At 70.2% G+C, this 90,351-nt stretch carries 83 protein-coding genes and 5 pseudogenes; 33 read left to right on the forward strand and 55 right to left on the reverse strand.

The window, feature by feature from the left end; all coding sequences use genetic code 11:
• The 6 genes from ABZ449_RS20820 to ABZ449_RS20845 all read right to left on the reverse strand — a co-directional run.
• A partial coding sequence (locus ABZ449_RS20820; RefSeq protein ID WP_360347679.1) for a phosphoadenosine phosphosulfate reductase family protein occupies positions 1–386 on the reverse strand: 386 nt, incomplete at its 3' end.
• Positions 383–964, reverse strand: coding sequence for an adenylyl-sulfate kinase (gene cysC / locus ABZ449_RS20825; RefSeq protein ID WP_360347885.1), 582 nt, complete (start codon positions 962–964; stop codon positions 383–385). The genes cysC and ABZ449_RS20820, both read right to left, overlap by 4 nt.
• A 52-nt stretch (positions 965–1,016) precedes the next feature.
• Entirely contained in the window at positions 1,017–1,718 is a 702-nt protein-coding gene (locus ABZ449_RS20830) for a phosphoadenylyl-sulfate reductase (protein ID WP_360347681.1), read from the reverse strand.
• A complete protein-coding gene (locus ABZ449_RS20835; RefSeq protein ID WP_360347684.1) occupies positions 1,699–1,881 on the reverse strand; it encodes a hypothetical protein in 183 nt (60 codons plus the stop codon). The genes ABZ449_RS20830 and ABZ449_RS20835 overlap by 20 nt, the downstream gene beginning before the upstream one ends.
• A gap of 61 nt (positions 1,882–1,942) precedes the next feature.
• Positions 1,943–3,667, reverse strand: coding sequence for a nitrite/sulfite reductase (locus ABZ449_RS20840; protein WP_360347686.1), 1,725 nt, complete (start codon positions 3,665–3,667; stop codon positions 1,943–1,945).
• 197 nt (positions 3,668–3,864) lie between these two features.
• Positions 3,865–3,948 carry a putative leader peptide gene (locus ABZ449_RS20845; protein WP_318264789.1) on the reverse strand — a complete coding sequence of 28 codons (84 nt, stop codon included), beginning with the start codon at positions 3,946–3,948 and terminating at the stop codon, positions 3,865–3,867.
• A 178-nt stretch (positions 3,949–4,126) separates the two neighbouring features.
• On the opposite strand from ABZ449_RS20845, the gene ABZ449_RS20850 reads away from it, so the two are divergent.
• A complete protein-coding gene (locus ABZ449_RS20850; protein ID WP_360347689.1) occupies positions 4,127–5,569 on the forward strand; it encodes a YihY/virulence factor BrkB family protein in 1,443 nt (480 codons plus the stop codon).
• Between the two features lie 187 nt (positions 5,570–5,756).
• Here ABZ449_RS20850 and ABZ449_RS20855 read toward each other — a convergent pair whose 3' ends face one another.
• Complete coding sequence (locus ABZ449_RS20855; RefSeq protein WP_360347692.1) at positions 5,757–7,319, reverse strand: FtsW/RodA/SpoVE family cell cycle protein; 1,563 nt, start codon at positions 7,317–7,319, stop codon at positions 5,757–5,759.
• Positions 7,320–7,603: 284 nt separating this feature from the next.
• Between ABZ449_RS20855 and ABZ449_RS20860 the strand changes: the two genes are divergently transcribed.
• A complete protein-coding gene (locus tag ABZ449_RS20860; protein ID WP_360347695.1) occupies positions 7,604–8,734 on the forward strand; it encodes a cytochrome c oxidase assembly protein in 1,131 nt (376 codons plus the stop codon).
• Between the two features lie 276 nt (positions 8,735–9,010).
• Here ABZ449_RS20860 and ABZ449_RS20865 read toward each other — a convergent pair whose 3' ends face one another.
• From ABZ449_RS20865 to ABZ449_RS20875, 3 genes are all read right to left on the reverse strand, one after another.
• On the reverse strand, positions 9,011–10,213 hold the full coding sequence (locus ABZ449_RS20865; RefSeq protein ID WP_360347698.1) for a tyrosine-type recombinase/integrase: 1,203 nt from the start codon (positions 10,211–10,213) through the stop codon (positions 9,011–9,013).
• Positions 10,214–10,262: 49 nt separating this feature from the next.
• A complete protein-coding gene (locus ABZ449_RS20870) occupies positions 10,263–10,460 on the reverse strand; it encodes a helix-turn-helix domain-containing protein (RefSeq protein WP_360347888.1) in 198 nt (65 codons plus the stop codon).
• A gap of 1,697 nt (positions 10,461–12,157) precedes the next feature.
• Positions 12,158–12,985 (reverse strand): AAA family ATPase, encoded by an 828-nt coding sequence (locus ABZ449_RS20875; RefSeq protein ID WP_360347701.1) that lies wholly within the window; start codon positions 12,983–12,985, stop codon positions 12,158–12,160.
• Between the two features lie 199 nt (positions 12,986–13,184).
• Between ABZ449_RS20875 and ABZ449_RS20880 the strand changes: the two genes are divergently transcribed.
• The 6 genes and pseudogenes from ABZ449_RS20880 (at position 13,185) to ABZ449_RS20905 (ending at position 16,457) form a co-directional block, all read left to right on the forward strand.
• The gene (locus ABZ449_RS20880; protein ID WP_360347703.1) at positions 13,185–13,412 is read left to right on the forward strand and encodes a hypothetical protein; all 228 of its coding nucleotides are present in this window, start codon (positions 13,185–13,187) and stop codon (positions 13,410–13,412) included.
• Complete coding sequence (locus ABZ449_RS20885; RefSeq protein WP_360347706.1) at positions 13,390–13,908, forward strand: DUF6879 family protein; 519 nt, start codon at positions 13,390–13,392, stop codon at positions 13,906–13,908. Before ABZ449_RS20880 ends, ABZ449_RS20885 begins: the two co-directional genes overlap by 23 nt.
• Positions 13,909–13,927: 19 nt before the next feature.
• Positions 13,928–14,137, forward strand: a pseudogene (locus tag ABZ449_RS20890) (helix-turn-helix transcriptional regulator); the annotation flags it as partial.
• 48 nt (positions 14,138–14,185) lie between these two features.
• On the forward strand, positions 14,186–14,788 hold the full coding sequence (locus tag ABZ449_RS20895) for a DUF5753 domain-containing protein (RefSeq protein WP_360347891.1): 603 nt from the start codon (positions 14,186–14,188) through the stop codon (positions 14,786–14,788).
• Positions 14,789–15,237: 449 nt separating this feature from the next.
• Positions 15,238–15,486: a hypothetical protein gene (locus tag ABZ449_RS20900; protein WP_360347708.1), complete on the forward strand. Its 249-nt coding sequence runs from the start codon at positions 15,238–15,240 to the stop codon at positions 15,484–15,486.
• A gap of 527 nt (positions 15,487–16,013) precedes the next feature.
• A complete protein-coding gene (locus ABZ449_RS20905; protein ID WP_360347711.1) occupies positions 16,014–16,457 on the forward strand; it encodes a hypothetical protein in 444 nt (147 codons plus the stop codon).
• 150 nt (positions 16,458–16,607) lie between these two features.
• On the opposite strand, the gene ABZ449_RS20910 is transcribed toward ABZ449_RS20905, so the two are convergent.
• From ABZ449_RS20910 to ABZ449_RS20980, 15 genes are all read right to left on the reverse strand, one after another.
• A complete protein-coding gene (locus ABZ449_RS20910; protein ID WP_360347714.1) occupies positions 16,608–16,814 on the reverse strand; it encodes a hypothetical protein in 207 nt (68 codons plus the stop codon).
• A 48-nt stretch (positions 16,815–16,862) separates the two neighbouring features.
• Positions 16,863–17,306 (reverse strand): pentapeptide repeat-containing protein, encoded by a 444-nt coding sequence (locus tag ABZ449_RS20915; protein WP_360347716.1) that lies wholly within the window; start codon positions 17,304–17,306, stop codon positions 16,863–16,865.
• Positions 17,307–17,770: 464 nt separating this feature from the next.
• Positions 17,771–18,007 carry a hypothetical protein gene (locus ABZ449_RS20920; RefSeq protein WP_360347719.1) on the reverse strand — a complete coding sequence of 79 codons (237 nt, stop codon included), beginning with the start codon at positions 18,005–18,007 and terminating at the stop codon, positions 17,771–17,773.
• 113 nt (positions 18,008–18,120) lie between these two features.
• On the reverse strand, positions 18,121–18,537 hold the full coding sequence (locus tag ABZ449_RS20925; protein WP_360347722.1) for a hypothetical protein: 417 nt from the start codon (positions 18,535–18,537) through the stop codon (positions 18,121–18,123).
• Between the two features lie 124 nt (positions 18,538–18,661).
• On the reverse strand, positions 18,662–19,024 hold the full coding sequence (locus tag ABZ449_RS20930; protein WP_360347724.1) for a DUF5615 family PIN-like protein: 363 nt from the start codon (positions 19,022–19,024) through the stop codon (positions 18,662–18,664).
• The gene (locus ABZ449_RS20935) at positions 19,017–19,253 is read right to left on the reverse strand and encodes a DUF433 domain-containing protein (RefSeq protein ID WP_360347726.1); all 237 of its coding nucleotides are present in this window, start codon (positions 19,251–19,253) and stop codon (positions 19,017–19,019) included. The genes ABZ449_RS20930 and ABZ449_RS20935 overlap by 8 nt, the downstream gene beginning before the upstream one ends.
• 48 nt (positions 19,254–19,301) lie before the next feature.
• On the reverse strand, positions 19,302–19,652 hold the full coding sequence (locus ABZ449_RS20940; RefSeq protein ID WP_360347729.1) for a hypothetical protein: 351 nt from the start codon (positions 19,650–19,652) through the stop codon (positions 19,302–19,304).
• A 56-nt stretch (positions 19,653–19,708) separates the two neighbouring features.
• Positions 19,709–21,202: a DUF87 domain-containing protein gene (locus tag ABZ449_RS20945; RefSeq protein ID WP_360347732.1), complete on the reverse strand. Its 1,494-nt coding sequence runs from the start codon at positions 21,200–21,202 to the stop codon at positions 19,709–19,711.
• Between the two features lie 13 nt (positions 21,203–21,215).
• Positions 21,216–22,097: a replication-relaxation family protein gene (locus ABZ449_RS20950; protein WP_360347735.1), complete on the reverse strand. Its 882-nt coding sequence runs from the start codon at positions 22,095–22,097 to the stop codon at positions 21,216–21,218.
• 109 nt (positions 22,098–22,206) lie between these two features.
• Entirely contained in the window at positions 22,207–24,423 is a 2,217-nt protein-coding gene (locus ABZ449_RS20955; RefSeq protein ID WP_360347737.1) for a helicase HerA-like domain-containing protein, read from the reverse strand.
• 38 nt (positions 24,424–24,461) lie between these two features.
• Entirely contained in the window at positions 24,462–25,565 is a 1,104-nt protein-coding gene (locus ABZ449_RS20960) for a hypothetical protein (protein WP_360347740.1), read from the reverse strand.
• A gap of 32 nt (positions 25,566–25,597) precedes the next feature.
• Complete coding sequence (locus ABZ449_RS20965; RefSeq protein ID WP_360347742.1) at positions 25,598–25,969, reverse strand: hypothetical protein; 372 nt, start codon at positions 25,967–25,969, stop codon at positions 25,598–25,600.
• 29 nt (positions 25,970–25,998) lie between these two features.
• Entirely contained in the window at positions 25,999–26,919 is a 921-nt protein-coding gene (locus ABZ449_RS20970) for a single-stranded DNA-binding protein (RefSeq protein ID WP_360347744.1), read from the reverse strand.
• Between the two features lie 995 nt (positions 26,920–27,914).
• On the reverse strand, positions 27,915–28,151 hold the full coding sequence (locus ABZ449_RS20975) for a hypothetical protein (protein WP_360347746.1): 237 nt from the start codon (positions 28,149–28,151) through the stop codon (positions 27,915–27,917).
• 36 nt (positions 28,152–28,187) lie between these two features.
• Positions 28,188–28,556, reverse strand: a complete 369-nt coding sequence (locus tag ABZ449_RS20980; RefSeq protein ID WP_360347749.1) for a pentapeptide repeat-containing protein — start codon at positions 28,554–28,556, stop codon at positions 28,188–28,190.
• Between ABZ449_RS20980 and ABZ449_RS20985 the strand changes: the two genes are divergently transcribed.
• Both ABZ449_RS20985 and rsgA read left to right on the forward strand, forming a co-directional pair.
• On the forward strand, positions 28,550–29,215 hold the full coding sequence (locus ABZ449_RS20985; RefSeq protein ID WP_360347752.1) for a hypothetical protein: 666 nt from the start codon (positions 28,550–28,552) through the stop codon (positions 29,213–29,215). The two genes, ABZ449_RS20980 and ABZ449_RS20985, sit on opposite strands and share 7 nt — an antisense overlap.
• 968 nt (positions 29,216–30,183) lie before the next feature.
• A complete protein-coding gene (gene rsgA, locus ABZ449_RS20990) occupies positions 30,184–31,317 on the forward strand; it encodes a ribosome small subunit-dependent GTPase A (protein ID WP_360347754.1) in 1,134 nt (377 codons plus the stop codon).
• A gap of 73 nt (positions 31,318–31,390) precedes the next feature.
• Here the strand turns inward: rsgA and ABZ449_RS20995 are convergent, their stop codons facing one another.
• Positions 31,391–31,849: an ASCH domain-containing protein gene (locus ABZ449_RS20995; protein ID WP_360347757.1), complete on the reverse strand. Its 459-nt coding sequence runs from the start codon at positions 31,847–31,849 to the stop codon at positions 31,391–31,393.
• A gap of 278 nt (positions 31,850–32,127) precedes the next feature.
• Between ABZ449_RS20995 and ABZ449_RS21000 the strand changes: the two genes are divergently transcribed.
• Both ABZ449_RS21000 and ABZ449_RS21005 read left to right on the forward strand, forming a co-directional pair.
• Positions 32,128–33,783: an AlkA N-terminal domain-containing protein gene (locus ABZ449_RS21000; protein ID WP_360347894.1), complete on the forward strand. Its 1,656-nt coding sequence runs from the start codon at positions 32,128–32,130 to the stop codon at positions 33,781–33,783.
• Positions 33,780–34,289, forward strand: a complete 510-nt coding sequence (locus tag ABZ449_RS21005) for a methylated-DNA--[protein]-cysteine S-methyltransferase (protein WP_360347759.1) — start codon at positions 33,780–33,782, stop codon at positions 34,287–34,289. The genes ABZ449_RS21000 and ABZ449_RS21005 overlap by 4 nt, the downstream gene beginning before the upstream one ends.
• A 102-nt stretch (positions 34,290–34,391) precedes the next feature.
• On the opposite strand, the gene ABZ449_RS21010 is transcribed toward ABZ449_RS21005, so the two are convergent.
• Entirely contained in the window at positions 34,392–34,901 is a 510-nt protein-coding gene (locus tag ABZ449_RS21010; RefSeq protein WP_360347762.1) for a GNAT family N-acetyltransferase, read from the reverse strand.
• A 43-nt stretch (positions 34,902–34,944) separates the two neighbouring features.
• Positions 34,945–35,463 carry a MarR family winged helix-turn-helix transcriptional regulator gene (locus ABZ449_RS21015; protein ID WP_360347765.1) on the reverse strand — a complete coding sequence of 173 codons (519 nt, stop codon included), beginning with the start codon at positions 35,461–35,463 and terminating at the stop codon, positions 34,945–34,947.
• Between the two features lie 282 nt (positions 35,464–35,745).
• Between ABZ449_RS21015 and ABZ449_RS21020 the strand changes: the two genes are divergently transcribed.
• Positions 35,746–37,260 (forward strand): MFS transporter, encoded by a 1,515-nt coding sequence (locus tag ABZ449_RS21020; RefSeq protein WP_360347767.1) that lies wholly within the window; start codon positions 35,746–35,748, stop codon positions 37,258–37,260.
• An 18-nt stretch (positions 37,261–37,278) separates the two neighbouring features.
• Here the strand turns inward: ABZ449_RS21020 and pth are convergent, their stop codons facing one another.
• From pth to ABZ449_RS21040, 4 genes are all read right to left on the reverse strand, one after another.
• On the reverse strand, positions 37,279–37,887 hold the full coding sequence (gene pth / locus ABZ449_RS21025; RefSeq protein ID WP_360347769.1) for an aminoacyl-tRNA hydrolase: 609 nt from the start codon (positions 37,885–37,887) through the stop codon (positions 37,279–37,281).
• 225 nt (positions 37,888–38,112) lie between these two features.
• Positions 38,113–38,847: a DUF305 domain-containing protein gene (locus ABZ449_RS21030; RefSeq protein ID WP_360347772.1), complete on the reverse strand. Its 735-nt coding sequence runs from the start codon at positions 38,845–38,847 to the stop codon at positions 38,113–38,115.
• The gene (locus tag ABZ449_RS21035; RefSeq protein WP_360347775.1) at positions 38,844–39,509 is read right to left on the reverse strand and encodes a DUF3105 domain-containing protein; all 666 of its coding nucleotides are present in this window, start codon (positions 39,507–39,509) and stop codon (positions 38,844–38,846) included. The genes ABZ449_RS21030 and ABZ449_RS21035 overlap by 4 nt, the downstream gene beginning before the upstream one ends.
• Before the next feature lie 101 nt (positions 39,510–39,610).
• The gene (locus tag ABZ449_RS21040) at positions 39,611–40,078 is read right to left on the reverse strand and encodes a hypothetical protein (protein ID WP_360347778.1); all 468 of its coding nucleotides are present in this window, start codon (positions 40,076–40,078) and stop codon (positions 39,611–39,613) included.
• A 397-nt stretch (positions 40,079–40,475) separates the two neighbouring features.
• Here ABZ449_RS21040 and ABZ449_RS21045 point away from each other — a divergent pair, with 397 nt between their 5' ends.
• Positions 40,476–42,140 carry a hypothetical protein gene (locus ABZ449_RS21045; RefSeq protein ID WP_360347781.1) on the forward strand — a complete coding sequence of 555 codons (1,665 nt, stop codon included), beginning with the start codon at positions 40,476–40,478 and terminating at the stop codon, positions 42,138–42,140.
• Between the two features lie 967 nt (positions 42,141–43,107).
• Here ABZ449_RS21045 and ABZ449_RS21050 read toward each other — a convergent pair.
• The 4 genes from ABZ449_RS21050 to ABZ449_RS21065 form a co-directional block, all read right to left on the reverse strand.
• Positions 43,108–43,707: a TetR family transcriptional regulator C-terminal domain-containing protein gene (locus tag ABZ449_RS21050; RefSeq protein ID WP_360347784.1), complete on the reverse strand. Its 600-nt coding sequence runs from the start codon at positions 43,705–43,707 to the stop codon at positions 43,108–43,110.
• 118 nt (positions 43,708–43,825) lie between these two features.
• A complete protein-coding gene (locus ABZ449_RS21055) occupies positions 43,826–44,875 on the reverse strand; it encodes an agmatine deiminase family protein (protein ID WP_360347787.1) in 1,050 nt (349 codons plus the stop codon).
• Positions 44,876–44,955: 80 nt separating this feature from the next.
• Complete coding sequence (locus ABZ449_RS21060) at positions 44,956–46,677, reverse strand: urease subunit alpha (RefSeq protein WP_360347790.1); 1,722 nt, start codon at positions 46,675–46,677, stop codon at positions 44,956–44,958.
• A 70-nt stretch (positions 46,678–46,747) separates the two neighbouring features.
• Entirely contained in the window at positions 46,748–47,458 is a 711-nt protein-coding gene (locus ABZ449_RS21065; protein WP_360347793.1) for an urease subunit gamma, read from the reverse strand.
• A 666-nt stretch (positions 47,459–48,124) separates the two neighbouring features.
• Here ABZ449_RS21065 and ABZ449_RS21070 point away from each other — a divergent pair.
• A complete protein-coding gene (locus ABZ449_RS21070; protein ID WP_360347796.1) occupies positions 48,125–48,640 on the forward strand; it encodes an ATP-binding protein in 516 nt (171 codons plus the stop codon).
• Positions 48,641–49,213: 573 nt separating this feature from the next.
• Positions 49,214–51,556, forward strand: coding sequence for a SpoIIE family protein phosphatase (locus tag ABZ449_RS21075; RefSeq protein WP_360347799.1), 2,343 nt, complete (start codon positions 49,214–49,216; stop codon positions 51,554–51,556).
• 162 nt (positions 51,557–51,718) lie between these two features.
• Here ABZ449_RS21075 and ABZ449_RS21080 read toward each other — a convergent pair whose 3' ends face one another.
• From ABZ449_RS21080 to ABZ449_RS21095, 4 genes are all read right to left on the reverse strand, one after another.
• Positions 51,719–52,642, reverse strand: coding sequence for a (2Fe-2S)-binding protein (locus ABZ449_RS21080; protein ID WP_360347802.1), 924 nt, complete (start codon positions 52,640–52,642; stop codon positions 51,719–51,721).
• 160 nt (positions 52,643–52,802) lie between these two features.
• Complete coding sequence (locus ABZ449_RS21085; protein ID WP_360347897.1) at positions 52,803–53,570, reverse strand: hypothetical protein; 768 nt, start codon at positions 53,568–53,570, stop codon at positions 52,803–52,805.
• Positions 53,571–53,946: 376 nt separating this feature from the next.
• Positions 53,947–54,795, reverse strand: a complete 849-nt coding sequence (locus ABZ449_RS21090) for a hypothetical protein (protein WP_360347805.1) — start codon at positions 54,793–54,795, stop codon at positions 53,947–53,949.
• A 174-nt stretch (positions 54,796–54,969) separates the two neighbouring features.
• Complete coding sequence (locus ABZ449_RS21095) at positions 54,970–55,587, reverse strand: NTP transferase domain-containing protein (protein WP_360347808.1); 618 nt, start codon at positions 55,585–55,587, stop codon at positions 54,970–54,972.
• Positions 55,588–55,947: 360 nt separating this feature from the next.
• Here ABZ449_RS21095 and ABZ449_RS21100 point away from each other — a divergent pair, with 360 nt between their 5' ends.
• Together ABZ449_RS21100 and ABZ449_RS21105 are read left to right on the forward strand one after the other, a co-directional pair.
• Positions 55,948–56,661 carry an HNH endonuclease family protein gene (locus tag ABZ449_RS21100; RefSeq protein ID WP_360347900.1) on the forward strand — a complete coding sequence of 238 codons (714 nt, stop codon included), beginning with the start codon at positions 55,948–55,950 and terminating at the stop codon, positions 56,659–56,661.
• Positions 56,662–56,735: 74 nt separating this feature from the next.
• Positions 56,736–58,313, forward strand: a complete 1,578-nt coding sequence (locus ABZ449_RS21105) for an alpha/beta hydrolase (protein ID WP_360347811.1) — start codon at positions 56,736–56,738, stop codon at positions 58,311–58,313.
• A 56-nt stretch (positions 58,314–58,369) separates the two neighbouring features.
• Here the strand turns inward: ABZ449_RS21105 and ABZ449_RS21110 are convergent, their stop codons facing one another.
• Together ABZ449_RS21110 and ABZ449_RS21115 are read right to left on the reverse strand one after the other, a co-directional pair.
• Positions 58,370–60,784: a glycosyltransferase family 39 protein gene (locus ABZ449_RS21110; RefSeq protein ID WP_360347814.1), complete on the reverse strand. Its 2,415-nt coding sequence runs from the start codon at positions 60,782–60,784 to the stop codon at positions 58,370–58,372.
• A gap of 71 nt (positions 60,785–60,855) precedes the next feature.
• The gene (locus ABZ449_RS21115; RefSeq protein WP_360347817.1) at positions 60,856–61,977 is read right to left on the reverse strand and encodes an alpha/beta hydrolase-fold protein; all 1,122 of its coding nucleotides are present in this window, start codon (positions 61,975–61,977) and stop codon (positions 60,856–60,858) included.
• A 156-nt stretch (positions 61,978–62,133) separates the two neighbouring features.
• Between ABZ449_RS21115 and ABZ449_RS21120 the strand changes: the two genes are divergently transcribed.
• The 6 genes and pseudogenes from ABZ449_RS21120 (at position 62,134) to ABZ449_RS21145 (ending at position 66,822) form a co-directional block, all read left to right on the forward strand.
• Positions 62,134–63,057 (forward strand): hypothetical protein, encoded by a 924-nt coding sequence (locus ABZ449_RS21120; protein ID WP_360347820.1) that lies wholly within the window; start codon positions 62,134–62,136, stop codon positions 63,055–63,057.
• Between the two features lie 170 nt (positions 63,058–63,227).
• A pseudogene (locus tag ABZ449_RS21125) lies at positions 63,228–63,845 on the forward strand (trypsin-like peptidase domain-containing protein); the annotation flags it as partial.
• A gap of 213 nt (positions 63,846–64,058) precedes the next feature.
• Positions 64,059–64,775 (forward strand): annotated as a pseudogene (locus ABZ449_RS21130) (putative Ig domain-containing protein); the annotation flags it as partial.
• Between the two features lie 117 nt (positions 64,776–64,892).
• Positions 64,893–65,558 carry an HAD family hydrolase gene (locus ABZ449_RS21135; RefSeq protein WP_360347823.1) on the forward strand — a complete coding sequence of 222 codons (666 nt, stop codon included), beginning with the start codon at positions 64,893–64,895 and terminating at the stop codon, positions 65,556–65,558.
• A complete protein-coding gene (locus tag ABZ449_RS21140; protein WP_360347826.1) occupies positions 65,559–65,855 on the forward strand; it encodes a hypothetical protein in 297 nt (98 codons plus the stop codon). It begins immediately after the preceding gene.
• A gap of 70 nt (positions 65,856–65,925) precedes the next feature.
• A complete protein-coding gene (locus tag ABZ449_RS21145; RefSeq protein ID WP_360347829.1) occupies positions 65,926–66,822 on the forward strand; it encodes an aminoglycoside phosphotransferase family protein in 897 nt (298 codons plus the stop codon).
• Between the two features lie 30 nt (positions 66,823–66,852).
• On the opposite strand, the gene ABZ449_RS21150 is transcribed toward ABZ449_RS21145, so the two are convergent.
• The 4 genes and pseudogenes from ABZ449_RS21150 to ABZ449_RS21165 all read right to left on the reverse strand — a co-directional run.
• Entirely contained in the window at positions 66,853–67,395 is a 543-nt protein-coding gene (locus ABZ449_RS21150; RefSeq protein ID WP_360347832.1) for an RICIN domain-containing protein, read from the reverse strand.
• A 126-nt stretch (positions 67,396–67,521) separates the two neighbouring features.
• Positions 67,522–68,514: a helix-turn-helix domain-containing protein gene (locus ABZ449_RS21155; RefSeq protein WP_360347835.1), complete on the reverse strand. Its 993-nt coding sequence runs from the start codon at positions 68,512–68,514 to the stop codon at positions 67,522–67,524.
• A gap of 61 nt (positions 68,515–68,575) precedes the next feature.
• Positions 68,576–70,429, reverse strand: a complete 1,854-nt coding sequence (locus ABZ449_RS21160) for a CocE/NonD family hydrolase (RefSeq protein ID WP_360347837.1) — start codon at positions 70,427–70,429, stop codon at positions 68,576–68,578.
• Between the two features lie 163 nt (positions 70,430–70,592).
• Positions 70,593–71,546, reverse strand: a pseudogene (locus ABZ449_RS21165) (hydrolase); the annotation flags it as partial.
• A gap of 248 nt (positions 71,547–71,794) precedes the next feature.
• Here ABZ449_RS21165 and ABZ449_RS21170 point away from each other — a divergent pair.
• On the forward strand, positions 71,795–72,919 hold the full coding sequence (locus tag ABZ449_RS21170) for a HoxN/HupN/NixA family nickel/cobalt transporter (protein ID WP_360347840.1): 1,125 nt from the start codon (positions 71,795–71,797) through the stop codon (positions 72,917–72,919).
• A 69-nt stretch (positions 72,920–72,988) separates the two neighbouring features.
• On the opposite strand, the gene ABZ449_RS21175 is transcribed toward ABZ449_RS21170, so the two are convergent.
• On the reverse strand, positions 72,989–73,927 hold the full coding sequence (locus ABZ449_RS21175; RefSeq protein WP_360347843.1) for an SGNH/GDSL hydrolase family protein: 939 nt from the start codon (positions 73,925–73,927) through the stop codon (positions 72,989–72,991).
• A 335-nt stretch (positions 73,928–74,262) separates the two neighbouring features.
• Here ABZ449_RS21175 and ABZ449_RS21180 point away from each other — a divergent pair, with 335 nt between their 5' ends.
• The 4 genes from ABZ449_RS21180 (at position 74,263) to ABZ449_RS21195 (ending at position 78,932) form a co-directional block, all read left to right on the forward strand.
• Positions 74,263–75,918, forward strand: a complete 1,656-nt coding sequence (locus ABZ449_RS21180; protein ID WP_360347846.1) for an FAD-binding dehydrogenase — start codon at positions 74,263–74,265, stop codon at positions 75,916–75,918.
• A gap of 206 nt (positions 75,919–76,124) precedes the next feature.
• The gene (locus tag ABZ449_RS21185) at positions 76,125–76,541 is read left to right on the forward strand and encodes a (2Fe-2S) ferredoxin domain-containing protein (RefSeq protein ID WP_360347848.1); all 417 of its coding nucleotides are present in this window, start codon (positions 76,125–76,127) and stop codon (positions 76,539–76,541) included.
• Positions 76,542–76,774: 233 nt separating this feature from the next.
• On the forward strand, positions 76,775–77,029 hold the full coding sequence (locus tag ABZ449_RS21190) for a hypothetical protein (RefSeq protein ID WP_359825802.1): 255 nt from the start codon (positions 76,775–76,777) through the stop codon (positions 77,027–77,029).
• A 235-nt stretch (positions 77,030–77,264) separates the two neighbouring features.
• Positions 77,265–78,932, forward strand: coding sequence for a metallophosphoesterase family protein (locus ABZ449_RS21195; protein WP_360347851.1), 1,668 nt, complete (start codon positions 77,265–77,267; stop codon positions 78,930–78,932).
• A gap of 103 nt (positions 78,933–79,035) precedes the next feature.
• Here the strand turns inward: ABZ449_RS21195 and ABZ449_RS21200 are convergent, their stop codons facing one another.
• A complete protein-coding gene (locus tag ABZ449_RS21200; RefSeq protein ID WP_360347853.1) occupies positions 79,036–79,368 on the reverse strand; it encodes a YnfA family protein in 333 nt (110 codons plus the stop codon).
• 30 nt (positions 79,369–79,398) lie between these two features.
• Positions 79,399–80,613, reverse strand: coding sequence for a pyridoxal phosphate-dependent aminotransferase (locus ABZ449_RS21205; RefSeq protein WP_360347856.1), 1,215 nt, complete (start codon positions 80,611–80,613; stop codon positions 79,399–79,401).
• A 97-nt stretch (positions 80,614–80,710) separates the two neighbouring features.
• Between ABZ449_RS21205 and ABZ449_RS21210 the strand changes: the two are divergent.
• Positions 80,711–81,064: pseudogene (locus tag ABZ449_RS21210) on the forward strand (helix-turn-helix domain-containing protein); the annotation flags it as partial.
• Positions 81,065–81,320: 256 nt separating this feature from the next.
• Complete coding sequence (locus ABZ449_RS21215; protein WP_360347858.1) at positions 81,321–82,124, forward strand: SGNH/GDSL hydrolase family protein; 804 nt, start codon at positions 81,321–81,323, stop codon at positions 82,122–82,124.
• 76 nt (positions 82,125–82,200) lie between these two features.
• On the opposite strand, the gene ABZ449_RS21220 is transcribed toward ABZ449_RS21215, so the two are convergent.
• Positions 82,201–82,863, reverse strand: coding sequence for a GNAT family N-acetyltransferase (locus ABZ449_RS21220; RefSeq protein ID WP_360347861.1), 663 nt, complete (start codon positions 82,861–82,863; stop codon positions 82,201–82,203).
• Between the two features lie 129 nt (positions 82,864–82,992).
• Between ABZ449_RS21220 and ABZ449_RS21225 the strand changes: the two genes are divergently transcribed.
• On the forward strand, positions 82,993–83,946 hold the full coding sequence (locus ABZ449_RS21225; protein ID WP_360347864.1) for a pentapeptide repeat-containing protein: 954 nt from the start codon (positions 82,993–82,995) through the stop codon (positions 83,944–83,946).
• A 4-nt stretch (positions 83,947–83,950) separates the two neighbouring features.
• On the opposite strand, the gene ABZ449_RS21230 is transcribed toward ABZ449_RS21225, so the two are convergent.
• The 5 genes from ABZ449_RS21230 to ABZ449_RS21250 form a co-directional block, all read right to left on the reverse strand.
• Positions 83,951–84,520 (reverse strand): DinB family protein, encoded by a 570-nt coding sequence (locus tag ABZ449_RS21230; RefSeq protein WP_360347867.1) that lies wholly within the window; start codon positions 84,518–84,520, stop codon positions 83,951–83,953.
• A gap of 67 nt (positions 84,521–84,587) precedes the next feature.
• Entirely contained in the window at positions 84,588–85,322 is a 735-nt protein-coding gene (locus ABZ449_RS21235; protein ID WP_360347870.1) for a tyrosine-protein phosphatase, read from the reverse strand.
• A 9-nt stretch (positions 85,323–85,331) separates the two neighbouring features.
• On the reverse strand, positions 85,332–86,039 hold the full coding sequence (locus ABZ449_RS21240; protein ID WP_360347873.1) for a TetR family transcriptional regulator: 708 nt from the start codon (positions 86,037–86,039) through the stop codon (positions 85,332–85,334).
• A gap of 73 nt (positions 86,040–86,112) precedes the next feature.
• Positions 86,113–86,478 carry a hypothetical protein gene (locus ABZ449_RS21245; RefSeq protein WP_360347876.1) on the reverse strand — a complete coding sequence of 122 codons (366 nt, stop codon included), beginning with the start codon at positions 86,476–86,478 and terminating at the stop codon, positions 86,113–86,115.
• Between the two features lie 72 nt (positions 86,479–86,550).
• Complete coding sequence (locus ABZ449_RS21250; RefSeq protein WP_360347879.1) at positions 86,551–87,450, reverse strand: aminoglycoside phosphotransferase family protein; 900 nt, start codon at positions 87,448–87,450, stop codon at positions 86,551–86,553.
• 269 nt (positions 87,451–87,719) lie between these two features.
• Between ABZ449_RS21250 and ABZ449_RS21255 the strand changes: the two genes are divergently transcribed.
• Positions 87,720–90,200 (forward strand): Tex family protein, encoded by a 2,481-nt coding sequence (locus ABZ449_RS21255; protein ID WP_360347882.1) that lies wholly within the window; start codon positions 87,720–87,722, stop codon positions 90,198–90,200.
• The last annotated feature ends 151 nt before the right edge of the window (positions 90,201–90,351 follow it).

Genomic DNA, 90,351 nt, shown 5'->3' on the forward strand with positions numbered 1-90,351 from the left:
AGGGGGACGGTCTGCAGGGGGTTGCGGGTGCCGTCGGGGCGTTCGCGCAGCCGGCCGTCGTCGATGAAGTCCTGGACGTGGGCGACGTGCAGGCGAAGGTTGTGCCGGGCGGCGACGCGGTCGCGGTAGGCGATCACCTCGGGGAAGTTGTGCCCGGTGTCCACGTGCAGGAGGGAGAAGGGGACCGGCGCGGGGTGGAAGGCCTTGAGCGCCAGGTGCAGCATGACGATGGAGTCCTTGCCGCCGGAGAACAGGATCACCGGGCGTTCGAACTCCCCCGCGACCTCGCGGAAGACGTGCACCGACTCGGCCTCCAGCGCGTCCAGGTGCGACAGCGCGAAGGGGTTGTCGTCGGTGCGGACCGGGCTGTCGGTCACGGTGGTCATGCCAGGCCCCTCTCGGTCAGGAAGGCGTGCAGTTCGGCGGCGGAGTCGGCCACCTCGCGGCCCTGCGTCTGGATCCGCAGCTCCGGGGTCTGCGGGGCTTCGTACGGGTCGTCCACGCCGGTGAGACCGGAGATCTCGCCGGCCGCCTGCTTGGCGTACAGGCCCTTCACGTCGCGTTCGGCGCACAGTTCGACCGGGGTGGCGACGTGGATCTCCAGGAACGCGGTGCCGGCCGCCTCGTGCCGCTCGCGCACGGCGGCGCGGGAGTCGGCGAACGGGGCGATCACCGGGGCGAGCACCTTGACGCCGTTGGCCGCCAGCTTCTCGGCGACGAAGCCGATCCGGGTGACGTTGGTGTGCCGGTCCTCGCGGGAGAAGCCGAGGCCCTTGGAGAGGAACTCGCGGATCTCGTCGCCGTCCAGGACCTCGACCTTGTGGCCCTCGGCGCGCAGCCGGTCGGCCAGCGCGAAGGCCAGGGTGGTCTTGCCGGCGCTGGGCAGCCCGGTCAGCCACACGGTGGCGCCGCGCTCGCAGGGGGCGGCCGTGGGGGCCGCCTCTGCGGCTCCGTCGGCGGCCAGGGCATGTGCTGTCACGGGGTCTTCCTTACCTGGGGGTGGGGGTGATGACTGGTCAGAGGTGGATGCCGCACTCGGTCTTGCCGGAGCCGGACCAGCGGCCGGCCCGGGCGTCCTCGCCCTCGGCGGGCTTGCGGGTGCAGGACAGCGGGGAACAGCCGATCGAGGGGTAGCCCTCCCACAGCAGCGGGTTGAGCAGCACGCCGTGCTCGGCGACGTAGGCGTCCACGTCCTGCTGGGTCCAGCGGGCGATCGGCGCGATCTTGACCTTGCGGCGCTTCGGGTCCCAGGAGACCACCGGGGTGTTCGCCCGGGTCGGGGACTCGTCGCGGCGCAGCCCGGTCGCCCAGGCGTCGTAGCCGGCCAGGCCCCGGTTGAGCGGCTCGACCTTGCGCAGCGCGCAGCACAGGTCCGGGTCGCGGTCGTGCAGGTGCGGCCCGTACTCGGCGTCCTGCTCGGCCACGGTCTTCAGCGGGGTGAGCGTGATGACGTTGACCGGCATGGTCGCGGCCACCGCGTCCCGCGTCCCGATGGTCTCCGGGAAGTGGTAGCCGGTGTCCAGGAACACCACGTCCACCCCCGGGAACACCGAGGACGCCAGGTGGGCGACGACCGCGTCCTCCATCGAGGAGGTGACGCAGAACCGCTCGCCGAAGGTGTCCGCGGCCCACCGGAGGACCTCCTGCGCGGAGGCCTCCTCCAGCTCGCGGCCGGCCTTCTCCGCCAGCGACGCGTGGTCAGTCGCGGTGCTGCTCATGGGACGCACCCCCGTGGTTGGTCGGTGACAGCAGGCCGAGGAACTTCAGCTGGAAGGCGCGGCGGCAGCCGTGGCACTCCCAGGCGCCGTGTCCGGCCTCGGAGGGACGCAGGTCCTCGTCCCCGCAGTAGGGGCAGAAGAAGGGGGCGGCCCGCTCGCTCATGCGCCCACCTCGCTTCGCTCGGCGGTCGCTTCGTGGGGCACGGTCCGCCGGCTGCGCTCGCTCACGACAGCTGCTCCTCGCTCGCCCGGGCCGCCCACTGGGCGAAGCGCTCGCCCTCGGTGCGGTCGGCCCGGTAGCGGGTCAGCACGCGCTCGACGTAGTCGGGCAGGCCCGCGCTGGTGACCTTGAGGCCGCGGACCTTGCGGCCGAAGCCGGCCTCCAGGCCGAGCGCGCCGCCGAGGTGCACCTGGTAGCCCTCGACCTGCTCGCCGTTCTCGTCGGTGACCAGCTGGCCCTTGAGGCCGATGTCGGCGACCTGGATGCGGGCGCAGGCGTTCGGGCAGCCGTTGATGTTGATGGTCAGCGGCTCGGCGAAGTCCGGCAGGCGCTGCTCGAGCTCGTCGATGAGGGTGCGGCCGCGCTCCTTGGTCTCGACGATGGCGAGCTTGCAGTACTCGATGCCGGTGCAGGCCATGGTGCCGCGGCGGAACGGCGAGGGCGTGACCCGCAGGTCGAGCGCCTCCAGGCCGGCCACGACCGACTCGACGTGCTCCTCGGCGATGTCGAGGATGAGCATCTTCTGCTCGGCGGTGGTGCGCACCCGGTCGCTGCCGTGGGCGGCGGCGAGGTCGGCGATCTCGCCGAGCAGCTTGCCGTGGACCCGGCCGACGCGCGGCGCGAAGCCGATGTAGTACCTGCCGTCGTTCTGCTTGTGCACGCCGACGTGGTCGCGCCAGCGGGCGGCGGGCTCGGCCGGGGCGGGGCCGTCGACCAGCCGGTACTTGAGGTACTCGTCCTCCAGCACCTGGCGGAACTTCTCCACGCCCCAGTCGGCGACCAGGAACTTCAGCCGGGCGCGGTTGCGCAGGCGCCGGTAGCCGTAGTCGCGGAAGATGCCGATGACGCCGCCGTAGACGTCGGCCACCTCGTCGAGCGGGACCCACGCGCCCAGCCGCACGCCCAGCTTGGGGTTGGTGGACAGTCCGCCGCCGACCCAGAGGTCGAAGCCGGGGCCGTGCTCGGGGTGGACCACGCCGACGAAGGAGACGTCGTTGATCTCGTGGGCGACGTCGAGCAGCGGGGAGCCGGAGACGGCGCTCTTGAACTTGCGCGGGAGGTTGGAGAAGTCCGGGTTGCCGATGAAGCGGCGCTGGATCTCCTCGATGGCGGGCGTGCCGTCGACGATCTCGTCCTCGGCGATGCCGGCCACCGGGGAGCCGAGGATGACGCGCGGGGTGTCGCCGCAGGCCTCGGTGGTGGACAGGCCGACGGCCTCCAGCTTCTGCCAGATCGCCGGGACGTCCTCGATCCGGATCCAGTGGTACTGGATGTTCTGCCGGTCGGTCAGGTCGGCGGTGCCGCGGGCGTACTGCTCGGAGACCTCGGCGACCGCCCGCAGCTGGGGGACGGTCAGCCGGCCGCCGTCGATGCGCACGCGGAGCATGAAGAACTCGGCGTCCAGCTCGTGCGGGTCCAGGATCGCGGTCTTGCCGCCGTCGATGCCCTCCTTGCGCTGGGTGTAGAGCCCCCACCAGCGCATCCGGCCGCGCAGGTCGGCCGGGTCGATCGAGTCGAAGCCCCGGTGCGCGTAGACCGTCTCAATACGTGTCCGCACATTGAGACCGTCGTCGTCCTTCTTGAACTGCTCGTTGGCGTTCAGAGGGGTGTAGTGGCCCATGCCCCACTGGCCCTCGCCGCGGTGGCGGGTCACCTTGCGGGCCGCCGCGGGGCGGCGCTCGGCGGCGCGGTCGGCCGGGGGCTCGACGGTCTCGGGGGAGGTGGCCATGGTGAAGTCCTTCGGGGCAGGTGGCGCTGGCGCCGAATGGGTCGCGGGGCGTGCTCGGCCGTGCGGTGCCACTCTGACCTGCGGATTTCTCAAGGCCTTGAGGGCAGTGACCGGGACCGGGCGGGCGCCTGCGCATCCGCTGCGGCGGGGATGGCGGGGGGTTCGGCGCCGGGTGCGGTGGTGCGGCGGAGTGGGGCTCAGGTCACCGGACAGATGGCGCTGGACACGCGAAGGAGATCGACGTGGAGTCGACCTACCAGGGTGGTTCCGGCGCTAGACATGGCAAGAGATTCGCATGGCCCGGGACTCGCGGTCCACTAACATCCGAATACTGGACGCTGAGGTTTCGTCATGTGGGACATTCGGACGTTCCCGCCGTTCCCCGCCCGGGCGTCCGGCCACGCGCCCGTACCCCCGGGGAGATCAACCGCGCGGCCCCGGCCCGATACGGTGGGCCCTGTGCAAGCAGCAGGCGATACGAGCAGAGCGAACGCCGAACGGCCCTCCCGGCGCCGGGGCAAGGGCTCCCGACGCGCGGCCAAACAGGCCACCTGGCGCCGTACGGCGTGGGAACTGGTGAAGGACACCACCAACACCTGCGTCGAGTACCGGGTCACCGGGCTCGCCGCGGAGGCGGCCTTCTTCACCCTGCTGTCCATCCCACCGCTGCTGCTCGGCCTGGCCGGCACCCTCGGCTACCTCGACGAGTTCCTCGGCGCGGGCACCATCGACCGGCTCAAGCACGACATCGTCTCGGCCGCCGGGACGGTGCTGTCGGACTCCTCCGTCAAGGAGGTCGTGGTCCCGCTGCTGAACGGGGTGTTCGACCACACCCGGCCCGACCTCGTCTCGATCGGCTTCCTGCTGTCGCTGTGGTCCGGCTCCAGGGCGCTCTACATCTTCATCGACACCATCACCGTCATGTACGGGCTCGACGGCAAGCGGGGCATCGTCAAGACCCGCCTGATGTCGCTGGGCCTCTACTTCGGCGCCCTGGTGATCGGCTCGCTGGTGCTGCCGCTGCTGATGGCCGGGCCGGGGCTGGTGGAGAACGCCGTGCCGGGGGTGGCCGGGCTGGTCGGCGCCCTCTACTGGCCGGTCGCGATCGTGCTGCTGATCGTCTCGCTGACCACCCTCTACCACTTGGCCGTCCCCGTCTCGACCCCGTGGCGCGAGGACGTCCCCGGCGCCCTGGTCGCCCTGGTGGTGCTGGTCTTCTGCAGCATCGGCCTGCGGGTCTACCTGGTCAGCTCGGTCGAGGGCCCCTCGGTGTACGGCTCGCTGGCGGCGCCGGTGGCCGTCCTGCTGTGGATCTTCGTGGTGGCGCTCGCGGTGCTCATCGGCGCCGCGATGAACGCCGCGATAGACCGCCGCTGGCCCACCCTGGAGACCGCCGACGCGCGCGCCGAGAACGAACGCGCCCACGAGGAGGCGGCCGCCGCGGTGGTCCGCGAGGTCGCCGCCCGGCGGGCCGTCGAACGGGCCCGGCGCGCCCGCGAGCTCGGGCTCGCCGAGGGCGTCGAGGAGGAGTGGGGCGAGGACGAGGGCGAGGACCTCGACGTGCCCTCCGAGTACCCGGAGCGGTGGGCCGACGTGCTGGCCGCCGACAACGTGCGCGGCCGGCTCACCGCCCGCGGCGGGCCGCACCACCGGCCCGCACCGCCGCCGCCGGACAGCGACCGGCCGGCCGGGCCGCCGCAGGGGGCGCAGGCGGGGCCCGATGCCGGGCCGGTGGGGCCCGGCTCCGGGCCGGTGGGGCCGGGGTCGGGGCCTGGGAGGCCTGGTTCCGGGCCGGTGGGGCCTGGGCCGGGGCCTGTTTCCGGGCCGCCGCAGGGGCCGCCCGGGCAGCAGGTGCCGGGGTATCCGCCGCGACCGCCCCGGCCGCCGTGGGACGAGCGGTAGGCGGAGCGGAACAGCGGCGAAGGACGGGGCCTCTCCCGCGGGTGCGGGGGAGGCCCCGTCGTGTCGGTGGGATGGCGTCGTGTCGGTGGGGTGGGGCGGGGTGGAGAGACCGGGCGGGGTGAGGTGAGGTGCGGACGGCGGGTCAGGGGGCGGCCCGGCGCGGTGGGAGGGCTTCGGCGGGGCGCGGCTAGGTCGGGGTGGAGGGGTCGTCCGCGCCGGAAGGGCCGTACGTGCCGGACGGGTCGAACGCGTCCGAGGGCGGCGGGGCGGACGGGTCGAACGCGTCGGAGGGCGGCGGGGCGGACGTGGGCTGATCGGCCCGCCAGGGCCGTTCGACCGGGCGGGCCTGGGCCGGGAACGGCTCCGGGGAGGGCGGGGGCGGGTCCAGGGCGGTGCGCCCGGAGGAGTCGCTCAGCTTGATCAGCAGCGCCACCATCAGCCAGTTCGCCAGCAGCGACGAACCGCCGGCGGCCAGGAACGGCAGTGCCTTGCCGGTCAGCGGGACCAGCCCGCTCACCCCGCCGACCACCACGAACACCTGGAGCGCCAGCGCCGCCGACAGGCCGGTGGCCAGCAGTTTGCCGAACGGGTCGGTCAGGCCGACCGCGGTGCGCAGACCGCGCTGGATCAGCAGCACGTAGACCAGCAGGATCGCGGTCACCCCGGCCAGGCCCAGCTCCTCGCCGATGGTGGTGAAGATGAAGTCGCTGCGGCCGGCGAAGCCGATCAGCCAGGGCCGTCCCGAGCCCAGGCCGGTTCCGGTGAGGTGCCCGGTGCCCAGGCTGAACAGCGCCTCGGCGGGCTGCTCGGAGATCGCCTTGTCGTGCACCGGCTTGTAGTAGTCGAGCGGGTGCAGCCAGGCCTCGACACGGCCGTGCACATGGGGTTCCACGGTGCCGACCACCGCCGCGCCGCCGACCGCCATCAGCAGGCCGAGCACCACCCAGCTGGTGCGCTCGGTCGCCACGTACAGCATCACGACGAAGACGCCGAAGAAGATCAGCGAGGTGCCCAGGTCCCGTTCGAAGATCAGCACCAGCAGGCTGACCACCCAGACCGCCAGCACCGGGCCGGCGTGCCGTCCGCGCGGCAGGGTCAGCCCCCGGACCTTCCGCCCGGCCAGCGCCAGCGCGTCCCGGGCGGCCATCAGGTACCCCGCGAAGAAGATCGTGATCGCGACCTTCACGAACTCGTCCGGCTCGAAGGAGAGCCCGAACAGCCGGATCCAGCGCTTGGCGCCGAAGCTGTCGCCGGGGGAGAACACCGGCGCCGCCAGGAGGACCAGCGCACCCGCCATCAGCAGGTAGACGTAGCGCTGGAAGAAGCGGTGGTGCTTGACGAGGACGATCAGCGCGAGGGCCACCGCCACCGAGACGAACACCCACATCAGCTGGGAGGGCGCGGCCGGGAGCTTCTGGTAGTCGCCCTTGGCGGCGTGCGCGGCCTTGTAGCTGAAGTCCAGCCGGTCCAGCAGCACCAGCCCGAAGCCGGTGAGGAAGACGCCCAGCGGCAGGATCAGCGGATCGGCGTACGGGGCGAACCGGCGCACCGCCAGGTGGGCCGCCCCGGCCAGCGCGCCCAGCGACAGGCCGTGCACCAGCAGCCCGGGCGGCATCCGGCCGGTGAGCGCCAGGTCCGCGTCGACGTGTCCCGCCAGACAGACGGCCACCGCGAGGGCCAGCAGGCCCAGTTCGATGGTGCGGTGGCGCGCAGCGAGGCGGCGGCCGTCGCCGCGTGCAGTGGTTCGCACCTGTTCGTCATCCCTCGGTCGAGCGCATGGCGGGTCCCGCCGTCGGCGCACCCTGCCAGACGTCCGGGTCCTCGCCGCGGTTGCCGGAAGGAGCGGGCCCGGGGCAGAACTTTGCCTGGGCAAAACCTTCTCGGGGCTCGGTAAAGCCCTGTTCAGGCCCGGGTATAGAGGGGGGCCCGGGTGCGGCGGGGCCCACCCGCGGGGACATCATGGCCGGGCGCCGGGGCTCCGGCGTGGGGTGCCCGACCGGCCGGGGCCGCCGGGACGGACGAGGTGAGCGGGCGATGAACGCAGTGGTGGACGGCGCGGCGGTCGGTCCGGTGGGTGGTCCGGTGGTCGGTCCGGTGGGCGGTCCCGGCTCGGTGCTCGCCTACGGCGGGCCGCCGCCGTGGCGGTGGTCCGACCTGGCGACCTCCTGGACGGCCGAACCGCTGGTGCTGGTGCTGTCGGTGCTGCTCGGTGTCTGGTACCTGGCGGCGGTGCGCAAGGTCAACCGGGCCGGGGGTGCGCGGGCGGTCGTGGGCGGCGGGCGGGCGGACCCGGGGGCCGGCGGTGGGCGGCCCGTGGCCCGCTCCGGCGGCGGGCGCTGGCAGCCCACCCGTACCGCCGCGTTCCTCGGCGGGCTGCTGCTGTGGGTCTGGTGCACCTGCTCCGGCCTCGGCGTGTACGAGCGGATCCTCTTCACCGACCGGGCCGTGCAGGTCGTGCTGCTGCTGATGGTCGTTCCGCTGCTGCTCGCGCTCGGCGCACCGGTCTCGCTGCTGGTCGAAGCGGCGCCGGCGGCCCGGCGCGGGCGCGTCCTGCGGGCACTGCGCAGCCGCCCGTCCAGGGTGCTGATGTTCCCGGCGGTCTCCACCGCGCTGCTGATGGCGCCGCCGTGGCTGCTCTACTTCACGCCCTGGTACGCGTGGTCGGTGTCCAGCGGGATCGGGAACGTGGTGCTGCACCTGGCACTGGTGCTGCTGGGCCTGGCGTACTTCTGGCCGCGCCTGCAGCTCGACCCGGTCGGGCACGAGTACCCGCACCTGGTCGGGCTGTTCATCACCTTCGCCGAGGTGATCTTCGATGCGGGCCTCGGGATCGTGCTGATCTACGGGGGCCACCTGGTCGCCGAGCACTACTACCTGGCGCTCGGGCGCCCGTGGGGGCCGAGCCTGGCGCAGGACCAGACCTGGGGCGGCAACGCGTTCTGGGTGCTGGGCGACCTGGTCGGGCTGCCGTTCCTGGCCGCGCTGGTGCGGCGGATGGTGGTGCAGGGGCGGGAGGAGACCGAGGCCGTGGACGCCGAGCTGGACGCCCGCTTCGCGGCGGCGGCCGCGCAGGCGCGGGCGGCGGGACGGCCCGAGGAGGAGGAGACCGGGATGCGGCCGTGGTGGCTGGACGACCCGAACCTCAAGCACCGGTACGGGGCGTAGCACGGGTTCCGGTCGGTGGTGGTCGAGCGGCGGTCGGCGGCGGTCGAGCGGTGGTCGGCCCCGGTCGAGCGGTGGTGCGCGGCCCTCCTTCGGCGGGCCAATGTTGCTCCTCAGGGGCGTCTTTGGCAGCCACCTCACCACATTTCCGCAGGTCACAAATAACAGCCCCCTCGCTACTGCCTCAGAACGGCGAGTTTCCAAGGAGTTTGGCCGAGGGAGCTGTTATCAAGAGGTTGCTTGTGTCACATTTGGTCACATTCGCTAACGATCTTTTCCTCATCCGAGCAGTTGTCCCAGCTTGTCTGCGCCTGCCTTGAGACTCTGCGGATCGGGATGCACGTAGACCCGTTTGGTGAAGGACAAGTCGGTATGACCAGCCCACGCGGAGACCACCGTGTCTGGCACGCCATTGTTCGCCATCCAGGAGAGGACGGCGTGGCGGGCATCATACAAGCGAACCTTGCGCACCCCTGCCTGCGCCATCAGTCGGTACGCTTCACGCCGGAGTTTGTTCGTCTTCAGCGGCCTACCCAACTCATCCACAATGACGTAGCCCGATTCCTCGTACGCCTCCCCTGCCGCGAGTTTTTCACGAAGCTGGCCGACACGGGTTGCCTTGAGCGCCCGAAACACTGGAGACGGCAGCGGTAGCACCCGCCCGCCGGCATCCGTCTTAGGCCCCTTTTCCACCACCTTGGTCCGTTCCATAAACGGTCGACTCCGGTCGTAGACGAGGGTCCGCGTATTGCCAACGGCGATCGTCCCCTCCGACTCCCCAAGCCAGACGTCCTCCTCCCATCGAGCACCGCACACCTCAGCCGGCCGTTCAGCGATAAGCGCCAAGAGCATCGCGCCGAAGAGGCGGTCGTCCTTGCTTCCTTCGATGAAGGCGTGAACCTCGCTCTCGTCCCACGGACGGCGCGCCTGCCTTGTCTGGGCCGCCTTGTTCTTCACCTCACGCGTCACCCGGACATACTGAGCAACATTTCGGACCAACCACCCGCGGCGAATTCCAAGTGTCAGCGCGGCGCGAAGCCGACTCACTGTAACTTGAATGGTGGATACGGCAAGCCCTGTTCCCGGTGTCCCTCCGCGTTGACGAGCGCTGGTCGCCATCCAGTCAATAAGCGCCTCGACATCCTCCTCAGTCAGTTGCTGAATCCGCATGTGTCCGAGAAACTCGCGCACGGGTCGCAAGGTGGCGTAATAGTTGGTGGCAGTCGCCTCTTCCACGTCACGAATGGCACTCTTAAGCCACAGCTCCAACAGCTCGTTCACCGTCATCTTGGACGGCGCGACATAGCTTCCAGTCGCGCGCTCATGGCGAATCCGAGCGTAATCGTCCCGAGCTTGTTTCTTCGTGTCAAAAGTCCGGCGAATCTGCTGACGCTTGCCGTCCGGCCCTGGCGGCGCATCGATGACAAATCGGTAGCGCACCGTGCCGTTCTTAAGGGTTATCTTTCTGATGGGATCAGCCATTACGCACCGTGCTTAGGTGAAGTCCCCCCTGGTGGTGTGATACCTGGGCCTAGCACGCCTCCAGGTAGGCGATGAGCGATGCGGTGATCACCCGGTATCGGTTGCCAAACTGAACGACCCGAAAGGGTACGGTTCCCCGTTTGATCAACTCGTACAGGTGGGATCGGGAAATACCCAGGGCCAATGCCACACGCGGGACGTCAACGGTGGCTGCCCAAGATCGAATCTCATCAAGCGTGGGTTGCATCAAGCACCAACCCCTCGAAGAGTCAGCTGGAAAATCACGAAGCGCTCGACTGCACGAAAAGAGCTAGCCTGCGGGTAATAGCAGTATTACCTAACAGATGGCCGATAAACCTACTGGAACCAACAAAAGCGAACAGTTTGGGTACCCGCAGAACCCTCAGCTGTCCGAAAACTGACCAGAAGCCCCCACCCAGCTCTAGCTGCCCCACTAATCAGCACCAGGGCTCTCGTGGCGAGCCTTGACCGGCACTTCGCTTGCCGGAACACCCCGCCCGGCAGGCCGAGAAGAACCAGCTGCACAGCTCGGCACGAGCCCAAGGATCGCGGGTGGCAACGCCACCACTCCGTTGATCGCAACGCGATCCCACTCATCCGCGTCAGCGGCTCATTGCTGGCCGGCGGAAGGAAGGTCTGGAAGGAATGCCGCCGAGCCAGCCACTGTGTCCCCCCTTGGGGGTGGACTCGAAGCCTGCAACTTGCCCGAAGGGCCATTGCGAAACCATGTGCAGGCGTAGAGGACGGGGGGAGTCAGCCGCGCCACCGACCGCAGGGAGCTTGGCATCACCCCTGGGGCGCGGCTGACTCCCCCCGTCTTGAAGCCACCCGAACCCGCTGGTCAGCGGGCCTTTCCTTCCAGCTACCAACCGCCCGAAGGGCGCTCCCCTTGCTACCGCCGGTCATACCGGCTCACGTACCGGCCAGAGGCGGTACACCACCCGACCCGAGTAACAGGCCTGCTCGATCAACTCCCTTACTCACTTCCCGGTCGGCTGATACAAAGCGCAAAGGAGTGATGCAGTGCTTTGCGGATCGAGCTAGTTAGGACCACTCGCGGCGACAGCCCAGGTACTCAAGGGCGCAACGACCCCTCCCCCTTAAATCCCCGGGGGTAACGATTACTGGTAGCCTGACCGCTTTTCTCCCCGTTGCGTAGCAACGAAAATTCGTGTTGGCGTGTTGTTTAAAACGGGATCAGTGTCTCATGCTCTCCCGGTGATGAACCGAGTGCCTTATAGCCAACGTGCGTCAGTAATCCAGCTGTGAAATCTCACTACCGCTGGAGCTCCGTAATCAGTGAAGCAGATAAAACCTTGCCTGCACAGTCCCGGCCCCGGCACCGGCCTAGGTACCGGGCCCGGCCCGGTACCGGTACTAGTACCGGTACCTCTCAGTCCTTCGTTTCCTTTATGAAAATTCGAAAAGGTATTTTGCTGGTGACAACTGAAAGGCTTTGGAAACCAGAACCGGTACCGGTACCGGTACGCAAGAACTAGTGGTCTCTGGAGGAGGCTGCAAGGATTTCTGCGAAGAGCTCGGTGATCGTCCCGCGGTAACCCTTCCGGGATTTCTGGTCTAGAATTGGCCGAAGTACAAAGTAAATATCCAAGGCGTCACGGACCATGGCGGCTCGACTACCTGTCAGGCCCCGACTCTTCTCCGCCGCAGAAAGTGCATCAAGAGCTACTACTTGATCTTCAAACGGATCCACGGGGTACCGGCGAATAATTAGCCGCTTCTTGAATTGGAGGGGTTCCGGGTCTGGTACTAGTACCGGTACCGGGGCCGGTACCCGATTGCCTTCATTGCGCCTTGCTTCGGAGAAGAAAACCGATCCACGGAGATCATCCGGAGACGTAACGCTTACTTTCCCGTCCTGTGCTTTTGCTATTTGTGTGAGCTTATCGAATCTTCCCATGATTAGATGCGCAGGTTCTGCGCCTTAGCTATCTCTTCGATTTGCTGAGGGCTCGCGTGGGTGTAACCCTGAACGGCAAGATCGATGAGCAGTTCAAAGCACACCTTAATGGCGTCACGAGGAAGCCCCTTGGTGTAGGCATAGAGCAGGTGATAGGCCTGCTCGGCGGTCGACTCCTCAAACAAGGAGTCGCGCCGGCCTGCGACAGTAAGACGGAACTGGATCATGTCGCGAAGGTCCTCAAGGGACATGGCACTCATGGCGATAGGAAACATGCGGGATGCCAGCTCACGGTAATTTACAATCTTGGTTCCCAACTCCTCCTGTCCGACCAGCACGATTTGTAAGAGCTTGGTCTTGTTGGTTTCAAAGTTCAGCAGGTAGTGGACAAGCTTGAGTTGCTCGCGGGTCATGTACTGAGCCTCATCGACCAGAAGAACCGGAATCTTGTCGTCCTCGAACTGCTGGAGAAGAAAGGCCTCGAAGTTTCCCAGGGAGGCGGCATAGGAACGCTCGGTCTTCACGTCAAAGCTCTCCATGACCAACCGGAGAAATGCATTGCTGCTTTTCAGGTTAGGGGAGATGAGCAGCTTGACGTTGAAGCGCTCGTCCTGGCTTAGCTTCTCGTGGAGCCGGCGAACCAAGGAGGTCTTGCCGGAGCCGATGGGGCCGTACATGTAGATCGGACCAATGCGGTCACGGGCCATGAACTCGCATTTGGCCAAGGCCTCTCGAACCTGGGACGAGAAGTACAGGAACCGCGGATCAGGGCTTGTGATGAACGGATGCTCAGTGAGTCCGAAATGTCTGACAATTGCATTGATATCCATATTGCGCAACTACTACCAAATATGGCAAAGTTGACGCAATTTGTCAATATGGCAATAGAGTTGGGCGAAGTCGACATTCCCGGAAAAACTGCATAAAAGAATGCTTGCTGAGCAAGTTCGAGCAAGTTGGGTGTGCCGCAGTTGTAGATGGTGCAAGCTCAGTCACAGTGATCGACCACGACCGCCAAGGAGACTCACCATGGCACTGCAAAAACTCGGTCAGGACCCCAACAGCCCCGAGGGCAAGTCGCCGACCGTGTACTACGACTCGGAGACGGACAACTACCTCATCCAGGGGTGGAAGGTGCCGGACGAGAAGCGGCGTTCGCAGCTGGACCTGCCGGACAACGAAGATGTCGTTGAGTTCCCCAAGCGCATGATGCAGTTCTTCCCGGAGGTTAACGGTGGCGGCAGCACCCACGCTTGAGGAACTGCTGCGTGGTTGCCAGACCTCGGCGCTTCACCTGGAGCTGCGCGATGGGTACATGCGGGACGACCCGATGTTCCTGCGCTGGCAGGCAGGCCACCGGTACGACCAGGGCGACCGAGGGTCATGGTGGAGTCCGTGGCTTGAGCTGGTGAGCGAGGTCACCCGCCGGGGCGTGGATGTCCGGAGGGCACGGGTTGTCTCAGAGCCGGTGAGCGAGTATGTCCGGTTTGAGCATGACGTCACGTTCCGTAACCTCGCCTCCGGCGAGCAAGTCCGTTGGCTCCCGCGCAGGCAAGCCACCGACCTGGCGTTGCCGGGTAACGACTTCTGGTTGATCGATGGCCGGCTCGCCATGATTCACCACTTCAGCGGTGAAGGCGACTTCCTGGATGATGAGGTAACCACCAACCCGGCGGTGGTGAAGCTGTGCTCATCGGCGTTTGAGGCGGTCTGGGAACGAGCAACTCCACACGAGCTCTACCGACTTCACTGATCTCCGCAGAGAACCCTCCGTGTCCTCATCCTCGTCCTCATCGAGCGTTCAAGACGCTCGCCGTGCTCTTGGGCAGCGCCTGCGTGACATCCGTAGAGACTGCGGGCTAAGCGCGCGGGCGTTGGCCCAGGCCGCCGGGTGGCACGAGTCGAAGTGCTCCAAGCTACAGAGTGGGCGGACCACCCCGTCCGAGGCTGACATCAGGATGTGGACGTCCTGTTGCGGGGTTCCCGAGCAAGCGACCGAGTTGATCGAAACGCTTCGGGGCATCGAGGGTATGTACATCGAGTGGAGGAGGCTGGAGCGGGCCGGCCTCAAGCACGCGCAGGAGAGCGTCCGCCCGCTGTTTGAACGTACGCACCGCTTCCGGATGTACCAGTCCTGGGTGATCCCTGGCCTGCTCCAGACCTCCGAGTACACCCGGGCAGTTCTCAACACGGTCGTTGCCGTCCGGGGTACACAGAACGATGTGGAGAACGCCCTGGCTGTGCGGATGGAGCGCCAGCAGGTACTTCGAAGCGGTGACCACCGGTTCGCCTTTCTCATCGAGGAGTGGGTGTTGCGAACCGTCATCGGTACCCGCGACATCCTTATCGGACAGTTGGGTCACCTGATCGCCGTGACCTCCGGTGCCCTGCCAGCAGTGAGCCTGGGCGTCATCCCGCTTGGCGTAGCCCGCGGAGCGGGCTGGCCGGTGGAGTCGTTCACCATGTATGACGATGAGCAGGTCAACGTGGAGTTGGTCTCCGCGCACCTCACTGTCACCCAGCCGGCCGATCTTAGTGAGTACGGCCAGGCCTTCGCCGAGTTGGCGAGCATTGCCGTCTATGGCGCTGAAGCTCGCGCCCTGATCACCGCGGCCATTGCCTCACTCGGCTGAACAGCGAGCAAGTTGAAGCAAGTTTGTTGAGGCGTCTTACAGCCTGCTCCTACCGTCCAAAGCGGAAAGAGCAGTGCTGTTTCAAGCTAAGGGACAGGCAGCAATGACCGAGCTTGAGAACGAGGCGGACGTCCGCCGGGATCACCACCACGAGGCCGAGACCGCTGCCGCTGCCCTGCGGACTGCGCTCTCCCTGAACGGCTTGCCGGGCCTGCCCTCGCTGGACGCGGCCCCCGAGGTTCAGGGATTGCGGGAGGGCGGCTACGTCTACCTCGGCGGGTGCAACGCCCGGACCGCACAAGCAATCGCAGACACGTTGATGCTCCACGCCCGCTGGACGGGTCGAGTGATCCCCAGCTCGGCTGACGTCCGGCTGCTGACCAACCTGCTGGACGAACCCACCGCCGAACAGCTCCCTCCCCCCTCACACTTCCCCAAGGAGCTAGCGCATGAGCACCAAGAACGAGCCCTCCCCGCCGCCGGCCGCCACCACGGAGAAGAGCTGGACGCCGCAGGAGGGAGAGGTGGTCACGCTCCTTAAGACTGGTGAATTCATGCGGATCATGTCCGTTCACTCCTTCGGAGTCTTCGTCCGCCCGGTCAGGGGCGGCCGAGAACAGATCAAGCGGGTCTGGGAGCTGGTTCCCCCAGAGAACGCGCCCGGAGGGTTCAACGACTGGCAGGCAAGCCGCGGATAGGCCGGCAGGCTCGAAGGCCTGGAGGCTTTGGCCGATGTCCTGACGCGGTTGGGGGAGCGGGGAGGCCGTACGCTCACCAGCGGATCGGGCAGCCCCGCCTGCCCGCAAGAGCCCGATCTGGCCTCTCTGCTTGCGGGGCCCCAGCCGCGTGAGGTGGGTAAAACCTCCAGGCCGCTGAAACGAAGCCAAGAAAAAGGGGGTCGTAGGTTGTGAAGCGGCTTGTTAGCCAGGTGCGCGCTTAATAAAGCACATCGTGTTTTCACATCCAAAGACCCCCATTTATAGAAAAAGCCCCGCAGGCGCTAGTCATGAGCGCATATGCTCAAGCCAGTCCTACGTGGACTCCTGTTGTTCTGTTGTGTATCTAGTTGTTGCGGCGATCCCTGCGGCGTTCGCGCTGGTCACGCCCAATGCTCCTGGCCAATCCATTAATGAATGACCCTACGCAAAGGACGCCCCAGTAGGAAGACCCGGAAAACCAGTGGGTGGCTAGTGCAACCCCTGGCAGGATAGCCAGGAATGTAGACATGAGATTCTCCAAGCCTCTTCGTGGCGCATTGAAGAAGAATCCCAGAAGAAATCCCAGAGCCAGGAAAACGGCGAGTGTTATGAGCGCTCGCTCCGTCATGGTGTTTCACCTCCTCTCAAGGAGAGGGTTGGTTGAACTACTGCTCGCGGTTGAGTCCGCGAAGAGCCTCCCAGTACTTACCCACGGCTTTGTCAAGCTGCCTTCCGGCTTCCTCACGCTGCTTATGGGATTCGAGATACTGCTGGTCGAAATCATTGCACCGCAAGCGGGCTTCGACATACTTCCGTGTTGCTTCCTCAAGCTGCTGCTTGAGTTCTTCGACTTCCTCAGGAGTCATGGCATTCACCTCCTCTCGGTGAAACCTTCCTATTTGAGAAATGGCGCCCGACCGGCGACCTTGCCGTCTTGCGACTCAATGGCCTTCGGGCTCTCGTGCGGCTGATACTCAACGCCGCTGTCATCCTCCTCGGGATGCTCATCCTCAGGCCACAGCCACGGCATTAGCTTTGGCTTCACCGAGGGCTCGTCACTCTTTGAGTGACCAGTCTGACCCATGGTTTTCACCTCCTCTCAAAAGAGAGGGTTGGTTGAACTACTGCTCGCGGTTGAGCTCATCAAGAGCGATGTTGTACTGCATCTGAAGTAGAGAGAGCCGTTTTTCGGCTTCCTCATGCTTCCTCTCGGCTTCGTTGTACCGAAAGGCAGCTGCAATATGCTGCCTATCAGCCTTTTCGTGCTGGACCTCGGCTTCATCAAGCTCTCGCTTGATTGCGGCCAACCTTTCAGGAGTCATCGTCACGGTCTCACCTCCTTTCGGTGAGAGGGTTTGTTGTTTGTCTCAGGCCCGTTAGAGGATTGCTCCTTGCTCTCGGGCATACTGCCGAGCTGAAACGCTCAGCTGTGCTCCACGAAGGTTTACCCCGCTGAGGTCCGCCCCGTAGAAATCCGCACCGCTGAGGTCCGCCTCACTGAGGTCCGCCCCACGGAGGTCCGCCCCATAGAGCTTTGCCCCACGAAGATCAGCTCCAACAAGGTCTGCCTCGCAGAGATCAGCTCCGCGAAGGTTTGCCCTGCTGAGGTCAGCCTCACGGAGGTCTGCCCAACGAAGGTTTGCCCCACGGAGGTTTGACACAAAGAGGTCCGCCCCACGGAGGTTTGCCACAAAGAGGTCCGCCTCACAGAGGTCTGCCCAACGAAGGTTTGCCCCACGGAGGTTTGCCCCTCGAAGGTCCGCCTCGCGGAGATTTTTATCTCCAGCGAGCACACGAGCCACATGGTCAGAATTAGCCATGGTCTGTTTTCACCGCTTTCAACTAGGTACGTTTTCAAAGAACTTGGAGAATGAATTCTCCACCTCCGCTTATACCAAAAACTATGAGATAAATCAATAGGGAAAATGGAAACACAACAAAAAGCCCCCGCCGATAGAAAGGGCGGAAGCTAAAAGTGGTTACGGAAGATTTGCTATGGGCTTGATATGGGCCTGGACGGCGCCTTACAGGCATGAAAAGAGGGTGCAGAATTTTGATTCTGCGACATGCCGGGTGGTCATACAGCAGTGCTATGGGGCAAGAAAAAGGGGGTCTGTAGGTTGTGAAGCGGCTTGGTAGCCAGGTGCGCGCTTAATAAAGCACATCGTTTTCTCACATCCATAGACCCCCATTTATAGAAAAAGCCCCGCAGGCGCTAGTCATGAGCGCAAATGCTCAAGCCAGTCCTACGTGGACTCCTGTTGTTCTGTTGTGTATCTAGTTGTCAGGAAAGGTCATCGCGAGAAGCGATGTCCTTCTCAAGCTGCTTACAGTACCGGCGCATACGGCGCATTCCCCAGAGCAGCACACCAACGCAGATGGCAAAGATTACCGTCCACACGCAGTCGTGCAAATAGATGGCAAGCGCCATCTCCAAGCACACAAAAACGAGCAGAATGATGTAGACAATCCGCCAACGGCGTTCCCGCCGCAGTTCTTCCTTGGCTTCCTCAGGAGTCATGGTTTTCACCTCCTCTCGGTGAGAAATGGTCAGTGTTGGGTTGGACCCGTACTCCTCACAGCTTAGTGATAAAAACTCATTAGGAGGTCTCGCCGGGAGTTGCAGATGTGCCGTCAGGTAGCTGCGAGCACCACGACCAAAGAGCCCCAAAACGTCCCGTGACAATGTACGGGATGCCAGTCAAAGTAATAAGCCCTACTAGAATGCAGCAAACTATGAGCAGCACCTGCCAAATTACCCAGCCGGCGCAAATCAGTAGAACTAGTAGCAACCATCCCAAGCCAATAAGGGGTGAGAAGCAAACCAGCAATGCCCGCTTCAGAAAGGGTGACATTAATTTCACCTCTTCTCAAACTAGATACGTTTTCAAAGAACTGGAGAATAAATTCTCCACATTTGCTTATACCAAAAACTATGAGATAAGTCAATGGGGAAAATTGCAAGCTGAAGCTAAAGCGAGCAGATGCGTGAATCGGTAAAACTATGAGCTCTTTTCTTCCTTCTGGCGAATGATGTTCCGGCCCGCCCACCGCGTCAAGGCCAAGCCCCTTCGGGGTCCTTCGGAGCCTTGACCCGCTGCACTGCCCGGAAGAGCCGCCAATTAAGGAAGGAAAAGGGAAAGCTGGTCAGGGGTAAGGAAGACAGGTCCGAGTGCTATGCGTCCGGTACCTCTCCGAGTGCCACATACTTGCCGGTGAAGTGAGCGGGGCCGTGCCTCATCAGTAGCGCTGTAAGCGTGGAGTCGGTACGAGGCGATTTCCAATGGGGGGGAATCCCTATGACCCCTGATCCACCAATTGCAGTGAGCAAGGGCTTAAAGTCCTTGACGTTCTTGGTGACCAAGATTCGATCGAGGGCTGTTGCCAGTTGGTAGACATGGAAATCGGACGCACCGGCTTGCCGAAGATTCTGAACTACGTGTTTCACGTCAAAGTGTCTGTTGGTGCGAGGGAATTCGCGGCGACCAGGTAGTTGCTCATCGAGAAGGAGCTTATGTTTATAGAAGGTCTTAGGCATGCTGGTGTTGTGATGCCAGGGAGGGTAGAACGTTTAGAGCGGCATCAAGGGCCTCGCTGATTGCCCCCTCAAGAGTGGCCCTCTCCACCCAGTTGTACATTTCATGAATGCGATCCAGCGAGTAGCCGTCCTTCATGCGCCAAAGAATCACATCGATTGGAATGCGAGTACCTTTAATGACCACCGCCTCGCCGCCGTATATTTCTGGATCGGAATGAAGATATTTCATAATTCCTTATAACAAAATCCGCGCCATAAAGTCAATCACCGATGATGTTTAGTCCAGGGGTGTCAAATTGAGGTGCTGTTCAAGGCGAGCGATGCGCTGGTCTTGATGAGCATCTTTAACATGCTGAAGCCTCTGAATCTCCTCTCCAATGTGCGCAAGGTTTTGACCAAGGTCCCCATGCTCTTTGCGTGATTCTTCTTGGAGGTCCTTGAGCCTTTCTTCGGTCTTCTCTTGCCTCAGCTCGATCTTCGTCAAGCTAAAACGAGCCTGCCCTAATCCGCGCTTGATAGTCTCAACATCAACCCGGATGTCTTCCTGCCCTTTGCGTAGATTCTCGATCTGGCGCTGAAGAGGCGCAAATACTTCCTTGAGTTGATTTATTTGTTCTTCGCTAAACATAGGTTGTTCTATTTATAACAAATTGGCCCTGTCTGAATCAACGGGCAAAAAGGCGGCTATTTCAAACTTCTGGGCCTTGCTGAAGAGGAGCGGTAGAGGATCGTCCGGCTGGTGTGTCTCGGGGGCCTGCGCCGCCGGATAAGGGCGGTCGTGTTGTTCTTGGCTTTAAGGGTGGAAACACGAGCGGGGGGTGCTTCGAAGTACCGGTGAAGGTAGTAGTCCTCAACCCCGGCAACCGTGGCGGGGGAGACGTTAAGGCCGGGAAGGGTTGGCGTTCGGACCTTGCGGACCTGGTCGTTGGGAAGACGGATGTAAGCCTCTCCCACCTGGAGCTGCTGCACCGACTGGACCTGTCGCTCCCACTGCTCCTGGAGGGGGTAGTACGTGGGGTGCGTGCGCTCCTCGGCCTGCTCGTTGGAGACGGTGTGCTTGACCTCGTCCGGGTTGACGGTGCCGAACATCCGGGCTGAGTACTCGGCGTCAGGCCGGCCGGCTTTGAGGATGACCTCAAGCCCCACGTTCTGAAGTGCGCCCTTGAGTCGGTCGGAGGCCTGGCTCCAGTTCTGGTGGGCCATGACGCAGAACAGGTTGTACTTGCGGGTCTCCGACAGCATCCGGGTGAGGGCTTCTTCGCTCTGGGCCATGAACTGGGAGAACTCATCGAGGATGAGGTGGTGTGAGCGCCGCGGAACGATTGTCCCCAAGTTGGCCCGGCTTAAGGCCGCTGCCTCCATGCCAACGGTGAGCAGGCAGCCGAAGAGCCGGCGGACATCGGGGGAGGGGAGGGCCAGGTTGATGATCACCGAGGTCCCTGAGTCGATGATCCTTCGGAAGTCGAGAGCGTTTCGCTCGTGGCCCAGGGCGTAGCGCAGCACCGGGGAGAGGGTGAGCAGGTCGGCCCGGTTGAGGGTCGACTCCTTCATCAGCGGGGCCTCGCGTCCCCACTGGTCCATGCGCATCCGGAAGAAGCGGATCACCTGGGGGTCGGTGACCCGGGCCAGGACGGTGGTTCGGAGAACGGGGTCGACCAGAAGATCAGAGAGCTTGGTGAGGGGCAGGCCTGCTTGGCGAAGCGCGATCACGGAGTGTTTGAGGATGTTCTCGAAGGTCGGGGCGCCGTGGGCCAGCTCGGGCCAGGCACGCCGTGCTGCCTCGGCAACATGCTCGGCCATCGCGTGATCGTCATAGGGCTGACGCAGGTAGTTAAACGGCAGGTACCTGCCCTCGGCGGCGGCCCGGGGGATGTCCAGGTACATGAGGGCCTGGCGCTGGTGCGGGGTGGTGAGGTCGCCTTCGGCCACCAGGTGGGCGAGGACGAGACGGGCCAAGTCGCCGTGAGGATCAATGAGGGTGACAGGCATCCCGGCGCGGTGCAGGGAGAGAAAGAGCGAGGCCAGGAAATAGCTCTTGCCTGAGCCGGTCTTGCCCAGCACGTGGGTGTGGACTTGGGCTTCATCGCTGGGTAGGGAGAGGGTACGGGGTATCAGGTGGCAGGTGTGGTAGGTCCCAAGCGGTATGCGTGGCAGTCGCTGCCATCTGAACCAGCCCATGGCAAAGGCGAGTTCAGCTCTGCCCCTCCTCTGGCAGATCGAGCAGGCTGACTGGCTGGGGCCGGTCGGCGGGGAACCACAGGGCCCCGAAGAAGAAGGCTTCCGGGGATACCGCACGTGGTGAGGTCTCGGTGAACAGGAAGACGTCACTAAGGGCCGGCTGGCCGATGCCTTGCAGCTCCTGGGTCGTCCAGGAGCAGAGTTGCCTCCTGCGGGTGGTGGTGGGAACCACGGTCGCCACGGTGAGGTTATCGGCATCGAAGATTTGCCGGTAGGGACCCAGGGCCCAGGCCGTGAGGGCGGCGACCTTGCGGCGCCAGTACTTCTGCTCCTCGGTGCCGCGGTCAAGCTCCAGGGCTACGTACACGGGCTCGCCGGCCACGGCCAGCTCGAACCACGCATCGGGGATGACAGCTACCGGCCGGGCCTGGGGATCACCGGCCGGCTGGACGCGTACGGCCTCGCGCTTGAGCTGGCGCTCGGTGAACAGCCGAGGCATGGATACAAGGGGGTGCTGTCGGTTGAGAAGCTCGGCGGACACGAGGACATCGACCGCGGCGAGGGTGTGTTCCATGAAGGGGTTGTCCCGGGCCTTGGCACGTTCCTCGGACGGGCGGTAGTAGGCACTGGTGAGTCTGGCTCCCCGGGCCATAAGGAACCGCCGGCCTTTGTCGGCCAGGGTGAAGACGTGGGGAGCGGAGCCGACCTGGGGGGTCGGAAGCTCGCGGAGCCTGAGAAGGTATCCCGATTCAACAAGGCGGCGAAGGCGGCGCTGGGCGTACCGGTTGTCATCGTGCTGGTTGGGATAGAGAAGGCGGGCAACCTGGCCCGCGGTCATGTAGTGGAACTGGTTGACGGCACGGAGGATTTGCTCGTCTACCTCGCCGATTCTCACGGACTTGGTGTGCTGATTGGTAGAAAGGCCATTCATCGAGCAACCACTTTCGCAAAACGGCGTGAGAGATACACCCCCAAGGCCGTAAGACTCCCGTAAGAGAAGTCGATCACTTCCTCTTCGGAGACCTCCTCCCGATAGGAGGGGGCTCTTGGACGGTCTGATCGGAAGGTTTCTCGGCCGTGGCCTGCTCCTGGGACGCTTCCGCCTCGGGTGACGGGGAGGCCGGCCTTTGGGACCGGGAGCGAACCAAGCGTTCCTGACGCTGCCTGATTTGGGCCTCGACCTCGTCCCGGGGAGTCCCGAAGCGCTCGCGGCTACGCTCGCGCACGCGTTGCAAGATGCTTTCGGAGGTGGGAGCCTGCGTTGAGCGGATGAGCCCAAGGATCGCGTCTTGAAACTCCTGCTGCTTTTGGTAGTGCTCCGGACCGGGCGCCCAGTCGCCAGCGCCCTGGCGAGCAAAGTACTCCGGATCGGCACCTCCAAGCTTTTCGCTGATTCGAATTGCCCTCTCCCTGCGCTCCTGTTCTTCCTCCTCGATCGCGAGAAGTTCTACGTGAGATACCTGTACCTCGCGATGGGTCCGTAGTCTCACGTAGGCGTGGCGCGGCAGCAAGCCCTTGATGTTGTTGGCCAACTCGGCCTGCGCATCGGTTATCGACTGAGTTGGCTGGCCACCATGGCCAGGAATAGCAGTGTAGAGAGGTTGCTCTGACAAGAGTTGGCAGAGCTCGTAAAAATCCTTAAAGAACGCGTATCCAGCTTCGCCCATCTCGCGGTACGCAGTGAGCTTGGAAAGATGTATGTCCAGCGCGTTGCCGATTTTCCCTATATCTGCGCGGTATTCGTCTTGAATCCTGAGGAGAGAGGACGGATCGTTAAGAGGCCGCGGGTCTCCCGATGCAATGCGGCGGAAGAGTTCTTGCAACCACTCGTTCCATGGCTCGGAAATCCACACGGAGGCGGCCCAGGGCAGATTAAGCGCATCTCTGAAGGCATATGCAATGTCTGCTGCTCGACTAAAAAACTCCGAAGACTGCAACGAAACATCATGTTTCATCACGTCAATGAGAAGCTTGGATATGAGCTGCGCACCCTCCTGTTTGCGAAACGCATAGGAATCGACCACGGTCGCGTCTTGACAAGAAGCAAACACCTTCCTCGCCAAGTCCTGTATGGCCCGGGATTCATGCTTACCTTCGAGGAGTTGTTGCACGGGGTTCATGGCAATCGCTCGTGGCGGTTCTTTGGCTGGGCGAGGAGTAACGTGCATCGCGTCCGCCAGCTCCCGGGCATCATCTCCGCTGGTAGGGCTAAAGCAAATCAGTGTGGCAGCCTGAAGCTCCGCATTCTCGTTTCCAGTATTTTTAACATCAAAGCGAGACTGATGGGCAACCGTCAAGCCGAAGTTATATTTTCGGGTTTCACCAAAGAACAGAGCGGTTGTCGGCGTTGCATACCTGCCGTACTCATCGAGATATAGGTGTGCCCGATTTGGAATCTGCTGCTTTTGCAGCATCTCAGCTCGATTGAGAACAAGACGAGCAAGCAAGCAAACAAAGAGGCCTCCGAGAAACCTGCTTTCCCGCTCGGACCCGCTGCCACCGACAGGAAGACTAATAAAGAGCACTTGCCCAGGAGTATCCAGAAATTCCTTGAGTGGCACGGTGGTTTGAGATTGACCAATGATGCTACGCATGGTCTCGGAACCAAGGAAGGAGTTAAACCTGTTGCGAAGCGGACCGTTACGAGCGAGACGCTCGCGGGTACTGAGCGCTTCGTAATCGCGCCATGAATCTATAAAGGCCTGGCTCTTAAGCCTGCGGGTTAGGCGCGCCCGCATTTCACGGTCCTCGCCCAAAAGGAGCAGCACCTCGGCGAGGGTACATCCCTCGTTGGCAAGAAGCGTGTGAACGAGAAGCTGAAGATCATGATCGAGCTGCGGATAGAGGGTTTCTCCTTCGAACATTCGCTTGAGTACGAGTACAACCTCCGGGGCGATAAGGTCAATCGTCCGTTGCGAACGATCGGGAACTTCAAGCAGATTTAACCCAAAGGGTCGATCCTCCCAGACCTCAAGCAGGTACATCCTATCCAGTGCAGACGGTGGAACTCTGGCCAATACGTTACGAGTGATATCACCGTGCGCGTCTATAACGATGCACGAGACGCCGGCCTGGACATCATCGAGGATGAGCCGTTGGAGAAGCGTGGTCTTACCTGTACCGGTTGCCCCAATGATGGTCACGTGTTCCTCGCGGATGGCATCCGGCAGGTACACGGGCCGGCCAGTGGGGTCTTTACCAAGAAGAAAATCGGGAGGCATATTTCCTCCAGGTCGAGAACGCGCCCTCTCTGTCAACCCTACGCCTGAAGTCCCTTCGCTTCACGCTGCTGTTCAACCTGAGGCCTGTCGTCACCGAGGCTGACCTGCCATCCGTAGGGCTTGGTTGCTTGATTGAGCTCACGTGCAAGATCGACCGGTGAGAGCGGCGGTTTGGTTCCCACTCCGTCCTCCAACATCATGATCACCGCTTGGGTTATATGACTTGCCGCGGTGATGCGATCGCGAACGGAGGAAGAGAGACCTTCGGGCTGTGAGGTGATTTCGCGACATTTGTTCTGTTCGTCAAGCAGCCGGCGGGCGTCACTGAGTTGGGCAAGGAAGTGAATTACCCGAGGGTCCTCCATGTTCTCCTCTGGCAATCCAAGACGCTGCGATTCCTGATGGCAGCGCTGAAGCCATTCCTGCTTCTCCTCGGGGAGAATGGGATCCGTTGGAAACTCAGGGTGGTCATATAGATCATCAGGGTCTAGGCGAGAATTCCACCAAGCATGGTCACCGCTGGGCGGCCTCAAATTGTCAGCCGCCTGGGGGTCATGCCATGCACCATCTGGAGGCGAATGGACTACTTCGGGAAGGTTATGGTAGGCGTTGGGCTCAGAAGACTTGGTGATTTCAAGACCATACTGGTGAAGCGTACCTGAGAGTGTTAGGCCAACTTTATAAACTGAGTGATCCCACATCTGCTTGGGAAAGCCCTCATCGAGTATGGCCAAGGCTCCGGCGTTCAGCAGACGCGCGGAAGCGTGGTAACGATCAGCCAATGAGTGGTCCCCCATATCTTGCTCAACATAGGTTGACCTTGGATACGTGAAGTTGAGGGCAAGGTCCTGGGTATCTTTGATCACCGTGACCAAGGCTTGCACGGCAGGCTCTTTGCTGTATGCCTCAAGCGAGATGCCGCGCTCATGCGCTACCTTGCGAATCTGAAAGTCTCGGCGCATTTCGTGGTTGCCAGGAGCGGCTGGCTCTGGAAGTTTTTGGGTCTCCTGAGAGTTCTGGGCACCTTCCGGGCGTAGTAAGAATGTTTCATTCGAAAGAACCGTCCCGGCAGTTATGGACTTCTTCTTGGGTAAAAGTCGCTCCTTGTCTTGTGGTAATGATTCTGCGGATTCTTCCCCCATATTACTTTTTTCTCACATTTGACACGTTGGCGTCAAGGAAAGGTTTCACTATCGCTCCTCCCCGTGCCTGGCCCTGGCAACGTCTCCTCGTAGGTCAGATGCACAAAGGTGTAAGAGGGAAAATCGTCTTGGGAGCGAAACCCGGCGACAAACGGAGGGACGGCCTCTTTGAGGCCGGCCAGGACTCCGAGGACACGAAGAGCGGCAGTTTGCTTGATGTTCTCCTCGGTGGCAAACGACTGGTAGGAGGTCACCCGAGTCGTTGTCCCATCCTCGTTCTGCCGGTAGTGCTCGGCATGGTGAAGGCAGACCTCGGCGGCGAGGGCATCAAAGAGCTGACGGTAGCGCTCCTTGGTCTTGGGCTCGTGATTGATGGGTTCTGGAAATTGGTGACGTTCTTGCATGGTGACGTACGGCGCGGCATCTCGGATGGTCAGCGCTTGGTAATTGCGACTGAGTAAATCTCCTGCGCGGTCTTTGGTGTGCCGTCCCGGCCTGTGTACTGGCGCTCATGGGGATAACCCACGACATCGATCTCGCTCCCCTTCTTCAGCTCGCCGGCCTCAACCCGCTTCGCAAGAGCAGCTGCCCGCTCGTTGAAGGCGAGAACATCGCGCCAGGTGGTGGTGCCATCCTCGTTGTGCAAGGCAAGGGGGAACTTGGCAACCAGCTTGCCGCCGGCGGTCTCACGAGTCGTAGGCGTTCTGCCAATCCGGCCGGTGAGCTTGACCCGCTCGGGCTCGGCCTCCGCGGCCTCGTGGGTCTGCCCGTCCTGCTGCTTGGGAGGGGCATCCTCTGGTCTGACCCGGGCAGCGCGCTCAAGGGGGTGCTCCGGCTCGCTTGGCTGCGGCGGTTCACCGACCTGGTGGATCATGGGTCGAACATCAGGGAAGGCACCGGGCATGCGGTTGAGGTTGTCAGCAGCCTTCTCCGGCGGCTTGGCCGCAGGTGAAGCTTCGGTGGCTGGTTCCTGTCCGGCCTGCTCGCTGGCATCGGTATCAGGTAGTCCCGGTACGGCAAGGGGTCCGGTGTCGACCTGGTACCCCATGGTGATCGCACCGTCTGGATGAAGCGAGACAGTTGAATGCTCGTGGTCGGCATCCTTCTGTAAGAAGACGATGCCTTCCTCTTCCACACTCGGCAGCGTACCGCCGAACAGCTCGATCCGGGCTCCCTTGGTGGTGATGCGGGAGACCCCGCTGTCAGGAAAGGTATCCAAGCTTAGGAAGCTGTTGTCCCCTTGCACCTGGAAGTGATGGCCCTGGCCAAAGGCCGGGTCTACGACTTCCTGCGGCCTAGCGCCTAGCGCTTTGGCAACTGCCTCTTGATCGAATGATTCGCTCCGTTCTGTCATAGGAAGCTGGATTATAGGCATCAGGGGCAGCAAAAGCTGTAAGGGGGATTACAAACAAAAAAGACCCCCACTCGGGAGTCTGCCCCAAGCTCGGGATTAGCGTATGACCCGAAGGCCTTTAAAGAAGTCTCCGCCTGTCGGGACGTGGCCAATATCCTCTCTTCTTGGGCGGTTATACCATATGCTATCAGGCCTCACGCCTGATTCTCTAATAAGGTTGTTAATTCGATCCTTCCTCTCTTGGGTCCACCTTTCCTCATCAGGAGAGGGAATGGTGATCCGCTTCTTGGCAGGTCGCTCAGCGTCCTGTGTCGACTGTTCCTCCGGAGAAGTGATGGCGGGAGATGCTACTTCCGATGCCTCTGGCTGTTGCGGATCAGCGCGCGGGTCCTTCGGATTTTCAAACGCATCGAATACCACGATAGTCACCTTCACTGAGATGTGAAGTTTGTTGCCATTCTCTCTGGGCTTGTCTTGGCGACTGAAATCGCCTTCGTTTCGCTCCCCCATGGTTACCCCAAAGCGGGGCCGTTCAATTATAAATCCTGGCAGTGCCGTCCGCAACAGGGAAGATTGGAGGGGTCATTCAGGTGAATTCTTCCCTCGGTTGGGCTCTGAAATACCCTGCCGGGCCTGCCCTCGCTGGACGCGGCCCCGAGGTTCAGGGATTGCGGGAGGGCGGCTACGTCTACCTCGGCGGGTGCAACGCCCGGACCGCACAAGCAATCGCAGACACGTTGATGCTCCACGCCCGCTGGACGGGTCGAGTGGTCCCCAGCTCGGCTGACGTCCGGCCGCTGAAACGAAACCACGAAAAAGGGGGTCATAGGTTGTGAAGCGGCTTGTTAGCCAGGTGCGCGCTTAATAAAGCACATCGTGTTTTCACATCCAAAGACCCCCATTTATAGAAAAAGCCCCGCAAGTGCTGGTAGTGAGCGCAAAATGCTCAAGCCAGTCCTACGTGGACTCCTGTTGTTCTGTTGTGTATCTAGTTGTCAGGAAAGGTCATCGCGAGAAGCGATGACCTTCTCAAGCTGCTTACGGTAGCGGCGCGCACGGCGCATTCCCCAGAGCAGCACGGCGAAGGCGATAGCAAGGATTGCAGCGCCCACGCAGTTGTACGAATAGATGGCAAACGCCATCTCCAAGCACAGAACAACGAGCAGAATGATGTAGGCAATACGCCAACAGCGTTCCCGCCGCAGTTCTTCCTCGGTTTCCTCAGGAGTCATGGTATTTCACCTCCTCTCCGTGAGTTGGGTTGGTCGTTACAGGATTCCCCCGTGCCTTCGGGCATAGCGCAAGCCATGCGGGCTCAGCTTTGCCCCGCGAAAGTCCGTGTCATAGAGCCTTGTCCAACGGAACTTTGCCCCGCGAAGGTCCGCCTCACGAAGGTAGGTTTGATAGAGCTCTGCCCTACGGAGGTTTGCCCCACGAAGGTCAGCCTGTTCGAGGGTTGCGAAATTGAGCTCTGCCCAACGCAGGTCCGCTCCAGAAAGGTTTGCCCCACGAAGGTCAGCCCAATGGAGGTCTGCTCCAGAAAGGTTTGCCCCACGAAGGTCCGCTCCAGAAAGGTCTACGTCACGAAGCCTTTTGAATCCAGCCAGCGCCCTCGCGACATGATCAGGATTTGCCATGGTATTTCACCTCCTCTCAAAAAAGAGGGTTGGTTGAACTACTGCTCGCTGGCCTTGAGCTCAGCGAAAGCGTGCCAGTACTGGCTTTCGGCTACGGCAAGCTGGTTGTCTGTTTCGACATGATGCCTGCCGGCTTCGATCCACTGATCGGCGGCTTCGTCACCGCCCTGGGTTTCGAAGTACTGTTCGGCGGCTTCGTGAAGCCGTCTTTCGGCTTCCTCGTGCTTCCTCTCAGCTTCGCGCCATTGCGTCTCGGCTCGCTTGAGCCGGCTTTGAGCTTCCTCAGGAGTCATGGTTTTCACCTCCTCTCGGTGAGGGACGGTGTGTCTGTTTCGTTTCACCTCCTAGCGGTGATGGAGCCAGCGCCAAAGGCCGCGAAAGCCGATTCCGATCAACCAGCCGATCACCGCGACCATGCAATAAGCCATGACAGAACCCAGAGTCAGAAAGAATCCGGTGATCCAGCAGGGCCCGAAAACGGGCCCTGTATCAATGACGAATGCGAAGAGCGCCACCCACAAGAAGTAGTAGGCGAGAATACCGAGGACTATGGTAAGACGCTTGTAGTTCAAGCTATTCACCTCCTCTCAATGAGTTGGTTGTTTGCCTCAGGCCCGTTGCAGAATTGCCCCGTGCTCTTGGGCATACCGCTGAGCTGAAGGGCTCAGCTTTGCACCTCGGTGGCCGTCCTACATGTCTGCTTCCGGCGGATAATCACACCAGCCGCTCCTGACGGAACACCAGTAATGAAGGACCGGGCCTGAGTGTCGCTGCCAGGGCTTTATCCGATTGCCCACAATGGTGGCCTTTCCCTGCCACCAACGAACTGGCTTCTTGCAGAAATGACAAACCATCATGCCTTCGCGCCCTCACTTGAGTTGACTAGATACGTTTTCAAAGAACTGGAGAATGAATTCTCCACATTTGCTTATACCAAAAACTATGAGATAAGTCAATTGGGAAAATAAGATGGAGATGCACCAAGGGGCCAAGGATAAAAGCGCAACTAAAAGAGGTGCCAGGAAAAGCACTACGGGCTAGGTGGTAAGAACGAAAGACGCAGGTGGCAGTTGGGTTAGGCTCACCGTGTGGCGCGGGCGCTGCCCGAGACTCGACCCCTTGCCTGGCTCCCGCGCCTCCACCAAAGCCCCCTGTGGGGGCACCAGAGTCCACTAAGCGGGCGCTTCGCGCCTTGATGCTCACGAAGTCGTTGTGGGCCGACACGGCCCTTGCCGAGCTCCTGGTGACCTGTGGCAGGTGCGTGGTGACACCCGCGCCATGTCACACCTGTGTCACGGGCCCTCTAGAGCCGTCCGAAGCATATGGCTCTGACCTGGACGTTTGCCGGACTGGACGGACAGTACGGACGCCAAAAGCCTGCGGTTCGAGCCGCAGGTCAAAAACAGGTTGGCCACAATCCCCCGCTTCGCTAGCGTGTGACACGTCCGGTTCGGGGGCCATTGGGCCGCCCGAGGAGTAGAGAGCAGGAGGTGAACCCCGTGGTCGTTGTCGCCCCGATAGCTGCCCAGGGCAGCACTCGCGTTCACCTCCTTTTCCCGGCCGCCGGCTGAGCCCTTCGCGCCAGCCGTAGCCCGCCGGGACCATCTCCTCCCGAAGGGCCACTGCGTTGTTCAACGCTGCCTCCGTTCCGTCGTTCTCTTCCTCCTCTTCCTCTTCGTTCTCCGCTGACGCCTCCGCGCTGACCGGCTACGGCTGGACGGCCGAGCTCGCGGAACTCTTCACCCCGTTCGACGAGGCCGGGCTGGTCCCGGCCCGGATCGTCCGGGTCGACCGCGGCCAGTGCGACGCCGTGATCGCCGACCCGGAGACGGGCGAGCCGCGCACCCTCCGGTTCGACACCCGGCCGGTGGGCGACGCCGACATGATCAACTGCCCGTGCACGGGCGACTGGGCGGCCGTCGACCTGGACGCCCAGCCGATGGCCTCCGTCGCCGCGCTGCTGCCGCGCTCCACCGCGATCATCCGCAAGGTGGCCGGCAAGCGCTCCGACGGCCAGGTGCTCGCCGCCAACGTCGACACCGTGCTGATCGCCTCCTCGCTCGCGACCGACCCCGACCTCGGGCGGATCGAGCGCTTCCTCGCCCTGGCCTGGGAGTCCGGAGCCGATCCCCTGGTCGTCCTCACCAAGGCCGACCTCGTCGACGACGCCGACTTCATCCGGTCCGACGTCGAGGCGGTCGCCCCCGGGGTCACGGTGCTCGTGGTGAGTGCCGAGACCGGCGAGGGCATGGACGTGCTCCGCGCCTGCACCCCCGGCACCACCGCGGTGATCGGCCAGTCCGGTGTCGGCAAGTCCACGCTCACCAACGCGCTGGTCGGCTCGCTGGTGATGACCGTCCAGGAGGCCCGCGCGGTCGACCAGAAGGGCCGCCACACCACGACCACCCGCGAAATGATCCCGCTGCCCGGCGGGGGTGTGCTGATCGACACCCCCGGGCTGCGCGAGGTCGGCCTCTACGGTGGCGAGGGCGTGGACCTGGCCTTCGCCGACATAGCCGAGCTGGCCGAGGAGTGCCGCTTCCAGGACTGCGGCCACCACACCGAGCCCGGCTGCGCGGTGCAGGCGGCGCTGGCCGACGGCACACTGCCGCAGCGCCGGATGGACAGCTACCTCAAGCTGCAGCGCGAGAACGACTGGATCGCCTCGCGCACCGACGCCCGGGTGGCCAAGGCGCGGCTGAAGAAGTGGAAGACGATCACCAAGTCGATGCGAGCCGCGGGAGGTCCGGTGAAGCGCTGAGCCCTGGCGCCGACCGGCCGCCGCGCAACGGCCGCCGGCCGGCCTCTGCGGACCTCCGCCGGGCCCGCCCGGCTCAGCGGAGGTCCGCGGTCACCCGGAAGCGCTGCAGAACCACCGGCGTGCTGTCGTCCACGGTGAAATCCGGGTCATCGAGGGCGTCGAGAATCTCCGGGCTGCGCCAGAACCGCTCGTGCACCGCGCGCCACTCGGCCACGCTGGTGCACCCCTCGCCCTCGTCCAGGGCGTGCTGGAGGTCGACCTCCGCGAGCGGGACCACCCGGACGTCCGTGGTCTCGATCACGGCGACCCTACGGCCGTCCGAGTCGAGGACCGCGGAGCGCTCACCGGGCACCGGCAGGGGCTCGCCCTCGTGCTCGTAGTCGGCGACCAGGCCGGTGGTGCTGGTCTTGGCGCCGTCGAGGATCGCGGCGACCAACTGGTCCCGCAGCGGGCCGGGGAACGCGAACTCCGCCGGAGGCAGGGCGACGACGCGCGGGTCGTCCGGGCCGGAGTAGGGCTGTTGTTCGCTCATGCCGCGAGAGTAACGGCGGGACGTCCGGCGAGCTCGCGAATTTCGGGCCGCGGCCCGGCGCGATGGGCCTGCGGCGCGAGGGCCATGTGCCTGGTGCCCGGTGCTTGGTGCCCGGTGCTTGGTGCCCGGTGCTTGGTGCCCGGTGCTTGGGCGCGGGCCGGAGGTGGTGGGCCGTGGGTCACCGGGTGTGAGTGGTGATCCATGGGTCGACACCCCACCCTGTGGTGGGCGGTGGGGGGAGGGGGAGGGGGAGGCCCCCGAAGCAGCGATCAATGGCGATGTCCGATTCCCGCCAGTCACCCCCTGCCCAGTGCCGCAAACTGGACAGCGTGATCGACGACGACATCCGGTACCGAGCCGTGGACAGCCGCGACGCCCGCTTCGACGGGGTCTTCTTCACGGCGGTCACCTCCACTGGCATCTATTGCCGTCCGAGCTGCCCGGCCGTGACCCCGAAGCGCGTCAACTGCGTCTTCTACCCCAGCGCCGCTGCCGCCCAGGGAGCGGGCTTCCGCGCCTGCCGCCGCTGCCGCCCCGACTCCGTGCCGGGCTCGCCCGAGTGGAACCACCGCGCCGACCTGGTCGGCCGGGCGATGCGCCTGATCGGCGACGGCGTGGTGGACCGCGAGGGCGTCGCCGGCCTGGCCGGCCGTCTCGGCTACAGCGCTCGCCAGCTGCAGCGCCAGCTGACCGCCGAGCTCGGCGCCGGCCCGATCGCGCTGGCCCGCGCCCGCCGCGCGCAGACCGCCCGCCTGCTCCTCCAGACCACCGAACTCCCGGTCACCGACGTCGCGTTCGCGGCCGGCTTCGCCTCCGTCCGCCAGTTCAACGACACCGTGCGCGAGGTCTACGACCGCACCCCCAGCGGCCTGCGCGCCGAGGTCGTCGCCGGCCGCCGCACCGCGACCCCGGCCGGCGGCCTCACCCTGCGCCTCGCCTACCGCGGCGCGCTCGACAGCGAGCACCTGATCGACTTCCTCGCCCTGCGTGCCGTCCCCGGCGTGGAGGAGGTCGTCCCCGGCGCGCGTCCCGGTGTGCGCGTGTACCGTCGCACCCTCGTGCTCCCGTACGGCCACGGCATCGCCGAGGTCGACGGCCTGGCACCGGGCGAGCCGCCCACCCGCGGCTGGCTCGACTGCCGCCTACTGCTCGCCGACCTGCGCGACCTGCCGACCGCCGTCCAGCGCCTGCGCAACCTGTTCGACCTGGACGCCGACCCGCTCGCGGTCGACGAGCAGCTCGGCGCGGACCCGCTGCTCGGCCCGCTGGTCCGCGAGCGCCCCGGCCTGCGCTCGCCCGGCCACGTGGACCCGCACGAGCTCGCCGTCCGCGCCGTCCTCGGCCAGCAGATCAGCGTCGCCGCCGCCCGTACGCTGGCGGGACGGCTCGCCGAGAAATACGGCACCGCGCTGCCCGAGCCCAGCGGCGGCCTGCGTCTGCTCTTCCCGACCGCGGCTGCCCTGGCCACCGCCGACCCGGAGGACTTCGCGATGCCCGTCGCCCGCCGCCGCGCGCTCACCGGCCTGTGCGCCGCGCTGGCCGAGGGCGTGGTCCGGCTCGACAGCGGGGTCGACCGGGAGGAGGCTGCGGCCGGCCTGCTGGACCTGCCCGGCATCGGCCCCTGGACGGTCGGCTACCTGCGGATGCGGGCGCTGGCCGACCCCGACGTCTTCCTCCCGAGCGACGTGGGCGTCAAGCACGGTCTGCTCCGTCTCGGCGCGGCCGGGGACCCGAAGTCCGCCGCCCGCGCCGCCGAGGCTTGGGCCCCGTGGCGCTCCTACGCCGTCCACCGACTGTGGGCAGGCCCCGTGAGCACCGGCCCCTCGGGCGCCGGCCCCACGAACACCGACAACACCATCAGCGGCACCGGCACCACCAGCAGCGGCGGCAGCGACAGCGACAGCAGTACCGGAACGGAGAACGAACGAGCATGAGCACCACCGTCTACACCACCATGGAGAGCCCCTTCGGCCAGTTGCTGCTCAGCGGGGTGCTGCCCGAGGAGGGCGGACCGGCCGCGCTGGCCACCGTCACCGCACCCGGCCAGAAGTACGCGCTGGCCGAGCCCGCCGACGACTGGGTGCTCGACCCGGAGGCCCTCGCCGAGCCCGTGGCCCAACTGACCGACTACTTCGCCGGCAAGCGCACCGGTTTCGACCTCCCGCTCGCGCCCGAGGGCACCGAGTTCCGCCGCCGGATCTGGGCGGCGCTGGACGAGATCCCGTACGGCACGACCGTCACCTACGGCGAACTCGCCGAGCTGGCCGGGCAGGAACCGCGCATGGTCCGGGCCGTGGGCGGCGCGGTGGGCGCCAATCCGCTGCTGATCGTCCGTCCCTGCCACCGGGTGCTCGGTGCAAGCGGCGCGCTCACCGGCTTCGCCGCCGGCGTGGACCGCAAGCGCTGGCTGCTGGATCTGGAGAGCGGCACCCTGTTCTGACCGCCGGGGCCCGCGAAACCTCCGAGCACCGAACGACCGTGCGCCGAACGCCGAACGCCGAACGCCGAACGACCGTGCGCCGAACGACCGTGCGCCGAACGCTCAACTCCGCAGTTCCACTCGCCAGTTGTTGCTGCGCATGAACCGTCCGGGCGGGAACTCGAAGTCCGTCTCGCCGAGCAGCGTGAACCCGGCCTTCGCGCAGACCGCGTTGGAGGCGGGGTTGTCCACCGAGGGGAAGGCGTGGAGGTGGGGGTGGGCGGCCTCACGGCGGGCGGCCTCGACCGCCGCGCGGGTCGCGGCGACCGCGATGCCCCGCCCCTGGAAGCCGGGCAGCACGTTCCACCCCATCTCGTGGACGGTCCGGCCCTCCCACGTCCGGGTGCCGTACCCGACCGTTCCGACCGCCTCGCCTTCGGGCAGCAGCACGATCCGGTACATGCAGCCGAGCCCGGAGGGGACGAAGTCCAGGTAGCGCCGGTGCCGTACGAGCAGCTGCTCCGCGCTCTCGGGCCCGCCGACGTGCTTCTTCATCTCCGGAGTGTTGACCCGGCGCAGCAGCGTGAGGTCGTCGTCGGTCCAGGGCTCGATCCGTACCTCTGCGGTGGTCATGCCGGGGACGGTAGCGCCGGGGCGGCCCGGCGGCCAGCGGTTTTCACCCGGCCGCGGGCCCCTGCTCGGGTCCGGCGCCCGGCTGGGCGAGGGCGCGGGCGAGCTGCTCCAGTCCCGGCAGGGCGTCGATGACGGCCGCGCGGTCGGCCGGGTCGAGGGTGCCGAGCGCGGTGGCGATGCGGCGCTCGTGAGCGTGCTGCCAGTCGTCCAGCTGCCGCCGGCCCGCCGGGGTGAGGGCGATCCGGGCGGTGCGGCGGTCGCCGGGGTCGGCTTGGCGGTCCACGAAGCCGGCGTCGAGCAGCTTCCCGACCAGTCCGCTGACGGTGTTGGGTGCGAGCCGCTGCCGCGCGGCCAGCTCGCCGACCCGCAGCGGTGCGGCGGCCAGCGTCTGCAGGAGCTCGACCTGCGCCATCGGCAGGGACTCCCACGGGTAGTCGGTGCGGATGCTGCTGCGCAGCGCGCGGCGCAGCCGGGTGACGGTGTCGGTCAGCTGCCGGGCGTGCTCGACCGCCGGGTCGGGGCTTCCGGTGGCGGGGTCGGGAACGTGTGGTGACGACGGCATGGCGGACAGCGTATCGCCTGGTACGGAGCGGTCGGGCGCCCGGTTCGCCGGCAGGTTCGTCGGCGAACCGGTCCCCGGGGGCGCGCTTGTTGCGGCTCTTCCCAGAGCTCTCCAGCACCTCTCCCGCCAGCTCTCCCGGAGCTCTCCCGCGGCCCTCCCGAGGCTCTGCTGCAGGCCTCGCCGCAGGTGTCCGTCCGGCACCGTCCGCACCGTGGGACGCATCCTGTCGTAGGACGAGCTGCTCGTAGAGAGAACATATCTGTATCCGATATATTCGTATCCATGAACGCCACCGTCCTCGCCACGCGGCTGCTCACCGAGCGGCCCCGGCCGCGTGGCATAGCCGGCTGGCCCCACGCCCACTGGCTCGCCGTCGGCACGGTCTGTCTCGGAGCCTTCCTCGGCCAGCTGGACGCCAGTGTCATCGCGCTGGTCTTCCCCGCCCTCGGCCGCCACTTCGACGCGAGCTTCGCCGCCGTCGAGTGGGTCGCCCTCGCCTACCTGCTGGTCCTGGTCGCCCTGTTGGCCCCGATCGGCTGGCTGTCGGACCTGGTCGGCCGCAAGACGATGTACATCGGCGGCTTCGCGGTCTTCGGCCTCTCCTCGCTCGGCGCCGGATTCGCCGGCGGCCTCTGGGCCCTGGTCGGGTGCCGCGCCGTCCAGGCGGTGGGCGCCGCCATGATGCAGGCCAACAGCGTCGCCCTGGTCGCGCGGGGCGTCCCCGAGCACGCGATGCGGCGCGCGCTCGGCATCCAGGCCTCCGCCCAGGGCCTCGGCCTGGCGCTCGGTCCCAGCCTCGGCGGGCTGCTGGTCGAACACGCCTCGTGGCGCTGGGTGTTCTGGGTCAACGTGCCGATCGCGTTGTTCGGCATCCTGGCCGGCTGGTTCCTGCTGCCCCGCACCCGGGTGGCCGGCGCCCCGGCCGCCGTACCGGGCCCCCGCCCCGCGAGCTCCGCGGGCCGGGAAACCGGCTACAACTCCGGCCGGGCCGAGTCCCGCGGGACCGGGACCCGTCGGACCGGGACCCGCGAGGCCGCCCGCTTCGACCTGCCCGGCCTGCTGCTGCTCACCGGGGCGACCACCTCGCTGCTGCTCGCCCTGTCCACCGCCTCCGGCCTGCCCCTGCCCGGCTGGGCGGTGGCCGCCCTGCTGCTCGCCTCCGCCGTCCTGAGCCTGGCGCTGGTGCGCCAGGAACGGCGGGCCGCCCGGCCGATCCTGGCGCCCGGGCTGGTCAACACCCCAGGCGTGCGCTCAGGCCTGGTGGTGGCGCTGATCGGCTACCTGCTGCTGTTCTGCCCGCTGGTGCTGGGCCCGGTGCTGCTCACCGGTGCCGGGGTGTCGACGGCCCACGCGGGCCTGGTGATCACCCTGCTGCCCGCCGCGTTCGCGTTCGCCGCGACGGTCGGTGGCGGGCTGCTGCCCCGGGGCTGGTCGGACGTGACCAGGTGCCGCTGCGGTGCGCTGCTCGCGGCCGGCGGGCTGCTGCTGTTCGCCCTGCTGCCGGCTTCGGACGCGGCGGCGCTCCCGCTGCTGATCGCCGGTTACGGGCTGGGCCTGCTGCTGCCCGCCAACAACGCGCTGGTGATGCGGGCGATACCGGCGCAGTGCTCGGCGGTCGGCGGTGGCATGGTGAACATGGCCCGCAGTCTCGGCACGGCGCTCGGCATGGCGCTGTCCGTCCTCGGCGTCCATCTGGCGGGCGCCGAGGACGGTGGGCGGACGGTGCTGTTCGTCCTCGCCGCGGTCGCGGCGGCCGCCGCACTGCTCACCCGGCCCGCCCGAGGCGCCCGATCCTGAGGCCCGCAGGGCCTCCCGCTACGCGCCCGTAGGGGCGTTGGGGGCCTTCGGCGCGTTCAGGGCGTCCTGGGCACGGTTCAGGCCGCGCCCCACCAGCGTCTCCAGGGCATCCGCGCACCGGTCCAACTCGCCCGGCATGGCGGCCAGTTCCTCCTCCGAGAACCGCTCCAGCACGAAGTCCCCGACGCTCTGGCCCTTCGGTGGACGTCCGATGCCGAACCGCAGCCGGACGAAGTCCCGGGTGCCGAGCGCCTCGCCCACCGAGCGCACCCCGTTGTGGCCCCCGGGACCGCCGCCGCGCTTGAGCCGGGCGGAGCCGAAGGAGAAGCCCAGGTCGTCCTGCACCACCACCAGCCGCTCGACCGGGACGCCGTGGCGGCGCAGCAGTGCGGCCACCGGGCGCCCGGACAGGTTGATGGACCACCACAGCGGCTTGGCCAGCAGTACCCGGTGGCCGTGGAGCCCGATCTCGGCCACCAGGGTGGCGATCCCGCGCCGGCGGAACCGGGCGCCGTGCCGTTCGGCCAGCCGGTCCACGGCCAGGAAGCCCACGTTGTGCCGGGTGAGCCGGAACCACGGGCCGGGGTTGCCCAGTCCGGCGATCAGCCAGGGGGCGTCGGGGGTCATGCGGGCGTTCTCCGGAGGGGTGGAGGGAGGGGGAGCGGCGGACGGCGGACGGCGGACGGCCGGGGCGCGGCGGGGACGGTACGGGACCGTCTCCGCCGGCGCCCCGGCCGTCCGGGGAAACACGCGGGACTCACGGAACACGTGGGACACGACCGGACACGACCGGACACGACCGGACACGACGGGACACGTGGACCCCGCAGTGCGAGCCCGCGGAACGAGCGCTCAGGAGGCGGGCACGCCGGGTTCGGCGCCGCGCTCCTTGAGCATGTCGGTCATCAGCTGCAGCTCGGAGGTCTGGGCGACCACCATCGACTGCGCGAGCCGCTCCTCGGCCTCGTTCCGGGCCTTGTCGACGTAGCCCTGGGCCATCTCGACGCCGCCCTTGTGGTGCTCGATCATCAGCTGGAGGTAGTACACCTCGGCGTCCCGCCCGCTGAGCGTGCGCAGCTTCGCGATCTGGGTGTTGGTGGCCATGCCGGGCATCAGCGAACCGTCGTGGGCCTGGTAGTCGTGGCCCATCTTCATCCACGCCATCGGCGTGGCGGTCGAGTGCTGGGAGAGCCCCCACTGGTCGAGCCAACCCATCATCATCCCGCGCTGGTTGGCCTGGGTGTTGATGATGTCGAAGGCCAGGGTGCGGGTCGGCCCGTCGGCGGTGCGGTCCCGGACGACGAAGGACAGGTCCACCGCCTGCTGGTGGTGGGTCGCCATGTCGCGGGCGAACCCGGCCTCGGGGGAGTCGTCCGCCGGGACGGACAGCGTGGACGAGCCGGACGCCGAGGTCCCGCTCGCCACCAGGGCTGGCACCCCGAGCGCCAGCGCCACGGCGGCGGCCAGCGCGGCCGGCCACCACATGCGGCGGCGGCGCGGGGCCCCGGTGTCCTCGACTCCGTCCGTCGCGGCGTCCGCGTCGGTGCTCGCGTCGGTGTTCGCCACGGCGTGCCCGTCGGCGGTCACATCTGCCCCATGGTGCAGGAGGCGCCCGGCTCCTGGGTCTGCTTGCCCTGGACGTACTTGGTGAAGAACTGCTCCACCCGCGGGTCGCTGGCGCTGTCCACGGTCAGCTGGGTGCTCCAGGCGTTCAGGGTGATGGTGCCCTGCTCGTCCGGGTACGGGCTCATCATCGAGTACGGGGTCTTCTTGACCTTGTCGGAGAGGATCTTGATGTCGTCGGGGGTGGCCTTGCCGTTGTACGTCACCCAGACCGCGCCGTGCTCCAGCGAGTGGACGGCGTGCTCGTTCTCGAGCGGCTGGTCGTAGACGTGGGCCATGCAGTCCGACCAGATCGCGTTGTGGTCGCCGCCGACCGGCGGGGTCATCGCGTAGGTGACCTTGTCCTTGACGTGGGTGCGGCTCAGCTCGCCGAAGGTCTTCACGCCCGGGATGTCCGCGTTGGCGGCGGTCTCCTTGTCCTTCTTCTTCTGGTTCTGGTCCATGACGATCCAGGTGCCGGTGGCGATCGCACCGATCACCAGCACGCCGGCCGCCACCGAGGCGACGATCTTGTTGCGCCGGTCGCGGCGCTGCTCGGCGGCGCGCAGCTCGGCTATCCGGGCACGGCGGTCGAGGCCGCCCTGCTTGCCGCCGGGCTTGTTGGACTGCTTGGAGGCGGAACCCATGGTGGTCGTCCTTGTCCCCGCCGCACCGGTCGGTGGCGGCGGTCATCTGGTGTGAGAGGAGGGGCGGATCCGCCGGCGGCTGCGCCGGCGCTGGGTTCCACTCAGGACCGGTGGACCTGGAGTTCGTGCAGATCGGGCACCGGGTGCGCGCCGTCCAGCAGACCGGCGGGCACCACCCGGGGCAGCGCCTCGGGCGCGGCCGGCGCCAGCGGTGACACGGCGGGCTGCGGCTGCGGCGGCGGGTTCGGCAGCTGGGCGTCCTGCGAGCAGTACGGGTGGCTGGAGCAGCCGTTGTCGCGCGGCGGCTGGCCGTCGGCGGTGCAGAGGATCCAGTGCCCCTGCTCCTCGGCCGTCCGGCGGTGGTCCGAGGACTTCGCGGGCTTGGCGACCTTCGCGGCGTGCCCGGTGTAGGAGGCGTGCCCGGTGGCGACCTGGACGCTGACCACGCTGACGACGGTGACGGCGCCGGCCGGGGCCGCGTGCGGCGCCGGTTGGCCGGAGCCGTCCACCGCCTTCGCCTGACCCGCGCAGGGCAGCAGCGTCAGCAACGTGACGAGCAGCAGGACCAACAGCCCACCTGCCGGGCGGCCCGCGGATGCGGCCCTCCCCGGTCGGGGCGAACTGGGGGCCGACGCGGTCATGCGCACATTTAATCAGCCGAACGAGTGATGCGATGCCCCCCATCGGCCCTCATTTTCGGCGGCCCGCACACCCGGATGACCAGGAAACGCCCTGCTCCGGACACATCCGGCAAGCACGGACGGAACGGAAGCGGACGAGCGGGTGGCGCCTTCGGGGACGGCCCGGCGAACCGCCTGGTGAGCGCGGTGGCCGGGATGTTCCGGTGGGTGACCGGTTGTCGCCGAAACCCGGACAGGGTCCTCGCAGGTGGAGAACAATGACGTCAGCCCGGCCCGCCCGGCCCGCCGGGGGCGGCGCGACCACGGAACGACCAGGAGCCGCCAGATGAGTAAGCAGGGTGCACCCGCACCACAGCCGCACCGGCCGGACGACGGCTGGTGGGACGCCGTCTACGACGGTCCGGCGGGCACCCTCCCGGACACCCCGCACGCCGACCCGGGGGACGGCAGCGTGGACGACTGGTTCGACACGGCGGTCGGGCTCATCGGGCAGCAGCGCTCGGCGGAACCGGAGTCAGGGGGCACCGGGGAACCCGATGGCGCTCAGGCGGCGGACAACCGGGACAGCATCGACGACTGGTTCGACACCGCGGTCGGAGTGATCGGGGGGACGGAAGGGATCGGGCGTCAGCGGACCTCCACGGAGACCCACCGGTTCCCGGCCCCCGCCTTCGCCGGCGACGCCCCGAAGGCCGCACCCGCACCCGCACCCGAACCGGAACCGGAGCCCGATGTCCCGGACCCGGTCTCGCTGGAGAAGCCCACCCCGACACCTGCGCCCGCCCCCGCCCCCGCTCCCGCCCCCGCCCCGGAACTGGAGCCAGAGCCAGAGCCAGAACCGGAGCCGGAGCCCGCCGCTGCTGAGGAGCCCGAGGAGCCCGAGGAGCCCGAGGAGCCCGGGGCTCCCGTGGAGCAGGTGGAAGCGGACGAACCCGAGGCCCCCGCCCCCGTTCCCACGCCCACCCCCGAGCCCGAACCCGTCCACACCCCGGAACCCGACCCGGAGCCCGTGGCCCAGGCGGCAGCCGCCCCCGACCCCCGCCTGGCCACCCGCGCACCGCTCGCCGACGGCGGCACCGCCGTCCCGCACGTCGGCGAACGCCCCCCGACCTACGGACCCGAGCCGACGGCCGTACCCGAGGCGGACCCGGGTGCACTGCGCGCGCTCGTACCGGACACCGTGCTGGACGGCGCCCAGTACGGCCCGTCCGTCCTGCGCGCCGCCTCCGTCCGGGGCGACTCCGCGCGCTACCGGGGCGAGCCGCGCCGTGACTCCCTGCTGGTCACCCGGTTCGGCGAGGGGCCGGACGGACTGCTGCTCGCCGTCCTCGGCGGCTTCGACCGTTCGGGCGGAGCCGAGGAGGAGACGGTCAGCCCGGAGGCCGTCGCGGCCGCCACCGGGGAGGCGTGCCGCCAGCTCGCCGCCGCGATCGGGCGCAGCCGGGCCGGACTGGCCGCCGACCTGCGCGACGGCGCCCGTGACCGGCTCCGCTACGGCCTCCAGCGCCTGGCCACCGGCGCGGCCGCCCCCCTGCGGGCGCTGGCGCCGCAGGCGGAGGGGGAGGACACCCCGTCCCCGGCGTCGCTGCACTGCCTGATGGTGTCGCTGGACCCGGAGGCCGGCTACCGTGCGGCCTTCGGCGTCGGCCCGGGCGGGCTCTACCTGCTGCGCTCCGGCCACTGGATCGACGCCTACGCGGCCCGCCTGCTGCACCACCCGGACGGCCAGCCGCCGATCCCGGAGGCCCCGGTGCCGGGCCCGCGTCCGTTCCGCTTCCGGCTGGTCCCCGCGACGCCGGGCGACATCCTCCTCCTCTGCGCTCCGGGCCTCGCCCGCCCCATCGCCGACGAGCCGGCCGTCGCGCACTTCCTTTCCACGCACTGGGCCCACCCCCACCCGCCGGGCACCGTCGACTTCCTCCGCCAGGTCCAGGTCCGCGCCAAGGGCTACGCCGACGACCGCACGGCCGCTGCCATCTGGACCGAGTGACGCCCGACCGGCCCACACACCGTCCACCCTCGCACGCGAGCACGAGAAGTCGACTCGATCGACTTCTCACGCGCGGCCCCAGGACAGCCCCACTCTGGCCTGCCGCCCGAGAAGTCGACCAGGCCGACTTCTCACGCACACTGCGCACTCACGCGCGTGCTGGTGGCTTGGCGCCAGTTGTGTCGGGAGTAAATCTGTAGACCGGTCGGCATATTCTCGGCGCTCGGCATGGAGAGGTGCACAGGAAGTCGGCCTGGCCGACTTCTCGCGCGCGAGGCTGCCCGGGCCTGGCATGTATCTGTAGATCGGTCGACATATGTGATGTTCCGGCCCGGGCGGCCGGTATCGGGGTTTGCCTGAGAGGTCGATGGGGTCGACTTCTCATGCGCGCTGCGCACCCCGACGCGTGCGCGGGTGGCTTGGCGTCGGTTGTGTCAGGGAGATCTGTAGGCCGGTCGACATATTGCCTAGCGCTCGACCCCGGAGGTGTGCGCAGGAAGTCGGCTGGGCCGACTTCCCGCGCCCTGGAGCCACCTTGGGCGACAAGCAGCTGCTCGGGACGGCGCACCGCCGACTTTCCGCGCGCGGGGCCGCCCGGGTCGGGCATGAATCTGTAGACCGGTCGGCATATTCGGCTCGGTGGCCGGCAGGCCGGGGGGGTGCGTGAGAAGTCGATGGGGTCGACTTCTCAAGCGTGCGGCGTGCGCGAGGGCGCGAGGATACGAGGACGCGAGGGCGTGCGGCCTGGGGGAGCGGGGCGCTGCGGGAAGGCGACGTGGTGAAGGGCCGGGTGTGGCTGCGGGGCGGGACGCCCGGGCGGCTTGCCGCCTGCTGCCGGGTGTGCGCCGGCGCGGCGGATTCGCGGCCCCGACCGCGAGCTGGTTCACAGCGCTGTGAGGGCAGTTGACGACCTGTTCGGTGTTCGGTGACTGCCCCGGTGCGGCGGCGGCCGGCTGGGCCGGCGGGGTCAGGTGCGCAGGAGGATGCCGGTGACCGCGGTGGCCTGGGTGAGGGCGGCGGGGCGGTGGGCGTCGGGGAGGCCGATGGCGATGGGGACGGCGAGGCCGTCGAGGAGGGCGCGGATCTGCAGTGCGCGGTCGGCGGCGGGGCCCGGGGTGAAGTGGCCGGTGGTGGCGCCCTCCTCGATGAGGGCGACCAGGTCGGCCTGCCAGGGGGTTTCGATCTCCTGCTGGCCCTGGCGGATCTCGGCGCTCGCGGGGGAGCGGCCCCACACCTCGACCCAGAGGATCCAGCGCGGGTCGCCCGCTCCCTCCGGCAGGTAGAGGCGCAGGTAGGCGTCGAGGCGCTGCCAGGGGTCGAGGGTGCGGTCGGCGAGGGCCTCGCGGCGGCGGGTGCCGAGCTGGTCCTCGCTCCAGCGCAGGGTCTCCAGCAGCAGCTGGTCCTTGCTGCCGAAGTAGTAGAGGAGGTGTCCGGCGCTCATCTGGAGCTGCTTGCCGAGCCCGGCCATGGTGAGTTTGGCGAGCCCGTGTTCGGCGATCGCGGCCCGGGCGGTGGCGAAGACCTCCTCGCGGGGGCGGGCCGGCCGGCGCGGGCGGGGGTCGGCCATGTGCGGGTCTCCTCGGTGGGACGGGCGGGGCGCGGCGGGCCGCCCGGGCGGGGGTGTGAGGGCCCCGCCTGGGCAGGCATCGGGCTGGACGGCCGGACGGCCGGAAGGCCGCCGGGCGTCAGAGCGCCTTCGGCTGCTGCTGGGTGATGCAGTGGATGCCGCCGCCGTTGGCGAAGATCTCGCGGGCGTCGACGAGTTCGACGGTGCGGCCCGGGTAGGCCTCGCCGAGGATGGCGGCGGCCTCCTGGTCGCGCGGGTCGTCGAAGGCGCACAGGACGACCGCGCCGTTGGCCACGTAGTGGTTGATGTAGGAGTAGTCGACGGGCTCGCCGTCCTCGTCCAGCAGGACGGTGGGGGCGGGCAGTTCGATGACCTCCAGCGGGCGGCCCCGGGCGTCGGTGGCGGCGCGCAGGACGGCGACCAGTTCGCGGCAGACCTCGTGGTCCGGGTGCGAGGGGTCGGGCTGGACGTGGGCGACGACGACGCCCGGGCGCACGAAGGAGGCGACGATGTCGATGTGTCCGCGGGTGCCGAACTCGTCGTAGTCGCGGGTGAGTCCGCGCGGCAGCCAGATCGCCTTGGTGGTGCCGAGGAAGGCGTGCAGCTCGGCCTCGACCTCCTCCTTGGTCCAGTCGGCGTTGCGGCCCTCGCCGAGCTGGACGGTCTCGGTGACCAGCACCGTGCCCTCGCCGTCGACGTGGATGCCGCCGCCCTCGTTGATCAGCCGGGAGGCGAAGCGCTGCACCTCGGTCAGTTCGCTGATGTGCTCGGCGATGTGCTGGTCCTTGTCCCAGCGGGCCCAGGACTGCGCGCCCCAGCCGTTGAAGATCCAGTCGGCGGCGGCCAGCGAGCCCTTGCCGTCGATCAGGAAGGACGGGCCGATGTCGCGCATCCACGCGTCGTTCAGCGGGCGCTCGACGATGTCGACCCGCTCGGAGACGTACTTGCGGGCCTCCTCGGTCTCGCCGGTGTTGACGATCAGCGTCACCGGCTCGTACCGGACGATGGTGTCGGCGACGGTGGCCCAGGCCTGGCGGGCGGCGTGCAGCTGCTCGGGGCCGTCGAAGGTGGGGTTGGCGGTGGGGAAGGCCATCCAGGTGCGCTCGTGCGGGTGCCATTCGGCGGGCATCCGGTAGCCGAGCGAGGCGGGCGTGGGGGTGGTCATCATCAAGTCCTAAGGGGATCCGGGGCCTTGGGGGCGCGAGGGAAGGCCCGGTGGGGGGCCCGGTGGAGGGCGCGGTGGGGGGCTCAGAGGAAGTAGAGACGGCTGAGCGAGACGCTGTCCGCGGGTTCGGAGCGCAGCGGCGAGCCGTCCAGCGAGACCAGGCCGGTCTCGGTGACCTCGACGTGGCCGACGCGGGCGTTGCGCACCATGTCGCGCGGCCCGATGCCGCGGGTGCCCCGGACGCCGACCCGGCGGCGGCGGGTGGGCAGCCCGTCGGCGGCCTGGTCGAGGTACGCGCCGTCGGCGGCGGCCTGGGCGACGAAGGCCACCGAGATGTCGGCGGCGGTCGCCCCGTGGGCGCCGAACTGCGGCCCCAGGACGAGCGGTTCGCAGCGGTCGGTGGAGGCGTTGGGGTCGCCGACCACGCCGTACGCGGGGAAGCCGGCCTTGAGGACCAGCTGCGGCTTGGCACCGAAGTGGTCCGGGCGCCACAGCACGATGTCGGCGAGCTTGCCGACCTCGATGGAGCCGACCTCGTGCGCGAGGCCGTGGGCGATGGCCGGGTTGATGGTGAGCTTGGCGATGTAGCGCAGCACGCGCTCGTTGTCGTCGCCGCTCTCCGTCGTCCCGTACGAGCCGGTGCCGTCGAGCGGGCCGAGTTCGGCCTTCATCTTCCCGGCCATGGCGAAGGTGCGGCGGACCGTCTCGCCGGCCCGGCCCATGCCCTGGGCGTCGGAGGAGGTGATGCCGATGACCCCGAGGTCGTGCAGCACGTCCTCGGCGCCCATGGTGCCGGCCCGGATGCGGTCGCGGGCCATCGCGGCGTCGCCGGGCAGGTCGACCTTGAGGTCGTGCGCGGAGACGATCATGCCGAAGTGCTCGCCGAGGGCGTCCCGGCCGAAGGGCAGGGTGGGGTTGGTGGAGGAGCCGATGACGTTCGGCACGCCGGCCATCTTCAGCACGTTGGGGACGTGTCCGCCGCCGCAGCCCTCGATGTGGAAGGCGTGGATGGTCCGGCCCTCCAGCACCTTCAGGGTGTCCTCGACCGACAGGCACTCGTTCAACCCGTCGGTGTGCAGGGCGACTTGGACGTCGTACTCCTCGGCGACCCGCAGTGCGGTGTCCAGGGCGCGGGTGTGCGCGCCCATGTCCTCGTGCACCTTGAAGCCGGACGCCCCGCCCTCGGCCAGCGCCTCGATCAGCGGGGCCTCGTCGGAGGACGACCCGCGGCCCAGGAAGCCGATGTTGACGGGCCAGGCGTCGAAGGCGTTGAAGGCGTGGCGCAGCGCCCAGGGCGAGTTGACGCCGACGCCCCAGACCGGGCCGAACTCCTGGCCGATGATGGTGGTGACGCCGGAGGCCAGCGAGGCCTCCATGATCCGCGGCGAGAGCAGGTGGACGTGGGTGTCGATGGCGCCGGCGGTGGCGATCATGCCCTCGCCGGAGACGATCGTGGTGCCGGTGCCGACGACCACGTCCACGCCGTCCAGGGTGTCCGGGTTGCCGGCGCGCCCGATCGAGGCGATCCGGCCGCCGATCAGGCCGATCGAGGTCTTGCGGATGCCCTGGATCGCGTCGATCACCAGGACGTTGCTGATCACCACGTCGCAGGTGTCCCGGACCGCGGCGGGCTTGAGGTGCAGGCCGTCGCGGGCGGTTTTGCCGAAGCCGGCCAGGAACTCGTCGCCGGGTGCCTGGGAGTCGGACTCCACGCGGACGATCAGCCCGCTGTCGCCGAGCCGGACCCGGTCCCCGGCGCGCGGGCCGTGCACGGAGATGTAGTCGTGCGGGGTGATCGAGGTCATGCTCCCGCCTCGCTTCGCTCGTCGCGCCATGCCCTCGTGGAGATTTCGTTCAACTGCTCGCTCTGCTTGCTCATGAGGGCACCTCCGAGTCGTCGAAGCCGGTCAGGTAGCCGGTCGCGCGGGCCTTCGCCAGGGCGGCCTCCTTCGCGCCGGGTGCGTCGAGGGGGCCGTCCACGAGCCCCGCGAAGCCGATCGCGACCCGCTCGCCGCCGATCGGCACCAGGCCGACCTCGACGGTGGCGCCGGGGTCGAAGCGCACCGAGGATCCGGCCGGGACGGCCAGGTGGGTGCCGTAGGCGGCGGCCCGGTCGAAGGCCAGCCGCGGGTTGGCCTCGAAGAAGTGGAAGTGCGAGGTGACCGAGATCGGCACCCCGGAGGTGTTGTGCACGGGGAGCAGCAGCGTCTCCTCGATCGGGTCGTAGCCGGCGCCGTCGCCGATCAGCGCGCCGCCGGGGGCCTCGTCGCCGAGCGAGCCGGCGCCCTTGAACGGGTCGTTGACGACGGCGAGGCGGGTGCCGTCGTCGAAGACGGCCTCGACCTGGACGACGGTGACCACGTCCGGCACGCCGGGCAGGACGTCGTCGGCGGTCAGCACGGAGCGGCCGGCCTCGATGGCCTCGGCCAGCCGCCGGCCGTCGCGGGCGGCCTCGCAGACGGCGTCCGCGATCAGCGCGGTGGCCTCGGGGATGTTGAGGCGCACGCCTCGGGCGCGGCGGGCGCGGGCCAGCTCGGCTGCTGTGAAGATCAGCAGCCGGTCCCGCTCGGTGGGGGTCAGTCGCACGGTTCCTCGCTCGCGGTCGCCGGGGAGGGGGTCGGCTCGGGGCCTCGGGGCTGTCGGTCGTCGATGTTAGAACGTCGTTCAAACATCTCGGGCCATTGAACCCGCACCGGGCCGCCCTGTCCAGCGTTGCCGCTGTGCGGGGGTTCGGCTTGCTGGGCGGGGGATGGGGGTGAGGGGCCGGGCGGGGGTCGGCGGGCCGTGAGGGCCTGGACCTGGCCCACGGGCCCGACCCGTGGCCCCGGTGTCCGGCCCGTCGCCCGTCGCCCGTCGCCCGTCGCCCGTCGCCCGTCGCCCGTCGCCCGTCGCCCGGTGCCCGTCGCCCGGTGCCCGTCGCCCGGTGCCCGTCGCCCGGTGCCCGGACCCGGCGCGCGACGGGAGCGAGGGAGGGGCGCGTGGTCGGGCGCACGGCCGGTACGGGCGCCGGGTGTGCGCGGGATCGGGTGACGGCTTCCTCGAAAACGGCCTCTGCGCTTCGCAAACCTGTCCGGCGCGGGCAGTTGGATCACGCGAACCACCCCGTGCCCCTTTCACCCCACGTGATCGGACGCACACTGTTGCAAACGCCGTCAACTGGGCATGAGGATGAGTGGTCAGAACGAGGGGGCCACCCGGCCGGCGGGGGATCCGGAGGCGGGGGCCCGGATTTCAGGGCGGGGGCATGTGTTGATGGACGGTCAGTCGCGATTCCCGCGGCAGCGGACGAGTTCCGGCGACGCCTACCGGTCCGGGGCGGTCCAGGGGCCGACCGGCGGCACCGGGACGACCCTGCCGGGCACGCCGGCTCCGGGTTGTGCCGTGCACCGGCGGCTGCATCTCACGCTCGACCCGGCGGACCTGGTCGGGGTGGGCGCGGTCCGGCGGCGGTTGCGCACCGCACTGAGCCACTGGGGGGTGCCGGAGCTGTCCGACACCGCCGAGCTGCTCTCCTCCGAGCTGGTCACCAACGCGCTGCTGCACACGGGCAAGGGCGCGGTGTTCGACGCGGTGCTCGGCTCGGACCACCGGCTGCGGGTCGAGGTGCAGGACGGTACCAGCAGACTGCCCGGGCGCCGCCGCGATCCGGAGGCCGAGTACGCGACCTCGGGACGCGGCCTGCTGCTGGTGGAGGCGCTCGCGGATTCCTGGGGCGTACAGCTGCGCGGCGACGGCAAGGTCACCTGGTTCGAACTCGCCACGCCCTGAGCTCGGCGCGGCACGGCCACGGCACCGCCACGGCACCGGCACGGCCACGGCACCGGCGCGGCACGGCCACGGCACCGGCGCCTGCACGGCATCGATGCCGCCGCCTGCACGGCACCGGCACCGCACCGCCACCGCACCGGCGCCGACACGGCCTGACGGCCCCGGGCCCGCCGCCGGCACCGGGGTCGTACGATTGTTCGCAGCCGATTGATTCGCCGTCGAAGGAAGCCTTGAACGGAAGGCGGAACGGAAGGTTTCCGGCCCGTTGGCATTGCCGCTCGGCCGAACATTGGCCAGGATGGTGGGAATGTGTGTCCACGTGCGGGAAGCAGCGGGGAGACCGAACCTCGACCGGCCACCGTCCGTCGCACCGTCCTATCCAGCACGACCCATCACACCGCCACGCGGCCCGTCCGGATGGTCGGCGCGGTCCGCCACGGCAGCGGCAGGAGCAGCATGCCCACTGAGCCCGAGTCGCCGGGGTCGGCACTTCCTCCCGGCGCGGCGCCCGCCGTCGAGCCGCGAACCGTAGAGCCGCGAACCGTAGAGCCGAGGACCGTGGAGCCGCGCACCGTGGAGTCACGCACCACCACCCCGAGAGCCACCACCCCGAGAGCCGCCAACCCGCGAGCCGTCGAGCCGCGCGTCGCCGAGCAGCCGGGCGCCCCGGAGTCGCGCACCCCCGGGCAGCTCGCCGCCGGCCCCACCACCACCGGGACCGGCCGGGCCCGACCGCCCGCCCAGCCCTCGCGCCGCGGTTCCGGGGTGCGCCCGTCCCCGAGCCTCGCCGCCGCCCGGCTGGCGCCCGTGCTGTCGGGCGGACTGCCGCCGTCCTCCGCGGACACCATGCCGGACTGGCTGGAGCCCGCGATGGCGGCCAACGGCATCGGCTCCTTCGACTGGGACATCCGCCGCGACGTCCTGGAGGGCGACCAGCGGGCCTGTGCGATCGTCGGACTGGACGTCCTGGAGCCGGGCCGGTTCGACCGCACCGCCGCCTCCTTCCTGGCCCTGCTGCACCCCGAGGACGCGCCCGTGGTGCGCCGCCGGGTCGAGCGCGCGGTGGCCGAGCTGGGCCAGTGCGGCGCCTACTACCGCACGGTCGGGGCGACCGGCGGCATGCGCGCGGTGCGCTTCCGCGGCCGGGTGCTCGCCGACGCCTTCGGCCGGGCCTCCCGGATGGTCGGGTTCGTCTGGGACGCCACCGTCGAGCTGCACAAGCGGGACCACGCCGACCGGATGGCCCTGCTGCGCGAGGAGCGCTCCCGGTTCATCAAGGAGGCGGCGCGCGCCCTCTCCGAAGCCGTCACCGTGCGAGACGTGGCCCGGGTGTTCACCGAGCTGCCGCTGCCCGGACTTCCGCCGGACGGTCTGGTGCTGGCCTCCTTCGAAGCCGGACGGGCGCAGGTCCTCGGCGCCTCCGGCTACCGCGCCGACTCGCTGGCGGTCTGGGACCGCACCGTGCTGCCGCCCGGTCACCCGGCCGCCGAGGCGCTGCGCCACCGCACGCCGGTCTTCGTCTCGACCCGCGACGAGTTCCGCGACGGCTACCCCGAGGTGTGGGAGCCGACCAGCCGCACCGGCCGGGGCTCCTGGGCGTACCTGCCGCTGGTGGCCAGCGGCCGGGCGATCGGCGTCTGCGTGGTCAGCTTCGACGACGAGCGCGAGCTGGACGCGGACGAGCGCACCCTGCTGACCACCCTGGGCGGGCTGGTCGCCCAGTCGCTGGCCCGGGCCCGGCTGCACGACGCCGAGCACGAGCTGGCGGCCGGCCTCCAGCGGGTGATGCTGCCGCGCACCGTCCCGTCCGTCCCCGGCGTGACCACGGCCGTGCGCTACCTCGCGGCCGGCTCCGGCCTCCAGATCGGCGGCGACTGGTACGACGTGGTGCCGCTGCCCGGCGGGCACGTCGGCCTGGTGATCGGCGACGTCCAGGGCCACGACGTGCACGCCGCCGGGATCATGGGGCAGCTGCGGATCGCGCTGCGCGCCTACGCGGCCGAGGGGCACCCGCCGGCCGCCGTGATGGCCCGCGCCTCCCGCTTCCTCGCCGACCTGGACACCGACCACTTCGCGACCTGCACCTACGCCGAGGTCAACGTGGACTACGGCGTGGTCTACGCCGTCCGCGCCGGGCACCTCGACCCGGTGGTGCGCCGCGCGGACGGCACCGCCGCCGTGGTGCCGGTGGCCGGCGGGCTGCCGCTGGGCATCGACCCGGACCAGGAGTACCGGGTCACCCGGTTCAGCCTGGATCCGGGCGAGACCGTGGTGCTCTGCACCGACGGCCTGGTCGAGGCGCGCGGCATGGACCTGGACGAGGGCGTCGCCCGGCTCACCCGGGTGCTCACCCGCCCGCTGCCGGAGGCCGTGGAGGCCGCCCGCGACCCGCTGGAGGAGCTGGCCGACCGGATCGCCTCCCAGGCCGCCGACTCCAGCGAGCGCGAGGACGACATAGCGCTGCTGCTCCTGCGCTGGGACGGTCCGGCCGGCGGCCTGACCGCCCAGCAGCTGCGCCGCCGGATCGGCCAGGCCGACCTGGCGCGGGTGGCCGAGGTGCGGGCCGAGCTGCGCGACGCGCTGCGCCGCTGGGGCGTGGCCGAGTTCATCGACACCGCCGAGCTGCTCTCCTCCGAGCTGGTCACCAACGCCATCCGGCACACCGACCGGGACGCCATGTTCACCGCCCGGCTCTACCGTGAGCCGGAGGCGGACGGCGGCCGGGCCCGGCTGCGGGTCGAGGTGGAGGACGAGTCGGACCTCTGGCCGACCCGCCGCACACCGGGGGAGCAGGCCTCCTCCGGGCGGGGCCTGATGCTGGTCGAGGCGCTCGCGGACTCCTGGGGCGTGGAGCCGCGGGGATCCGGCAAGCGGATGTGGTTCGAGCTCAGCGGGACGGCGATGGCAGCGGCCTGACGCCCCGTCCGGTCCCGGTCTCGGTCCCGTCTGGTTCCGGTCCCGTCCGGTCCTGGTCCCCGGATCGGGATTCCGGCCGGCGACCATCGCATGGTCGGGGAATCCGACGTGGATGGTTCCGGGAAGTGCGGGCTCTTCGAACCCGGTACCCGACGGCTTTCGTCAACGTCGCGTGACGCGCGGGCAGCCGCCGCACATGTCCTTGGGATCCGCGGTGTAGACGAGGCAGCAGCTGGCCCGGGACCGGTCCGGGGGCGGCGCGCCGTCCGCCCCGGGCGCCGGGGCCGCGAAACCGGCGCCCGGGGTGAAGGGTGCGGGGGCCGGAGCGGGGCAGTCGCCCGCGCCGGGCGTGTGCGCGGGGTCGAGGGCCTCGCCGGGCGCCAGCAGCGCGGACAGTTCGGTGCGCGCCCGCTCCTGCTCCCCGAGCAGCCCGCCCGCGTAGCAGAGCCCCTCCACCACCGCGTCGGTGGCCATCGCCCAGAGCACCCGGGGCCCGCGCCTGGCCTCCGGGCCGAAGGCGGCGAGCACCGGGGCCAGGAAGGCGCCCAGGGCGGACCGCAGGGCGGCGGCCAGCGCCGGGTCGTCCGGGACCGTCCTGGCCCGCCCCGAGCCGGCCGCCGGGTCGTCCGGCAGGCAGGCGAACTCCGCCGGGCGGACGGTCAGTTCGACCGTGTCGGGGTGCCGCCGCAAAGCGACGTCCCCGAGGGCGAGCAGCGGGACGCGCCGCTCCAGGAACCACGGCAGCGTGAACAGCAGCGAGACCGGCCAGACGAAGCGGTGCAGTCCGAATCCGGCCGCGACGTCCGGGCGCAGCGGCCGCCCGTAGCGGGCGAGGCCCTGCCGGGCGTCGTGGGCGATCAGCTCGCGCACCGCCTGGGGGCGGGCGGCGAGGTCGGCGGCGGGCAGCCAGCCGTCGCGGTGCCGGGGTGGGGCGCACCGCACCGTCAGCATGGGGGTGAGTCCGGACAGCCGGTGGTACGAGGGGGCGCCCGGGGTGGTGGGAGCGGGGGCGGGGACGGGGGTGCGCGCCCCGGTGGTGCGGGGGGCGTGCGGCCTGGGGCCGGGCCGGGTGCTGCTCGCGGTCATGGGCGGCCCCATCGGGTCGACCGGGGCGCCCATGGTCCGCCCGGCGGTGTCCGGCGGTGGTGGAGTGCCGGACGGGGCCGGACCGGGGCATGGCGGTGCCCGGGGAACGGCAAGGCGACCTGGCCGGGGTACTGCTCCCCCCGGCCAGGTTAGCCTCACCTTAGCTGATTGTTCCGCCGGTCTCGCTCGCGATGCGCCCGTCCGTGGGAGGCCCCGGCGCGCGGGCCGCGCCCAACTGGCGCGCGAGCCAGACCGGCACCCCGCCCAGACCGGCCACCAGCCGGGCCGCCTCGGACCGCAGCCGCGCGGCCTCGGGCGGCTCGGACACCTCGGCGAGCGCCGCGAGCGCCGGCGCCACCCCCACCGTGAAGCCGAGTTGCTCGCGCAGCCGCAGGGAGGCCTCGAAGCCCTCCCGGGCGTTCCCGCGGTCCCCGCGCGAGAGCGCCAGCGCGGCCAGGTGCCGCCAGGTGTACGAGCGCAGCAGCTCGTCCCCGCGCTCGCCGGCGCCCTCGTGCGCCCGGCGGTAGGCGATCCACGCGGCGCTGCGGTCGCGCAGCAGGTTCTCGGCGACCAGCCCGCGCCGGAAGTCCAGCAGCGGGCGGCCCGGGGCGTCCGGCGGCAGCAGCGCCGAGGTGCGGCCGAGCGCGGCCTGCGCCTCGTCCAGCCGGTCCCGCGGGCCGAGCACGCTTGCCACGTACGCGAGGAAGCCGCGGGCGCAGGCGGCGGCCGCGCGCTGCTCGGTGCCGGAGGCCAGGGCCTCCGCCAGGCGCAGCGCCTGCTCCGCCTGGGGCCAGTGCGCCGCGGTGAACAGGCACTGTTCGATGAGGAGTTCGGCCCGCCCCAGGGCCGCGTCCGGGTCGTCCTCGGCGGCCGGCCGCAGCAGTTCGGCGGCCTCCTGCCAGCACCCCCGGGACCTCAGCCGCCACACGGTGTCACCCGGCTCCTCCGGTGCCCGCCCCCGCCCCTTGGGGCCGCTCGGGTCCCATCCGTGCTCCGACAACGCCACCTCCTTGTGTGCGCCATCCGGCAAGGGCGCGGACCTGCCCCTGAGGCCCTGTCGCCACGACCCGCACGCATGGCGACGACAGGGCGAAAGGCCCGCGCTGTGGCCGCAATTCAACACGGGGGTGAGCTTGTGCACCAGATCACGAGCGAAGGTTGTTGCTTTTGGAGGAAAAATGATCTAGGGGTGCGCAAGGGAGGAGACCGGTCGGCGGTGGGGGTGGTGACGGGCGGTGGCCAGGCGGGCGGTCGGGCGGGTGGTCCAGCGGGCGGTCCGGCGGTCCGGCGGGCCGCCCGGTGGGTCAGGACGTCCAGCCGGTCTCCATCAGGGCCTCGGCGGCGCCGTTCGCGGGCTGCGGCACACCCGCCAGGTCCAGGCTGAACAGGGCGACCAGCAGCTGTTCGCCGCGCACGGTGGCCTGGTGCGAATAACCCGCGAGGGTGAACATCGCGGCGGCCATCTCCTCGGCGTGCAGGGTCTGCAGCCAGAGGCACTCGACCGACTTCACGTCGGCGGGCTCGGTCCAGGTGTCCACCTGGGCGACCATCCGGCTGCCCAGCAGGGTGACCCCGTCGCGCTCCTGGGCCTCCGTCAGCTCCAGGTCGTCGAAGCCCAGCCACTCCAGGTAGCGGGCGGCGGTGAACACCGCGTCCTGCGAGGTGCGCACCGGGTGCGGGCGGAAGGGCGCGCGGTGGCGGAACGGGCGGGAACGGCCGGCCGGGGGCGGCGCCGACGGGGCCGGTGCGGGCGCGTTCGCCGGGCGGGCCGGGTACGGGCGGGCGGCCTGCGGGCCGGGGGCGGCGAGCGGGGCGGCGGTGCCGCCGCCCAGCCGGGTGGCGCGGTCCACCGGCAGCCGGACGGTCGCGCCGCAGTTGCAGGTGAACTCGGGCTGCGGCCACTGGTCGGAGCGGCCGCAGTGCGGGCAGCGCATGCTCAGCCAGGAGTCCTCCCAGGACCGGAAGCGCACCTGCACCGGCACCCCGCCGCGCAGCAGCGGCACCTTGAGCGAGGCCCCGCACGGGCAGGGGAGGGAGGGCGGTTCGTAGAGGTGCTCGCGGCGGCAGGCGGGGCAGCGGATCGCCCGGGCGCCACCGCCCGGCCCCGGCCGCGTGGGGTCGTGTCCGGTGAAGTCGTCGGGCAGTCCGGCCATCGCGGGCTCCGTCCGTCGGGGGCGGGTGGGTGGGACGCTTCCCATGCTCCCCGAAATGTCCGGCGCCGGGCGCGGAATGAGGCAATCCTCAGGGACGGATCAGGGAATCCTGCCCGCTCGGGTAGGGACGGAATCCTCCGCGAGGGGGATGTTCGGCGGGCCGGACCGGGATGTTCACCCGGCGGACCACCGGGCCAGGTCGGCGGGGGTGTCGAGGTCGTCCGGGGCGGCGACGTCGGCGCACTCGACCAGGACGAGCTCCGCCGCGTGCGCCGCCAGCAGGGCGCGGGCCCCGGCGTCGCCGCGCGCGCCGGCCGCCGCCTCGGCGAAGTGCCGGGCGCCGATCAGCACCGGGTGCCCGCGCCGCCCGCCGTAGGCCGCCGCGGCGAGTTCGGCGCCCGCCCGGTGGGCGGCCAGCAGCCGGGCCACCGCGCCCGGGGTGACGCCCGGGGTGTCCACCAGCATCACCAGCACCGCCGCGGCGTTCGGCGGCAGGGCGGCCAGGCCGGCTCGCAGCGAGGAGCCCATGCCCTGCGTCCAGTCCGGATTGCCGACCAGCCGGCAGCCCGGCAGGTGCGCGGTGGCCCGCACCCGCTCCTCCTCCGCGCCCAGCACCACCGTGACGTCCGCGCAGCCGCCGGCCCGGACCACCGCCACCGCGTGCTCCACCAGCGGCCGGCCCCCGTACCGGAGCAGCGCCTTGGGCCGCCCACCGAGGCGCCGCCCGCCCCCGGCGGCAAGGACCAGGGCGGCGACCGGGCCCGGTCCGGCGGGTGTCGGTGTGGTCTGCATGGGCCCAGCCTGCCCGTCCGGGGCCGGGGCGCGCATTGTGGGAAGCCACAACGGCGAACCGCGCGCGGTAGTCGCGGCCCGGCGGTTCGGCCGGCCCGACCGTCCGATGTCCGCCATCGGCGGCTGAACGCTGCGCCCGGTGGACGCTGCGCCCGGTGGACGCTGCGCCCGGGGAGGGCGGCCTGAGCGGGTGTGAGCTTCGACATGCTCCGCGAGATCGCGTGGCGTCGCCTTGACCTGCCCTTGGGCGGCTGATCTGCTGGTTCGCCGTCAACCTGCCTCTGACCTGGGGAGTTCTCCGTGCCCGCCCGCCGCTCCACGCTGTCCGCCGCCACCGTGTTCCTGATATGCGCGCTCGCGCTGGTCGGCTGGCTGATCGGCGGCCGCGACCACAAGTCGACCGGTCCCAAGGCCGACGGCGGCGGCACCGCCGCCCCCGCCTCGGGCACCAGCCCGCTCCAGAACCCGGATGGCACCAAGCCCGGCCTGGCGCCGCTGACCACCCCCGAGGACCGGAAGGCCGGCCGGGACGTCATCGCCAAGGTCACCACTGCCGCCGTCGGCACCAAGGACGGCTACGACCGCAACGAGTTCGGCCCCGCCTGGACGGACAACGTCGACGGCGTCCCGTTCGGCGGCAACAAGTGCGACACCCGCAACGACCTGCTCGCCCGCGACGGCACCGCCGTCGAGCACAAGGACGGCTCGGACTGCACGGTCACCGCGATGACCATCTGGGACCCGTACACCGGCAAGAGCGTCCAGTGGACCAAGCAGCAGGCCTCCAAGATCCAGATCGACCACGTGATGCCGCTGTCCTACGACTGGCAGATGGGCGCCGCGAAGTGGGACAAGGCCAAGCGCGTCCGGATCGCCAACGACCCGCTCAACCTGATCCCCGCCGACGGCTCGCAGAACGCCTCCAAGGGCGACTCCGGCCCGGCCGCCTGGCTGCCCGCCGATCCCGAGATCCGCTGCTCCTACGCGGTGCGCTTCGCCCAGGTCTCGCTGAAGTACCAGCTGCCCGTCACCGAGGCCGACAAGAAGGCCATGCTCCAGCAGTGTGACGGCTGACGGATCATCGACCCCGAGCGGCGGAGGACGGGTGCGATGTGCCCCGGACACGGGCCGGATGGTATTCGTGGGCGGTGCCCCCGATCATCTCCCTGTTCCCCCGCTCGTCCGGGCGCGCCGTGCCGGCCCTCGCCGCGGTGCTCGCCCTCGCCCTGTCGAGCGGCTGTACGGGCGGTGCCGCCCGTACAGCCGTCCGGCCGCCGCTGGACGAGCGGGTCGCCGCCACCGCGACGCCCGCCCTGCGCACGCTCTACGACCAGCGGATCGACTGGCAGCCCTGCGCCGGCGACGACGGCACCGACCCGGACACGGCCGCCGTGCGGTGCGCCACCCTCAAGGTGCCGCTGGACTACGCCGACCCGGGCGGCCGCACCGTCGACGTCGCCCTCGCCGAGGTGCCCGCCGCCGACCCTGAGCACCGGCTCGGCGCCCTGCTGCTCAACCCCGGAGGCCCCGGAAACTCCGGTGTCGGCATGGTTCGTTGGGGGTGGAAGAACTACCAGGGGCCGCTGCACGACCGGTACGACCTGGTCGGCTTCGACCCGCGCGGCGCCGGCGACACCATCCCCGTCCACTGCCTGGACGACGGCACCCGCGAGGAGTGGGACACCACCGACGACCCGGCCTACGACCACGGCGGGGTCCTCGCCGAGGCCTGCCGTGCCCGGCACGCCGACCTGCTCCCGCACGTCGGTACCCGTGACACCGCCCGCGACCTCGACGTGCTGCGCGGAGCCCTCGGCGAACGCCGGCTGGACTTCCTCGGCTTCTCCTACGGCACCCACCTCGGCGCCCGCTACGCCGAGGAGTTCCCCGACCGCACCGGCCGGTTCGTCCTCGACGGCGCCGTCGACCACAGCGTCCCCACCGCCCGGCTCGGCGTCGAACAGGCCGCCGCCGCCGAGGACGGGTTCCGGGCCTTCGCCGCCGACTGCGCCACCGAGGACGGGACGTCCTGCCCGTTCGGCCCCGACCCGGCCACCGCCCCGCGGCGCCTCGCCCGCTTCCTCGACGGCCTGCGGGACCGCCCGCTGCACACGGCCGACGGCCGTACGCTCACCGCCGCGCTCGGCTGGGGCGCCGTCCTGAACGCGCTCGCCGACGGCCACCAGTCCTGGTCCGGGGTGCGCGAGGCCCTCGAACCGGCCGTCACCCGGGGCGAGGGCGAGGGGCTGCTCGCCCTCGCCGACAGCGTCGACGGCCGTGGCGAGGACGGCCGCTACCAGACCGTGGCCGACGCCTTCGCCGCCATCTCCTGCGCGGACGGCCCGCCGCCGCCCACCGAGGCGGAACTGGGCCCGGCCCTCGCCGAACTCGCCGCCCGCGCCCCGCTGACCAGCGGGCACGACCCCGCGGGCACCCTGCTCGCCCCGGACTGCCGCGCCTGGCCGTACCGCTCGCCCGAGTCGCCGCAGCCCGTCCGGGCACCGGGCAGCGCGCCGGTCCTGGTGATCGGCTCCACCGGCGACCCGGTCACCCCGTACGCCTGGGCGCAGCGGCTCGCCGCGGGGCTGGAGCAGGGCGTGCTGCTCACCCGGGAGGGCGACGGGCACATGGCCTACTACCGGAGCAGCTGTGTCCGGGACGCGGTGGCCGCCTACCTGGTGGAGGGGCGGCTGCCGGCACCGGGCACGTACTGCGCGACCGACTGAGCACGACGGAGGGGGCGTGCCGCGCGAACGCGGCACGCCCCCTCCGGGGTCGACGGTCAGGAGGTGGGGGCCGTCAGGTCGTAGAAGCTGGTCGAGCCGATGGTCCTCGCGGTGAAGTGGGCGCTCACCCAGGACTCGATCCGGGCGGACTCGCTCTGCTGCCCGCCTTCGCCGCCGCCCGCGCCGCCGAAGCCGCGGCGGGAGCCGCCCGCTCCGATGAACCAGTGCACCTTGCCCTCCTGGACGTACGCCCGGAAGCCGGCCAGGGTCAGCGAGGGGTCGGTGCCGTTGAAGCCGCCGAGGGCCATCACCGGTTCGCCGGTGGCGAGTTGGTAGCCGGCGGCGGTCTGCGAGCCGATCGTGGCGGCGGCCCAGGTGTAGTGGTCGGCGTTCTCCTCGAGCATGGCGGCGACCTCGTCGGTCACCTTGGGGCCGTCGAGCAGGCCGCCCATGCCGCCGGGCGGCGGGCCACCGGCCGTGGCGTCGCCGGGGAGCCCGCCGGTGGTCCCGGAGTCCTGCGCGCCGGGAGCGCCGTCGGTGCCGGAGCCGTTGTCCGTGCCGCTGCCGGGGAGGCCCTGGCCGCCGGGGAACGTCCCGCCCGGGAAGCCCTGCCGGCCGCCCTGGCCGTCCCGACCGCCCCGGCCCTCCTGGCCCGCCTGTCCGTCCTGGCCCGCACCGAACCAGCGGCCGTTGCCGTTGCCGCCGCCCGGGAAGCTCCTGCCGCCCTTGCGTCCCGTGCCGCCCGGCCCGGACCCGCCCTCCACGCCGGGACCGGCGGTCACGATCGAGCCGGTGTGCGGGGTGTTCACGGTGTCCACCGCGTACGCGGCCGGACCGCCGAGCGCCGCCGCCACGCCCACCAGGCCCGCCACCGAGGCGATCCGCGCGCCGGCCCGCCCGGAGAGCCGCCCGGCCGCCGACCCGGCGACCGCCGACCCGGAGACCAGGGGCCCGGCGGCCAGCGCGGCCGCCGCGAGCAGTCCGCCGACCAGCACCGCCCAGCGCAGCCACGGCACGAAGTCCGGGCTGCGGCCGAGCAGCACGAACGCCCAGACCGCCGTCACCGCGAGCGTTCCGGCCAGCACCAGCGCCCAGGGCAGCCGGTGCCGGGCCCGCCACAGGCCGTCCGCACCCATGCCGACCAGCGCCGCGACGGCCGGGGCCAGCGCCACCGTGTAGTACTGGTGGAAGATCCCGGACATGAAGCTGAAGATCAGCGCGGTGGAGAGCAGCCAGCCGCCCCAGACCAGGAAGGCCGCGCGGGCGGTGTCGGTGCGGGCGTAGCGGCGGGTCGCCCAGAGGGCGGCCACCAGCAGGATCAGCGCGGCCGGCAGCAGCCAGGCGATCTGGCCGCCGATGTCGGTGCCGAACATCCGGGTCAGCCCGGTCTCGCCCCAGCCTCGGCCGCCGCCGGGCGCACCGCCGGGCACCGCGCCGCCGGGCAGGTCGAGCCCGGCGGGCATCCGGGCGCCGCCGCCCACGCTGCCGGTCTCGTTGCCGTTGATCCGGCCGAGGCCGTTGTAGCCGAAGGTGAGCGAGAGGAAGCTGTTGTCCTGCGAACCGCCGACGTACGGGCGGGCCGAGGCGGGCAGCAGCTCGACGATCGCGACCCACCAGCCGCCGGCCACGACCATCGCCGCGCCCGCGAGCAGCAGCTGCCGCACCCGCCGCCACAGGCCGGTGGGCGCGACGACCAGGTAGATCACCGCGAAGGCGGGCAGCACCAGGAAGGCCTGGAGGGTCTTGGTGAGGAAGGCGAGGCCGAACATCACCCCGGTGAACACCAGCCACCGGGTGCCCGCCGCCTCGACCGCCCGCAGCAGCCCGTACGCGGCCAGCGTCAGCAGCAGCACCAGCAGCGCGTCCGGATTGTTGAAGCGGAACATCAGCGCCGCGACCGGGGTGAGGGCCAGCGCGGCGCCCGCCAGCAGGCCGCCGAGCGGGGAGAAGCGGCGGCGCACCGTCGCGTACAGCACGCCGGCGGTGGCCGCTCCCATCAGCGCCTGCGGGACCAGCACCGACCAGGAGGAGAGGCCGAAGATCCGCGCCGAGAGCGCCATCGGCCACAGCGCGGCCGGGGGCTTGTCGACGGTGATGAAGTTCGCCGCGTCCGAGGAGCCGAAGAAGAAGGCCTTCCAGCTCTGCGAGCCGGCCTGCACGGCGGCCGAGTAGAAGGAGTTGGCCCAGCCGGAGGCGCTCAGGCCCCACAGGTAGAGGACGGTGGTCGCGGCCAGGAGCGCCAGCAGGGCCGGGCGCACCCAGCGCGGGTCGTCCGCGCGCCCGCGCCAGGCGCGGGCCGGGAGGGTGCGCAGCCGGCCGGACCAGGAGGCCGGCCCCTCGGGGCCGGCCGGCGGCAGGGGCTGCTCGGGGAAGAGCGGTGCCGGCTCTGGTCGCGGCACCTCCGGCGGCGGGAAGTTCGCGGCCTCGGGCCACGGTTCGCCGGCCGGAGGGGAGTAGCTGCTCGTGGTCATGCGCCATACGGTCGGTGGCGCGGCTGAGAGGACCGTGAGACGGGGCTGTGAGACGCGTGTGATCCGGAACGTCAGGCGGATGGCGGCATGGTGATGTGCTTGCCCAGCCACTCCAGGGCCGGGGGGATCTCCCGGGTCCAGGTGTGGAAGTTGTGGCCGGCGGTGTCCAGGGTGATGGTGGACATGTTGGTCGGGGCCTTGAAGGCGGCGACCATGGCCTTGGTCTCGTCGTAGTTGTTCTCGTCGTACGCGGTGGTCAGCAGCAGCGAGACGGGGGCCGGCGCCTGGTTCTTCAGCCGCCACAGCAGGTCGTTCTCCTGCTTCAGCCGGTCGTTGCCGCCGAACAGGTCGCCGGTGGTCGGGTCGTGGGCGGCGCTGTAGTAGCCGGAGAGGGCGACCGCCGCGCGGTAGGAGTCGGGCTTGCGCATCGCGAACTTGAGCGCGCAGTAGCCGCCGGTGGAGTTGCCGAGCACCGCCCGGTTGGCCGGGTCGGTGCCGATCCGGTAGGTGGTGGCGAGGGCCTTGGGCAGGTCGGCGGTGAAGAAGGTCTCCACCTGGGGGCCGTTGGGCACGTCCACGCACTCGGTGTCCCGGTCGCCGACCAGGGTCGGGCGGGTCATCACCAGGACGGTCGGCGGCAGCTTCTTCTGCTCGATCGCGTTCAGCGTGGACGCCGGGTACTGCATCAGCGAGATCAGCTTCTCCGGGGTGCCCGGGTAGCCGGTGAGGACCAGGGCCATCGGGAAGCGCTGCTTGGCGTAGTCCGGCTGGAAGTACTGCGGCGGCAGGTAGACGTACGCCTCGGTGCTCAGACCGCTGCCGGCTCCTCTGACGTCGACCTTCTGGATCAGGCCGGAGCGCTCCGGGTCCGAGCCCTGGGAGGAGTAGAACTTCTGCTCGCCGGTGACGGCCACCCCGGAGGCGTTGGGCTGGTGGTCGACCACCGTGCCGAGTCCGCCGCTGGTGCCGAGCAGGTCGGTCCAGGAGCTGTAGAAGCCGAAGTAGCTGTTGGCGATCAGGCCCATCGCGGCCAGGACGGACACCTGGGTGGCGAGGAACGCGCCGATCCGGCCCAGCCACGCCTTCCATCCCTTCCCGCCGAACCGCGGCCAGAGCCACATGGTGGCGGCGAAGACGGCGATCGCGAGGACGGAGGCGATGATCTGGAGCGGGAGTCCGGTGAGACTGAGCACGGGCCCGATCGTAGTTGACCTCCGCGGACGCTTCGGGAGGGGCCCTTCCGATGATCGTCCGATCACTTCAATCGGGTTGACCGTGATGGTTCGTGCTCGGCACCATGTCGCCCGACGCGTACGGGGAGTGCGCCGGTGATGACGGTGGGGTGGGTTGTGAAGTCGGTGCGGTTCGCGGGGTCTTCGGGCCGGGCGGGTCTGGCGGTCGGCGGTGTGCTGCTGCTCGCGGCCTGCTCGGGCGGGAGCGGGAGCGGGAGCGGGGGCGGGGGCGGGACGGCGGCGCCGAGCGCTTCGGCGACGGCCCTGCCGAGCGCCTCGGCGACGCCGTTCGGCACGACGCTCGCCCAGTCACTGGAGCCGGTCGGTGCCGGGCTGGCGAAGGTGGCCGCGGCGACGACCATGAAGGACGTCGAGACCGCGCTCGCCGTCACCGAGTCCAACGCCGACCGCGCCGTCCGGGGCCTGACGGCCGCCGCCGCGCCGGACGGGGCCGACACGGCGCGCACCGAGCTGCTGGCAGGCCTGAACGCGCTCTCCTCCGAGGCGCTGACGATCCGCACCGACCTCAACCGCAAGAAGTACTGCACCGCCGGCGCCGTCCAGGGGCTGGTGGCCGTTCCCGCCGCGCTCGCCAAGCTGGCGACGGCCGGCCAGCAGGTCGCGTTCGCCGCTCCGCAGCTGCCCAAGCCGCAGCCCCAGCCGCGGGCCCTGGAGAACGGCTCCCTGGTCCGCGACGGCGGGAACCACGGCAAGGGGGAGCTGGTCTTCGACAACAACGGCGCGGCGGACGTCGTCGTCTCGGTCGTCCAGGACGGCCAGTCCGTGGCCTCGGTGTACGTGGTCAAGGGGCAGAAGGCCGGCGTCGACGGCATCAAGGCGGGTTCGTACGACTTCCACTACACCACCGGGGTGGACTGGGACGCCGAGGCGAAGCAGTTCACCCAGGACTGCCGGTTCGTCAAGGTGGGGGAGAAGCACGAGTTCGAGCCGTCCGGAACGGTCTGGACGGTCACGGCCAACTCGCCGCAGGGCAACGCCAAGACCAACTCGCTGACCGCGGGAGCCGCCCCGCAGCCGTAGCCGTAACGGGCATACCGGGACGGGTCGTTGCCCTCGGGTGGCACGACCCGTGCCGGTCAGTGGCGAGTTCGGTCACAACGGTTGACCTCCTTGAAGTGACCATGGCACTTTCGAGCGGCGCGGGCCTCGACGACCAGTCGTGCGCCCCGCGATCCCCCACAAGGAGAGCCATGTTCAAGAGATTTGTCGCGGTGGCCGGTACGAGTGCCGTCGTCGCGGGCGGGCTGGCCTTCGCCGCCGCCCCCGCGCAGGCCGTTCAGGCGGCCGACCTGAACGCCACCATCGCCCTGAGCAACTGCTCGGCCTCGCTGGTCCGTTACCCCACCTCCGTGGACGGCGACCGCGCGCTGATGCTCACCAACGGGCACTGCCTGCCGACGATGCCCCCGGCCGGCCAGGTCATCCAGAACACCACCGCCAGCCGCAGCGGAACCCTGCTGAACGGCGCGGGCAGCAGCCTGGGCACCGTCCAGGCCGACAAGCTGCTCTACGCGACGATGACCGGCACCGACGTCGCGCTCTACCAGCTCACCGACACCTACGGGTCGATCGGCTCCAAGTACGGCGTCACCGCGCTGACCATCAGCGACTCGCACCCGACCGACGGTGCGTCGATGTACATACCCTCGTCGTACTGGAAGCAGGTCTGGAACTGCTCCGTCAACGGCTTCGTGCCGACCCTGCGCGAGGACGAGTGGACCTGGCACGACTCGCTGCGCTACAGCTCCGGTTGCAACACCACGCACGGCACCTCCGGTTCGCCGATCGTCGAGACCGCCAGCGGGCGGATCATCGGCATCAACAACACCGGCAACGACGACGGCGCCATGTGCACCCTCAACAACCCGTGCGAGGTGGCCGCCGACGGCACCACCAAGGCCTACAAGGGCCAGAGCTACGGTGAGCAGACGTACTGGTTCACCACCTGCCTGAACTCCGCCCGGGCCATCGACCTCAACGTCTCCGGCTGCCTGCTCACCAAGCCGGCCGGCAGCGGTGCCGTCACCGTCACCAACCCGGGCAACCAGTCCACCACCGTCGGCGGCGCGGTCAACCTCCAGATCAACGCCTCCGGCGGCACCGCCCCGCTGTCCTACGCCGCGACCGGCCTGCCCGCCGGGCTGTCGATCAACTCCTCCACCGGCGTCATCGCGGGCACCGTCTCCGCCGCGGGCAGCTCCAACGTGACCGTCACCGTGACGGACGCCGCGGGCAAGTCGGCCTCCACCTCCTTCAGCTGGGCGGTCTCCACCGGTGGCGGCGGCTGCACCCCGGCCCAGCTGCTGGGCAACGCCGGCTTCGAGACCGGCAGCGCCACCCCGTGGACGTCGTCCAGCGGCGTGGTGGACAACAGCTCCTCCCAGGCGGCCCACGGCGGCTCCTGGAAGGCGTGGATGAACGGCTACGGCTCCACCCACTCGGACTCGCTGTCCCAGGCGGTGAGCATCCCGGCGGGCTGCAAGGCGACGCTGAGCTTCTGGCTGCACATCGACACCGCCGAGTCGGGCAGCACCGCGTACGACAAGCTGACCGTGTCGGCGAACGGCACCACGCTGAAGACCTACTCCAACGTGGACGCCGCGGCCGGCTACCAGCAGCGCACCTTCGACCTGTCGGCCTACGCGGGCCAGACGGTCACCGTGAAGTTCGCCGGGACCGAGGACGCCTCGCTCCAGACCAGCTTCGTGATCGACGACACCGCCGTCCAGACCGGCTGAGCCGGTGACCAGTGCCGCGCGGTCCGTCATCCCGGGCCGCGCGGCCTGCGGCCGCCAACTCTCTTAGGCTGCGGCACACTTGGCCGGCCGGCTCGGGCCCGGCCGTATGCTGGCCGGATGATCAAGCCCATTGAGCTGGTGATATTCGACTGCGACGGCGTCCTGGTGGACAGCGAGGTGATCGCCGTCCGGGTGCTGGTGCGGCTGGGGGAGGAGTACGGCTGGCCGCTGACCGAGGCGGAGGCGATCGAGCGCTTCGTCGGGCGGTCCGAGGCGGTCAACAACGCGCTGGTCGCCGAGCGGCTCGGGGCGGAGGTGGCGGCCGTGTGGGGCAAGCGCTTCGTCGAGCTGCACACCGAGGCGGTCGACGCCGGGCTGACCCCCGTGGACGGCCTGCCGGAGGCGCTGGCCGCGATCACCCTGCCCACCTGCGTGGCCTCCAGCGGCACGCACGAGAAGATGCGCCACACCCTGGGCCGCACCGGCCTCCACGACCGCTTCGCCGGGCGGATCTTCAGCGCCACCGAGGTCGGACGCGGCAAGCCCGCGCCCGACCTCTTCCTGCACGCCGCGCGCTCGATGGGCGTCGACCCGGCCGCCTGCGTGGTGGTCGAGGACAGCCGGCCCGGCGTCGAGGCCGCCCGCGCCGCCGGGATGCGCGCGCTCGGCTACGCGGGCGGCGTCACGGCCGCGGAGCGGCTGGCCGGGCCGGGCACCGTGGTCTTCCACGACATGCGGGAGCTGCCCGGGCTGATCGCCGCGGGCTCGGTTCACCAGGGGTAGGTGCCGCCCTCCGGCTGGAAGAACGACCCGCTCGCCCCGGCCGCCGCCTCGCTGCTCGCGCGCAGCGCCGAGTTCCGGGAGCTGTGGGCACGGCAGGACGTCGAGGTCCGCCGATCGACGACGGAGCGGATCGTCCACCCGGTGGTCGGCCCGCTCGACCTCGACTGCGAGGCCTTGCACGACCCGCAGCGGGACCAGTGGACGATCTTCTACGCCGGGGCCCCCGGCACGCCCTCGCACTCGGCGCTGCGGCTGTCGAAGGTGGTGGGCGGTCAGGACCTCGCGGTGCGGGGCTGACGCGAGGGGTGGGGCGGTCGGCGCCAATTCGGTTGCCGGGCCCGGCCGTCCGGTGGCAGGGTCGGGCACCATGGCCGCCTCCCGCAAGCTGCACCCCGACGAACTGGACATCGACGAGGCGCTGGTGCGCCGGATGGTCGCCGAGCGGTTCCCGCAGTGGGCCGGCCTGCCGGTCGAGCCGGTGGAGCCGGCCGGGACCAGCAACGCGATGTACCGGCTCGGGGCGGAGCTGGTGGTACGCATTCCGCGGATCCCCGGGGTGGTCGAGGAGATCGCCAAGGAGGACGTCTGGCTGCGGCGCCTGGCCCCGCGGCTGCCCGTCCCGGTGCCGGTCCCGCTGGCCGTGGGCGGACCGGTCGACGGCTGCCCCTGGCCCTGGTCGGTGCTGCGCTGGCTCGACGGCACCACCCCGGACGCCGGGCGGCTCGCCGAACCCGGCCTGCTGGCCCGGGACTTGGCCGGCTTCGTGACCGCCGTCCGTCGGATCGACCCGACCGGCGCCCCCGCCGCCTACCGCAGCGAGTCGCTGGCGTCGCGGGACGCCGCGACCAGGACCGCGATCGCGGCGGTGCCGGATCTGGTCGACGCCGCCGCCGTGACCGCCGCCTGGGAGCACGCCCTCGGCGCCCCCGCCCCCGCCGGCCCCGCGGTCTGGATCCACGGGGACCTGCAGCCGGGCAACCTGCTGGTCTCCCCGGACGGCCGGCTGAGCGCCGTCATCGACTTCGGCTGCGCGGGCCTGGGCGAACCGGCCGTCGACCTGATCCCCGCCTGGTACGTCCTGCCCGCCCCCGCCCGCACTGCCTTCCGTACGGACGTCGCCGACGACGACGCGATGTGGGACAGGGCCCGCGGCTGGGCCCTGTCCATCGCCCTGCTGGAGGTGGCCTACTACCGGGACAGCGACCCGAGGATGACCGCCATCGCCCGCCACGTCATCGCCGAGGTCCTGGCCGACCACGCGTAGGCGGACGCGGGGGCGGCGGCCGTCACCGGTTCAGTAGACCCACAGGGCGCCGGACTGGCCCTTGTACTCCCACTGCTGGGCGTTGGCCCCGTTCGCGGTGGAGGAGTTGGTGATCTCCAGGACCTTTCCGCTGTGGTTCTGGAGCTTGTACCGGTTCATGCCGCCGCCGGACCGGACCTGGATCAGCTTCCACTTCGCGCCGTTCTGGCCGTTGCACGTCCACTGCTGGGCCGCGGCGCCGTTCGCCGTGGAGGAGTTCTCGATCTCCAGGCACTTGCCGCTGTGGACGTTCACGACGTTGTAGAAGCCGTCGCCCGCGGACTGCCACTGCCACTTCGAGCCGGCCTGGCCCTTGCACTCCCACTGCTGGGCCCGGGCGCCGTTCGCGGTGGAGGAGTTGGTGATCTCCAGGCACTTGCCGCTGTCGTTCGGGAACTCGAACGTGGCCGAGAGGCCGGCGTGCGAGTCGGCGAAGGCCTGGCCGCCGGCGAGGCCGGTGAGGGCGAGCGCCAGGGTGGCGACGCCGATGCCGACGGCGGAGCGCCGGGTGCTGCGGAGTCCGTTGCTGGACATGGATGGTCCCCCTTCGAGGGTCTCGGTTGGTCGCGTCCGCCACTCGGTCCCCCGTGTCGGACGCACCATCAGCTTGCCGATCCAGCCCGGTGGTTGTCGTTAGCATGCGGTCCACTGCCGCTTGGTTCAGAGTCCACCCCCGGCCGCCGCGGCGCCGTGGCGGAAGTCGCGGGGCGGCAGCCCGTACGCGCCGCGGAAGGCGCGGCTGAAGTCGGCGGCGCGGGGGAACCCGCAGCGGGCCGCGATGGCGTGGACGGGGGTGGTGGCCAGGGCCGGGTCGGCGAGGTCGCGGCGGGCCCGTTCGAGGCGCTGGCGGCGGATCCAGGCGGCGACGGTCTCCTCCTCGTTCTCGAAGAGGCGGTGCAGGTAGCTGACCGAGATGTGGTGCGCGACGGCGACCGCGCCCGGGGTGAGGTCGGGCTCGTGCAGGTGGGCTCGGATGAAGGCCCGGATGCGCTGGACCAGCGCCCGGCGCCGGGTCTCCGGCGGTACGGCGTCCTCGGCGTCGAGCTGGTGGGCGAGCAGCGCCGCGACCAGGTCGAGGGCCGCGGCGCCCAGCCGGGGCGCGTCGCCGGCCCGGTAGGCGCGGGTGTCGGCGGTGATGCCGTCGAGTAGTCGGACGAGCAGGGCGCCCACTCCTTGGCCCCCGGGCATCCGGCGGGCGATCAGCTCGGTCACCTGGTCCGGTGGCAGCGGCACCGCCTGCCGGGGAACGGTCAGCCAGGCCCCGCGGATCGGCCGGCGCGGGTCGTCGGTGCTCACCCGGAGGGAGACGGGCCGGACGCTGTCGTACATCACCAGGTCCCGCGGGCGCCACGCGCCGTGGCCGTCGGACCGGGCCGCGGGCCCGGCGCCGGGGAACGGGAGCGAGAGGAGGTAGAACTCCGGGTCGGACGAGCGGATCAGGCGCGCCGGCCGGCGTACGGTGATCGGCGGGCTCTCCATGGTCCAGAGGTGCAGCTCGCCGAGCGTCAGGATGCGCAGTTCCGCCCGGAAGTCGACGGCGTGTCCGGTGCTGGCCTCGAACGGGGCGCTCTTCTCGGCGAGTCGGTGCCGCCAGTACTCCAGGCGGTCCGGCGGTGCCACGTCCTCGGTCCGGTACACCGTCTCGTCCAGCATGCTGGCCCTCCCCGACTCGCGCTTCCGGTGGGGCATTGTCACATTGCGGACGGTCGCCGTTTCAGGATGCCCCCCGGGGCACCCGGTGCTGCCACTCCCGGGCGAACACCACCGATCCCGCCTCCAGTGCCCGCAGTTGGACGACGCTGATGAAGTTCCCGGCGTCGCAGCGCAGTTGGGTGCGGGTCTGGACGGTGACGTCCCAGCCGATGTCGGGGCGCTCCAGCCGGACGGTGTGGTCGGTGCGGGCCTGGGCGCTGAGCGGGGCGCCGGTGAGCACCCGGTAGGCGGTGACGGTGTGTTCGTCGCGGACCAGGCCGTCGGGGTGGGTGCGGGTGCCGTCGGTGGCGGGGGACAGTTCGGTGCGCCACTCGCCGCGGCCGATGTCGTGCACGGTGAGGTGTTCGGGCCGGGCGGTGAGCGGTTCGGTGAGGTGGACGTCGAGCGGTTCGGGCAGCGCCGGGGCTTCGAAGGTGACGGGCGGGGCGCCGACGTCGGCGGCGAGGTGGCGCACCGGCAGGCTGAGGGTGGAGCGGGACGGGTCGACGCCGTACCCGGTGTCCTCGGCCGGGGGCCACACCCAGGGCCAGTAGACCGAGGAGAGGGCGAGCCGCAGCCGGTGCCCGGCGGGGAAGGTCCAGGCGCAGGCCGCGAGCTCGACCTCGGCGTCCGGCCCCTTGGCGACCCGGATGCCCCGGGTGACCAGCTCCGAGGTGCCGTCCGGGCCGACCGCGCACAGCCGCACCGTCACCTGGACGGGTGCCCCGTCCTCGCGCAGCCGCAGCCGTACGGTCGGGGTGCCGAGCACTTCGACCGGTTCGGGCAGCGGCTGGGAGTCGAAGCAGACCGAGCGGCCGTCCTCCTCGCGCTGGTCCGGCGGCCGGTCGGCGGGGCGGCCGTGCGGGACGTAGGCGCCGGCGTTGAGGCCGGTGTGCTGCGGGGAGCGGACCCGGACGTGGCGCTCGTCGGAGGTGGTGCCGGCGGTGCGCAGCGGCCCGTCCAGGCCGTAGTGGATCTCCCGGACGTCGGGGGAGGGCCAGGCCTCGTCCCCGGTCCATCGGGTGGCGAGCCAGGTGCGCAGGGCGGGTTCCTTGAGGGCGCCGGTGTCGATGCCGCGCAGCCAGTGGTCCCACCAGCGCAGGGTGTCGGGCAGGGCGGCCTCGGGCAGGCCGTGCGGCCAGGGGCCGATCAGGGCGCGCGCGGTGGGGGACTCGGCGAGCAGCCGCAGCACGAAGGAGCAGGACGGGTCGCCCCAGCCGGCCACGGCGAGGGCGGGCACGGAGATCGGGACGGTGCTCTCGCCGGCCGTGAGCCAGTCGTCGACGGGCGGCTGCAGCGATTCCAGCCGGGCCAGCCAGGCGGTCCGCCAGGCGTCGCCGACGTGTCGGGGGTCCGGTGGCAGGGCGGCGTCGGCGACCAGGGCGGTGAGCCGGGTGTGCAGGTCGGCGGCGAGGACGGCCCCGCCGAGCCGGTGGCCGTTCTCGGGGCAGGCGGTGACCACGGCGCCGACGGTCTCGGGGGTGCGGGCGGCGAGCCGCAGGGCGGTGGTGCCGGCGGTGCCGGTGCCGAGCAGGCCGAGTCGGCCGTTGCACCAGGGGCGGCGGGCGAGCCAGTCGACCACGGCGGCGCCGTCGGCCAGCTCCTGTGCGCCGCCGGGCTCGCCGGGGGTGCCCTCGGAGTTGCCGTGCCCGCGGGTGTCGACCCGGACGGAGGTGTAGCCGTGGCCCGCGTACCAGGGGTGGCGGCGGGCGTCCTCGGCGGCGGTCCGGTCGGTGAGGCGGCCGCCGGAGTACTCCAGCAGCGCGGGGCCGGGTTCGTCGCCGACCGGCCGCCACAGCCGGGCGGCCAGCCGGGTGCCGTCGGGCAGCGGGACGCGCAGGTCCTCGCGGGTGGTGTGGAAGGGGTACGACGGCATGGCCGCTCCCATCGGTCCCGGGCGTCGGCGGTGCGACGGTTCGGTACTCCGACAGTAGGGGAGGGAGCGGACCTTTTCCTGGTGAGAGGAGTCGGGTGGGAGGGGCCCGGTGGGAGGCCCCTCCCACCGGGGGCCTCCCACCGGGCGCGGCCGGTCAGGCCTTGCTCAGCCAGGCGGTGGCGTTGAGGGCGAGGGCGGCGTCGGTGCCCGCCGGGTCGTCCCAGCCGTTGTACAGGGTGTTGCCGGACTGGCCGGTGCCGTCGTCGATGGGGGAGCTGTCGCCCCAGATCGCGACCCGGCCGGTGCCGAAGGTGCTGGTGACGAAGAACGCGCCGGTGTTGCCGCTGTAGCCGGTCCGGTAGACCAGGCCCTTGACGTTCGGGTTGTCGGCGGGCTTGAGGGTGAAGGTGGTGCCGTTGCGCAGGATCGAGCCCGTGACGGTGCCGAAGGGGCCGTGCAGCACCGGGTCGGTCGGCGCGTCGGCGGCGCGCGGGTTGTCGGTGGTGATGTTGAGCAGGTCGACGGAGAAGCCGAAGGGGTCGTTGTTGTTCACCCCGTTGTTGGTCAGCAGGTCGTTGATGATCTTCGGGGAGTCCCAGCCGTCGTTGTTGCGGTCGCTGTTGATGTGGTCGGAGACCAGGAAGAGCCCGCCGCCGTTCTTCACGAAGTTCATGATCGCGGTCTTCTCGCTCGCGGAGAACCGGGTGTTGGGCTCCGGGATCACGAAGGTGTCGAAGTTGGCGAGGTCGAGCGCGGCGCCGGTGCCGTAGCTGATGGTGGAGCCGGCCGGGAGGGTCTTCAGGCTGTACTGGCCGGTCCTCTGGAGGGCGACGCCCCAGGCGGACAGGGCGCCGGTCCAGCTCTTCTCGGTGGCGGGGGAGGCGTTCTGGGCCAGCGGGTCGGGCTGGCTGGTGCTGATGATCCAGTCGGCGTTGCCCGCGGTCTCGGCCTTGCTGTTGTCGAACAGCACCCGGTGCGGGGTGGCGCTGACCGCGGCGGAGCGGGTGGTGCTCCCGGCAGTGGCCGCGGCGGCGGCGGTGGCGGCGGGGGTGGTGAGACCGGCCGCGAGCAGCGCCGTTCCGGCGAGGGCCGCGACGGTTCGAATGCGGATCGTCATGTGCCGTTCCTCCGTGGGGAGTTGAGGGGGGCGGTGCTCGGTTTTCGCGCGTAGAACGGGAGTATCCGCGCGTAGAGCGCGGGGTGAAAGCCCTCCGGGGTTACGAAGCCCTGTACGTGTCGTGACGATCTTCGGGAGGGGGGAGGGAGGGCGGGGAGGCTGATCCGTAATTGCGCATGACTTGCAACTGCGGACATCCAGGCGGAAAGATGGCCCAGCTTCGACCACCCGACCGGAAGGACACCGCGATGACCGCCCCCCGTTGGCGCGACCGGCTCACCCGTGAGGAGTGGATCCGCCTGGCCGGAATGGGCGGCTTCATCCTCGCGCTGCACGTCGTCGGCTGGTTCACCCTGCTGGCCCTCGTCGAGCCCGAGCACTACGAGGTCGGCGGCAAGGTGTTCGGCGCCGGCATGGGGCTGACCGCCTACACCCTCGGCATGCGGCACGCCTTCGACGCGGACCACATCGCCGCCATCGACAACACCACCCGCAAGCTGATGGGCCAGGGCAAGCGGCCGCTGTCGGTCGGCTTCTGGTTCTCGCTCGGACACTCGTCGATCGTCTTCGGCCTCTGCGCGCTGCTGGCCCTCGGCATCCGCTCGCTGGCCGGCCAGGTGGAGTCCGACGACTCGGCGCTGCACGAGATGACCGGCCTGATCGGCGTCACCGTCTCCGGCACCTTCCTGCTGCTGCTCGGCCTGATCAACCTGGGCGCCTTCAACGGCATCCTCAAGGTCTTCCGCCGGATGCGCCGGGGCGACTACGACGAGGCGGAGCTGGAACGCCAGCTGGAGCGGCGCGGGCTGATGAACCGCATCCTCGGCCGGGTCACCAGGGCCGTCACCAAGCCCTGGCACATGTACCCGGTGGGCCTGCTGTTCGGCCTGGGCTTCGACACCGCCACCGAGGTGTCCCTGCTGGTGCTGGCCGGCGGCGCGGCGGCGTTCTCGCTGCCCTGGTACGCGCTGCTCACCCTGCCGATCCTGTTCGCGGCCGGAATGAGCCTGCTGGACACCATCGACGGCTCGTTCATGAACTTCGCGTACGAGTGGGCCTTCTCCAAGCCGGTCCGCAAGATCTACTACAACCTGACCGTCACCGGGCTGTCGGTGCTGGTCGCGCTGGTGATCGGCTCGATCGAGCTGATCGGCCTGCTCGGCGAGAAGCTGGACGTCACCAGCGGTCCGGTCGCCTGGATCGGCGAGCTGGACCTCAACTTCGTCGGCTACGCGATCGTCGGGCTGTTCGTGCTGACCTGGGCGGCGGCGATCGCCTTCTGGAAGTTCGGCAACGTCGAGGAGAAGTGGTCGGCCGGCCTGGCCGCCGGTTCCGCCGCGACCGCCGGCTCCACTCCCGCGAAGTCCGAGTAGCGCGGGTGTGAGTACCGAGGGCCGGTGACCGGGGTCTGGTCACCGGCCCTCGGGGCTTCGTGGGTGGTGCTACTTCAGCGCGGCCAGCACGGCCTGCGCCATCACCTGCTCGCCGGTCGCGTTGGGGTGGAACGGCACGGCGGGCGAGCCGGGCAGCGCGCCCTCGATCCAGCGGTCGTCCGAGCAGACGTCGTGCCCGACGGTCGGCGTCGCGGTGTCCACGTAGGTCGCGCCGTTCGCGGCCGCGGTGGACTTCATCGCGGCGTTCAGCTTGTCGAGCACGCCGTGCATGTACTCGACGTCGCCGGGCGTCACCGGCTGGCGCAGGACGCACTTCGAGCCGTCGGCGGGCAGCACGGACGGGTAGCCGACCAGCAGCACCCTGGCCCCGGGTGCCTTGGCGTGGACGCGCTTGATGGTGTCGGCCAGCTGCGGGGCGATGGTGGTGCGGATCCGCTCGGCCAGGTCGTCGGTGCCGTACTGCCAGGACAGGGTGCGCCAGTCCCAGTAGCCGTGGTGGTAGACGTCCTTGCAGGGCGTGCCGAGCGGGTTGACGACGGCGCCGGCGATGCAGGTGGCGACCAGCTCGCCGAGGCCGAGGTCGCTGGCCGCGAGGTCGTTGCCGCCGATCCCGAGGGTGACCAGGTCGGTGTCGGCGGTCACCGCGTCCAGCTGCGGGTCGTTGACCCTGATGAAGGCGTCGTACTGGGGCTGCGTCATCGCCTTGATCTTGGCGGCGGAGCAGGTGACGTCCGTGTACGTGCCGGCCTTGAGGGCGGCGGCGACGAGGTGCCCGTAGTTGCGGTCGGAGCGCAGGCACAGGCCGGCCGACTGGTCCGGCACACCGGCGCCGGCGGCGTAGGAGTCGCCGAGCGCCACGTAGTGCTTCGGTGCCGCGGTGGCGGCCTGGGCGGTGGTGGACGTGAGCGCGAGCGCGGCGCCGAGGGCGACGGCGGCGAGCGCGGTGGAATTCCGGAGGTGCCGGGATTTCCGGGCAGGGCGGAGCACGGTTCCTCCTGGGGGAGAGAAACGACGGGTGGGGGTCGTGCCGAGCCGGGCCACAGCTACTCGCAGGTAAGTTACTGCCAGGTTTCCCCGGCGTCCATGGTTTGCGCGGAAATTGCCGGTATTCCGGCAGACGTGCCCGGGGTGCATTTCGCATTTCGCTCCGCCCGGTATCGGAAATGTGTCGACGGCATTTCCGAGACGCCCCGGAGCGGAATTCGCGCGGACGGTTGTCACCCGCCGGTTGACCGGGCGCCGCCGCACACCGCAGTATCGGGCGCACAGCCGCGGCGCGTCCCGGACACGCCGCCACCGCGAGCCGCGACGGAGGACTGCGCATGGCCCTGGACGCCGACGTCATCGTCATCGGAGCGGGCCTCGCGGGCCTCGCCGCCACCGCCGAACTCGCCGACGCCGGACGGAAGGTGATCCTCCTCGACCAGGAGCCCGCCGCCTCCTTCGGCGGCCAGGCGCACTGGTCCTTCGGCGGCCTCTTCCTGGTCGACTCGCCCGAACAGCGCCGGATGCGGATCCGCGACTCGCACGCCCTCGCCCACCAGGACTGGCTCGGCACGGCCGGCTTCGACCGGCCCGAGGACGCCTGGCCGCGCCGCTGGGCCGAGGCGTACGTGGACTTCGCGGCGGGCGAGAAGCGAGCCTGGCTGCACGGCATGGGCGTGCGGTTCTTCCCGGTGGTCGGCTGGGCCGAACGCGGCGGCTTCCTCGCCGACGGGCCCGGCAATTCGGTGCCGCGTTTCCACATCACCTGGGGCACCGGGCCGGGGCTGCTGGCGCCCTTCGTCCGGCGGGTCCGCGCCGCCGCCGCGCGCGGCCTGGTGGACCTGCGCTTCCGGCACCGGGTCACCGGGCTGTCCGCCACCGCGGGCGCCGTCGACACCGTCACCGGCGAGGTGCTGGTGCCGAGCCCGGCGGGCCGGGGCGAGGCCAGCTCGCGCGAGGTGGCCGGGGGCTTCGAGCTGCGCGCCCAGGCCGTGATCGTCACCTCCGGGGGCATCGGCGGCAACCACGACCTGGTCCGCAAGGCCTGGCCGGCCCGGCTCGGCACCCCGCCCGCCCGGCTGCTCTCCGGCGTGCCCGCGCACGTGGACGGACTGATGCTGGAGGTCGCCGCCCGGGCCGGGGCCAGCCTGATCAACGGCGACCGGATGTGGCACTACACCGAGGGCATCGAGAACTGGGACCCGATCTGGGCCCGGCACGGCATCCGCATACTGCCCGGCCCCTCCTCGCTCTGGCTGGACGCGCGCGGCAGGCGGCTGCCCGCCCCGCTGTTCCCCGGCTTCGACACCCTCGGAACGCTCGAACACATCATGTCCACCGGGTACGAGTACACCTGGTTCGTGCTCAACCAGCGGATCGTCGAGAAGGAGTTCACCCTCTCCGGCTCCGAGCAGAACCCCGACCTGACCGGCAGGTCGGTGCGCGGCGTGCTCAAGCGCGCGCTGCCCGGCGCCCCCGGCCCGGTCCAGGGGCACCTGAGGCACGGACGGGACTTCGTGGTCGCCCGCGACCTCGCCGACCTCGCCCGGGGCATGAACGCCAGGACCCGCGAACCGCTGATCGATCCGGACGAGCTGCGCCGCACCGTCGAGGACCGCGACCGGCAGCTGGCCAACCCCTTCGCCAAGGACCTCCAGGTCACCGCGATCCACGGGGCCCGCCGCCACCTCGGCGACAAGCTGATCCGCACGGCCGCCCCGCACCGCATCCTCGACCCGGGCGCCGCCCCGCTGATCGCCGTCCGGCTCAACATCCTGACCCGCAAGTCCCTCGGCGGGCTGGAGACCGACCTCTCCTCCCGGGTGCTGCGGCCGGACGGCGAGGTGCTGCCGGGGGTGTACGCGGCCGGCGAGGCCGCCGGGTTCGGCGGCGGGGGCGTGCACGGGTACCGCTCCCTGGAGGGGACGTTCCTGGGCGGCTGCCTCTTCTCGGGCCGCACGGCGGGACGGGCGGCGGCCCGGGCGGTCGGGTAACGGGGGGACACGGGGGCACGGGGGTTCGGAGGCGCGGGCGCGCGGGGGCACGGAGGTGGGTACGGGGCTGCGAGCGCGCGGGAGTGCGCACGGGCGCGGGGCCCGTCGTCGGGGGCCGACCCGCGGCCGGGGGGCCGGCGGGGTGACAGGTACAGTGCGGAGGCCGGTGCGCAGGGCGCCGCAGACCACGAGGGGTGCCAGAGCCGATGAGCCGCCGAGACCGCGACGGTGCCCGGGACCGCAAGCGGGGCGGCGGTGCCCCCGTGACCGTCACGGTGTGCCGGGGCTGCTGCTGCGGCACCGAGGCGAAGCACCCCGGGGTGGACCATGCGGGCCAGTACGAGCGGCTGCGCACGGCGGTGGGCGCGGCGGGCCGGGTCCGGGCGGTCAAGTGCCTGGACGTGTGCACCCAGTCCAACGTGGTGGTCGTGGGTCCCTCCGCCGAGGGCCGGGCGGCGGGCGGCCGGCCGGTCTGGCTGGGCTTCGTGCTGATGGACGAGATGATCGACGACATCGCCGCCTGGGTGCGCGCGGGCGGTCCGGGCCTCGCCGATCCGCCCGGGCTGCTCGACCTCCAGCTGATCTCGGTCTCCCGGCGGGTCCGCGAGGGCCTGCCCGAGTGAGACCGTGCTCCGGGCCTTGCCCCGGCCTTGCTCCGGGCCTTGCCCCGGCCTTGCTCCCGGCTTTGCTCCGGGCCTTGCCCCGGGCCGTGCCGCCGGTTCTACCGACTGATCGTCAGATCGTAGGGATCCGAAGCGGACCTGGGCCTGTCCGAGGGCCTTCCGCACTACCATGACCGGTGGCGTCGGGCCGTTCCGGACGGGGCCGAGCCGATTCCGCGCGAGGGAGGAAGCCGATGACGACGGTCTGCCGCATCTGCGCGGGCACCGGCCGGACCGCCGGTCTCAGCTGCCGGACCTGCCAGGGCACCGGCACCACCGAGGTGGGCGGCGGGGGCGGCAACTGCTTCCTCTGCGACGGCACCGGGGTGTACGTGCGCTACCGGGTGGACGCGACCGGGGCCAAGCACGCCTACCGGGACGAGATCTGCCGCACCTGCGACGGCACCGGCAACCGGACCGCCACCCAGTGGGACGAGCCCTCCGGCTGACCGCTCCGGCCGACCCCTTGGGCCGGCGCTCCGGCCGACCCCTCCCGCCGCCTCACCACCATCGACGCGGGCTCAGTCCGGAGGGCGGACGGGGGCCATGATGCGCCGTCGGGACGGTACGAGTACGTCGTTTACCGAATCATGGTCGAACATTGACGTTCGAATGGGCGGTACGCTGCGACCCGTTCACCCGGTGTCCGTGCGCGATCAACGCGCCGCTGGAAGAGTCCCGCGCATGGATATCCCCAACATGGGCGTGCCGGCCAAGCTTGCCGACCGCATGAGCATGGCCGAGCAGCACGAGTACCTGCGGGCCCGTTTCTCCCGCCGCCGGATGCTGCGCGCCGGTGCCGTGACGGTGGGCGCCGTCGCCGTCGGCGGCGCGCTGGGCGGCGGGACGGCCTTCGCCGCTCCGGCCGGCCCGCAGCTGCTGACCGGTGGCACGACCGACGGCATCGACGGCTCGCTGGTCGCGCCGATCGGCCGGCACCTCCAGTTCGGCCCCGAGCCGGACACCCAGTTCCGCATCTCCTGGCAGGTGCCGGCCCCGGTCAGGAAGCCGTTCCTGCGCTTCGGCAAGACCCCGTGGGACCTGAGCCACAAGGTCCAGGCCGAGGTCCGCGCCCTGCACACCCCGGCGCTGACGCCGACCGGCCAGCCGGTGGACCAGTACTACCTGCACGTGGCGCTGGAGGACCTGCGCCCCGACACCACCTACTACTACGGTGTCGGCCACGAGGGCTTCGACCCGGCCTCGCAGCAGCGGATCTCCACCCTGCACACCTTCCGCACCGCGCCCTCCCGCGACCACCGCTGGGGCAAGGTGTACGAGCCGTTCACCTTCACCGCCTTCGGCGACCAGGGAGTCAGCGCCCACGCGGCCGGCAACGACCACATCATCAAGGCCCAGAACCCGGCCTTCCACCTGCACGCCGGCGACATCTGCTACGCCGACCCGGCCGGTTCCGGCACCGACCCGGACAAGTCCGTCTTCAACGCGAAGACCTGGGACGACTTCCTGGTGCAGACCGAGACGGTCGCCGCCGAGATCCCGTGGATGGTCGCGTACGGCAACCACGACATCGAGGCCTGGTACTCGCCGAACGGCTACGGCGGCGAGAACGCCCGCTTCTTCCTGCCGAACAACGGCCCGGACCCGCGCACCGTGCCCGGCGTCTACACCTTCCGCTACAAGAACGTCGGCGTCATCTCGCTGGACGCCAACGACGTCTCCTACGAGATCCCGGCCAACCTGGGCATCTCGGCGAACAAGCAGACCAAGTGGCTGGAGCGCACCCTCAAGGACCTGCGGGGCGACGAGACCATCGACTTCGTCGTGGTCTTCTTCCACCACTGCGCCTTCTCCACCACCGTCGCCCACGCCTCCGAGGGCGGTGTCCGCGAGGCCTGGGTGCCGCTGTTCGAGAAGTACCGGGTGGACCTGGTCATCAACGGCCACAACCACATCTACGAGCGCACCGACGCGATCCTCGGCAACAAGGTCTCGAAGCAGGTGCCGAGCGGCGCCACCATCGAGCCGGCGAAGGACGGAGTGGTCTACGTCACCGCGGGTGCGGCCGGCCGCAGTCTGTACAAGTTCGACGTGCCGGACACCTACGAGGGGCACGAGAACCACAAGGACGAGGTCACCACCTACTACTGGAGCAAGGGCCGGGTGAAGACCCCCGAGACCATCCAGTGGTCGCGGGTGCGCTACACCGGCTACTCCTTCATCAAGGTCGACGTCACCCCGAAGCACCTGGGCCAGAAGTCGGTCATGAAGGTCACCGCGCTGGCCGAGGACGGCACGCAGATCGACAACTACACGATCCTGCGCGAGGTCGGCGAGGGCTGGGACTCGAACCGGGACGACGACGGTCAGGGCGGCGGCTGGGGCTGGTAGCCCCGTCGAGTCCGACTCCGACTTCGCCTCCGAGCCGGAGCCGGAGCCGGAGTCAGAGTCCGAGTCAGAGTCAGAGTCCGAGTGCGGCCCCGGCGCTGGAGGTTCAGCGCCGGGGTCCGTACATGATGACGGCGACCCCGGCCAGGCAGATCAGCGCGCCCAGCACGTCGTAGCGGGTCGGCCGGAAGCCGTCCACGGCCATGCCCCACAGCAGCGAGCCGGCCACGAACACCCCGCCGTAGGCGGCCAGCACCCGGCCGAAGTGGCTGTCCGGCTGCAGGGCCGCGACGAAGCCGTACGCGCCGAGCAGCACCACGCCCAGGCCGGCCAGCCACCACGGCCGCTGCTCGCGCACGCTCTGCCAGACCAGCCAGCAGCCGCCGATCTCGGCGAGCGCGGCGAGGACGAACAGGGCGGCGGAGCGCAGGACGGTCATGGCCCCGAGCGTACGGCGCGTCCGGGGTGCTCAGACCTGGCGGTAGGTGGCCAGGAAGCGCCCGATCCGGTTGACGGCGGTCTCCAGGTCGTCGGCCCGGGGCAGGGTGACGAAGCGGAAGTGGTCCGGGCGGGGCCAGTTGAAGCCGGTGCCCTGGACGACGTGGATCTTCTCGCGCAGCAGCAGGTCCAGCACGAAGCGCTCGTCGTCGACGATCCGGTGCACCGCCGGGTCGAGCCTGGCGAAGGCGTACAGCGCGCCCTTGGGCTTGACGCAGCTGACGCCGGGGATCTCGTTGAGCGCCTTGACCGCGATGTCGCGCTGCTCGGTGAGCCGCCCGCCGGGCAGGACCAGGTCGTTGATGGACTGGTGGCCGCCGAGCGCCGCCTGGACGGCGTACTGGGCGGGCACGTTGGGGCACAGCCGCATGCCGGAGAGCATGGTCAGGCCCTCCAGGTAGTCGGTGGCGTGCTGCCTGGGGCCGGAGACGACCAGCCAGCCGCTGCGGAAGCCGGCCACCCGGTAGGACTTGGAGAGGCCGTTGAAGGTGAGGGTCAGCACGTCGTCGGCCAGGGCGGCCAGGCAGTGGTGCTCGGTGCCGTCGTAGAGGATCTTGTCGTAGATCTCGTCGGCCAGCACCATCAGGTGGTGGCGGCGGGCGAGGTCGAGGAGGCCCTCCAGCAGTTCCTTCGGGTAGACGGCGCCGGTGGGGTTGTTGGGGTTGATGACGACGATCGCCTTGGTGCGGGCGGTGATCTTGGCGGCGATGTCGTCCAGGTCCGGGTACCACTCGGCCTCTTCGTCGCACAGGTAGTGCACGGCCTTGCCGCCGGCCAGCCGGACGGCGGCCGTCCAGAGCGGGTAGTCGGGCATCGGCACGAGCACCTCGTCGCCGTCGTCGACCAGCGCGGTGACGGCCATCTGGATCAGCTCGGAGACGCCGTTGCCGAGGTAGACGTCGTTGACGGTGACGCCCTCGACGCCGCGCTGCTGGTAGTACTGCACGACCGCGCGGCGGGCCGGCAGGATGCCGCGCGAGTCGCTGTAGCCGTGCGCCTTGGGCAGGTTGCGGATGATGTCCTGGATGATCTCCTCGGGCGCCTCGAAGCCGAACGGGGCAGGGTTCCCGGTGTTCAGCCGCAGCACGCTGTGCCCGGCCTCCTCCAGGGCGTTGGCCTGGTCGACCACCGGGCCCCGGATCTCGTAGCACACGTCATTCAGCTTGCTGGACTGCCGAAACTCCATCTGCGGCCTCCCGACCGTCACCACCGCTCCGTTGCTTCAGCTTTGTTCTACCAAGTGTGTACTTGGAAAGTCCAACCTCTTGGCTATGCTGATCCACATGTCACGCCGAAGCTACGACCAGTACTGCGCCGTCGCCCGCGCCCTGGACGCGGTGGGGGAGCGCTGGAGCCTCCTGATCGTCCGTGAGCTCCTCGGCGGCCCGCGCCGCTACACCGACCTGCACGCCGACCTGCCCGGCGTCTCCACCGACATCCTGGCCGCCCGGCTCAAGCAGCTGGAGGCCGAGGCGCTGGTCACCCGCCGCCGGCTGGAGCGGCCCGCCAACGCGACGGTCTACGAACTGACCGGGCGCGGCCTTGAACTGCGGCCGGTGGTCGAGGCGTTGGGGGAGTGGGGGCTGGCCGCCCTCGGCGAGCAGCGGCCCACCGACGCCGTGCGCGAGCACTGGTTCACGCCCCGGAAGGCGGAGGAGGGGGCGGCGGTCGCGGCCGGCTGACGACCGTCGGCCGGCTGCTGTGGAGCGGCGGGGCGGCGGCAAGGCCCCCGTCGCCGGCCGCCGCCCCGTGCCCCAGGATGGCCCGGGCCGATGAACGAACGGTCGGCGTGCGATGAGCGCCGGGGCCCGTGGTCGCCCCGGACGGACACGCGCATAGGATCGACGGATCGTCGGACCGCCGGAGTCATCCCGGGAGAGCGGAGGCCAGCCCGTGCCCACCCCCTACCGCAGCTACGTCGCCGTCGGCGACTCCTTCACCGAGGGCATGTGCGACGACCTGCTGCCGGACGGCCACTACCGGGGCTGGGCCGACCGGGTCGCCTCGGCGCTGGCCGCCGAGCGCTCCGGCGCGCCGGACGTGGAAGCGGACGTGGACGCCGGATTCCGGTACGCCAACCTCGCCGTCCGCGGCAAGCTCATCGGCCAGATCCACGACGAGCAGCTCGCCGCCGCCACCGCGATGGGCGCCGAGCTGGTCACCCTGGCAGGCGGCCTCAACGACGTGCTGCGCCCCGGCTGCGACATCGACGCGGTCGAGCGGCTGCTCGGCCGCTGCGCCGCCGAGCTGCGCGCCACCGGCGCCACCGTCGTGCTGTTCACCAGTACCGACCCCACCCGTCGCCTGGCGGGCAGCGCCCGGCTGCTGCCCGCCATCCTGCGGATGAAGGCCTTCGTCCAGGAGCTGGGCCGGCAGGACGGCTTCGTCGTGGTCGACCTGTTCTCGGCGCCCTGTTTCGACGACCGCCGGCTGTGGGCCGAGGACCGCCTGCACCTCTCGCCCGAGGGCCACCGCCGGGTCGCCGAGGGCGTGCTGGAGGCGCTCGGCCGCCCCGCCGCCTTCGACTGGCGCGCCCCGCTGCCCGCCGCCGCCCCGGCCGGCCGGGGCGAGCGACTGCGCGAGGACGCCCGCTGGCTGGGCACCCACGTCGGCCCGTGGATCGGCCGCCGCCTCACCGGTCGCTCCTCCGGCGACGGCCGCCCGGCGAAGCGGCCGGAGCTGCTGCCGTACCGCTGAGGCCCGCTGCGGTCCGCTGAGGTCCGCTGAGGTCCGCTGAGGTTCGTCGAGGTCCCTTGAGGTCCGCTGGAGTCCGTCACGCCTTCGGCTGCGCTGCTCCTGGCTCCAGGACCAGGCTCGCCATGGGGGCGTGGGTGGTCCAGCCGAGCGCGGTGTAGAGCGCCTGTCCCTCCGGAGTGCCGACCAGCACGCCGGTGCGCGCGCCCCGCTCGTACGCGGCGGACCGGAGCGTGCGCATCACCAGGACGCCCAGGCCCCGGCGGCGGTGCTCGGGCACGGTGGTGATCTGGTCCGGTACGGCCACCGGGCCGGCCAGGCCCGCCTGGCCGCGGGCCGCGAGGTGCCCGTCCCTGGTGCGCACCAGCACCCGGAGGACCCCGCCCCGCTCCCAGGTGGTCACGGTGTACCCGGCCGGGGTTTCGGGCCGCCCGGCCGTGAGCGGGGCGCTCATCAGGAAGCCCGGTGCGTCCAGGCGCCACCGCTCGTCCAGCCAGGGGCGCACCGCGGCGTCCTCGGCGAACAGCTTCAGCCAGGTGGCCGGCGCGGTGATGGTCTCGGCGAGCTTGCGGACGTCGGCCTCGGCCGGTTCCGGCAGCACGTGCCGGCCCACCTCGCCGACCGGCGCGCCGACGTCGATGCTCCAGCCCCAGGGCCGGTCCACCGGCTCGGCGGAGCCGCGCGAGACGGCCCAGCCCGAGATCCACATCCGGACCAGCTCCCTGACGTCCGGCTCGGACATGCCGCCCACCCCCGTGTGTAATAGTCTCCAGTGCGTTGCATAACTTACCGGCGTCGAGGGCCGTCCGGCCAGTAGGATTTCCGGGTTCACGGCGCCGCCCGGCGCCGACTGCTGGAAGGACCCCGGAACGTGCGCGAGACCGAGTCGCCGCAGGACCCCACGGCGGCCGCGCCGACCCCGCTCGCATCCGACTGCGGCAGCTGCTTCGGGCTCTGCTGCGTCGCCCTGCCGTTCGCGGCCGGCACCGACTTCGCCATGAACAAGGCGGCCGGCAGCGCCTGCCACAACCTCCAGGCCGACTTCCGCTGCGGCATCCACACCGAGCTGCGCGACCGGGGCTTCCAGGGCTGCACCGTCTACGACTGCTTCGGCGCCGGGCAGCGGGTCTCCCAGGTGACCTTCGGCGGCCGCAGCTGGCGCGAGGAGCCGGGCAGCGCCAAGGCGATGTTCGACGTCTTCCGTATCGTGCGGCAGCTGCACGAGCTGCTCCGTCACCTCACCGAGGCGCTCGCCTTCACCGCCGCCGGCCCCCTCCACGACGAACTGCGGCAGGCGCTGGAGGAGACCGACCGGCTGGCCGGCGGCACCCCCGAGGAGATCCTCGCCGTCGACGTCCCGGCCCACCGGCAGCGGGTCAGCGAGCTGCTGCTGCGCGCCGGCGAACTGGTCCGTGCCGCCGTCCCGCGCCGCCGCGAGCTCCGGGGCGCGGACCTCTTCGGCGCCCGCCTGCGCGGCGCCGACCTGCGCGGGGCCAACCTGCGCGGTGCCCTGCTCGTCGCGGCCGACCTCTCCGGCGCGGACCTGCGCCTCGCCGACCTGGTCGGTGCGGACCTGCGGGACGCCGACCTCTCCGGCGCGGACCTCACCACGGCCCTCTTCCTCACCCAGGCCCAGCTCGACGCCGCCCGCGGCGACGCCACCACCCGCCTTCCCGAGGGCCTCACCCGCCCCGCCCACTGGCCGGAGAAGGCCCCGACGACCGGGGCCGCCGAGGGAGGCGCCAGGGGTGGCGCCACGGGTGGTTCCGGGCCCCGTTCCGGCAAGGGCGGCGGCCGCCCCGCCCGGGGCGGCCGCCGCCACTGACGTCCTACTGGCCCACCCGGCCGTCGACGCACTCGCGCAGCAGGTCGGCGTGGCCGCAGTGGCGGGCGTACTCCTCGATCCGGTGCACCAGCAGCTCCCGGATCGAGATCCGGTCCCTCCCGATCCGCTCGCCCAGGTCCCGCTGGTCGGCCAGCTCGGCGTCCAGTGCGGCCTGTTCGCGCTCGAGGTCGCGGAACGCGGCGTCCACCGCGGCCTGCTCGCCGACGGCCCCGTCGAAGTCCGCGTCCCGTGCGCCGTACAGCTTGGGCAGCGGCTCGGTGTCGGTGATCCAGTTCCGCCAGTCCCGTTCCACCTCGGCCAGGTGCCGGACCAGCCCGAGCAGCGACATCGTCGACGGCGGCACCGAGCGGCGGGCCAGCTGTTCCGGGCCCAGGCCGTCGCACTTCATCCGCAGGGTCAGCCGGTAGTTCGTCAGGTAGTCCTGGAGCGTGGCGAGTTCACCGTCCGGCCCGGGGCCCTCGTTGTTGCGGGGGTCGTCGTCCGGGTCGGTCCACATGTCGGGGTGGACGGTCGCCACGGTCCATCGCGCGGGTTGTTCGGTCATGTCCCGCATCGTGGCTCCCGACCTTCCGCTTGCGCCACCGAATTGTTGCCCCGGGCCCCGCTCGGCGGCCGCGCGCTCAGGGGGTCAGCAGGCGGGCGCGCAGGGCGGCGGTCTGCTCGCGGTCGATGCCGAGGGTGCCGGTGAGGTAGGCCTGGACCGAGCCGTGGCGTTCGGCGAGGTCGGCGAGGGTGAGCCGGATGACGGCCTCCGGGGCGCGGCCGAAGGCGGGCCAGCGCAGGGTGCGGCCGGGGTGGGCGGCGTGCCAGTCGGCGACGAGGTGCGGGGTGGCGAGCTCGGTGAGGGCGAAGTCGGCGGCGATGTCGTCCTCGCCGACGCCGAGCAGGGTGAGCAGCAGGGCGGCGATCAGCCCGGTGCGGTCCTTCCCCGAGGCGCAGTGGAAGACCAGTGGGGCCTCGGCGGCCGTGATCACGTCCAGGGCCTGGCGGATCTCCTTCACCCCGTCCTCGGCGACCTCGGCGAAGCGGTCGGCGAGGTGGCGCCACGGGTCGAGCTCCGGGTCGATCTCGGCCTGGTCGTACGGGCGGTGCTCGATCGAGAGGTTGTGGTACTCCAGGCCCTCGAACTCGGGCACCCGGCCCTTGCCGGCGATCTCCCAGGGGTAGCGCAGGTCGATCACGGTCCGCACGCCGAGGGCGCGGAGCCGGTCGAGGTCCTCGGGGGAGTCGAGCTTGCCGAGCGAGTCGGAGCGGTACAGCAGCCCCCACCGGACGGACCGTCCGTCGACGGACGGACGGCCGCCCAGGTCACGGAAGTTGTGCAGGGCATCGAAGGAGTGGTGACGCGTCGTCATGCGCGCACTCTAGTCAGCCGCGGTCCGCTCGCCGGCGGGTGGGCCGTAGCCGTGGGTGAGCAGGCCGAAGGCGGCGGTGGCGTCCTCGACGGCCTCGTCGTACTGTTCGTCGGCGGTGCGGCCGTCCCGGATGCGGCGCCAGTTGTGCAGGGCGAGGACCCGCTGGGTGGCGGTGACCTGGGCGGCGAGCAGGGCGGCGGCGAGCTCCTGCGCCGCGGCCGACGCCGGCACCCCTCGCGCCTCGATCGATCCGCCCGCCTCGGGCGACCCGTCCGTCCCGGGGGCCGCGCGCAGCGCCTCCGCCAGTGACTCCTCGGCGCGGGCCACGTACTCGCCGACCCGGGCGGCCAGGCTGGGCGTGCCGTAGACCAGGGCGGTGAAGGCGAGCACCGCCGGGTGGTCGTTGAGGCCGGTGACCGGGTCGCGCCGGGCGAGCCCGGCCAGGAAGTCCCGCAGCAGCGCGCCGAGCGCCGGTTCGCCGGGCGCCCGGGTGCGGACCACCTCGGCGGCCTGTTCCTGGTGGTCGGCGAAGCGGTGGACGACCAGGTCCTCCTTGGTGGGGAAGTAGGAGAACAGCGTCGGCTTGGAGACCTCGGCGGCCGCGGCGACGTCGGCCACCGACACCCGGTCGAAGCCGTGCTCCAGGAAGAGCGCGATGGCCGCCTCGGAGATGGCCCGCCGGGTCCGCTCCTTCTTGCGCTCGCGTAGTCCGGTCATGGAACCACGCTAGCAGGGGACGTTGACCCGGGCAGGTTTCTTACCCGGTCGCCGGCGACCTCGATCCCGGTCGCTACTCCGACGGCCGCGGCCGGTAGTCCGCCCCCGCGGCGTCGGCGTACGAGAGCCAGGCCGCCCCCGCGGAATGGACGTGCAGGTCGACGACCACCTCGTCGCCCTCCCAGCGGCCGTCCTCCGAGATCGCGAGGCCGATCAGCGCCACGTTGCCGGCCTGGTCCCGCAGCTCGTACTGCTCACGGGTCTCCTCGCCCAACTCGCCCTCCGGATCGTCACGCTCCCAGGCGTCCACCGCGGCCTGGGCCACAACCCTGGGCAGCCGCACCGTGACACGGCCGACTTGGGCGTGGACGTACTCCCCGATCGCTGCCAGTGCCTTCGACTCTTCCCGGTACAGCTCGTACCGTTCCTCTTCCGTCACGGGGCGAGGCTACGCGGGCCGTTGCACCCGTCTCGACCGAATTGACCCGGCGGACCCGTGCGGTCGGTACGGTCAGACGCTGCGGTCGGCGAGCACCTCGCGGACGACGTGGCGGGCGTTGGCGGTCAGCGCCTGGTCGGTGTGGCGGTAGTACGGGATCGTCACCAGCGCGATGGAGAACGCCCAGGCGCGACCGCGGGCCCACATGGCCTCGTCCGCGCGCAGGGCCGCGCGGAAGGCCGGACGGGCGGCGGCGGGCAGCAGGTTCCAGGCGGCGACCAGGTCGGTGGTCGGGTCGCCGATGCCCATCATGGCGAAGTCGATGACGGCGGCGAGCCGGCCGCTCGGGGCGAGCAGCAGGTTGCCGGGGGTGAGGTCGCCGTGCGTCCAGACCGGCGGGCCGGCGTACTCGGGCAGTTGAAGCGCCTTGTCCCACAGCGCGGTTGCGGCCGCCGTGTCGATCGAGCCGGAGAGCTGGGCGATGGCCGCGCGGGTGGCACCGTCCCGGGAGGCGAGCGGGACGCGGCGCTGGGAGACCGGGGCGCCGGCCGGGTCGACGTCGCGCAGCGCCGTGACGAAGCCGGCCAGGTCGCGGGCCAGGGCCTGGGGCGCGGCCAGCGAGTTGACCACGGGGTTGGCGCCCTCCAGCCAGTGCAGCACCGACCATTCCCACGGGTAGCCGGCGGCGGGCCGGCCGACCGCGAGCGGCGCCGGGACGGGCAGCGGCAGCCGGGGCGCCAGTCGGGACAGCCACTGCTGCTCCCGCCTCGGCCCTCCGGCGGCCCACTCCACCAGGGGCAGCCGCACGGCGAGTTCGGGCCCGAGGCGGAACATCGCGTTGTCCGCCCCGGGGACGGGGACGGGGGTGATCGGGAGGCGCTCCCACTGCGGGAACTGGACGGAGATCAGCCGCCGCACCAGGGCCGCGTCGACCACCGGTCCGTCGGGGTGCATCCGGGTGGCAGCGCACATGCCCGGCAGCGTACATCGCCGATCGTCACCGTTCAGCCCGATTCCCGAACTGCGCACGTTCCGAAGGACATTCGAAACCGATCAGCAGGAAATCAGCAGGAGACCGGTAGGAGGCGGCTGCCGGCAGCCGGGCGCCCGGCCCGGTCCCGGCGCGACACCGGACGGCGCGCCACGCCCGGCCGCCCCGGGTGCGGCCGGGCGCCGTCGTCGGCACCTGCCAGAATGCAGGGCGTACGGCGCAAGCACTGATGGAGAAGGTGACCGGCTTCGTGAGCACGGCAGTCGAACAGGTGGCCCAGCAGGCCCAGCAGGCGATCGAGCGGAAGATCGCCGAGGAGCTGGGCGTCCGCGACGGGCAGGTGAAGGCGGCCGTCGAGCTGCTCGACGGCGGCGCGACCGTCCCCTTCGTGGCCCGCTACCGCAAGGAGGTCACCGGCTCGCTCGACGACGCCCAGCTGCGTGCCCTGGAGGAGCGGCTGCGCTACCTGCGCGAGCTGGAGGACCGCCGGGCGGCCGTCCTGGAGTCGATCGAGGCCCAGGGCAAGCTGGACGACGCGCTGCGCGCCCGGGTGCTCGCCGCCGACTCCAAGGCCCGCCTGGAGGACATCTACCTGCCGTTCAAGCCGAAGCGGCGCACCAAGGCGCAGATCGCCCGCGAGGCCGGCCTGGAGCCGCTCGCCGACACCCTGCTCGCCGATCCGGGCCAGGACCCGGCCGTGCTGGCCGCGCAGTACCTGAACGAGTCGGTCGCGGACGGCCCCGCCGCGCTGGAGGGCGCCCGGGCGATCCTGGTCGAGCGCTTCGGCGAGGACGCCGACCTGGTCGGCTCGCTGCGCGAGCGGATGTGGACCCGCGGCCGGCTGGTCGCCCGGGTCCGCGACGGCAAGGAGGGCGACGGCGCCAAGTTCGCCGACTACTTCGACTTCGCCGAGCCGTACACCAAGCTCCCCTCGCACCGCATCCTGGCGATGCTGCGCGGCGAGAAGGAGGAGGTGCTCGACCTCGACCTCTCCCCGTACGACGGCGAGTCCGAGGGCGACCTCCCCGGCGAGAACGACTACGAGCAGCGCATCGCCGCCCGTTTCGGCATCGCCGACCGCGGCCGCCCGGCCGACAAGTGGCTCGGCGACACCGTCCGCTGGGCCTGGCGCACCCGCGTCCTGGTCCGGCTCGGCATCGACCTGCGCGCCCGGCTGCGCGCCGAGGCCGAGGAGGAGGCGGTGCGGGTCTTCGCCGCCAACCTGCGCGACCTGCTGCTCGCCGCCCCGGCCGGCACCCGCGCCACCATGGGCCTGGACCCGGGCTTCCGCACCGGTGTGAAGGTCGCCGTGGTCGACGCCACCGGCAAGGTCCTCGGGTACGACACGATCTACCCGCACCAGCCCGCCAACAAGTGGGACGCGGCCCTGGCCACCCTGGCCGCGCTGGCGAAGAAGCACGGCGTCGACCTGGTCGCGATCGGCAACGGCACCGCCTCCCGGGAGACCGACAAGCTCGCCGAGGACCTGCTCAAGCGCCACCCCGAGCTGAAGCTCACCAAGGCGATGGTCAGCGAGGCCGGCGCCTCGGTCTACTCGGCCTCCGCGTTCGCCTCGCAGGAGCTGCCGGACCTGGACGTGTCGATCCGCGGCGCGGTCTCGATCGCCCGCCGGCTCCAGGACCCGCTGGCCGAGCTGGTCAAGATCGATCCCAAGTCGATCGGCGTCGGCCAGTACCAGCACGACCTGAGCGAGGTGAAGCTCTCCCGCTCGCTGGACGCCGTGGTCGAGGACTGCGTCAACGCCGTCGGCGTGGACGTCAACACCGCCTCGGCGCCGCTGCTCACCCGGGTCTCCGGGATCACCGGCACGCTGGCCGACAACATCGTGGCGCACCGCGACGCCAACGGCCCGTTCCGCACCCGCAAGCAGCTCAAGGACGTCGCCCGGCTCGGCCCCAAGGCCTTCGAGCAGTGCGCCGGCTTCCTGCGCATCCCCGGCGGCGACGACCCGCTGGACGCCTCCAGCGTGCACCCCGAGGCCTACCCGGTGGTGCGCCGCATCCTGGCCGCCACCGGCGGCGAGCTGCGCGAGCTGATCGGCAACGGCGAGCGGCTGCGGGCGCTGCGCCCGGCGGACTTCGCCGACGACACCTTCGGTGTCCCGACCGTCACCGACATCCTCGGCGAGCTGGACAAGCCGGGCCGCGACCCGCGCCCGGCCTTCCGCACCGCGACCTTCAAGGAGGGCGTCGACAAGATCGGCGACCTGGAGGTGGGCATGGTGCTGGAGGGCGTGGTCACCAATGTCGCCGCCTTCGGCGCCTTCGTGGACGTGGGCGTCCACCAGGACGGGCTGGTGCACGTCTCGGCGCTGTCGAGGAACTTCGTCAAGGACCCGCGCGAGGTGGTCAAGCCGGGCGACATCGTCAAGGTCCGGGTGCTCTCGGTGGACGTGCCGCGCAAGCGGATCGGGCTGACCCTGCGGCTGGACGACGAGGTCGGGCGCGAGCGCGGCGGGGACCGCGGCGACCGCGGCGAGCGCCAGGCCCGCCCGCCGCGCCAGGAGCGCCGCGGCGGTGGCCAGGGCGGTCAGGGCGGTCAGGGCGGTCGTGGCGGCCAGGACCGGCGCGGGGGCGGCGGCCAGGGCAACGACCGGGGCGGCTCCGGTGGCGGCGCGCCCGCCAACAGCGCCATGGCGGACGCACTGCGCCGCGCGGGCCTGACCGGCGGCGACGGCGGCCGGGGCGACCGGCGCTCCGGGCGGCGCTGAGCGGCGACGAACGGATCACGGATCACGGATCACGGATCACGGACGACGGCCCGGGGCCGTTCATCCAGGCCGGGACCGGAAGCAGTGGCTGCACGATCGCCCATTCCGCGTCGGTCAGGTCGGAGCCGTAGCGGCGGGTCCGCTCCGGCTG

It is taken from the genome of Kitasatospora sp. NPDC005856 (assembly GCF_040629945.1).
GTDB lineage: Bacteria > Actinomycetota > Actinomycetes > Streptomycetales > Streptomycetaceae > Kitasatospora.

Excerpts from the sequence above, each read along its gene's own strand:
- ABZ449_RS20830 (WP_360347681.1), bottom strand. The coding sequence starts at position 1,718 with ATGAGCAGCACCGCGACTGACCACGCGTCGCTGGCGGAGAAGGCCGGC.
- ABZ449_RS20835 (WP_360347684.1), bottom strand. The coding sequence starts at position 1,881 with ATGAGCGAGCGGGCCGCCCCCTTCTTCTGCCCCTACTGCGGGGACGAG.
- ABZ449_RS20840 (WP_360347686.1), bottom strand. The coding sequence starts at position 3,667 with ATGGCCACCTCCCCCGAGACCGTCGAGCCCCCGGCCGACCGCGCCGCC.
- ABZ449_RS20845 (WP_318264789.1), bottom strand. The coding sequence starts at position 3,948 with ATGTCTAGCGCCGGAACCACCCTGGTAGGTCGACTCCACGTCGATCTC.
- ABZ449_RS20860 (WP_360347695.1), top strand. The coding sequence starts at position 7,604 with ATGAACGCAGTGGTGGACGGCGCGGCGGTCGGTCCGGTGGGTGGTCCG.
- ABZ449_RS20865 (WP_360347698.1), bottom strand. The coding sequence starts at position 10,213 with ATGGCTGATCCCATCAGAAAGATAACCCTTAAGAACGGCACGGTGCGC.
- ABZ449_RS20870 (WP_360347888.1), bottom strand. The coding sequence starts at position 10,460 with ATGCAACCCACGCTTGATGAGATTCGATCTTGGGCAGCCACCGTTGAC.
- ABZ449_RS20875 (WP_360347701.1), bottom strand. The coding sequence starts at position 12,985 with ATGGATATCAATGCAATTGTCAGACATTTCGGACTCACTGAGCATCCG.
- ABZ449_RS20880 (WP_360347703.1), top strand. The coding sequence starts at position 13,185 with ATGGCACTGCAAAAACTCGGTCAGGACCCCAACAGCCCCGAGGGCAAG.
- ABZ449_RS20895 (WP_360347891.1), top strand. The coding sequence starts at position 14,186 with ATGTACATCGAGTGGAGGAGGCTGGAGCGGGCCGGCCTCAAGCACGCG.
- ABZ449_RS20900 (WP_360347708.1), top strand. The coding sequence starts at position 15,238 with ATGAGCACCAAGAACGAGCCCTCCCCGCCGCCGGCCGCCACCACGGAG.
- ABZ449_RS20905 (WP_360347711.1), top strand. The coding sequence starts at position 16,014 with ATGAGATTCTCCAAGCCTCTTCGTGGCGCATTGAAGAAGAATCCCAGA.
- ABZ449_RS20915 (WP_360347716.1), bottom strand. The coding sequence starts at position 17,306 with ATGGCTAATTCTGACCATGTGGCTCGTGTGCTCGCTGGAGATAAAAAT.
- ABZ449_RS20920 (WP_360347719.1), bottom strand. The coding sequence starts at position 18,007 with ATGACTCCTGAGGAAGCCAAGGAAGAACTGCGGCGGGAACGCCGTTGG.
- ABZ449_RS20930 (WP_360347724.1), bottom strand. The coding sequence starts at position 19,024 with ATGCCTAAGACCTTCTATAAACATAAGCTCCTTCTCGATGAGCAACTA.
- ABZ449_RS20935 (WP_360347726.1), bottom strand. The coding sequence starts at position 19,253 with ATGAAATATCTTCATTCCGATCCAGAAATATACGGCGGCGAGGCGGTG.
- ABZ449_RS20940 (WP_360347729.1), bottom strand. The coding sequence starts at position 19,652 with ATGTTTAGCGAAGAACAAATAAATCAACTCAAGGAAGTATTTGCGCCT.
- ABZ449_RS20945 (WP_360347732.1), bottom strand. The coding sequence starts at position 21,202 with ATGGGCTGGTTCAGATGGCAGCGACTGCCACGCATACCGCTTGGGACC.
- ABZ449_RS20955 (WP_360347737.1), bottom strand. The coding sequence starts at position 24,423 with ATGCCTCCCGATTTTCTTCTTGGTAAAGACCCCACTGGCCGGCCCGTG.
- ABZ449_RS20960 (WP_360347740.1), bottom strand. The coding sequence starts at position 25,565 with ATGGGGGAAGAATCCGCAGAATCATTACCACAAGACAAGGAGCGACTT.
- ABZ449_RS20965 (WP_360347742.1), bottom strand. The coding sequence starts at position 25,969 with ATGCAAGAACGTCACCAATTTCCAGAACCCATCAATCACGAGCCCAAG.
- ABZ449_RS20970 (WP_360347744.1), bottom strand. The coding sequence starts at position 26,919 with ATGACAGAACGGAGCGAATCATTCGATCAAGAGGCAGTTGCCAAAGCG.
- ABZ449_RS20975 (WP_360347746.1), bottom strand. The coding sequence starts at position 28,151 with ATGACTCCTGAGGAAACCGAGGAAGAACTGCGGCGGGAACGCTGTTGG.
- ABZ449_RS20980 (WP_360347749.1), bottom strand. The coding sequence starts at position 28,556 with ATGGCAAATCCTGATCATGTCGCGAGGGCGCTGGCTGGATTCAAAAGG.
- ABZ449_RS20995 (WP_360347757.1), bottom strand. The coding sequence starts at position 31,849 with ATGAGCGAACAACAGCCCTACTCCGGCCCGGACGACCCGCGCGTCGTC.
- ABZ449_RS21000 (WP_360347894.1), top strand. The coding sequence starts at position 32,128 with ATGTCCGATTCCCGCCAGTCACCCCCTGCCCAGTGCCGCAAACTGGAC.
- ABZ449_RS21005 (WP_360347759.1), top strand. The coding sequence starts at position 33,780 with ATGAGCACCACCGTCTACACCACCATGGAGAGCCCCTTCGGCCAGTTG.
- ABZ449_RS21010 (WP_360347762.1), bottom strand. The coding sequence starts at position 34,901 with ATGACCACCGCAGAGGTACGGATCGAGCCCTGGACCGACGACGACCTC.
- ABZ449_RS21015 (WP_360347765.1), bottom strand. The coding sequence starts at position 35,463 with ATGCCGTCGTCACCACACGTTCCCGACCCCGCCACCGGAAGCCCCGAC.
- ABZ449_RS21020 (WP_360347767.1), top strand. The coding sequence starts at position 35,746 with ATGAACGCCACCGTCCTCGCCACGCGGCTGCTCACCGAGCGGCCCCGG.
- pth (WP_360347769.1), bottom strand. The coding sequence starts at position 37,887 with ATGACCCCCGACGCCCCCTGGCTGATCGCCGGACTGGGCAACCCCGGC.
- ABZ449_RS21035 (WP_360347775.1), bottom strand. The coding sequence starts at position 39,509 with ATGGGTTCCGCCTCCAAGCAGTCCAACAAGCCCGGCGGCAAGCAGGGC.
- ABZ449_RS21045 (WP_360347781.1), top strand. The coding sequence starts at position 40,476 with ATGAGTAAGCAGGGTGCACCCGCACCACAGCCGCACCGGCCGGACGAC.
- ABZ449_RS21050 (WP_360347784.1), bottom strand. The coding sequence starts at position 43,707 with ATGGCCGACCCCCGCCCGCGCCGGCCGGCCCGCCCCCGCGAGGAGGTC.
- ABZ449_RS21055 (WP_360347787.1), bottom strand. The coding sequence starts at position 44,875 with ATGATGACCACCCCCACGCCCGCCTCGCTCGGCTACCGGATGCCCGCC.
- ABZ449_RS21060 (WP_360347790.1), bottom strand. The coding sequence starts at position 46,677 with ATGACCTCGATCACCCCGCACGACTACATCTCCGTGCACGGCCCGCGC.
- ABZ449_RS21070 (WP_360347796.1), top strand. The coding sequence starts at position 48,125 with ATGGACGGTCAGTCGCGATTCCCGCGGCAGCGGACGAGTTCCGGCGAC.
- ABZ449_RS21080 (WP_360347802.1), bottom strand. The coding sequence starts at position 52,642 with ATGACCGCGAGCAGCACCCGGCCCGGCCCCAGGCCGCACGCCCCCCGC.
- ABZ449_RS21090 (WP_360347805.1), bottom strand. The coding sequence starts at position 54,795 with ATGGCCGGACTGCCCGACGACTTCACCGGACACGACCCCACGCGGCCG.
- ABZ449_RS21095 (WP_360347808.1), bottom strand. The coding sequence starts at position 55,587 with ATGCAGACCACACCGACACCCGCCGGACCGGGCCCGGTCGCCGCCCTG.
- ABZ449_RS21110 (WP_360347814.1), bottom strand. The coding sequence starts at position 60,784 with ATGACCACGAGCAGCTACTCCCCTCCGGCCGGCGAACCGTGGCCCGAG.
- ABZ449_RS21135 (WP_360347823.1), top strand. The coding sequence starts at position 64,893 with ATGATCAAGCCCATTGAGCTGGTGATATTCGACTGCGACGGCGTCCTG.
- ABZ449_RS21145 (WP_360347829.1), top strand. The coding sequence starts at position 65,926 with ATGGCCGCCTCCCGCAAGCTGCACCCCGACGAACTGGACATCGACGAG.
- ABZ449_RS21150 (WP_360347832.1), bottom strand. The coding sequence starts at position 67,395 with ATGTCCAGCAACGGACTCCGCAGCACCCGGCGCTCCGCCGTCGGCATC.
- ABZ449_RS21155 (WP_360347835.1), bottom strand. The coding sequence starts at position 68,514 with ATGCTGGACGAGACGGTGTACCGGACCGAGGACGTGGCACCGCCGGAC.
- ABZ449_RS21160 (WP_360347837.1), bottom strand. The coding sequence starts at position 70,429 with ATGCCGTCGTACCCCTTCCACACCACCCGCGAGGACCTGCGCGTCCCG.
- ABZ449_RS21170 (WP_360347840.1), top strand. The coding sequence starts at position 71,795 with ATGACCGCCCCCCGTTGGCGCGACCGGCTCACCCGTGAGGAGTGGATC.
- ABZ449_RS21180 (WP_360347846.1), top strand. The coding sequence starts at position 74,263 with ATGGCCCTGGACGCCGACGTCATCGTCATCGGAGCGGGCCTCGCGGGC.
- ABZ449_RS21185 (WP_360347848.1), top strand. The coding sequence starts at position 76,125 with ATGAGCCGCCGAGACCGCGACGGTGCCCGGGACCGCAAGCGGGGCGGC.
- ABZ449_RS21190 (WP_359825802.1), top strand. The coding sequence starts at position 76,775 with ATGACGACGGTCTGCCGCATCTGCGCGGGCACCGGCCGGACCGCCGGT.
- ABZ449_RS21195 (WP_360347851.1), top strand. The coding sequence starts at position 77,265 with ATGGATATCCCCAACATGGGCGTGCCGGCCAAGCTTGCCGACCGCATG.
- ABZ449_RS21200 (WP_360347853.1), bottom strand. The coding sequence starts at position 79,368 with ATGACCGTCCTGCGCTCCGCCGCCCTGTTCGTCCTCGCCGCGCTCGCC.
- ABZ449_RS21205 (WP_360347856.1), bottom strand. The coding sequence starts at position 80,613 with ATGGAGTTTCGGCAGTCCAGCAAGCTGAATGACGTGTGCTACGAGATC.
- ABZ449_RS21220 (WP_360347861.1), bottom strand. The coding sequence starts at position 82,863 with ATGTCCGAGCCGGACGTCAGGGAGCTGGTCCGGATGTGGATCTCGGGC.
- ABZ449_RS21230 (WP_360347867.1), bottom strand. The coding sequence starts at position 84,520 with ATGCGGGACATGACCGAACAACCCGCGCGATGGACCGTGGCGACCGTC.
- ABZ449_RS21235 (WP_360347870.1), bottom strand. The coding sequence starts at position 85,322 with ATGACGACGCGTCACCACTCCTTCGATGCCCTGCACAACTTCCGTGAC.
- ABZ449_RS21240 (WP_360347873.1), bottom strand. The coding sequence starts at position 86,039 with ATGACCGGACTACGCGAGCGCAAGAAGGAGCGGACCCGGCGGGCCATC.
- ABZ449_RS21250 (WP_360347879.1), bottom strand. The coding sequence starts at position 87,450 with ATGTGCGCTGCCACCCGGATGCACCCCGACGGACCGGTGGTCGACGCG.